This is a genomic window from Bradyrhizobium sp. McL0615 (assembly GCF_049993905.1).
Taxonomy (GTDB): Bacteria; Pseudomonadota; Alphaproteobacteria; order Rhizobiales; family Xanthobacteraceae; genus Bradyrhizobium.
In genome coordinates, this window is record NZ_CP188254.1 from 8,687,037 (window position 1) to 8,800,886 (window position 113,850).

Here is a 113,850-nt window from a genome sequence, read left to right on the forward strand (position 1 = left end):
GGGCCACAAAATGGCCCGATAAAGTCCTTTTGGAACGCAAAAAAACCCCTTGGAATATTCCCCGGGAGCGACTACGTTCCGGCCACAACATCGGTCCAGGGTTACTGGCCCCGTAAGGCGATGCGGGTGAGGCCAGAGTTCTCGAAACGAGAGCCCGCCGGATGAAAGGTTCCTAAAGCAGGTCGAATTGAGCGCAATAGCTGGAGCTGTGCTGCTCTCGACCGTAAAGCGAACGAAAGCCTGATATTGCGCTTGAAGACTTACGCAACAGCTGGTTCCGCGAAGCCGTCACGCAAGACGATTAAGCTGGCTTTGGCAGGCTGAATGATTTGGTCCGGCAGGCGAATGTACGCCGCCGGTTGGGGAACGCGTCTTTGTTGAACGCGATGGTTGGCGAAATCGACGACATGAATCTGAACGGCATCGTGATTCGGTGCGCGCGAGCGTGCGCCGGGTCGGATCAGGCTACGACGGCAACTGCATAACTTCAGGGCTGGAATAAAGGCGAGACATGAGAAACGGTCAGAACAACAAGCGGATGCGTAACCGGAATAATAATAACAACAACAATAGCAGCAACAATAATAACCGGCGCGGTCAAAACCCGATGACCCGGGTGTTCGAATCGAACGGACCCGATATCAAGATCCGCGGCACCGCCTCACATGTCGCCGAAAAATACGTTCAGCTGGCGCGGGACGCGCGCTCTTCCGGCGATCCGGTCGCGGCCGAGAACTACTACCAGCACGCCGAACACTATTTTCGCTTGATCGCAGCCGCGCAGGAGCAGTTCCGGCAGAACCAGCCGCAGCCCCGCGTCGACAACGAAACGCAGCCGACGGCGGAAGACGGCGAGGACGACGGCGAGAGTTTTTCGCATTTCGGCCAGGAACCGGGCTTCGTCCCGCAGCAGCCGCAGCCCTACATCCGCGACAACAACCCGCGCGAACAGCGCGGTGACGGCCAGCCCTACCGCGACCAGCAGCCGCGCGAACACCATCGCGAACGCGAGCATCGTCCGCAGCCGCAATATCAGCCGCAACCCCAGCCGCAGCCGGTGATTGCGGATACCGGCGGTGTCGATCGCCTGCCCTCCTTCATCACCGGCCCGCAGCCGCAGGTGAATGGCGCGCCCGGCGGATATGAAGAGGGTCGTGGTGGCGGCGAACGTTTCCCGCGCCGGCGCCGCCGGCCGCATGGTCCGCGCCCCGAAGGCATGGCCGCGCCTGCCGGGCCCAGCGAAGATTTCAATCCGGGGAATGAGTAGGTAGTTCACTCACAATCGTCGTCCCTGCGAACGCAGGGACCCATACGCCGCGGCCTTGATTTGAGGCACGCGGATGGACGATCGTTGCAAATAACTACTGACGTGGTTATGGGTCCCCGCGTTCGCGGGGAGGACAAACCGAGAGATTACGCTTTATCTCTTGTCGCCGTCGACGACGGCACCAGCACCGGCTCCAGCGATGGAATTAGCCGCGTGCGTTCACGGCCCGCGGGGATCGCGCGATAGACCTGCTTGGTCGCCTCCACGATATGGACGCCCGCGAACGGCAGCGACAGCGCAGCGCCAACGCGCTCCCACGCCATGGCCGAGCGCAAAAACCAGCTGTTGCCGACCGGCGGCAGGAACAGCGCCTCGCCCCATGACGCCGGCGTGAACCAGGTCTGCCGCAGCAATTGCGTGATCTGCGCGCGCGAATAGGGCCGGCCGTGACCGAACGGCGTCGTGTCGGTTCGCGTCCACACGCCGCGCCGGTTCGGGATCACCGCGATCAGCCGCCCGGACGGCGCCAGCACGCGCCACACCTCGCGCAGCAGGCGCTCCGGATCGTCGGACATTTCCAGCGCGTGGACCAGCAGGATCCGGTCCACCGCGGCGTCCGGCAGCGGCATTGAGAATTCGTCGATCAGGGTCGCCAGTGCGGGGCGCGCGGTCGGCCATTTCAACACGCCCTGCGCCGCCGGCATGAAGGCGATGCAGCGTTCGGAATCCTCGCGAAACAGGCCGAGATACGGCGTCGGGTAGCCGAGCCCGAGCACACGCTGCCCGGCCGCGTCTGGCCACCGCGCCCGGATGCCACGATTGATCAACTGCCGCGCCACAATACCGAGGCGCTGCGAATAGAAATCGCGGAGATCGATGACGTCGATGGTCATGGGCACAATCTACCACACCGTGTTTGATTGCGGCGCGCCGAAAATGGCATTGCCGCGCAAGCGTTAACGCCATATTTCTAGGGAGATCATGGGGCTGAAAGCCTTAACCACGGAGCTATCATGGCCGCGGAAATTCGTACCTTCACCTGCCTCAGCGACAATTTCGGCTATTTGATCCACGATCCCGCGACGAAGGCCACCGCATCGATCGACGCGCCGGAAGCCGGCCCGATCATCAAGGCGCTGGAGCGCGAAGGCTGGACGCTGACGGATATTCTCGTCACCCACCACCATCACGACCATGTCGGCGGCGTGGCCGAGCTGAAGCAGAAGTATAATTGCCGGGTCGTCGCCCCCAATGACAAGTCCACCAAGATCGCCAATGTCGACCTGCGCGCCATCAATGGCGATGTGATCAAGGTAGGCAGCCTGCTGGCGCGGGTGCTGGAAACGCCCGGCCATACGCTCGACCATATCTCCTACGTGTTCGACAATGAAAAGGCGGTGTTCGCCGCCGACACGCTGTTCTCGATCGGCTGCGGCCGGGTGTTCGAGGGCACCTATCCGATGATGTGGGATTCGCTGTTGAAGTTGCGCGCGCTGCCGGACGATTTCAAACTCTATTGCGGCCATGAGTATACGGCGTCGAACGTGAAGTTCGCGCTCACGGTCGACGGCGACAATCCCGCGCTGAAGGCGCGCGCGGAAGAAGTGACGCGGCTGCGCGCCGAGAACAGGCCGACGATCCCGGTGCTGCTGGGCGAGGAAAAGAAAGCCAATGTGTTCCTGCGCGCCGACGAGCCGTCGGTGGCGGCAAACCTGCACATGAAGGGCGCCAGCGCCGAAAAAGTGTTCGGCGAGTTGCGCGAACGCAAGAACAAGTCCTGATGGCGCTGTCGAAAGAGGCCGCCGACATCATCGCGCGGCTCGAGCTGAAGCCGCATCCGGAAGGCGGGCATTATCGCGAGACGTTTCGCGACAAGCGCGCTGATGCCAACGGACGGTCATGCGCGACCGCAATCTATTTCCTGCTGGCGCGCGGCGAGCGCTCGCACTGGCACCGCATCGATGCGGTCGAGGTCTGGCATTATTACGCCGGCGCACCGCTGATCCTGCAGATCGCCCATGAGGGCTGCACCCGGCACACGGTCAGGCTCGGCCCTGACGTGGCTGGCGGCGAACGGCCGCAGGCGATAGTGCCCGCGGATGCGTGGCAAGCCGCCGAGAGCACCGGTGACTGGACGCTGGTCGGGTGCACGGTGGCACCGGCATTCGAATTTGCGAATTTTGAGCTGGCACCGAAGGGCTGGGAGCCGACGTGATTTCGTAGGGCGGGCAAAGCGCAGCGTGCCCACCACTCAAACGTGCACGTGTAGATAGATGGTGGGCACGCTTCGCTTTGCCCACCCTACTTCCTCCACACCATATCCTTCGCCGCAATCAATCCACCACCGGCGATCAGGATCGCGGCAATCGCGATCGTGGCGGTCGGCTGCGCGAAGCCCGCCAGAATCAGAAACGCCGTCGACAGCAACGGCGTCGCGTAGGAAGCTGCACCGAGCACGCGGATGTCGCCGCGTTTCATGCCGATGTCCCAGACAAAGAACGCGGCTCCGACAGGGCCGACGCCGAGTGCGATGATGGCAAGCCACTGCCCCGTCGTCTCCGGCCACACCGTGGTCTCGACGATGCCGTGGACCAGCGCGGCCAGCACCGCCGTCGCGAGACAAAAGCCCGCCACCGCATCGGTTGGCACCGCCTTGAGCTTGCGCGACATCACCGAATAGCCCGCCCACACAAAGGCAGCGACGAAGGCTGCGGCGAGGCCCGGAATCTGACCGGGCGCAAAGCTCGCGCCATTGCCGGCAAACAGCAACACGGTGCCGGCAAGCCCGAGCAACGCACCGATGATGTGATGCCGCGCCAATCGCTCGCCCGGTAATAGCGAGGAGAACAGCACGATCAACAGCGGCCAGAGATAATTCAACAGCCCCGCTTCCGCCGGCGGCGCGAAGCGCAGCGCGAGGAAATACAGCGCGTGATAGCCGAACAGGCCGCCGACGCCGACGACCCAGGCGACCAGCGGCTGCTTCAAGGCACCAAAGGCGGAAGGCCGGAACAGGAAGCTGGCGAATGCGACCAGCGCGCCGATCGCAAATGTCATCGCGGCGAGCTGGAACGCCGGAATCTTTCCGGTCGCAACCGTAAGGACCGAGAGCAGCGACCACATCAGGATCGCGGTCAGTCCGATCAGGGTAGCGGTACGGGGAGTCATGATTTCGTCATTGCGAGCGAAGCGAAGCAATCCATCTTCGTTACATAGCGGAATTGGATTGCTTCGTCGCTATCCGCCTTCGCTCGTTGAGCTACGGCGGACAAGCCGCTCCTCGCGATGACGAGAAAAGATCAGGTCATGTACTGGCCGCCATTGATCGTCATCGTCGAGCCGGTGATCCCACCCGCCTCGTCGGCGGCGAGGAACAGCACGGCGCGGGCGATTTCCTCGGGTTCGCCGAGACGGTTGACCGGGATCAGCGGCAGGATGCTCTTCTCGAGCACCTCCTTCGGCACCGCCTGAACCATCTCGGTGTTGATGTAGCCGGGGCAGATCGCGTTCACGGTGATGCCGCCCTTGGCGTTCTCCAGCGCGAGCGCCTTGGTGAAGCCGATGTCGCCGGCCTTGGCCGCAGAATAGTTGACCTGGCCGAACTGGCCCTTCTGGCCGTTGATCGAGGAGATGTTGATGACGCGGCCGAATTTGCGGGCGCGCATGCCCTCGATCACCTGGCGCGTCATGTTGAACAGCGAGCCGAGATTGGTGTTGATGACCGCGTTCCATTGATCGAGCGTCATCTTGTGGAAGGCGCCGTCCTTGGTGATGCCGGCATTGTTGATCAGGACGTCGACCGGGCCGAGATCGGCTTCGACCTGCTTGACGCCGGCCGCGCAGGCGTCGAACGAGCTGACGTCCCATTTGTAGACGGGGATGCCGGTCTCCGATTTGAATTTTTCGGCGGCGGCGTCATTACCGGCGTAGCTCGCCGCAACCTTGTAGCCCGCAGCCTTCAGCGTTTTGCTGATCGACGCGCCAATGCCCCGCGTACCCCCCGTAACCAATGCAACACGTGCCATGCGTAGTCCTCCTTGGTGGTCTTCTTTATAAGCCGGAATTGTCCCGGTCTTTTGACGAAGCTCAGCCTTAGGTTCGAAGCGTTGTTGAAAACGCTTGCAGAGATGAAAATGCCCGGCGCGAGACCGGGCATTTCATCTTTACCAATTCGAGATCGGGTTGCTAGATGATCTTTTCATCATTCAACCAGTCACTCTGCCTTTAGTTCAATCGCGTGCGATGCACATGGCGATGCCCATGCCGCCGCCGATGCACAGCGTAGCGAGGCCCTTCTTGGCATCGCGCTTCTGCATCTCGTGCAGCAGCGTCACCAGCACGCGCGCGCCGGACGCGCCGACAGGGTGGCCGATCGCGATCGCGCCGCCATTGACGTTGACCTTGCCGGTATCCCAGCCGAGATCCTTGTTCACCGCGCAGGCCTGCGCCGCGAACGCTTCGTTGGCCTCGATCAAATCGAGATCGGCGATGTTCCAGCCGGCCTTCTTCAGCGCGGCGCGGGAAGCCGGGATCGGCCCGGTGCCCATGATCTTGGGATCGACGCCGGCCTGGCCCCACGACACGATGCGGCCGAGCACCTTCTTGCCTTCCTTGGCGGCCTGCCTGGCGGTCATCAACACCACCACGCCGGCGCCGTCATTAATACCGGATGCGCTGCCGGCGGTGACAGTGCCGTCCTTCTCGAAGGCGGGCTTCAGCTTCGCCATCGCATCGATGGTCGCGCCGTGACGCGGATACTCATCGGTATCCACGATGATGTCGCCCTTGCGGGACTTGATGGTGACGGGGACGATCTCGTCCTTGAACTTGCCGGCCTTCTGCGCCGCCTCGGCCTTGTTCTGCGAGGCAACGGCAAACTCGTCCTGCTGCGCGCGGGTGATCTGGTACTGCCGTGCGACGTTCTCGGCGGTGTTGCCCATGTGGTAGCCGTTGAAGGCGTCCCACAGGCCGTCCTTGATCATGGTGTCGACCAGTTCGAGGCCGCCCATCTTGACGCCGCCGCGCAGATATTGCGCGTGCGGGGCCATGCTCATGGATTCCTGGCCGCCGGCGACCACGATTTCGGAATCGCCGTTGAGCAGCGCCTGATAGCCGAGCGCGACCGTGCGCAGGCCTGAACCGCAGAGCTGGTTGACACCCCAGGCTGGGCTCTCCACCGGAATGCCGGCGGCGATCGAGGCCTGGCGGGCCGGGTTCTGGCCCTGGGCGGCGGTCAGGATCTGGCCCATGATGACTTCGGAGACGCGGCCTGGCTCGATGCCCGCCCGCTCCAGCGCGGCCTTGATGGCGATGGCGCCGAGGTCATGCGCCGGGGTGGTGGCGAACGCGCCGTTGAAGCTGCCGACCGGGGTGCGGGCGGCGCTGACGATGACGACATCGTCTGACATGGGCATCTCCTTATTGGGGTTTCTTGGGCTTGAGGTTCTTGGACGGCAAGCGGCCGGATGGCGTGCCTGTCTCTCACCTCATCCTGTTAACCTCGTTGACCCATGTCAATCGGCCAGCGCGCAAAATCCTGCCGCGGCGCATTCAAATTGATCCCCATGAGGGTTTCCATAGCAGCGTCCATGCCTTGGAATTAACCGTGCCGCACAAAACGGTAGCCGAACCGCATTGAAAATGCTTACTTTGCTGCGTTGCGTTGCTCGTCTGCCCGTCGGCCATGCCGTCGGGTTCCCGCTCTCGGTGTATTGTGTGAGCTTATGGCAAAGTCAGACCAACCTACGACCATCAAGAAATACGCCAACCGGCGGCTCTATAATACCGGCACCAGCACCTATGTGACGCTCGAAGATCTCGCGGCGATGGTGAAGGATGGCGAGGATTTTCTCGTCTACGACGCCAAGACCGGCGACGACATCACCCGCTCGGTGCTGGCGCAAATCATTTTCGAACAGGAAAACAAGGCCGGACAGAATTTGTTGCCGACCACTTTCCTGCGCCAGTTGATCCGCTTCTACGGCGACAGCATGCAGATGGTGGTGCCGAAATATCTGGAGCAGTCGATCGACACGCTGACGCGCGAGCAGGAAAAATTCCGCAAGCAGCTCACCAACACCTTCAGCGGCACGCCGTTCGCGCCGCTCGAGGAACATGTCCGCCGCAACATGGAATTGTTTCAGCAGACGTTCTCGATGTTCAAGCCGTTCGTGCCGCCGCGCCCCGGATCGACGTCGTCCGAGCCGGAGAAGATGCCGGAGCCGGTGCCTGACGAAGACAATATCGATGATCTTCGCCGCCAGATGAAGGACATGCAGGACCGGCTGGAGCGCATGTCGAAAGAGCCGAAGAAAGAAGAGTAGAACTCTTCGTCAAATCCCTCTCCGCTGTCGTCCCTGCGAACGCAGGGACCCATAACCCCCAGCGTTGATCGTTTAGCGAAGGCGTCTACCGGATTGCTTCATTGAAGGGCCGCGGCGTATGGGTCCCCGCGTTCGCGGGGACGACGGGCGGAGAGAGCTATCCCGCTGCAGGCAGCGCCGTATCACCTGACTTGTCACCCGTTACCGCCCACGGCCGTTCCGGCGAGGCCAGCCCGATCAGGCGGCCCTGGATGTAATCGCAGCCCCATTCGCGCAGCATCACGGCGGCTTCCTCGTCCTGCACCCACTCCGCCACCGTCTTGATCTGCAGTCGGCGCGCCAAGTCGATCAGCGTCTGCACAAAGGCGCGATCGTCCGCCGAACGTGCGATGTTCTGCACGAAGGCGCCGTCGATCTTCACGATGTCGACGCCGAGCTTGCGCAAGTTCCGGAATGAGGTGTAGCCGGCGCCGAAATCGTCGATCGCGATCTGGCTGCCGAAATTCTTCAGGCGGGTCACGAAGCCGCGGACATCGTCGATATCCTGGATCGCGACCGTTTCGGTGATTTCGACGATCAGCCGCTCGCCGGCGCCGGGATAGGCCAGCATCAAGGATTCGATTCCGGTCCACCAATCCGGGTCCATGGTGGTATCTGGCGAGATGTTGAGGCTGAGCCGCACATTCGGTGACGCCGCAAGTTCGGCGACGGCGAGTTCGAGCACGCGGTGGTCGACCAGCCGGATCAGTCCCAACCGCTCCGCCACGGGGACGATATCGGGCGCCAGCAGCGCCTGCCCATCCGCCTGCTCCATCCGCACCAGGCACTCGTAGAATGCTGGTTGCCGCGAGCGCGCCTCGACCACCGGCTCGAACGCGGCGACAATGCGGCGATCATTAAGAGCGGTGACGATCTCGTCGGTGACGCGGATGTTGACGCGGCGCTGGGCGTCGCGTTCGACATTCGGCTTCCACAGCGCGAACGATCCGGCGCGGCGGCGCTTGGCGCCGTCGAGCGTTTCCTGTGCGCGGTTGACGGCTTCATCGGCATTACGGGCATAGCGCGGGATGGTGATCGCGCCGATCGAGGCCGTCACCGAGACCGGGCCGGATTTGTTCGGGATCACCGCGTCGCGGATCCCTGCCAGGAAACGCTCGGCCGCGGTATTGGTGTCGTCGACGGTGCAATTCCTCAGGATCAGCCCGAATTTGTTGCCGGAGAACCGGCCGAGCACATCGCCGCCACGCAGCTTGGCGCGGATGCGCTTCCCGACCTCGGCGATCACGGCGTCCGCTACGTCGAAGCCAAAGGCGTCGTTGATACGCGCCAGATGATCGATGCCGATCAGCATGAAGGCTGAGGACGATCGCAGCCGCATGGTTTCTTCGATCGTTTCCGCCAGCGCGGCGACGAGATGCGTGCGATTGAGTTCACCGGTCAGCGGATCGTGCCGCGAAAGCCGCATGAGCTGTTCATCGCGGGCGTGGCGCTCGTTGTTGACACGGACAATGCCTTGCACGCGCACCGGCTTGCCGTCGGGCCCTGCAAACCAGCAACCGGTCTCCTCGATCCAGATCACGGGCGCGGAGGCCGCGGCCCGCACGCCATATTCGAGCCGGTAAGCGACGCCTTCGCTGCCCCGCGCTGGTCCCGATTGGGCGAGCGCCTCGGTCCGGACCGAACGGGAAGGCTCGATCAGCTTGGCGAAGGCGGCGCCGCTGGCCAGCGCCTCCGCCGGAATATCGGCGAAGACCGTGCCGGCATTGTCGCTCCAGGCGATGGTGTCCGCTGTCAGGTCCCAAAGGAAGGCCGCCTGACCTAGCGAGGCAAGGATGCTGGAGGCTTGCGGGACAGGAAGCATCGGAACGCCTCGATTCGGGACACCGCCGGGGTGATTCCATAGCCTTAAGGATAGTGGCGCGGTCGAACGCTAGGCTAGGCCAAGTTCATAAATAATCTGGAAACCACGTTTCAAAGACTTGCCGGGCCTGGCAGGAACGAAATAGGAGGAAACGGCATAGGCCTTGCGAGGTCAGATCGCAGTGGGGGCGTAACGTCCCAAAACGTGACAGTTTAGCCGGTTACGGTGTGCGATGCTGGATATCGATCGATCAGATGAAATTTTGGACGGCGAGTTCGTCAACCTCGACGAGCCGGCGCACACCGAACTGGTGCCGGTAACCCAGTCCGTGCCGTGGTCGCCGCCGAGGCGCACGCCGCGGCCTGATCCAACCTTCGTCGCCCAGTTGATCGCGACCGCCGACCAGGCGCCGCAAACCTGCCGTCTGCGGCGGGCTTCGCTTGCGGATGCGCAAACGGCCTATGTCGCCAGCCAGACCCGGCGGTCCGGCACCGGCTTCCGGACGCGGCAAATCATCTAGATCAGCGCTGAGGCGTGTCCGGTTTGTCCGGCGAGGGCTGCGGACCGCTGCCCGGCTGGATTCCCGGCGACGGGACTTCCGGTGACGAGGCTTCAGGAGAAGCCGTTTTCGGCGAGGCCGCCTCGGGGACGATCGAAGCCACTTCGGGCCTGGCGGGCGTGACGGTGGGCTGTGCCGGTTTCGGCTCGGGGTGATCCTGCAACACGGATTCGGCGACAGTTGTTGCCGCCGGCACCGAGGGCGCAGCAGGCGCGGGCGGTGCTGCCGGCGCCGGTTCGGGCTCAGCCGCCGGTGCCTCGACTTTTGCAGCGGCCTTTGGTGGAGGCGCGGGCGTCGCTACCGCAACGGCACGGCGCCGCGTTCGCAGCGCTAGGCCGGAGATGAAATCCACCAGCGACAGCGCCGTCATCAGGAAATAGGTCGAAGTAGCGAATTTCGGCCACAGCACGAATTCGGCCGCCGCCGCGCCGAACACGATCAGCGACAGCAGGTGGTCCGTCAGATATTTCGCGCCGGGGCGCGCGCCCTTGATGACTTCGGCGAGCAGCAGCAGAATCGCGAGCGTCAGCAGCACGTCGCTCAGCGTCACCGTCCATTCCGCGCCCGACACCAACGTCAGCTTCACCAACGGTTCGGTGAACGACACGTCGGGCATCAGGAAGACGATGATGTTGTAGATCGCGAGCGGAATCAGAAGCAGCGGAAAACCGACCATGGGTATCGCGCCTTCCTAGGATAACCGGAATGTCCCCGGGCAAAGCATCGCTTCGCCCAATGGAACCGTTGGCCCACTCGTTGGCCAAATTCGGGCAGACGCCGCCAGGAGCGGCGCCTTATTCCCGAATCCGATCAGGATTCCTTCTTTTTCAGCACCTGCCGGCCCTTATACATGCCGGTCTTGAGGTCGAGGTGGTGCGGACGGCGCAGTTCGCCGGAATCCTTGTCCTCAGCATAGGTCGGCTTCTTCAGCGCGTCCGCCGAGCGGCGCATGCCACGCCGCGAGGGCGATGTTTTTCTTCTGGGAACGGCCATAACGGTCCTCTAGGGGTGTTGTCGGAGGCATTGTCCGAAACGGACGGCCCAGCGCTGCGCGCGCGGGCTGCGATGCCGATAAGGCCGCGCTTATAGAGGATGGGATGGCGTAAAGCTAGGCCAGCTTGCGGTAAAAGGGGCCGAAAATTGGCTCAAAAAGCACGATTTTCGCTCCAGCAGCGCTGTACTGCGCCCGCCCGCGCCATATAGGTCCCGGCCAGGCGGCGTACCCCGGGGCCGGGATTGCGGGCGCTGCGCCTGACAGGATTCGGCAGGATCGCCGCCAGCAAGGCGGCGTCGCGCGCGGAAAGCGTCGCCGCCGAACGGCCGAACGCATAGATCGACCCGGCCTCGGCTCCGAACTGCCCGGACGGACCGAACTCGGCGATGTTGAGATAGATTTCCAGGACCCGCTGCTTGGGCAGCACGAAATCGATCCACATCGCCAGCGGTAGTTCCAGGCCTTTGCGGATCACGCTGCGGCCGGGCCACAGGAACAGGTTTTTTGCCACCTGCTGGGTGATGGTCGAGCCGCCGCGGGCCGGCTCGCCATCCTCGGCGTCATCGATCGCGTCCTGCAACGCGCCCCAGTCGACCCCGCGATGGCTGCAGAATTTGGCGTCCTCCGAGCCCACCACCGAGCGCGGCAGATAAGGCGAAATCGCGTTGAAATCGATCCATTGCCGCGACACCGGCGCGCCCTTCAGCCAGCGCCAAGCCATCAGCGCTGACACCGGATGGCCGGTCCGGTAAATCGGCGTCACCAGATAGGGCAGCAACAGCACCGCAAGCAGGATCAGCACTAAATTTCGGAGAATGCGCAAATCGGATGCTTCCGGTTCGGCCCAAGCCGGCCCCCGGGGCGATCAATAGGCCCCACCCACGTGACATCTCCATGATATCTAGTGCGTTTTCCAGCGCTTTTGTGACCCCCGTCATGGAATTGACGAAGCCCTTGGCATCAACGATTGTCCGGCCAAATTGATCTGGAGCTATTCTTAATGACGACCGCCACTGCCGATTTTGCCAAGCGACTGGACCAGACCGCGGACGATACCGAAGCCCTGCTGGGGAAGCTGCTGTCCGATACGCTGCTGCCCGACGAGATCACCCGGCCGAAGCGGCTGATGGATGCGATGCGCTATTCCAGCCTCGGCGGCGGAAAGCGGCTGCGCCCTTTTCTGGTGGTCGAAAGTTCCGCCGTGTTCGGCGTTCCGCGCGAGGCCGCCCTTCTGGTTGGCGCGGCCCTGGAATGCATCCATTGCTATTCGCTGATCCATGACGACCTGCCGGCAATGGACAACAGCGACCTGCGCCGCGGCCGCCCCACGCTGCACAAGAAGACCGACGACGCCACCGCGATCCTCGCCGGCGACGGGCTGTTGACGCTGGCGTTCGACATCGTCACCCGCGACGAGATCCACAAGGACGCCACCGTGCGCCTGCTGCTGACCCGTGCGCTGGCGCGTGCCTCCGGCATCGGCGGCATGGTCGGCGGCCAGATCCTCGACCTCGCGGGCGAAGGCCGGTTCGGCGACCGCGAACCGGCCGACGTGGCGCAGCTGCAGCAGATGAAGACCGGCGCGCTGTTGCGCTATGGCTGCATCGCCGGCGCGATCCTCGGTCAGTCCACGCCAAAAGAATATCAGGCGCTCGACGATTACGGCCGCGCGCTCGGCGAGGCGTTCCAGATCGCCGACGACCTGCTCGACGTCGAGGGCGACGCCACGGCGCTCGGCAAACCGGCCGGCGCCGATGCGGCGCTCGGCAAGACCACCTTTGTTACCCAGCTCGGCATCGACGGCGCCAAGCAGCGCGTGCGCGATTTGCTGGCACGCGCCGATTCAGCCCTTGCGATCTTCGGGACAAAGGGCGACGTATTGCGGGCAGCCGCACGCTTCGTCGCGGAGCGCAAGAACTAGCAAACAAACGGCAAAGGCGGCGGATGAACAAGGAACTCGAAGACGACCTTGTTCGGTTCCGCAATCTGCCGATGCCGGTTCGCGTGGTCTACGGTAGACCGCGCACTTTCATCTCGCTCGCGGTCGGCGTCATCGCGTTCTTTCTGCTGCCCGGTACCCTGCGACTGCCGACACGGCTTGTCGTCGGCTGGGACGTGTTTACCGTACTGTATCTCGTGCTCGCCTACATCATGATGCTGCGTTGCGGCGTCGGCCATATCCGACGCAGCGCGGTGATGCAGGACGACGGGCGTTTCCTGCTGCTGCTGTTGACCGCGCTCGGCGCCTTCGCAAGCCTCGCCGCCATCGTGTTCGAACTCGGCGCCTCGAAGGGCAACCCGTCCGGGCTGATCCTGGCCATCGTGACCATCGTGCTGTCATGGGCGATCGTTCACACCGCCTTCTCGCTGCACTACGCGCACGAGTTCTATCGCAACAAAAAGCCCGGCGGCCTGCAGTTTCCGAGCGGGGACGCGCATGTCGAGGCGGACTATTGGGACTTCGTCTACTTCTCGTTCGTGATCGGCATGACCGCGCAGGTTTCCGACGTCGGCATCACCGACAGGATCATCCGCCGCACCGCGACCGTGCACGGCATCATCTCGTTCGTGTTCAACACCGCGCTGATCGCGTTGATGGTCAATATTGCGGGAAGCGCGATCTGATCACCTGACGTCCCGGCCTTGAATCGGGGGCAGGGAAAGCCCTGCAGCAGGGTCCTGGAATCAAAATATCGAAAACAACCCCATGCAAAGTAGGAATTTGCCCCGGCGGGCAGCGCTCAGACCGCCTGCGTCCCCGGGGAGCATCGCTACGGCCGGGCCTTGGGCCGGCAATCTATTCGCGTTGTAAGACTCTCGTGGATACGCGGTTCAAGTCCGCGGATGAAGTGTCTTGTTCGGACGCAGCCGCCTGGCTCCTCTGTCATTCCCCGCGAAGGCAGGGAATCCAGTACGCCGCGGCTTTTCCATTCTATCGCGGACGTCTCTGGAATACTGGGTCACCCGCCTGCGCGGGTGACGACCATTTCTTGTGGAGGGCTACGGGCACACGCCGGACATGATGGCGCCGTAGGAGTGGCAGCCCGTCGCGCGGTCCTGGCCGGTCAGCGGCCGGCCGTTGGCGCCAATCCCTGGCCCACCCGGCGCCTGAGAACCCGTGATGTAGACGCGCTTGGTTCCTTCCGGGGCGCGCCTTGCTTCGGGGTAGTAGCGCCGCGGTTCTTCGGGGGCGCGCCGTGATTCCGGCCGCTCGCGCGTTGCCACCGGCCTTTTGGCGCGACGCTTCTCGCATTCATTGTCGTCGTTGAGGACCGAGCCTTCGGCACAGACGATCTTGCTGCAGCGGTCGCCATCAGCCTGGAAGCCGTGTTCGCAGACCAGCGGGCACACCCGCGACGACTTCAGCTTGATCGTATCGAGCGTATCGACGCTGGCGACCTTGGTGTCGAGCCTGGTTCCGGCATAGCGGTTGAACTGCGTCAGCGACCGCTGCGAGGAATTGTTCCAGTTGCCATCGGCGTTGCCGGTCAGGCAGCCGACGCGGCGCAGTTCGGACTGTACCGATTTTGTGACATCAGCCTGCGGCGGCCCCGCGGCGAGGGAAGCAACGTTCACGGCCTTTTCAGCGGGTGCCGGAGCGGACGCCTTGTCGGCGCCGGCGCTTTCGGTGGCGGCGCGCTTCTGTTCGGCCGCGGCCGCCTGGTCCTGCGCCACCTGCTTGGCCTTTTCAGCCGCGACGCGCGCCTGCTCGGCGGCCCTGGCTTCAGCTTCGGCCTTTGCCTGCTGCGACTTCTGGGCGCCCTCGGCGGCAAGCCGTGCCCGCTCCTGTTCGGCCAGCCGCGCCTTCTCGGTCGCAACAACGCGCGTTTCTTCGGCGGCGATCTTGTCGAGCTGAAGCTTGGCAAGGCTGGCGTAGAAGCCATCGGGATATTGCGCGAGGAAGGCGTTGAGTGCGCTCTTGTTGCCGATCTGCAGCGCCAGTTCGTAATCGCGGCGGGCTTCGGCCTGCGGGCTCGGGGCTGGAGCCGCGGGCGCTGCTGCGGGCGCCGCGCGGGCCGGCACCAGCGGCACGTCTTCTCCGCCGAGCGAACCATACACAAAGGGTTCCTGCTTGTTGCCGGTGGTCTTGAGCACCTCGTCGCGGACGAAGCCGAACGCGCGGCGCACGTCGAGCCCTGGCTTCGTCAAATGGTGCGACAGCGCCGCCGTGAACGGACTGTTCTGGCCGTCGCCGTCGGCCGCGGTGGAGCCGGCCTTGGCCGAATAGGCGATCAGGACGTTCGGGCTGGTCGGCTCGACCTTGGCCAAGCCCTGCCCGATCGCGCGCGAAGCGACCGTGCGCTTCATGCTCCGGGAAAACGGATTGTCGCGGCAGGCATCGAGAATCACCAGCCTGAGCCTCTTGGCCGGCTCGATCGCGATCAGGATACGGTCGAGCGAGAGGCCCTCGTCATAGATATCGGTGTCGCGTTCCAGCCGCGCATCGACCGGGATCAGGTAGTTCGCGCCGTCCACCTCGATGCCGTGGCCGGCGTAGTAGACCACGGCGATATCGGCATCGCGCGCGCGATCGGCGAAGTCGCGCAACGCGCGACGGGTCTCGGCCGCCGGCAGGTCGCGGCGGGAATCGACGACATCGAAACCTGCGTCTTTCAGCGTCGATGCAATCTTGGCACTATCGTTAACGGGATTGGCCAGCGGTGCGACATTCTTGTAGGCGGAATTGCCCAGTACCAGCGCCACGCGCTTTTCGGCAAAGGCCGGCTCGCTCACCAAAAGGAATGCGGCGGCTGCAAGTGCCCATCGGCACAATTTTAGCGATCCTGACATCATCGTGACTCCTCCGGAGCCTTATACTTTTTACCACACCGGCCTGCCTACCAGAAGCCGCAGCCCGGCTTTGTGAGTTAAGTCACGATCCACACTGATGTGAATTGTGCCCTTGCTATATCCTTAGTCAGGCGAGCAGGCCGGGAGGTTCGGTCGCTGCTGATGCCATTTTCCGCCGGGTTCACGGGGAAAGGCAGCGCCTTATGGCAACCCCGCGGGACACGCATTCTTCCGCAGCGATGCGAGCGTTCGCCGTTTCTCAATGGCGCAACCGGCCGGTTCATGGCTTAATTCACCTCGAACCATTTTTCGTTTGCCGGGAGAAGAGCCGTGAGTGCTGACCGATCGACCGTCGAAGCCGTGGTGAAGAACTATTTCGATGGTCTTTATGAGGGCGATGCCGACAAGCTCGGCGCGATCTTCGACACCAGCGCCGATTTGCGCTGGCTGGAGAAGGGCGAGTTGCAGGTGCTGACCGTGCCGGATTGGCTCGATCGCGTGCGCAAGCGCCCCTCGGCCAAGGCCGAAGGCAAGCCGCGCGAGGATTTCATCGTCACGATCGATCGCTCCGACGATCAGACCGCCTTCATCAAGGTGCGCTGCCAACTGCCGCCGCGCTATTTCACCGATTATCTCGTGGCGATGAAACTGAACGACGGCTGGAAGATCGTCTCGAAATCCTATCGCTACGATTTGCGCGAATAACAGCCACGCGGGGCCTGCGGCGTCCGCCGGCGTGGCCTCCGTGCCGCCGCACCTCGAGGCAACGGCAGGCATTTTACTTATTTCCTATGAATTTCGAACAATCGGGGGACGTGAGCCGCTGCTGCTACGACCAATGCTATATGGCCCATGCACTGCTGCGGTTTGAGGTCCACTTTGCACCAGTCTACGGACATGCCCAGCTTGGCGCGGCACTTCTGTTAAGTGCCGATATTGTTGCAAAAGTCTGCCAGGAGCGGACATTGGTCGCTGTCAATTCACCGGCTGCGGCTCCGGGAGTTTGCTCCGAGAGCGATCTTCCTTATGGGGAGGCTTCTAATTCACCTTCGTCACGGGTGCGGGCGTCCACCCACCGCCCTTGACCACGTCTTTCGGCACGTAAGTGCGGAACGTCAGCGAGAACGGTTTCCCCTCCGGCGACGGCAACCAGTTCGTTTCCGCCACGTTCGCGACCGGTTTTGGAGCGATCGCGATCTTCAGCGAGCCGTCGGTTTCCTTCTTGAGTGGCGAGAAGTTGTTGAGGTTGAACCTGTTTAAGGGATTAGGAACGACGCGGTAATCCGGCACGCCGACCAGAATGACGGACCAGAAGGCATCGATGACAGCCTCCGGCAGCCTGTCGGCCGGGAAGTGGATGACATAGCTGTTTGAGCCGTCCAGCGTCTGCTCGTTGGAATCGCGCGTCGCGACGAAATAGATCACTTCGTCGGGCGTGTTGGCCCAGATGCCCGCATAGTTGGCGACCGTGCGAAGCCGATAGTCCGCACCGTAGTTACCGAAGATCGGGTTGCCGCCGACCCAATGATTGCGATAGGGCGCACTCTTGGTGAACGTGAACTCGATGAACTCAGGAACGACCTTGCGGATTTGCGCATCCACCACGGCCCGCGCCTGCTGGCTTGATGCAACGTAGGCGGCGACCGCGCGCACCTTCTGCTGCATCGCGGCAGCATTCGGTGCCACATCAAGCGCGCTTGCAAGCACGGCATCGACATTGTCGAAAATCTCGACACCCATCAGGTCCTTGTTGTCGAACATCGGTATGACAGGCGGCGCTTTGACCTTCGGCGTGCCGAGCGCCGTCGCCTTGAACGCTTGCTGGAGCTTCACGGCCGCGTCCTTGTCGCCCTTGATCTCGACGCGCCCCAGCAGCTTGGCCTTGCTTGAATGCAGTTCGATGCGCGCAACGTCCGCAGGAATTTTGGCGCTGGAGTTTGGATACACGAGCGCGAATTTGCCGAACGGCTTCGATGGGAATATCCGCTCGTTGATATTGGCGATCACCTCGCCCCATTCGTCGAGAATCTGCGCGGTATAGTAGCGGCCCTTAATTTCCGGCACTTCGAATATGACCGGCGTGTCGGGGTCTACCGCAAACCACGCTTCGAGATAGGCGGTGTCAAGGTTCGGGTTGACCCAGTCCGCCGAGCCGATGGGGTTATATTTGATCGTGTTATAGGCAAAGCCCGGCGCGTCGGCATCCATATTCTCCTGACGGATCACGAGCGCGCGGCCGAGCTGGTAGATGTAGGCGTCAGCGATGTCCTGGTCGGATACGCGCGGAGCTTGCGTTTGCGCGAGCGCCGATGTGGCACCGCAGATAAGACCCAAGGCTGCCGAGATGATGCTTTTCATGACACCGCTCCCTTTAGCTGGACATGGAAGGCTATGCCCGTTAGGCGGCAAGTCAATGTCCGCTTTGGGTCCGGTCCAGGCCGTTCTTAGCTATTTCACATGCCTCGGCCCGCGCGGCGTCGCCGGCTTTTCCGGTGCGGCCGGCGCAAAGGTCAGCGTGACCATCGCGGTCTGGCTCGTCGGGCGATTCTCGGTGGCCACGTCCCAATAGCCGCGGATGTTCAGATAGCCCGTGTAGCCTTCCCACGCCGGGAAGAAGATCCCGATCTGCGGGCCGATGCCGACGGAGTGGCCCTTGAAATCGCCAAGCTTCGCGCCAGCGCCGCTGTCGCCGGTGACCTGCTGATAGACGTAGCCGGCCAGGCCGACATGCACGCTCTTGCTGACGAATTGCGAGACCGCCCAGTCGAAATGGAAATCGACGCCGTTGCGATACTGCAGCGCTTCGTTCATGCCGCTGTAGCTGAAGCCGGCGACCGCGGACAATTCGTGCCCGGTCTGCGGATTGAGATAAGTGTAGCCGAAGCCGCTGTCCACGCCGGTGTAGCCGATGCTCAGGTTCGCCAGCCGCGTGGGATCGTAGGTGCCGCTCGGGATGTTGCCGAGCACGTACCACATATAATTGTTGACGCCCTGATTCCATTTCAGGGTGCCAAGGTAGTACACGTCGCCAAACGTGGTCCTCTCGTCGTTGACGGCGCCCGAAATCTGGTTGCCGCGCGGACCAGTGAGGGTGGCGTTGATGCCAACCCCGACATTGCCGGGCACGCCGAGCACACCGACCGTCAACTGGCCGCCCAATACCGGCGTGGCAAAAGTGTACGCGGGCAGGAAGCCCACGGCATCGGCGCGCGCATGCAGGCCGGCGACGATGGACGAGTTGAGCTGCAGATCCTTGCTGCCACCGGCGTTGGCTCCGACGTGAAGATAGATGCTGGTGAGACTCCAGCCGGGTTGTCCGGGCACTGCGGAGAGGCTGCCCATGCCTCCCGGCAACCAGAAGCCTACGCCGCCTGAATCAGCGCGGGCCGCTACCGGCGTCAGCGCGATCGCAACCAACGCAATGCAGCCCGCAGCGTGTCGCAGCCGTGAGGGCCAGCGAAGCATCTCAGTTCCCCAATGCCGTCGCTTGATCAACCCAGTCTATGCCCGGCCGTTGGCTTGTTTTGTGGTTAGCTCGCATCACGGCGAAAGTTTTTGCGGCAGTGGCCTAAATGTCACGCAACCGACCGCGCAGCGGTAGTCAACGGAACGCTGCGCGAAGCGGAACATTCGTGGCGCGGCTGCCTTCCCGCGATCAAAGCTAAGGACATTCCCTGCGTTCCGCATTAAGGCGTGACATCAAGAACATGGCGGCTTGTGATAAAACTGACTTCGAAAAGCGTGCTGGTAGGTCTGCTACGGGTCAATCGCGTCGGTTTGGCTCTCCGTCGATGACTTCCGGTTTTCCTCCGAAAGCGGACACCGTCACGGACGGTCGGCATTTCTCAAAAGTGCCGATATTGTTGCAAAAGTCGAAAATCGAACAACCTTAAAAATCTCGCGAAAGTCGATCTTTGGACTTCTCTGCTGCCGCGTCGCTTTTCAACGCCATCACGGAGGTCCGTGATCGATTTTGGATGAAGCGATATGGTCCCTCGCGTCGCCGCGCGCTAGACGCATCAGCGGCTCTAAGAATTGTCGACCGCCACCCCGAAAAGACTTTTGCAACAATATCTGCCAGGAGCGGACATCAGGAGAGATCGCCTTTAGCGCGTAAGTCCAGAAGTCCCGAATGTGGCCCGTTGGCCGACTTCGGAGCCTTTATCCATTTGGCGATCTCGCTCAGCGCAGTTGGATGCGTGTACGGCAAAGAGTGAAGGAGAAAGCTCTCATTCTCGCCGCCGCTCTGGAGCTGAACAATCTTGTAAGTACCAGGAGGGGAAGGCTCGCAGGAGACAATGACGGTGGCTGCGCAAATGCCGAGTTCCGGAACGCTGGTCATCGCAAGAATCGCAGTACAAAGAACGAGTATAAAAAAACTTGCTCCCAGAAGAGCCACTACAGGGATAGAGACCTTGAAAAACCAAACGACGGGGCCCGTCACCAGAAGTGCAGGGAAGGCGATCAAGACAGCAATAGCCAAAGCCCAGGCATAGAGATGATCAGCAGCGTAGAGGTAGGCAACACTCACGGTCGACCAAGTGGGGATCGACGCCAAGGACGGGGACCAGCCGTCAATCCTCACAAGCGGAGACTGGTCGATGTAGCTCGCGAAAATGGCTGCGGCAATGAGCAGTAGGTGTCCGAGAAGAAGCCAGTATACTAGAACGAGAACGAGAGGCCGTAAAAGGAACGCTACGATCCGATCGAAGAGCCTATCGAATAAGGGGCCCAAGTAGCCATCCAACGGACCACGCCGGCCCCAAAGAAACGTCAAAAACAGTTCCAGTGCGTGAAACAAGCCAATGAGGGCGGTCGCTTCATCGCTAGGGGCTCGAACGATGAGCAACCGCTCTGGATGGACGTCAGGCAATGCGAGCGTCTTCAGAAACCAATCTGTCAATTGAGCTACACCAAAGCCAACCAAAGCCAGGATGACCAGGAAGATTAGATGCGCGATAGTGTCGAATAATGAGATCGCGACATAGACGGACCAAGTCCGATGCTCATTATAATACGTGTACAGCGGAATTCTCATCAGCTCGAAAAGGATGATCAATAGCCCATACGAGCCGGCGAAAGCAGCGAAATAACCGAGCAGGCTTAGGTCGCGGCGGCGACCAAGCAAATAGGGAGTGGCAAGCGTTACGACGCCTTCGATCCGTTCAGCCAGGAGCTTGTCGCGCAAAGCGTAGAGCACAACGGGCCCGCCGTGGCTGTGAGCCACAACATAGTGGCGTCCGGGGTTCCGCGCCGTCACGTCCAGCAGGAAGTCTCGGAACTTCTGTCCACCCCAATGACGAGCGAGGTGACTCGGCCAGCCCGACCAACGAAAATCATCGTGGAAGTGAAGGTTCTCCCCAAATTCCTCGAAGAGCTTCTTACGAAGAAGCGAGCCTTCTTGCGTCCAGGGCGCACCAGGGGCAAATGTGCCATGAACAAAAGTAAAATGGAGTTCTTTCTCAGCCGAAGCGCCGTGAAAACTTGAGTCGGTAGCTGTCTCGGTCACGACACACACTCGCAATTCGAGCCTACAGAAATCAGCTTCAGCTAGGTTAAACTAGAACGCTTCGTGGAACGAGAGCCAATGCGGCTGGACTAGATCAAAAGGCAGGCCTCTCCAAACGCAGCCTTCTTCCAATCAGGTCAAGTTTGTAGCCCCAGCGGTCTTGAGCGCTGCAAGCGCGGCCGAAACGCGAAATCCGCTTTGGGTCAAACCAAGACCTCGAGGCGCCCAGGCGCAACGTCCCCTTTTGCCCGGTGGTCTCAACCGGTCGCCGCAACACTTTATCTTAGAGGGAAAAGATGGAGTGTGGGATGGAACGGAGATTTCATAGAGGTTTTACTGCGGCGGAGAAGACGGAATTATGGGATCGCTGGAAGCGTGGGGAGTCGCTGAAGGCGATTGGACGAGCTTTTGGTAAGCAGTCATCGTCGATCTATTTTCTGGTGGCTCCGCATGGTGGGATTCGTCCTGCGGAGCGGCGTCGCTCCAGGTTGGCGTTGACGCTTGCGGAACGCGAGGTGATTTCCAGAGGTGTTACGGCACATCGATCGGCCCGGTCGATCGCCAAACTGCTTGGCCGCTCACCCTCGACGGTGAGCCGGGAAATGGGTCGCAATGGCGGCTATGATCGCTACCGAGCGACACTTGCGGACGAGAATGCCTGGGCGCGATCCCGTCGTCCAAAATGTTGTAAGTTAGCGACCAATCCGCGGCTTCGGCGGGCGGTGGCAGGCAAGCTCAGATTGGATTGGTCACCCGAGCAGATAGCCGGTTGGCTGAAGAGAACGCATCCTGAAGACGAGTGTAATCAGGTGTCACACGAGACCATCTATCGCAGCTTGTTTGTCCAAGCACGCGGCGTGCTCAAGAAAGAGCTGCTTAGCCATCTTCGATCGAAGCGCTCGATGCGTCGCTCCAGGCCGGTTGACCCAAATGGGGATAGACGGGGGCACATCAAGGATATCGTCTCAATCAGCCAGCGACCGGCGGCGGTTGAAGATCGGGCGGTGCCTGGCCATTGGGAAGGCGATCTGTTGTCCGGACCGAACAACAGCTACATCGCGACCCTGGTCGAGCGTCATACGCGTTACGTGATGTTGGCCAAGGTGGCAGGCAAGGACACCCAGACGGTCGTATCCGCGCTCATCAAGCAGGCGAAGAAGCTACCAAAGGAGCTGTATAAGTCCCTGACCTGGGATCGGGGCAAGGAACTTACGGATCATCGTCGCTTTACGTTGGCGACCAACATCGACGTCTATTTTTGCGATCCGCAAAGCCCGTGGCAGCGCGGGTCGAACGAGAATACCAATGGCCTGCTGAGACAGTACTTCCCGAAGGGCACCGACTTGTCGGTGCATTCGCAAGCCTATCTGAACAAAGTGGCTCGTCAGCTAAACGAACGACCACGTGAGACCTTGCAATTTGAAACACCAGCGGAGAGATTTAACGCCTGTGTTGCGTCGACCGGTTGAGCCGGCACCCCATCAGCGGACATCATCAGCTTGGCGCGGCACTCAGATACGTTCCTGAACATCGGATATCGGGAAGGTACCGTTGATCGAGTATTCGCTGATCCGCTGCTGTGGCCTGATCCCCACACCGTGAATGAAATCGAGCTCGATTGTTAGCTTCCGAACAGACGGGTCAATTCCATTTCACTTTGATCGGCTGCCAGTCCGACGTTCTGATTCGGTTGGGAGCTGATGAATGGATCGTTCTGTTATTGCGGATATTCCGCGCGACAAGTATGTCGAACGGTGTAAGCAACGCGCATTCGATTATCTTGACCGAGGTGACCTCAAAAATGCGGTCTCCTCGTTCGTCAATAGTATGGATGCCCGTCCCGATTGCGAGTTGCCGCACCACTTGGCAGCGCTCGGTGTCGTGCTGTGGATGGGCAAGGATGTACAAGGCTGGAAGGCGTTGATCGAAGAGTTTAAGTGATGATTGGCCCCCAAGGGCAATTCGGCCCCGCGCCAGCAGGCCATTCGCATAGCGGCCCTGCGGCACGCCATTGCGCGGAATATCCGACTGCGGAAACGCGTCGCGCTCCAGCACGGTGACAACGGCGTAAAAATCCGACAGCGCGCGAGCGGCCAGGAGACCGCCCATGCTGGCGCCGATCACAATGGCATGCTGACCAATATGTTTCATTGAAATGCTCCCGCCTCTTCGCCTGCCAACGCAGGGTCTTCGCTGGTACGGGGCATCGATCGGGCGGGTTCGGCCACAAGGCTCACAAATTTGTCAAACGCGGCCTGAAACCCCTTCACGCTTCGTCCATGAGTACGCGCGCTCGCGCATTGACCTCGCGGTTTTTCCCTGCGAAGGGGGGCGATCATGGAAGCCAAGTTTCAGATCTTTATGATCCTGCTCGCCGTGCTGGCAGGAACCGCGCTGCTGGCGCGCCGGACCAATATCGCGCCGGCCATTCTGCTGATGGTCGCCGGCATTGCGCTCGCCTTCGTGCCGGGCATGCCGGCCGTGGAACTGCCGCCGGATCTGGTGCTGCTGATGGTGCTGCCGCCGTTGATCTATTCGGCGAGCGTCGCCATGAGCTGGCGTGAATTCAAATCCAACCTGCGGCCGATTATCCTGCTCGCGGTCGGCTGCGTGATCTTCACGGCGTTCATGGTTGCCGCCGCAACGCATTACCTGATCGGGCTCCCCTGGAGCGTTGGCTTCCTGCTGGGGGCGATCGTTGCCCCGCCGGACGTGGTGGCGCCGCTCGCAATAGCGCGAAAACTGGGCATTCCGCGCCGTATCCTCGTGGTGCTCGAGGGCGAAGGGCTTGCCAACGACGCCACGGCGTTGATCCTCTACCGGTTTGCGGTCGCAGCCATTTCGACGGGGCTGTTCTCGCTGCCGAAGGCCACCGGCACCTTCGCGGCCATCGTCGCCTGCGAGATCCTGTTCGGCCTGGCGATCGGCTGGCTCTCCCTGCACGCACGGCATCGCACACGGGATCCGCAGATCGAGATCACGCTGTCGCTGATCACCCCCTACATTGCCTTCTGGATCCCCGAGCATTTCGGCGGCTCCGGCGTGATCGCGACCGTCGCCTGCGGGCTCTACATGAGCTGGAACGGACCGCTGCTGATCTCCGCGGCGACCCGCCTGCAGGGCATCTTCTTCTGGGACCTCGTGATCTTTCTGATCGAGGGCATGCTGTTCCTGCTCACAGGATCCCAGATGCGACTGGTCTACGAAAAATCCAAGGCATTCCCGCTCCAGGAGATCGCGTTCACGACGGCGCTCGTTGTCGCCATCGTCATCATCGCCCGCTTTGCCTGGGTTTATCCTGCAGTCTACCTGCCGCGCATCCTCAGCAAGCGATTGCGTGAACGGGATCCGGCGCCATCCTGGCGGGTCACGTTCGTGCTGGGCTTCACCGGCGTGCGCGGCGCCGTGTCGCTCGCCGCCGCGTTGGCGCTACCGCTTGCGCTGCCCGGTGGCGAAGGCTTTCCCTATCGCGACATGATCCTGTTCGTCGCCTTCGGCGTCATTTTCATTACGCTGGTCGGGCTTGGGTCGGGATTGCCGCTGGTGGTGCGATGGCTCGGCGTCGCCAAGGACAGCCGCCGGGAGCATATCGCGGAACACGAATCCGAGATCGCGGCGCGGCGCGAGGCACTCGATGCTGCGCTCAAATCGCTGGATGCCATCACCGACGACCGCGAATTATCCGATGAGGTCGTCAAGCTGCTCCGGGCGCGGCATGAGAACCGGACCAATCAGATCCCGGCATCGCTCGATCCTGCCAGCCACGACGTCTCGGCGGCCGGCACCGCGCTAACGCGGGAGTTGATCGCCGCCGAGCGGAAATTCATCCACGCCCTGCTGCGCGACGGCAAGATCACCGACGAAACCAGGCGGCGGATCGAACGCGACCTCGATCTGGAGGAAGCGAGTTTGAGCAATCGGGAATATCGGAAGATTCCGCTGTAGAAGCCGTCATTGCGAGATGCCGTAGGGTGGGCAAAGCGGAGCGTGCCCACCATCTCGCAGCTCGGTGACTGACGGATGGTGGGCACGTCGCTTCGCTCCTTTGCCCACCCTGCGGATCCTCGCAATGACGATGGCGGGAGTTGAGCCCTACTCCGCCGCCGCGTTCCTGCCTGGCCTGCCGACATAGCCGGCCGCGTCGCCGAACCGCTCGATCATGACGGCGGTGAGGTCCTTGGTTTTGCTGGTGACGCAGGCGCCGGAGCGCACCGCATAACGATCCTGATGCTTGAGGTGTGGCGGCGCCTCACCCTTCTGCAGCGCGCGGGCGGCATCCATCACCAGCTTGCGGAAATGCATGATGCCCAGATCGGTCGGGCCGAGATGTTCGCGGGTGCGGTCGGCGATTAGCCCCTGACTGTCCTGCACGGCGGCATCCTGCTCGGACACACCCTTGATGCCGGTGTAGCTGTTGGTCTTCTGCAGCTTGCGATCGATCAGGTAATCGTTCGACTTGTTGCGCAGCGGCACATAATTCTCGTCAACCTCCGACATCACACCGTTGCCGCGGTCGTAACCGTCACGTTCGGCCTGCGTCAGCGGACGTTCCGGATTCCACGCATAGGTATAGATCCAGCAACTGGTATCCGTCACCGGAACGAAGGTTTGACCGAAAATATTCTCGCCGGGCATCGAGCTTGGCGCATAGGCATGCACCGGCATCAGGAACTGGGCGATGCGCCAGTAGATGTTGTCGGAGCCGGTCAACCGCCCGCCGGCGACCGTCAGCCCGGCCTCGTGCGGATTGATCTTGATCACCGGGCGCGGGTCTTCCGCGATCCATCGCATATGGTCGGTCGCGACCCGTACCAGCGGATTCACAAAGTGCTTCTTGATGTCGAGGATTTCGTTCTCTTCCTTTTCAAAGGAGAGATGGGCGAAGGTGAAGTGCGCGGTGTCGATCGAGCCTTCCAGCGCCTGCACCCAGTTGCAGTCCTGCCATTTCTTCGAGACGTAGCGATGCGACGGCGGCAGCAGCGCCATTTCCAGATCAGGCAATTCGGGCATCTGCTCCGCCGGGCCCATATAGGCCCAGATCATGTCGCCCCATTCCCGCGCCGGATACGACTTGATGCGGATCAGGTCCTTGGCGTTGAGGTCGGGATAGGAGGTCGGCATGTCGACGCAGCGGCCGTCGGTATCGAACTTCCAGCCGTGATAGACGCAGCGGATGCCGCATTCCTCGTTGCGCCCCATCCAGAGATTGGCGCCGCGATGCGGGCAATATTGATCGATGACGCCGACGACGCCGCGGGTATCGCGGAAGGCGAGCAGCTCCTCGCCCATGACCATGATCTTTTTCGGCGTGCCGTCGGCCTCGGGCAGCTCTGCCGACAGCAGCACGGGGATCCAGAAGCGGCGGAGCAATTCGCCCATGCCGGTGCCTGCACCGCTCTCGGTAAGGAATTTGTTGTCTTCTGCGCGGAGCATGGGGAGACCTCCGGATTCTTGTCTTGGTTTTGGTCAAGCTTGGCGCAGCTGTGGCGAGGCGTCAACGCGAATAGGTTCATAGCTGCACGGCGACTGCGTAGGGTGGTTAGCCGAAGGCGTAACCCACCGATCCAGCAAAGGGTGGCGGATTACGCTTCGCTAATCCACCCTGGGAAACTAGACCGGCCGCTCGCCCTTGACCGTTACCCGCGTCCCGGAGCGGGTGTGCGGCCAGTAGTCCCACATCGCGCGGTGCTGGGCGCAGCGGTTGTCCCAGAATGCGACCGCGTTTTCCGTCCAGCGGAAGCGGCACTGGAATAGCGGGTTCTCGGCGTGCTGGTAGAGATAGGCCAGCATGGCGTCGCTCTCGTCGCGCGGGATGCCGACGATGAAACGGGTGAAGCCGCGGTTGACGTAGAGCGCCTTCTTGCCCGTGACCGGATGGGTACGCACCACCGGGTGTTCGGCGCGCGGATACTCGCGTTTGTCGGCGACGCCGTAATTGGTGTAGAGCCCGCGATAAGTCTGCTCGCCGTCGTGCAGCGCGGTCAGCCCGTCGAGATAGGCCTTCATCCGGTCGGACAGCGCCTCGTAGGCGGCATACATGTTGGCGAACAGCGTGTCGCCGCCACGCGGCGGGCACTGCTTGATATAGAGGATCGATCCCATCGGCGGTTCGACGTCGCAGGAAACGTCGCTGTGCCAGCCCTCGCCATTGGCGCGCGGCGAATCCTTGTCGGCGTAGATCTTCATCAGCGCCGGGTCGCCCTCATTGGGCGCCGCCGGATGCACATGCAATTCGCCGAACTTGCGCCCGAAGGCGAGATGCTGGTCGGAGCTGATGTGCTGGTCGCGAAAGAAGATCACGAGGTTTTCGGCGAGCGCGCGATGGATCTCGTCCATCTGGCGGTTGGAGCGCGCTTCCTCCGAGACGAGTTTGCCGATATCGACGCCGGAAATCTCCGCGCCGATGATCGGCGTGAGTTTTTCGACGCCGATGGTCTCGTAAGGGTCGGGTTCGCCGGCAGTGTGGCGGTAGCGCGGTCCCTGTTTGCCGGACAGCGAAGACATCGGCGTTCTCCCAATCGTTCTCGATTGGGAGGCATCGTAGTCCAGACGATACGAAGCGCAATACGGGCAGCGGCCGGAACGTCAATGGTTGACGTTGGCCTTCTGCCGGTTCGCGCGCCAGTCGAGGAACTCGCGATACAGCGGATCGTTGCGGCTGATCGGCGGATTGGCATCCCGGGGCGATCCTACGCCGACCGTTGTCGCCGGTGCTCCCGCCGCCGTCGGATAGGTGCGGTTGAGCCACTCCTGCGCGGCTTCAAAACGCATCCAGCCATCGACGGGTACTCTCGGCGACAACTCTTTCCATTTTGGATGGAACGGCGGCTTTTGCAGCTGGGGCAACTTGGTGAAAAGCGATTCGACCAGCAGAGCGAGGCGGCGATAGCGGTCGTTGTTGGCGGGCCAGTGGTAAGCCGCCAGAATGGCCTCGGCGGCGATCGTATCGACCACGGCGCCGCTTCCAATCAGATTCGGATAGTCCTCCGACGTAAGCTTGGACGGCAGATACTCCGTCTGAAGAGATTTATCATACTCGACCGGCACCAGATGCAGGTCCCGATCCTTGATCTGGCTCAGCCATTGCGAAGGCTTGCCTTCGACGGCGAGGATTGCATCGACCTCGCTCCGGCGCAGCAGGTCGATCGCAAGCCGCGGCTCGCTGTACACGAGATGCGGCTTGATACCCAGCCGCTCGAACACGTTGATCGCCGTCACGAAGGTGCTGGAATCCGGCTGATCGACGACAACCGTCTTGCCATCGAGATCCTTCAGACTGCGAATCGACCGCGGTGCGAGGACGTGCATTTCCTCGTTGAACAGCTTGGTTACGTAGACGAACTGCTGGCGGATGCTGCTGGCGAAGTCCTTGCGCTCAAGATAGGCAAGGGTGTCCTTGCGTACGATTCCGGCGTCCACGCCCCTCAACAGCAGGATGTCCACGACCGCCTGAGCCGATCCGCGGCCGAGAACCGGCAACACCCGGAGGCTCTCGCCATTATCCAGCACCGAACCGAGATCGGCGCCGATCTGGGCATAGGTGCTGCCGAACGAGCCGGTCATGACAGACACGGTGTTGGTGTTCAACTTGACCGCCAGATCGCGTTTGGCCGTACCGTACTGGAAGATGGTCTTGAAGGATTCACTGACGCTGCCGGCATCGATGCCGCTTCGCACCGGGCCGAAGCGTTCCCATTTCCCGCCCGTGAACCGCTGCATCTGCATCTGCTCGATCGGGGCGTGATCGCTCGGGCTGGTATCGATCGCAATGCCCGGAATCAGCATCGGGACCTGCAGACCTTTGAGGGTGGCCGCCTGCCGCATGATGTTTTCCCGGGACAGATCGTCACCGGATCTCCGCAGCACTTCGACCATCGTTCTGGCCAGTGCGTAGCTGTAGGAAGTCAGCCCATCGCTCTTGGACAGGCTCGACGCATACCGGTCCATGAAAGCGGACCATTCCCGAAAGGCGGGGTCGTTGGCGGTCAGGGGATCGTCGGGTTCGAGGTAATACCCGGCCGACAACACGCCTTCCGCATTTTCCAGGCCGGCCGGCCGCAGCACCGCGACCGAGTTGGAAGCCGCCTCGAGGAGTTGAACCGGTCTCCAGCCGAGTTCGGCGGCACGACGGATGGCGATGGTGGCAAATTTCGGGGTCGTGAAATTGACGAAGATATCGGCGCCCGAAGCCTTCAGCCTGGCGATCTGCGGATCGATCGAAGGGTCCGTGACCTTGTACGGGGCCAGGGCGGCGATCGGAATTTTGGTGCCGAGTCCATCCTTCAAGCCCTTGAGGGCGTCATTGCCGAAAGCATCGTCCTGATACAGCACCGCGATCTTGCCGTGCGGATAGTTCTCCAGCAGATACTGCGCATAGATGCGGCCTTCAGTCTGGTAGTTCGGCTGCCAGCCCATGGTCCAGGGAAATTCCTGCGGCTGATCCCACATCGCCGGGCCCGAGGCGTTGAACAGTTGTGGGACCTTGCTGGAGTTCAGATAAGGCCGCACCGCCGCACTCGTGGCGCCGCCGACGCTTCCAAACATTAGGAGGACGCGGTCCTGCTCGACCAGCTTGCGGACCAGTTCGACCGTCTTGGCGGGGTTGTAGGCATCATCATAGGAGATGAACCTGATCCGCCGGCCGTTGATGCCCCCTTCAGCGTTCACCTTGTCGAAGTAAGCCGAAAGGGTCTTGCCGATCACGCCGTAAGCGGAAGCCGGTCCGCTGTACGGCATGGTGTTGCCAATGCGGATCTCATCATCGCCGGGACCTGCGGCAGAAACCGATTGAGTGGCCGACGCCGCTGCCACCGCGGCAAACATCAGGCGGACCGCAATGCTTCGCCATCTGGTTGTGCCCGACCGATCCTGCGGAGCGTTGAGCTGTTGCCGCTTTGAAGCCGGCTCCAGCGAAGCCGTATCGAACGTGGTTCCCATTGCGCCCCCGTTTTCTTGTTATTTTTTGGGTGCTGGGAAGATTGCCGTTTCCAACTCACCCGCATTAAGGGCAAGTCAGGCGCCGCCGTGCGTCGGAACTTTGTCCCGATTTCGTCAACTTGATGTTGCGCACTGCGCCTATTGCAGGGCGGCATGCATCATCGCGCATATGCAACCAGCACGAGTGCGACGAAGTTCATTGCACGCGACTTCGAACGTGAGGTCGGGAGGTGCCCTACTCCGCCGCGGTCGTCTCTGGCGCCTTCGCGCCCGCGCCATAGCGCTGGTCGATATAGTCGATCACCAGCGCCTTGAAGTCGGCGGCAATGGACGGCCCGCGCAGGGTGCGGAATTTCTTGCCGTCGACGAACACCGGCGCGGCCGGCGCTTCGCCGGTGCCGGGCAAGGAGATGCCGATATTGGCGTGCTTGGATTCGCCGGGGCCGTTGACGATGCAGCCCATGACCGCGACGTTGAGCGTTTCGACGCCGGGATACTGCGTCTTCCAGCCCGGCATTTCCGTGCGGATGAAATCCTGGATCGAGCGCGCCAGCTCCTGGAACGTGGTCGAGGTGGTGCGGCCGCAGCCCGGACAGGCCGCGACCAGCGGCACGAAGGTGCGGAAGCCCATGGTCTGCAGCAATTCCTGCGCGACCTGAACTTCCAGCGTGCGGTCGCCGCCGGGCTCCGGCGTCAGCGAAATGCGGATGGTGTCGCCGATGCCGTCCTGCAGCAGGATGCCGAGCGCCGCCGATGACGCCACGATGCCCTTTGATCCCATGCCGGCCTCGGTGAGGCCGAGGTGGATCGCGTAGTCCGAACGCGAGGCCAGCGTCTGATAGACCGCGATCAGATCCTGCACGGCGGAAACTTTTGCCGAAAGGATCATCTTGTTCTTGGGCATGCCGAGTTCTTGGGCGCGGGCCGCCGACAGCAAGGCCGACTGCACCATCGCTTCGCGGGTTACCGCGCGGGCATCGCGCGGGTTCGCGGAAGCCGTATTCTCGTCCATCAGCTTGGTCAGCAGTTCCTGATCGAGCGAACCCCAATTGGCGCCGATACGGACCGCCTTGTTGTTCTTGTTGGCGATCTCGATGATGTCGGCGAACTGTGTGTCGCGCTTGTTCTTGAAGCCGACATTGCCGGGATTGATGCGGTATTTGTCGAGCGCCTCGGCGCAGGCCGGATACTCGGCGAGCAGCTTGTGGCCGATGTAATGGAAATCGCCGATCAATGGCGTGGTGATGCCGCGCTTGCGCAGGCCGTCGCGGATATGCGGAACCGCGGCAGCGGCCTCATCGCGATCGACGGTGATGCGCACCATTTCGGACCCGGCGCGCGACAGCGCCGCGACCTGCGCGATCGTGCCTTCGATATCGGCGGTGTCGGTGTTGGTCATCGACTGCACGACGATCGGCGCACCCCCGCCGACGGCAACATTGCCGACCATGACCTGGGTGGTCTTATGCCGGGCGCGGGGGCCGGCGACGTCGTCTTGCGGAATTATTTCGGGCTTGTTCATGGGGCCTCGGATATCAGGTTTTGATGACATTCACCAAGGGCGAGGCGAACGCGCTGTGCGCCTCGTCACACGTGGATTTTTATGTTGTATATTCAATAGTTTAGGCTGATCGCGGCAGCCGGAAGCAAGCAGAAATACCGCAACTTTCCGTTAACCGCTATATTGGACAGGAATCGCCGAATTGAAAGGGCGAGCACCCTTCCCGGCCGCCTTTTCATGGCCCGATGCGGGCTTTAGCATCGGCCAAAATAACGGGAGGGCCAACGATGTCGGGGCGTAACGGGCTGGTCTCTACGGCGGAACTCGCCGCTATTCTAGGCCAGGCCGACCTGCGCCTGTTCGATTGCACCACTTATCTCGAACCCGCACCCGAAGGGTCTAGCCTTCCCTATCTCGCAGTGCCCGGACGTCACACGTTCGAAGCCGGGCATATTCCAGGCGCGGATTTCTTGGATCTGCAGGGCGAGTTCTCGGATTCCAACACCACGCTTCGCTTCATGATGCCGGATATAGGGCAGCTTGAGGCCGCGTTCGGCCGTCACGGCGTGTCTAACGAAAGCCCGGTCGTGCTGTACAGCATCGGCACGCCGATGTGGGCGACGCGGTTCTGGTGGATGCTGACATCGCTCGGCTTCGAGAATGTCGCGGTGCTCGACGGCGGCCTCGACAAATGGAAGCTCGAAGGCCGCGCCCTCGAAACCGGACCGGCGAAGGGATACCAGCCGGCAACATTCACGGCCAAGCCGAAGCCGGGATTTTTCGTCGACAAGCACCAGACGCTCGCGGCCACGTCCGAGCAGGGCACGGTTGTCGTCAACGCGCTCGGCCCGCAGTTTCACAGGGGACTCGAGCCCAGCCGCTACGGCCGGCCCGGCCGCGTGCCCGGCAGTTGCAACGTGTCGGCGGCCACGCTGCTCGATCCGCAGACCAAGGCTTTTGTGCCGCTTGCGGAGGCGGAAGCCAAATTCAAGGCGCAGGGCATCACGAAGGACAAGCGTGTGGTCGCCTACTGCGGCGGCGGCATCTCGGCGACCGTCGATCTGTTCCTGCTGCATCAGCTTGGCTACGACAACCTCACGCTCTACGACGGCTCGATGGGCGAATGGGCCAAGGATACCGCGCTGCCGATCGAGACGGGTTGAAACCGATATCCCTCAGCCTCATTGCCTGCGACAAACGCGAAGCGTTTGCGCAAGGGAGCGATAGCGACGAAGCAATCCATCTTCCAGCACGTGCGGAAAGATGGATTGCTGCGCGGAGCCTGTCATCGGGCGCGCATTCGCGCGACCCGTTGGCTCGCAATGACGGAGAGTTACGCCGGCACGTTCGGATCCGGCGTCACCTTGGGGTCCGGCTTGTTCACGAGATAAAGCCCCGCGATGACCAGCAGCGCCGCGACGCCGAAGGCGATTGTCAACGTATCATGCATGATGAAGTAGGCGGCGACGACGCCGAACAGCGGCGTGATGAAGGTGAACGACGACAATTTGCTCGGCGAATAGGTCTTCACCAGCGCGAACCACAGCACGAAGGTGCAGCCAACCACCCAGATCGCCTGATAGGCCAACAGCGAGATCGACAGCGCGCCCGGCATGTGGGTGATCTTTTCGCCAAACAGCCACGATGCGAAGCCCAGGATCGGGATCGACACCGCGACCTGGTAGCCGAGTGCTTTTTCGGGCGCCGCGTTGCGCAGCCGCGTGCCCTTGGCGATCAGCGTGGTCGCGCCCCACAGCGCGCCACCGGCGACCACCAGCAGATCGCCCAGCAATACCTTGGCATCGACGTTCGGCTGCGGCACGCCGATCGCAAGCGCGACGCCGGCAAAGCTGAGCCCCAGTCCGCCCCATTGCAGCATGCTAAGACGTTCGCCGAGAAACTGGTAGGAGCCGAGCGCGACGAAGAACGGCGCGGTGTAGAGAAACACCGCCGCGCGCGACGCCGAGGTGAACACCAGCCCGGTGAAGATCAGCACGAACTCGATACCGAACAACGTGCCGGCCATCAGGCCGGGAACCAGCGAACCGTCGCGCTCGAAGAATTTCACGCCGCGCAGCCAGCCGGCGAACAGCATCACCGGCAGCGCGCCGGCAGAACGGATCAGCGCCTGCATCATCGGCGGAACATCGGGCAGCGCGAGCTTCACCGCGATCTGGTTGAACCCCCAGCTCAGGCACAGCATCAGCATCAAGGCGATGGCGCCGGGGGTCAGCGCACGCCCGGCAGAAGATAGCACTGGCTTGGAAGACATCTAACCTCGTGGCCGGCTTGGCGCCGCGTTGATTATTTTTGGCAATGTGCGCAGGTACCGGCAATCTCGACGACGGAAAGTTTTGGCGCGAATCCGGTGGCACGCGCCGCCGCGTTGAGACTTTGCGCCACCGGGGCTGCGGGGATTTCACCGACCGAGCCGCAATGATCGCAAATCAGGAACGCCACCATCGAGGTTTCGTCATGGTCATGTGCGCAGGCCAGAAACGCGTTGCGGCTCTCGATCCGGTGAACGAGGCCGTTCTCCATCAAAAAATCGAGCGCGCGGTAGACCGTGATCGGCGCCGGCCGCGGCATCGACTTGGCGAGTTCGTCGATCACCTCATAGGCGCCGAGCGGACGATGGCTCGACAGCAGCGCCTGCAGCACCTGGCGACGGATCGGGGTGAATTTCTGCGTCCGCCGCGCGCAGACCGCCTCCGCATGCGCCATCGCGTCCGCGGTACAGCGGCCGTGATCGTGGTCCGGCGCGGGAAATGTCGGCTTTGTCAGGGTCATCTCGGGCTTTTGTAGCAGTTTGACAGCCGATCCCAAAGCCCGGCCGCCCGCAGGTTCCCAGCCATGTGCTGGAAGCGGATCAGGTCCCTTGTTAACGCGTCATGCAGAATTCATAAGCAAGCTTATTATATGGCAAGCTTATGGAGGCGAGGCCGATGCGCGGTTCCGTGGATATGAACTTCCTGTTTACGCTCGGCGAAGTGCAGCGGATGATGCGCGCCTATGCCGACCGCCAGGCGGCGCGCTATGGCATCACCCGCGCGCAATGGGCGGTTCTGGCCAAGGTCGAGCGCACCGAAGGCCTGAAGCAGTCGGAACTCGCCGAACAGATGGAGATGCAGCCGATCACGCTGACGCGGCTGATCGACAAGCTCTGCGACAATGGCTGGATCGAACGCCGCGGCGACCAGAACGACCGCCGCGTCAACCGCCTCTATCTGCGCAAGGCCGCCCGTCCGCTGCTCGGCAAGCTGGCCGGGCTTCGCTCCGAACTGACGGCGACCGCGCTCGACGGCATCAACGCCGCCGACGCCCATCGCCTTCTCGACCAACTCGACCTGATCAAGGAGAACGTTCGCAACGCGATCCAGCATCCGGCGAACGAACCTCCTCGAAAGGAACAGCGCTATGGCTGATCCCGTGCTTAAATTCCCGCCCGAACAGAAGGGCAATCCCGCAGCTCCGGAGTCGCGGCCGAAACTCGCGGCCGAGCCGCGCCGCCGGCTGATGGCCGGCATGCGCCGTTATCGCCGCTTCCTGCTGCTGGTGGTGCTGCCGCTGGTTGCGCTGGTGGCCGGCGTGACGTTCTATCTCAATGGCGGCCGCTACGTGACCACCGACGACGCCTATGTCGGCGCGCAGAAGGTTCTGATCACGCCCGACATCTCCGGCAAGGTCGAGAGGGTCGTGGTGAAAGAGGGCCAGCAGGTTGCTCCCGGCGACGTGCTGTTCGAAATCGATCCGGTCCCGTTCCGCCTCGCGGTGGCGCAGGCCAAGGCCAGCCTCGCGCAAGCCAACGTCACCTATGACAATCTGATCGCCGACTTGCGGATCTACGGCCAGATGGGCGAGCTTTCGCAGCAGGGCATGGATCTGAAGAAGCGTGACGTCGACCGCAAGTCGGCGCTGGTGAAGAACAATTTCGGCTCGCAGCTCGACCTCGACAACGCCTCCACCGCCCTCGTCACCGCGAGCGCGCAGTACCAGTTGCTGCAGCAGAAGATCGCGACCGCCAAAGCGCAGTTGCTCGGCAATCCCGACCTGCCACTCGCCGAGTTCCCGCCCTATGCCCAGGCCAAGGCGGCGCTCGACCAGGCCCAGCGCAATCTCGACCACACCGTGATGCGCGCGCCGATGGCCGGTATCGCGACGCAAGTCGAGCAGATTCAGCTCGGCCGCTTCGTGATGGCGGGCGCACCGGTGTTCAGCATCATCGACACCTCGAAGCCGTGGGTGGACGCCAATCCGAAGGAATCCGATTTCACCTATGTGGCGGTCGGCCAGACCGTCACGATCGAGGTCGATGCCTTTCCCAATCATGTGTTCAAGGGAACGGTCGGCTCGCTCTCGCCCGGCACCGGCGCGCAGTTCGCGATCCTGCCGGCGCAGAACGCGTCGGGCAATTTCGTCAAGGTGGTGCAACGCGTCCCGGTGCGGATCTATTTCGATCAGAACGACAAGTTCGTCCGCAAGCTGAAGGCCGGCATGAGCGTCTACGCCACCATCGACACCAACCATCGCCGCTCGCTGCCGGCCATGCTCGGCATGTCGCCGGCGGTGGCGAACCAGGACCACGAATAACGCCATGACGACGTCGGGCCCATCATCGGCCGCCGTTCCGGGCCTGCGCCGGAACATGGTGACGATCTGCGCCATGACGGCGACCATCATGCAGGCGCTGGATACGACCATCGCCAATGTCGCGCTGCCCTACATGCAGGGCACGCTGTCGGCGTCGCAGGACCAGATCAACTGGGTGCTGACATCCTATATCGTCGCCGCCGCGATCATGACCGCACCCGTGGGGTGGATCGCCAACCGTTTCGGCCGCAAGCGCATCTTCATCGTCTGCTCGGCCGGCTTCACGATTGCTTCCGTGATGTGCGGACTGGCGCAGGACATCACTCAGATGGTCGTGTTCCGCCTGCTGCAAGGCGTGTTCGGCGCGGCGCTGGTGCCGTTGTCGCAGGCGGTGATGCTCGATTCCTACGCGCTGCATGAGCGGGCGAAAGCGATGGCGATCTGGGGCATGGGCGTCATGATGGGCCCGATCATGGGTCCGTCACTCGGCGCCTGGCTGACCGAGACCTATTCCTGGCACTGGGTGTTCTTCGTCAACCTGCCGTTCGGCATCTTCACCGTGCTCGGTCTCGTCATCTTCATGGACGAGACCAAGAAGAACCTCGAGCTGCGCTTCGACTGGTTCGGGTTCACCGCGCTCGCGATCGCCATCGGCGCGCTGCAGCTCGCGCTCGACCGCGGCGAACAGCTCGGCTGGCTGGAATCCAATGAGATCATCGCCGAGTTCATCGTCTCCGCCATCGGCTTCTACTACTTCCTGGCGCATTCGCTGACGACTGACCGGCCCTTCATCCAGTTCGCGCTGTTCAAGGACAAGAATTTCGTCGGCGGCTGCGTGTTCATGGCCGTGATGGGGCTGGTGCTGTTCTCGACCATGGCGCTGTCGTCGCCCTTCCTGCAGAACGTGATCGGCTATCCGATCATCACGGCGGGGCTACTGCTGGCAAGCCGCGGCTGCGGCACATTCGTGGCGATGATGCTGGTCGGCCGCCTGATGCGCCATATCGAGGCTCGGACGCTGATCATATCGGGCCTCAGCATCACCTGCCTGTCGCTGTTCTATATGACCGGATGGACCGACCAAACCGGCGGGACCGAGATCGTGGTCGTCAGCGTGGCCCAGGGCTTCGGCTTTGGCCTGGTATTCGTGCCGCTTTCCACGGTGGCTTTCCTGACGCTGCCCAATCATTTGCGCACCGACGGCACCTCGATGCTGACCCTGATGCGCAATGTCGCGAGCTCGATCGGAATCTCGCTCGTGATCGCGCAACTGACCCAGGGTTCGCGCTACACCTACGCGGTCCTGTCGGAGCATATCAATCCGTTCAATCACGCCCTGCAGATGCCAAATGTGCGCGGCATGATCGATCTCGCGACCGACACCGGCCGCGCCATGGCGGACTTGATGGTCAAGGTGCAGGCGCAGATCATCGCGTTCTCGCACGACTACCAGATGGTGATGATCTTCACCGCCTGCGCGATCCCGCTCGCCATCATGATCGGCTCCACCAAGGCCGCCCTGCGCGCCCAATCGGCCGCACCTGACCATGCCGTGATGGAATAGGATTCAGGGTTCGAGCAGTTCCTTGCTGAGCACTGTACGCCACGCCGCGGGATCGGGGCTCGTCTCCGGACCGATCGCATAGGACTCATAGAGGCCGTCGGCTGTCTTGTGTCCCGCCGCCTTGATGTAGCCGATGAACTCGCCCCAGGCGTTGCCGAGACCTTCAAAGCCGCCGTGATAGGTGGTTTGGACGATCTTCATGGCGGACCACTGCCCCGGCTTCACGCGACCAACCGGTGCAAATGATGTGGCGACCGGCAGGCATATCTCGAAATCGAAGACCTCGCCGGGATTACGAAAGTGGTGGGTGAACCACGGCCCTGTGATTGCAACGTTCTGCGCGGCGACGGCCGCCTTCAATTCGGCAAGTCCGGGCCCCATGACGTGGCGAATCTCTTCCCGCGGAACCCTGAGCGGAATGGATGCCGTGAGCTGCGGCGTGGTTTGAAGAATGCGAAGCGGTTCGATCACGGCTATCTCCCGTTTTGGCGCGCGGCCGATGATTCAGCGGTTGAGCGCCGCGGATCAGTTGAGCGTGGTCTCAAGCCGCGCGTAGCTCGCTTCCATGCCGTGCTCCATGCCGGTCGACAGCATGGCGGCCCGCGTCGCGGCATCGGGCAAGGTCATCCGCATGGTCATCAACGTGCCGGTCCCATCAGGCGCGAACGTCGTTTCAACGTGGTTGTCCGGCGTCGCATCGGGCATGTGCATTCGCTCGACATGAACGAGCCGGCTGAACGGCACCAGTTCGAGAAATTCACCAGTGACATAAAATCCGGCGCCTTCGCCGTTGGTCCACTCGTAGCGGATCTTGCCGCCCGGTCGCGCCTCGTTGATGCAAACCGGCATCGTCCAGCCTTCCGGACCGAGCAGCCACTTCTGGATCAGTGCAGGCTCGGTGTGCGCGCGATACACCGCTTCCGGCGCGGCGGCGAAGCGCCTGGTGATGACGACATGGCGGTCGCCTTCCGTCTTCAGCGTCATCTTGGTCATCGGGATTGCCTTTCACTCTTCGGTTTTCATGGCGGCCAGAACGTCGTCGAGCCGGTTGTAATTTGCGGACAGGGCTCGCCGGAGCATCGCAAGCCATTGGTCGATCTCGGTGACAGCCGTCGGCGCCAGCCGGCACGGCCGCTTGGTGCCTTCGACGCGGCGGACAATCATCCCTGCGCCTTCGAGAACCTTGAGATGGCGGGAAATGGCGGGCTGCGTCATCTCGAATGGCTCGGCCAGCTCCATGACGGTGGCTTCGCCAAGTGCCAGACGCGCGAGAATTGCCCGGCGCGTCGGATCGGCCAGCGCGGAAAAGGAGGCATCGAGGTTCGGCATCGTACATCTCATATCGGTTATATAACTATATTATTATATAACCGATATCTTATTGTCAAGCCGATGCCGCGTCAGGCTGGTGACCCGCCCTGTTTAGCCTGCAGGCTCAACCACATGCCGCCCAGCGACAGCGCGCCACCGATCAGATGGATCGCGGTCGGCGCCTCGCCAAGAAACAGGATCGACAGCCCGGCGCTGACGATCGGCCCGAGATAGAGGCTGAGCGACGTCGACACCGCGCCGAACTTCGCGCCGAGATAGGCATAGGCCGAATAGGCAAAGAGGCCGGGGACCAGGCCTGCGAAGAGATAGACCAGCGCCGCACGCCCGCTGAACGCGGCTGCCGGCGCGGCCCACATTTCATGGATGGCAAAGGGCAGCGAGAACAGTGCGCCGGCCGCAGCGAACAGGCCGATCCGCGCTAGAAAGCTCACACCGCTGCCGACGCGGTTCTGCAGCAAGGTGTATCCGGCCCAGCCCAGCATCGCCATCGTTACGAGCAGATCCCCAATCGCCACGCCTGAACCAAAGGTGCCTTGCCCCTTGGTGATGATCACCGCCGCGCCCGCCAGCGAGAGCAGCATGCCGATGATCTGGATTCGATGGATGGCTTCCTGGCCCGAGACGAAAGAGACGAGCAGCACCACGAGCGGCGCGAGCGCCATGATCAGGGAAAGATTGATCGCCGAGGTCGTAACACCGGCGACATAGACCGGGCCGCCGCAAACGAACATGCCGAGGAAACCGGCCAAGACGATGCCGGGGGTCTGTCCCCGCAACACGCCGGGCTTCTCCCGCAAGGCCATCACGACCGCCGGCAGCAGGCCGAGCGCCACGATGCTCCAGCGAAAGAACGCGATCGAGAACGGCGGAACACTCCCGGCAATACCGCGCGCCAGGATCATGTTGGAGACCTGGGCGGTGGCGATCAGCAAAAAGCCGAGCAGGCCGAGCACTTCGCGCGTCCTGCTGGCGGCTTCTTTGGGTTCGGGCATGTTCAATCCGGTGCTGGCGTCGCCGCCGACGGCACGATTCTATCCCCCGGCTTAGCGGCAGCTATAGCTCGAAGCCTGCTTTGCATCTCCGTTGCCGTTCCAAATCGTCCGCAGCGGATAGACGCAGACGGGATAACTGACGCTGTTGTCGCGCGATGTCAGCAGGATTTCACCCGGCGCGGTGCCCTTCTCGACCCAATCCACCAGCGCGGTGAAGAACTGGTCCTGCTCGCGAGTCGGCGTCTGGTTGGCATTGCCAGGCAGTTTTGGCAGCGGCACCGTGTCGTTGTTGCCGCCGACGGTATAGGCCCGGCCCTGAGAGCTATGCGCCGAACCCGGCAGCAAATACATCCGCATGAACTTCTGCACCTCGGCGTGCCCGCCCATCGCCGCCACCACGCGCTCGTGATAATTGATGTTGCCGGCCGGCGGGATCGCGTCGTCGACGAGACCCGTGTAGACGATCACCTTGCGTCCGAGATCGCGCAGCTTGCCGAGATCCGGCTTGTCCGTGATGAGATCGCTGAATAGCGTCGGCTGCAACGCGACGCCCTTGTTCACGGCGTCGGCGAGCCCGACGTAATCCAGCTCACCCCATTTGTTGCGTACATTGGTCGAGCCGTTCGTAATCGGATCGCTCGATGACGTGCTGGCATCGGGCGCATAGCTGACGTCCTGCAGCGCCAAAGCGACGCCGTAGGAAGAAGCACTGGTAATCAGATTTCCGATGGCGGTGCTCTTGGTGAACGTCCACGAGAGCTGGTTCTTGCCGAGCGATTTGCCGGAGCGCGCATCGACGCTCTGCGCGACGTCAAAGCTTCCATCGCTGGTGGCGCCGAACCAGATTCGGTTCAGCGCATTCGCCTCCTTCAAACTCATGCAGGTTGCCGGGTCGTTATTCCTGCCGGTCACGCCTTCGTCGGCCACGCCCACGCACAAGAAGTCAGCATCGCGCGCTGGATTGTAGTCGCAGGCAAAAGGATCGAGCAGGAAGCCGAGGCCCGGCTTGTCGCAGGCGGCAACCGCGCGCTTGTTGGCAGCGGCGACCTTGGCGGCGAAGGCCGCAGCTTCCGCCTTGTTCGCCGAGGTGAAGCCGAGCTCGGTCTTCATCACGATCTGGGGATACAATCCCGCCGTTCCGAATTTCGCGATGCTGAGCGCCGGCTGAGCGATCATGTAGCCGTCGTAGAGCTCCGGATATTCCTGGGCGATCTTCATGCCCTGCCGGCCGCCCTGCGAATGGCCGTCATAGTAGGCATATTTCGGTGCCTTGCCGTAATAGAGATTGACCAGCGCCTTGGTCTTGACGGCCTGCTCGACCATCGCCCGCACGGAGAAATCGCGAAGCGATTCCACGTTGACCTTGCCGTTGGACAGAAACGCGAACGAGCCGTCCTGATACCAGGGCTGACCCGCATCCGTGGTGCCGGACGCGTAGCCGATATTGGCGTTGACGATCGCCGGCACCTTGCTGCCGATCTTGTCGGCATAGCGATGGCCGCCGCCGACCCAGCCGCCGCCGCCATAGTTGCGGATGCGCTCGTTCCAGTTGGCGTGCGTCGGCAGCCAGACCTCGATGCCGATACCTTCCGACCAGGAGCGCGCGGTCTTGTCCTTCTCCGCCGTGGCGCCCGGACCGACCAGCAGCTTCACGAGGCAAAGGTCGGCCGCCGCCGTGATGGGCTGCGACGCATCGGGTGCTTTCAGCTCCTCACCCTTCTTAACCAGCCGCACCGCAATGACGGCGGTATCGGCGTCGGGCCGAAAGGCGGTCTTGATGCCGTCATCGCAAGGAAGCGGCTCGGCCAACGCCGGCGTCAGATGGCAGCAGGCGGCAATCAGCAGCGCCGCGGAGATGTTGGTTCCTCGCGTGATCGACATCGTTTCGCTTCCCTTTTGATTTTCTTGTTGTGCGGATCAGGTTGCTCAGGCTTTGGGCATGGTCAGCGGTCGCGATTCACGGCTTTGCGCCGCCAGCCTGATTGCGGCGTTGGCGGCGCCGAACCCGTGATAGTTACGGCGCTGCACGATCTCGAAGAAGAACCGCTCGTCGAAGGCGTGGGTGTAGACTTGGAAGAATTCGCCGTCGCCTTCGCGGTCGTACAGAATTTGGTTGTCGCGCAGCGCGGCCATGGTCGCGGCGTCGAGGCCATATTTGGCTTCGATATCGTCGTAGTAATTGTCGGGAATCTTCAGGAAATCCGCACCGCGCGTGCGCATGTCGGCGATCGCAGCAAAGATATCGCCGCAGGCGAACGCGACGTGCTGCACGCCGGAGCCGAAGAATTCGTGGATGAAGCGGGCCGACAGCGTCCGCGTCGCCGATGAGCCGTTGAGCACCACGCGCAGGTTTTCGCTACCGTTGATCAGCGCCTGGCTCTGCACCAGCCCCACCGGGTCGGCGATTTCCATCTGCGGCAGGCGTTGGAGGTCCAGGATGCCGGTGTAAAACAACAGCCATGACAACATCTCGTCGTAGGGCATCGACTGCGAGATATGGTCGACCGCATCCAGCCGATCGCCGGACGCGTCGCCGCGCAACGGTTCGAAATCGAGGTCCCAGTTCTTGCCGGCCTCTTCGAGGAAATACAGCAGGCTGCCGCCAACGCCGCGGATCGCGGGAATTTCGAGTTCGCCCGGCCCGACGGGCTGGTAGAAGGTCCGTGCCTTCAACGCCTCCGCCCGCGCCATGGTCTTGCTGGCGTCGTCGACATCGACCGCGATGGCGCAGACGCCGGGACCGTGTGCGACGAAATGCGAATGCGCAAAGCCGTCCGGCTCGCAATTGATCACGAGATCGATACAGCCTTGCGACCAGCGATCGACATCCTTGCTGCGATGCGCGCCGGTCTTGCGAAAGCCGAGTTGTCCGAACAGGGCAGCGAGGTCTTTAGCCTTCTCTTCGCTGACGGCGAACTCGATGAAGCCGACGCCGCTGCTCTTCGCCTTCGGCTGCAGCGGCAGCGCCGGAGCGGCGGATGCCGCGCCGCGAACCTCATCCTCGAGCAGAATGAGGGAGCGCAGCCCATCGGTCGCAGTGCGGACCGCGGAGCCGGCGCGAAACTGATCGTTGAAAATCTCCAGCGACAGCGGGCCCGCATAGCCCGTAGCCAACACGGCCTCCACGAACGACGCAACCGGCAGGTCGCCCTGCCCCGGGAAGCAGCGGAAATGCCGGCTCCACGACAGCACGTCGAGGCCGAGTTTCGGCGCGTCGGCCAACTGCACCAGAAAGATCTTGTCGGCCGGGATCGATTGTATAGGCAGCGTCGGGAACGACGGCGCCAGCGCGTGAAAACTGTCGAGAATGATGCCGATCGATTTGTGGCCGGCGCGGCGCACGATCTCCCAGGCGTCGCGGTAGTCGTTGACGTGACGTCCCCAGGCGAGCGCCTCATAGCCGATGCGCAAGCCGCGCGCGGCGGCGCGTTCGCCGAGTTCGCGGAAATCGGCGGCCGCGCGATCGATACCACCGAGCGAGGCTGGCGAAATGTTGCTGCAGATCAGCATCAGGTCGGTCTGCAGTTCCTGCATCAGGTCGAACTTGCGTTCGGCGCGGGCGAAATTGCGGGCGCGCTGCGGCTCCGGCATGCCTTCGAAGTCACGGAACGGCTGGAACGCGCAAATCGAAAGCCCGAGATCCCGGCACATCTGGCCGACGTCCCGCGGGCTGCCGCTGAACGACAGCAAATCGTTCTCGAAAATCTCAACGGCGCCGAAGCCGGCGGCGGCGATCGCGCGCAGCTTCTCGTCCAGCGCGCCGCTCAGTGAAACCGTCGCAATCGACTGCGTCTTCATGCAGCAGTCTCCGTCATGGTGCCGCCCAGGAACAATTGTCCGATGCGGGGATCGTTCAGCACGCGCTGCGCGGTGTCGACGAGCCGGGTCTGGCCGAGCTCGAGCACGATGCCGTAATCGGAAATCTCCAGCGCCGAGCGGGCGTTCTGTTCGATCATCAGGATCGACACGCCGCGGTCGCGAAGATCTTTCAGAATGTTGAAGGTCTGTTGCACCATCAGCGGCGAAAGCCCGATCGACGGCTCGTCGATCAGCACCAGTTGCGGATTGAGCAGCAGGCCGCGGGCGATTTCGAGCTGTTTCTGCTCGCCGCCCGACAGCGTGGACGCCTGCTGTGTTGCCTTCTTGCGCAGCACCGGAAATTTATCGAGCGCCGCCTCGATCCGATCAGGCAGGTCGGTGATGTCGCGGCCTGCGACGACGGCGCCAAGCTGGATGTTGTCGCGTACCGATAGCTCGGGGAAGATATTGCGGCCCTGGGGCACGTAGCAGATCCCTGATGTCAGCAATTCGCGCTGGCTTTGCCCGGTGACGTCGCACCCTTTGAACACGACCCTGCCTTCGCGCAGCTTCAGCAGGCCGAAGATCGCCTTGAACACAGTGGACTTACCGGCGCCGTTCGGGCCGATCACGGTGGTGATGGAGCCCGCCGGCACCGAGAAGGTGGTGCCGTTGAGGATCGTCATCTTGCCGTAGCCGCCGACAAGGCCTTGAACATCCAGGATGGCATCGTTCATGGATCGATCCCTCAATGGCCGAGATAGGCTTCGATGACGGCGGGGTTGGCGCGGACTTCGCTTGGCGTGCCCATCGCCAGCATTTTGCCCTCCGCCATCACCATGACGCGCGTGCACAGCGACATCACGAATTCCATGTTGTGCTCGATCACGACGAAGGTGGCGCGCTTCTCGCGGTTGATCGCGGCCAGCCGCTCCTTGAGATCACCGAGCATGGTGAGGTTGACGCCACCGGCGGGCTCGTCGAGCAGCACCAGCCGCGGCCCACCCATGAATGCCATCGCGGCATCGAGCAGTTTTTGCTGACCGTAGGACAGGCCGCCGGCGGCTTCGGTCGCGAGATGATCGAGCTTGAAGAAGCCGATCATCTGGTCGGCCGCCGCTGATAGTCCGGCGTCGGACGGGCCGAACAGCCGCGACATCATGTTGCCCTGATGCTCTTGCCCGGCGAGGATCAGATTTTCCCGCACCGACAATTTTGGAAACACCTGCAGCAGCTGGAAGGTGCGGCTGACACCCAGGCGATTCAATTCGGACGGACGCAAGCCGGTGACGATTTTGCCGTCAACCTTCACCTCGCCACCGGTCGGCGTGAGCTGGCCGAGGATGCAGTTGAAGAGCGTCGACTTGCCGCAGCCGTTCGGTCCGATCAGACCGAGGATCTCGCCCTCCTGCACATCGAAGCTGACGCCATCGACGGCCTTGATGCCACCAAAGCTCTTTTTGATGCTGCTGACTTCGAGAACCGCGGTCATGGCGCCGTCTCCAGTCGGGATTTCGCGACCGCGCGCAGCGCCGACGCTGCCTTCGTGCGGCGCTCGGCCAGATAGCGGTCGAGAATGCCGAGGATACCGGTCGGCGAATAGATCAGCAGCAGCATCACGGCGACGGCGTAGAGCATCAGGTAATAGCCTTGCGTGAAACGCAGCCATTCCGGCAGCAGCACCGCAATCATCGCCCCGAGGAACGGCCCGAAGAAGAATCCGGAGCCGCCGACGATGACCATCATCAGCAAATCGAGCGAGAGCGAGAGGTTGAAGGGAACCGGGTCGATATATTGCGTCAGCGGGGCATAGAGCGTGCCGGCGACGCCGCCGAGCGCCGACCCGATCGCAAACGCCATCAGCGTATAGCGCCGGGTGTCGATGCCGAGCGACAGCGCCCGCACCGGATTTTCGCGCAGCGCGACGAAAGCGCGGCCCCAGGGCGAGCGGATCAGCCACCACATCGCCAGCGAGACGAGCGCAAGCGAGCCGAGACAGAAATAGTAGAACGGCAACGGCCGGTTGGTGGCAAAGCCCACGACATTCGGCCGCGGAATGTTGGAGATGCCGTAGATACCCTTGGTCAGCCAGTCCTCGTTGCGGAACACCAGGAAGGCCAGCGTCGAGAAGGCCAGCGTCACGAAGGCGAGATAGTGATGCTGCACGCGCAGCGCCGGATAGCCGAGGATCCAGCCGATGGCGAAACACAATATGATCGCAACGCCGAGCGCCGCAACCAGCGGTATGCCCTGCGTGGTCATGATCGCCGCCGCATAGGCGCCAATGCCGACGAATGCGCCCTGCGCCAGCGAGACCTGGCCGGCATAGCCCAGCGTCAAATTGAGCCCCATCGCGGCGATGGTCATCACCGCCCACTGGCTCAGGATGAACAGGCCGTAGCGATTGAAGTTCATCGGCACGATAATCAACGCCGCGATCACGACGATACCGAGCGCGATACGCAGATATCTGGTTGTGGCGGTCATACCGTGCGCTCCTCGGGCCGGCCGAGCAGGCCTTGCGGACGGAACAGGATGATGACGATCAGGAGGATCAGCGGCACCGCGGCGCGGTACTGCGTCGACACATAGGCGGCCGACAGATTGTCGACCACGCCGATCAACAGCCCGCCGGCGATGGCGCCGCGCACCTGGTTGAAGCCACCGACGATCGCCGCGATGAATGCCGCCTGCCCGAGCACCTCGCCGGAGGAGAATTTCGCCAGATAGATCGGCGTGATCAGCAACGAGGCCAGCGCGACCAGAAACGCATTGATCAGGAACGTCATCAGGATCATGCGCTCGACCGGCACGCCGATGATGCGGGCGACCGTGGGGTTCTGCGCGGTCGCCTGCATCTGGTGACCGATCGAGGTGCGGTTCAGCAGCGCGGTCAGGCCGATCACCACCGCGACCGCGAGCGCCAGCACGCCGAGGCTCTGCAACGAAATCACCCGGCCAAGGATCGAGACGTCACCGGCCGGTACGATCGAGGGGAATGGCGACGCTTCCGCGCTGAAGAACTGCTTCACCGCCTCCTTCATGCCGATCGCCAGCGCCATGGTCGCAATCGCCAGCGGCAGCACGCCGTGCCGCAGCATCGGATCGACCAGCAGCAGCTTGAAGCCGAGCCCGAGCAGCAGCAGCGACAGCAGAATGCCGAGAATGATCGCAAGCCAGAACGGCGCGCCGGCATGCATCACCGCCAGCATCAGGAACGCCGGCAGCATGACGAATTCGCCCTGCGCGAAATTGATGGTTTGCGATGTCTGCCACAGCAGCGTGAAACCGACCGCGACGAGAGCGTAGATCGCCCCGGTCGCAAGACCTGCCACCAGCAGATCGAGCAGATTGGACATGCTCCTCCCCTCACCCGTCACATGCGGACGGCGTCAATCATTTCCCTATGCTGATCTCGGGGGCGCACGTTCGAGCGCACGCCCCAGCACGATTCAGTTCAGCTTCGGCAGCACCTGCTTGACGACCTGCTTGCCGTCGACGATCTCGACCAGGAATCCCTGGCGGTCGATGTCGCCCTTCTCGTCGAAGGTCACATCCATCAGGATGCCCGGCTCGCTGGCGGCCTTGATGGTGAGGCCATGCAGGTTGTCGGCAAACGCCTTGGCGTCGACCTTGCCCATCTTCTCGGTGGTGGCCTTGATCATGTAGATCGCGAGATAGCCCTTCAGCCCGTTATGATCAGGCACATAGTTGTACTTCTTGGAAAACTTCTCGCGGAACGCCTTGACCAGATCGACCGGCGCATCGGTGGTGAGGCCGACATGGCCGCGCGCGCCGTTTGCGGCATCGCCGGCGAGTTCGACGACCTTCTGGCCGACCAGAGTGGTCTCGCCCATCAGCGGCACTGATATCGCCTGGCGCTTCAGCTCCTTCAGCATCCGCGCGCTCTCTTCCTCGTTGACATAGACGAACACCGCATCGGGCGCCGCGGCCTTGATCTTGCTGACGTCGGCGGCGAAATCGGCCTGCCCGGCTTCGGTCGAGATGTCAGCCGCGACCTTGATGTTGTACTTGGCGAATTCCTTGGTGATGACGTCGCGACCACCTTTGCCGAAATCGTTGTTGACCCAGACGATCGCGACCGATTTCGCCTTCAGCTCGTCGTTGATGTACTTGGCGACCTTCGGCATCGAGGATTGCTGGCCGAACGAGGTGCGGAACAGAAACTTGTTGCCGCCCTGCGTCAGTTCGGCGGCTTCGCCGCCCATGATCTGCGCGATACCCGCTTCCGCGGCGAGCGGCGCGGTGACCTTGACCGATCCGGAATAGCCGGGTCCGAGCAGCACGTAGGGTTCATTGTCGAGCGCCTTCTGCACCTGTGCGCGCGCGACACCGGGGTTCGATTGCGAATCCGCATGCGTGACTTCCAGCTTGCGGCCGAGCAGCCCGCCTTTGGCGTTGATCTCCTCGATCGCAAGGTCGATGCCGTTTTTCCAGTTGTTGCCGACGGTGGCGCCGCCGCCGGACAGTTCGGCAACATTGGCGAGTTTGATCGGGCCGCCTTGCGCGAATGCGGCTGCGGCCGACACGGTGGCAAGCAGGAGTCCTGCGAAAAATCCAGATCTCATTTCCATCCCCTCTTCTCGTTACAACAAGCGGCCTTGTGACCGGCCGCGTTTTAAGCCGCGCTTACTTTAGCGTAGCGCTTGGCCATCACGGCGTCGAATGCATTTCCCATCTCGACGGCTGATGGCTTCAGTCCCGTAAACAGCTCGAAGGCGTCCGCGGCCTGATAGATCGCGAGCTCGCGCCCGGTCATGACCTCAGCGCCCTTTGCCTTTGCGGCGTTCAGCAGCGGCGTCCAGAGCGGCGTGTAGACTGCATCGGCTACCCACAGGTCCTTGCGCAACAGCGTTTCCGGGACAGGCGTGCCGCGGTTCGGCAACATGCCGACTGGCGAGCCGTTGACGACCCCGGTGACGCCGCGCATGGCGTCCTCGACGCTGCCGACAACACTTGTTTTACCGCGCTTCCCGATCTGGCCGGCGAGTCGCTCAGCCTTGGCGCGATCGGTGTCGAAGATTCTGATCTCGGCAACGCCAATCCCGGCCAGCGCAAAGGTAATCGCCTTGCCGACGCCGCCCGCGCCGATCACCGCGACAATGCTCTGCGCGGGGTCACGGACAAGCTCGGTGATCGCCCGGGCAAATCCCGTGGTGTCGGTGTTATGCCCGATCAACCGGCCATCCCTGACCACGACCGTGTTGACCGCGCCGATCGCTTGCGCCCCCGGCGACAGTTCGTCGAGCAGGGAGACCACGGCTTCCTTGTACGGGAAGGTGACGTTGACGCCCGCAAAGCCCAAACGGCGCACGCCGTCCAGCAGCAGCTGCAATTCCTCGCGGCCGGCGCCTGCAACCTCGATCAGTTGATAGTGGCAATGCGCGCCGAGCGCCTCGGCGGCCCGCTCATGCATCGCCGGCGACGCCGAATGCGCGATCGGCGCGCCGATCAGGCCGGTGAGAAAGCGGCGGTCGGCCGGAGCAAGAGGTCGGGCGGCAGGGCTCATGATCTCGTCAGCAAATAGCGGTTCGGGACAAGCCCCGATCCGCCCAGACGATAGCGCTTTGCCGACCTAACACAATTACCCATTTATGCCGGGCAGATAACATCATGTTATTTTTTTGCGGCCCTTGGGATCGGGCTTTCGCGGCCTTGCTTTGTCCGGCCCAACGGCCCGCATTTCCGAGCGCAAGCATTCGATGAAATGCTCGATGTGCAGCGACAGCGGCGCGCCGCGTTTCACCGCAATGTAAGTGTCGAACCGGGTCGGCTCGACGATTTTCAGCAACTCGATGCCGGGATAGCCGCCATGGGCGACGGTGAACTGGTCGATCACGGCAATGCCGAGGCCGGCCTTGACCAGCGCGCACACGGTGGTGCCGAAGCGCGCACGGATGGTGATGTCGTAGTTGAGTTTCCTGCGCGCAAAAATCTCCGCCATGATCCGTCCATAAGGATCGTTGGGATCGATCCCGATCAGCGGATAGCGGATGATCTCGGCGGCCGAGACCTGCTTGCATCCCGCAAGCTCATGCCCCGCCGGCACGATGCAGAACAATTCGCCGGACGCCAGCGGCAAAAAGTCGAGGCCGGGATGATCGAGCCGGTAACTCATGGCGACGCAATCGCCGCGGCCCAACAGCAGGTAATCGACCGCCTCCTCGATCTTGAGGATGTTGATGTCGATCCGCAGTTCGGGATAGCGGCGCCGCACCCGCTCGATCGCGCGCGGCACCATGACCTGCGAGATGCTCGGCACCGAGCCGATGCGCAGTTCGGACAGATCGCCGCGCCCGATCTTGGAGATGATCTCGGTGAGATCGTCCATCTTCTCGTAGACGCCGTTGATCTGCTCGAAGATGTTGCGGGCTTCCGGGGTCGGGAAGTAACGCCCGTTCTGGCGCTGGAAGAAGCGGACGCCCAAGGATTTCTCGGTGTACTTCACCAGCCGGCTGATACCGGGCGCCGATACGTTCAGAAGCCGCGCCGCCCCGCCGATCGTACCGGTCACCATCACGGCGCGGATCACCTCGACCTGGCGAAGCGTCATCATGTGCAGTAACTCCCGCGATGAAGTTGCGAAATACTATCATCTTCAACTGACGAACCGGCCAGCCCGGAAGCCAAGCTCTCGCGACGCGCTACACGCTACTTGATCGGCGGGCGCGGCAATACGGCCTCGCCCGCTTCCATCCTGTAGACATGGTCGAGCGAATACCAGGGCGGACCAACATCCGCCGCGATCGGATGCGGCGCGTCATGACGCACGAAATCGCCGATCAGCGCCTTGGTCACGCCAAACTGCACGTCGCTGTCGATGTGCGGATCGGCGGGATCGTAGACCTGCGAGATCAAGACCTTGAATCCCGGCTTGAAGATCAGCGCATGCAGATGCGCCGGCCGGTAAGGATGCCGGTCCTGCACCTTCAACAGCCGCCCGACCACGCCATCGGTCGGGATCGGATAGCCGACCATCATCACCGAGCGAAAGGCGAAGCGGCCATCGGCATCGGTCGTGAACTTGCCGCGCAGGTTCATCTCGGCCTGTTTGGGGTCCTGGTTTTCGTAAAGGCCGACCGGCGAGGCGTGCCATACATCCACCTCCGCCCCGGCAACCGGATTGCCGGCATGGTCCACGACACGCGCAGTGACGAAGAGGGCCGCGCCCGGCGTTTCGGACCGGACGATCGAGCCGCCGCTTTCGACGCGGGGCGAGTTCAATCGCCAGAACGGCCCGAGCAATGATTGCGCCGTCTCGGTGTTGCCGTGGTCGCCATTGTTCAGAAGGCAGACCAGCGATGAAACGCCGAGCGAGCCCGCCATCAGCACGACTTCGTTGTGCGTATCGGTCGATTGCCGGCCCAGCTCGGCGAGAATCGCCGTGGCTTCGCGGAATTCCGCTTCAGTCAAATTGGTGTCACGGACGAAACCGTGCAGGTGCTGGACCAGCGACACCATGATCTCGCGCAACCGCGAATCGGACGTCCGCTCCATCACGGAAGTCGCCGCAACGGTGACATCCTGCTGACGCCCGATGATCATTCCGCACTCCCGGCGGCTGCAGCTATACGTCGAAGAACACCGTCTCTTTGTCGCCCTGCAGATGGATGTCGAAACGATAGACGGCATTGCCGCCCGGCTGCCGCGTCGCGATCAGCGTCGCGCGACGGTCGGCCGGCACCAGCGCCAGCACCGGATCGGCGGCGTTGGCGGCCTCACCATCGAAATAGATCCGCGAGTAATTATGCAAAAGCATGCCGCGCGCGAACACGGCGAGCACAATATGCGGCGCCTGCGGCTTGCCGTCGGGATCAGGCACAATGCCCGGCTTGATGGTGTCGAAGGCGTAGCCACCCTTTGCATCGGTGCCGATGCGGCCGAATCCCTTGAATGACGTGTTCGGCTGCGCCCGCTTGTCCTGCGGGTCGGAGAAACGTCCTTGCGCGTCCGCCTGCCAGATTTCCAGCATGCAATCCGGCACGACCGCGCCATCGCCGTCGAACACCTGTCCTTCGATGCGAATGCGTTCGCCCGACGTATCTGATGTCACCAGATTGTTGTTGAACGCGTCGTTCCAGTCATATTTGCCGCCCGGCGTGAGGCCATAGGCGAAATAGGGACCGACGGTCTGCGACGGGGTGACCCCGTCCGGTTTGGCCTGTGGCACTTACTTGGTCTCCATCGGCGTGGCGTTGCGCCCGCGCAGCACAATGTTGAAGCGGTAGCACAGCGCCCAGTCCGGCTTGGTGTTCTCCAGATCGAACGACGAGACCATCCGGTTTCGCGCTTTCTCGTCGGTCACCGAATTGAAGATCGGATCGAACGGGAACAGCGGGTCGCCCGGGAAATACATCTGCGTCACCAGACGCGACACGAACGAATGGCCGAACACCGAGAAGTGGATGTGGGCCGGCCGCCAGGCGTTGTGGTGATTGCCCCAGGGGTAAGCGCCGGGCTTGATGGTGACGAAACGATAATAGCCCTGCGCGTCCGACTGCGCGCGGCCGGCGCCGGTGAAATTCGGATCGAGCGGCGCGGGATGCTGATCGACGACATGGACATAGCGGCCGCATGAATTGGCCTGCCACAGTTCAACCAGCGTGTTCGGCACGCCGCGGCCGTCTTCATCGAGCACGTGGCCGTGCACGATGATGCGCTCGCCGATCGGCTCGCTTTTGCCCTGAATGGTGAGGTCGTGATCGTGCTCACGCACCGTCTCGTGGCCGTAAACCGGCCCGGTCAATTCCGACAGCGTGTGCCGCATCGGAATCAGCGGCTTGGAGGGCGAGCGCTTGACCGTGCTCTTGTAGGCAGGAGACAGCCGCGGCGGATGCGCCGCCAGACTTTGCACCGGATAGACCAATGTCATGACGTATCCCTCCCTCGCATCGCGTTCGCGGCGCAAAATTGCTTTGCAATTTTGTCGTTGAGCCGCGCCGCCGGATCATTATATGACATAACTAATTTGGGAAAGGCCTGTTTTTGACCTTCCCAAACCGTTGGCTTAATTCACCTTTTCGATCGCAACCGCGACGCCCTGCCCGACGCCGACGCACATGGTTGCCAAGGCAAGCTTCCCGCCCCGCTTCTCCATGCCGTGCACCGCCGTCAACGCCAGCCGCGCGCCGCTCATGCCGAGCGGATGGCCGAGCGCGATAGCGCCGCCATGCGGGTTGACGAAGTCGGCGTCGTCCTTGACGCCCAGTTGCCGCAGGCAGGCTATGCCCTGCGAGGCGAAGGCTTCATTGAGCTCGATCAAATCGAAGTCAGAGATCTTGATGCCGAGCCGCTCCATCAGCTTCTTCGTCGCCGGCACCGGGCCGATGCCCATGATGCGCGGCGGCACTGCGGCCGAGGCCAGCCCGAGGATACGCGCCCGCGGCGTCAACCCGTGCTTCTTCACGGCAGCTTCGGAGGCAAGGATCATCGCGGCCGCGCCGTCATTGACGCCGGACGCATTGCCGGCGGTCACTGTGCCGGGGTTGCGCACGATCGGCTTCAGTTTCGTGAGGCCCTCCAGCGTGGTCTCGGGGCGCGGATGCTCGTCCTTGTCGACGATGACCGGCCCGGACTTGCCACCCGGCACCGACACCGGCGTGATTTCCTCGGCGAAGTAGCCTGATGCAATCGCAGCGCCCGCGCGCTGCTGCGAGCGGATCGCCATCGCGTCCTGGTCGGCGCGCGACACCTGGAATTCCTCGGCGACGTTCTCGCCGGTCTCCGGCATCGCATCGACGCCATACTGCGCCTTCATCAGGGGATTGATGAAGCGCCAGCCGATGGTGGTGTCGTAAATCTCGGCCGAACGCGCGAACGCTTCCGGCGCCTTGCCCATCACGAACGGGGCGCGGGTCATCGATTCGACGCCGCCGGCAATCGCGAAATCGATCTCGCCGGCGCGGATCGCGCGGCCCGCGGCGCCGACCGCGTCGAGGCCCGACGCGCACAGACGATTGAGGGTCTGGCCGGGAACCGTTTCCGGAATGCCCGCGAGCAACAGCGCCATCCGGGCCACGTTGCGGTTGTCCTCGCCGGCCTGGTTGGCGCAGCCGAAAAACACCTCATCCACCTGCGCCCAATCGAGATTGGGATGCTTCGCCATCAGCGCCTTGATTGGCACGGCGGCCAGATCGTCGGCGCGCACCTTGGCGAGCGAGCCGCCGAAACGGCCGATCGGGGTCCGGACGGCATCGCAAATGAATACATCACGCATCAAATCTCTCCCTGAATGCCGTGCTTTAGGCGTTGACCCGCTGGAACTGTTGGCGAGTTTTAGGAGCGTGCCCGCGGCAGGTCAATTGAGGCTTGCCACTCCTGCCGTGCTCCGGCGGGATGCCCGTCATGCGGGCGTGATCAATTATGCGGCGTGGAGCGTGGAAAACTCTGACAACGGGGGTAAGGGAATAGGACCGGGCGGCGAAATTTTGTAGGTTGCGCCCCCTGGAGCCGTGGCCGGCTCCAGCTTCTTACTTTGACGCGTTTTCTTCACGCGAACCGGTACCCACTTCACTTGAAAACGCTCTGATGACGATCCAGCAATCCATCCCCGCCCCCGCGCCCCCCGAAGCCATGCCGGCCGCTGACGCAAATTCGCGCGTCACGCCGATGATGGAACAGTACCTCGAGATCAAGTCCGCCCATCCCGGGCTCTTGCTGTTCTACCGGATGGGCGATTTCTACGAGCTGTTCTTCGAGGACGCCGAGATCGCCTCCCGGACGCTCGGTATCGTGCTGACCAAGCGCGGCAAGCACCAGGGCATGGACATCCCGATGTGCGGCGTGCCGGTGGAGCGCTCCGAGGACTATCTGCATCGGCTGATCAATGCCGGGCATCGCGTGGCCGTGTGCGAGCAGACGGAAAATCCCGCCGCTGCCCGTGCCCGCGGCAACAAAGGGCCGGTGGCGCGCGGCGTGGTGCGGCTGGTGACACCGGGCACGCTGACCGAAGACACCCTGCTCGATGCCCGCACCAACAACTACCTGCTGGCGATCGCGCGCGCCCGCGGATCGAGCGGCGGTGATCGCGTCGGGCTTTCTTGGATCGATATCTCGACGTCTGAATTCATGGTGACGGAATGCGCGACCGCGGAGCTGGCGGCGACGCTGGCGCGGATCAATCCGAACGAGGTCATCGTCACCGACGCGCTCTATGGCGATGCGGAACTCGGCCAAACGCTACGCGAACTGCCCGCGGTGACGCCGCTGACCCGCGACGTCTTCGACGGCGCCACTGCCGAGCGACGGCTGTGCGATTATTTCGCGGTTGCGACCATGGATGGCCTCGCCGCGATGTCGCGACTGGAGGCGACCGCGGCGGCCGCCGCCGTCACCTATATCGACCGCACGCAGGTTGGCAAACGTCCGCCGCTGTCGCCGCCGTCGCGCGAGGCCGCCGGCACGACGATGGCGATCGATCCAGCCACCCGCGCCAACCTCGAGCTGACGCGCACGCTGGGCGGCGAGCGTCGCGGATCGCTGCTCGATGCGATCGACTGCACGGTAACTGCCGCCGGCTCGCGCCTCTTGGCGCAACGCCTCGCCGCGCCGCTTACCGACAGCGCGGGCATCGCGCGGCGGCTGGATGCAATTGGGACGTTCGTCGCCGATAGCGCCACACGTGATGATGTCCGCACCACGCTCAAGGCGGCGCCCGACATGTCGCGCGCGCTGGCGCGATTGTCGGTCGGACGTGGCGGCCCGCGCGACCTTGCCGGCCTGCGCGACGGCATCCTTGCCGCAGATCAGGCGCTGGCGCGGCTCGCGCAACTGGAGGCCCCGCCGTCGGAAATCATTGCGGTGATGGAAGCGCTGCGCCGTCCCTCGCGCGACCTTGCCTACGAATTCGAACGCGCGCTCGCCGAACAACTACCGCTGATCAAGCGCGACGGCGGCTTCATCCGCGAGAATTATGAGCCCGCGCTCGACGAGAGCCGGAATCTGCGCGATGCCTCCCGCCTCGTCGTCGCCGCGATGCAGGCGCGTTATGCCGAGGACACCGGCATCAAGGCGCTCAAGATCCGCCACAACAACGTGCTCGGCTATTTCGTCGAGGTGACGGCGCAGCACGGCGACCGACTGATGTCGCCGCCGCTGAATGCGACCTTCATCCATCGCCAGACGCTGGCCGGCCAGGTTCGTTTCACGACGTCCGAGCTTGGAGAGATCGAGGCCAAGATCGCCAATGCCGGCGACCGCGCGCTCAATCTCGAACTCGAAATCTTCGAGCGGCTCTGCGCGACGGCGCTCGCCGCCAGCGACGACCTGCGCGCCGCTGCACATGCGTTTGCATTGCTCGATGTCGCAACCGCGCTGGCGAAGCTCGCGGTCGACGACAATTACGTGCGGCCCGAGGTCGATGGCTCGCTCGGCTTTGCCGTCGAAGGCGGCCGGCATCCGGTGGTCGAACAGGCGCTGAAGCGCGACGGCCAGCCGTTCATTGCCAACGCTTGCGATCTCTCGCCGGGGCCTGCGCAAAAATCCGGCCAGATCTGGCTGATCACCGGCCCTAACATGGCCGGCAAATCGACATTCCTGCGCCAGAACGCGCTGATCGCGCTGATGGCGCAGATCGGCTCCTACGTGCCGGCATCGCGCGCACGGATCGGCGTCGTCGATCGGCTGTTCTCACGCGTCGGCGCTGCCGACGATCTTGCGCGCGGCCGTTCCACCTTCATGGTCGAGATGGTCGAGACCGCCGTGATCCTCAACCAGGCCAGCGAACGCTCGCTCGTCATCCTCGATGAAATCGGCCGCGGCACCGCTACCTTCGACGGCCTGTCGATCGCCTGGGCCGCGATCGAGCATCTGCACGAGGCCAACCGCTGCCGCGCGCTGTTCGCCACGCATTATCATGAGCTGACCGCGCTCTCGGCCAAACTGCCGCGAATGTTCAACGCTACCGTCCGCGTCAAGGAGTGGCAGGGCGACGTCGTGTTCCTGCACGAGGTGCTGCCGGGCTCGGCCGACCGCTCCTATGGCATCCAGGTCGCGAAACTCGCTGGCCTGCCGCCAGCCGTGATCGCCCGCGCCAAGTCGGTACTCGCAAAACTCGAGGCGCAGGACCGCGGCCAGACCGCGCGTGCGCTCGCCGATGATCTTCCGCTATTCGCCGTCCCCTCCCGCGCCGCCGCTGAAGCTGCGCCGCCGAGCGAGGCCGAGCAAATGATGGAGGCCGTGAAGGCGCTGCATCCCGACGAAATGTCGCCGCGCGAGGCACTGGAGGCGTTGTACGCGCTGAAGGCGAAGCTGCCGAAGGGGTAATTCGCAGTGGGGAGGCCGCATTGCGCCTCCGATCTTCCAACGCTGCCGAAATGCTGCGAAGATAGGCAATGGCCTTGGATACTCGAACGATCCTTTCTCCGTCACTCACGGCAAAATTGTCGACGCTGGGGAGGGCGCTCGGACGCGAGCGATCTGATTGGGCGCTCGACGAGGCCTTAACAGAGCTTTCCACGCTTCCGGCCGCCCAGATCGTTCGAGCCAGCCGCGAAATTGCGTGGGCCGCCGCCGGCCTCAGCTGGCCACAGCCTTCATTGGTGGACAAGCTGCTGAGCGTGCCATCGACCGAGCGAGAACTCCTAATCAGAAATCCCGACTATGCATGGCTCTTTCTATTCCATCCCGATGGCCATGTGAGACAAGCCGCGCTCCGATCCTTCGATGCTCCTCCAAGGTCCGCATTCTTTCTCGCTGCCCTGGCCTGGCGCCTGAACGATTGGGTCGAACCCGTGCGTGAAGCCGCACGGCGTTGCGTCGAGCGCATTTCTGCTGAAGTGCCCGCAGCCGTTGCAGCAGACACGGCGGCATACTTGCTCGAACGACGGCTAGTTTGGGGTCGATGGCGCGATGAGGCGAACGCGCTCGACCGGATTTTCGTGCGCGACGATGTGCTTGCGGCCTTGGCAATGCAGTTGCAGAAGCGTCCAACTGGTTCGCTGGGAATCTGCCTTGGAAACGCACTGCGATATCCCGACATCGATCAGCACCTACCTCAACTCGCGGCGACCGCCATTCAACCCGCGGTTAGAGCGATCGCGTATCGCTGCCTGATCTCTGGCAAGGCTCGTTGGCCCGTGGGCTTTGAATGGGCTTGGATCGATAAGGTCTACGGCTTGCGACGGCGTATTCCTACACTGGAGACTCGTGACGTCCGGAGAGATCGCCCCCCTGCCGATTTCGTCGAAGCGGGTATCCGCGACAAATCACCTTTCGTGAGAAAGATCGTCGCAGATGCGATGATCGCCGCGCGGTCGCAGATACCCAGTGAAGAAAAGTTAGTTGCTCAACTGGCCGCAGACAGAAGTTCATCGGTGCGGTCACGGGCTGACTTCCTGTTGAGACATCCGCGGGCAGCGGATCTCTAGTCCGGAAGACATCGACGCAAGCGGAGCCTCACGGTTCGAAACGCGCGAAGCGCTGGAGGCGTTGTATGCGCTGAAGGCGAAGCTGCCGAAGGGGTACCCGTAGCCCGGATGAACGCAGCGATATCCGGGACGGTGTGAGAGTGGCCCCGGATGTCGCTGCGCTCATCCGGGCCACGAAGCCGACGGCGCCCCTCACCCGGCGAAGGGCTGGATCAATTTCAGCGTTGCCGCGAAGCGGATGCTGAGCTTGCCAACCAATGCGGTCGCCTCGATCTCTGCACCCTCGGCGCGACAGCGGCCCGAGAAGCCGATGCCGACCTCATGACCGCCGAACAGCGGATGCTCGTCCTTTGCCGGGGTGTGCTCCTGGTTGACGAACTCGCCCTTCCAGCGGCCATTCGCGGAAGTGTAGGCGCCGAGATAATAGAAGAACGCGTCGCCGCCGAGGATGCGGCCGTCTTTCAGCAGCATCACGCCGGTTTGCCCGCCGGCGATGCCGTCCAGCATCCGGATGTCGATCGAGTAAAGCCCGCTGACGATGCCGCCTTCGCCGACCAGCCCCGGCGGCGGGATGTCGTCATTGCCGAGCGGCGTCATGACCGCGCGGAACACCGAGCCGGCGTCTTCCACGACGCTGCCCGCGAAATGCCAGACGTCGCCCTGCGGCTTGCCGCTTATGTTGATCGTGACTGCGTCGGCGCTGACCAGGTTTCTCCGGTGCGGCGATGCACTGTGGCGCCGGGTTCTGAGCCTGGCGATGATCTCGCCGTCCACATTTTCGTAAGTGCCGAAATGGGCGAAGGCCGTATTGCCGCCGAGCATTGTTCCGGCATGGGCGTACAGCACGCTGCGGCCGGTGCCGCCGCTGATGTCGTATTCGACCTTGTATAATCCCTCCACCGCGCGCCCTCGTCCGTCCCGCCGCCAGTCTATCGGGTCTCCTCGCCGTCGGCCATCAAACTTGCGGCTTGGTCCGCGCGGCCTTCCTGCGCCCGATCCACCACAGGCCCAGGTTCCAGCCGATGCAGGTCGCCAGCGCGAGGCTGAGCCCGATCGCCGAGCCGAACTGCAGCGCGGCGGCATGCAGCACGGCAATCGCGAGCCCGAGCCCGATCAGCCCCCAGGCGCTGTTGGCGAGCACGGCCGCGGTCGGCGGCCCGCCGATGCGGGGATGCAGGATCAGCATCATGGAGGTGAACACGATCGGGAACAGCGCGATGATGCCGCTGACTTTGGGGCCGACCCAGCTCGACGTGGTGACCACCGTCGCCACCAGCGTTGCGACCAGCGACGCCCGCAGCGGGATGTCGTACCAGCGGCGCCTGACCGGCGGCATTTTGGCGTGGCGGTAGCGGGCGAGCAGTGGGACGCAGATCGCGTAAGCGACGACATTGGCGATCAGCCCGCTGGCCAGCGACCATTGCAGCGACCGGATGATCGTGGCGAGCACGAGCCATACGGCCACCGCCGAAAGGCAACTGAGCAGCGCGCCATGCCGCTGTGCCAGCACGACATAGGTCAGCCCGAGGAAGATCGTCGCCGCGTTGATCGGCAGGCTCGCCAGCGCGCCCTCGGCGATGAAGGCGGCGTCATGATCGAGTGCGAGGAACACATAGGACGGCCCCGCCGAAATCGGCAGCGTCGCGATCAGCGCGCCGATCACGGGACCCGAACGTTCGGTGACGATGGAAGCCGTCACCACGAACGCCGCGGCGAACGCCATGCGCAGCGCGAGCGTGAGGACGAAGGCGAGTTCGGGGGACATTATTCGTCGTCCCTGCGAACGCAGGGACCCATACGCCGCGGCTTCTCGATTTGGAAGGTGTGGGCTGATACTTCCCGCACCCATGGACTTCGGTGGTTATGGGTCCCTGCGTTCGCAGGGACGACACCGAACTAGACCCGCTTCATCGACACCGAGACCTTCGGGCCGTTCTTGATGGTCTGATAGACCACGCAATAACGCTCGGAGAGTTTTAGCAGCAGGTCGAGCTTGTCCTGCGGCGCATCGGTTCCGACCTCGAAGCGCAGACGGATTTCCTCGAATCCAACCGGGGCTTCCTTGTCGACGCCGAGCGTGCCGCGAAAATCCAGATCGCCCTCGGCGATGACCGTGCCGCTTTTGAGCGGCACGTCGACGGCGGTGGCCACCGATTTCAGCGTGACGCCGGCGCAGGCGACGAGGGCTTCCAGCAGCATGTCGCCCGAACAGAGCTCCAGGCCGGAGCCGCCGGTGGCGGGGTGCAGGCCGGCTATCGCCAGCGCCCGGCCGGTCTCGACCTTGCAGGCGATGCCTTCATTGTCGATCGAGCCTCTGGCTTTCAGGGTAATGACCGCGGCCGAAGGGTCGGTCTTGTAGCGTTCCTTGATCGGGGCCTGCATCGCGCGAAGTTCGGCGGCGTCCATCTTCGTCTCCCGGTTGTTCTTTTTGCCACGCCGGATTTAGTGCGAAATGGCCCCGATGTCACCACCACATCGCTTCGCCGGCCATGGTTTTTGGGTCGGCGTCGGGCACATTGCGGTCGAGCGAGCGATCGAGCGCGGTCAGCACGTGACGCTTAAAATTTTCGAACAATGGTGAGGAACGGTCGCGCGGCCGTGTCAGATTGATCCTGATCGCCTCGAACAGCCGGCCCGGCCGCGGCCGCATCACGAGCACGCGGTCCGCCAGCACCACGGCTTCGTCGACGTCGTGCGTCACCAGAACCAGGGTCGGCCGCGTGTCGTTCCAGAGATCGAGCAGATGGTCCTGCAGGTCGCGCCGCGTAAAGGCGTCGAGCGCGGAGAACGGCTCGTCGAGCAGCAGCACTTCCGGCTGCGGCACCAGCGCGCGCGCAATCGCCACCCGCTGCGCCTGCCCGCCGGAGAGTTCGCGAGGCCAGGCTTTTGCCTTGTCGGCAAGGCCAACCCGCGCCAGCGCCTGCGCCACCTTCTCGCGCCGCGCAGCGGCCGGCAGATCCGTCAGGCCGAAGCCGATATTGTCGGCGACGCTGAGCCAGGGCAGCAATCGCGGCTCCTGGAAGATGATCCCGATCTTGGCGTGCGGCGTCGTGATCACAACGTCGTCCAGCGTCACCGTGCCCGTGCTGGAGCGGTCGAGGCCGGCGACGGCGCGCAGCAGCGTCGATTTTCCGCAGCCGGAGCCGCCGATGATGGCGACGATTTCGCCGGGCCTGATCTCGGCCGAAAACCGCTCCAGCGCGTGGACGCCGTTGGGATAGGTTTTGCCGACGCGATCCAGCGCGAGCATCAGGCGGCTCCGCTCTGGCGGCCGAACGCATCCTGCCAGCGCAGCAAGGGCGCGGTGGCGATTTCGATCAGCCAGTCGGTGGTCTTGCCGAGGATTGCGAAGATCACGATCGCCGCCACGATCTGCGCCGGCTTGCCGAGCTGCTGACCGTCGATCAGGAGATAGCCGAGTCCTTCGGACGCGCCCATGAATTCGGCGGCGACGACGAACATCCACCCCAAACCAAGACCGACGCGCAATGCGACAACATAGGCCGGCAGTACCGCGGGCAGCAGGATGCGCCGGATCATCGCCGGGCCGCTCAGGCGAAAAATGCGGCCGACCTCGACGATCTTGCGATCGACGGAAAGGATCGCGCCCATCACACCGAGATAGACCGGGAAGAACACGCCGACTGCGATCAGTGCGATCTTCGAGGTCTCGAAAATGCCGAGCCACAGGATGAACAGCGGCACCCAGGCGATGGAGGGAATGGCGCGCAACGCCTGCACGGTCGGATCGAGGAGTTGCCGCGCCAGGCCCCAATAGCCGGAGATCGCGCCAAAAACGGTTCCGGCGGCGACGCCGAGGCCGAAGCCGGCGGCAACGCGCGTCACCGTCGCCGTGATATGGCGCGACAGCTCGCCGCTCTTCGTCAGTTCCATCACGGTCGCGAAGATTCTTGTCGGCGGCGGCACCAGCCGGCCGGTGGAATAACCGAGCCCGACCCAGACTTCCCAGATGACCGCGAGCCCGACCGGCAGCAACAGCCCGAGCGCCGGCCGCGCATAGCGGCGCAGGCGGGCGGGCGACGCTTGCGGCGTCATCGCATCGGTGCGTTCCAGCGCGGGGAGTTCAACTGTCATGGTCATAGCAAGAACGCTTCTCGCGCGGGATTGCAAGGTGGGCTTACCCTCCCCTGGAGGGGGAGGGTTGGTTCGCATCGAGCGAAGCGAAATGCGAAACGGGGTGGGGTGATCTATCAACTCGGGCACTGTTGGATGCGGAGAGACCGTCACCCCACCCCGCCGCTCATTGCATGAGCGTCGACCCTCCCCCTCCAGGGGAGGGTAAGCGCATCAATTCGTCGGCAGCGGGACCTGGTCGTCGATCAGCGCATCGAGCGTTGCCTTGACGTCGACCTTGGCGTCGACGACGCCGGCCTGCTGCAAGGCTAGGCCCGCGGCGAGGATCGAATCGCGCTGCGGGGCGCCGATGCGGCTGTGGGTCAGTTCGGTGCGTTCCTTGAGCTGCTTGTCGACGACGGCTTCCGGCAGCTTGGTCACGCCGATGAAGGTCTTCTTCAGGTCGTCGTAATTGGCCAGCGAATATTTGCGCGCTTCCTCGTACACCGCGAGCACGCGGCGGACGGCGTCGGGGTAGTCCTTCAAAAACTGCTCGCGCACATTGAGGATGCCCCAGGTGTTGGCGTCGGCCTTGCGGAAGAACAGTTTTGCGCCCTCCTCGACTTCGGCCTGCGCCATCATCGGATCGAGACCGGCCCAGGCATCGACATCGCCGCGGATCAGCGCGGTCTTGCCGTCGGCGTGCTGCAGCAGCACCGGCGTGATGTCCTTTTCGGTGAGGCCGGCGCCGAGCAGCGCGCGCACCAGGAAGATGTGCGGATCGGTGCCGCGGGTCACCGCGACGCGCTTGCCCTTGAGATCGGCGACGGACACGATCTTGGAATCCTTTGATGTCACCAGCGCGGTCCATTCGGGCCGCGAATAGACATAGATCGACTTGATCGGGTTGCCGTTGATCCGGGCGACCAGCGCCGCCGAGCCCGCGGTCGATCCGAAATCGATCGAGCCTGCGTTGAGGAATTCGAGGGCCTTGTTGGAACCGGCCGACTGCACCCAGACCACGCTGATGCCGTCCTTGGCGAATTCCTTCTCCAGCAATCCCTTTTGCTTGAGGACCATCGACACGGGATTGTAGGTCGCCCAGTCGATGCGAATCTCCTTGAGCGCGTCGGCGGCAAAGGCCGCGCCGGGCAGCAAGGTCGAGACCGCGATGATTGCAGCCAGTGCGCGCCGTGAAATCCTGGGCATGGTCCCCTCCCTTGATGCCGTGAGAAACGTAATTACTTTCAACAAGTTATTCGGCAACGCAACAAGAAAATACGTGCCGGCAGCGGGCCGTGGCGAGGACGGCTTTATCCAAACCGATCCAAATCCAGCATAGAACTGCTGTTGGCCTACAATCGTCAGTGACAGCCCCCGCGCCGTCCGATATCGGGATAGATCATGGATAGCGTCGTGACTGAGGACCGCTCCGGAGCGGATGATCGTTTCGATACCGCGCGGATCACCGCGGCGGTCGATGCGCTGGCCGAAAAACATGCCGGCCGCGAAGACGTGTTTCGCTCGGCGCTGGCGCAATTGCTCAAGGCCGAGATGATAGAGGCCCGCGCCACCGCGCAGGCCGTGCTGCTGAAAGATCGCCACGGCCGCCGCTGCGCGGAACGGCTCTGCTTCATGCAGGACGAAATCATCCGCATCCTGTACTCGGCCGCGACGCGGCATCTCTATCGCTCGCATGTGCCCTCCGGCGCCGAGCGCATGGCGGTGGTCGCCACCGGCGGTTATGGCCGCGGCCTGATGGCGCCGGAATCCGATATCGATCTGCTGTTCATCCTGCCCTACAAACAGACCGCCTGGGGCGAGCAGGTCGCCGAGGCCATTCTCTATTGCCTGTGGGACATGGGATTGAAGGTCGGCCACGCCACGCGCTCGGTCGACGAATGCATCCGCCAGGCGCGCGGCGACATGACGATCCGCACCGCGATCCTGGAGACGCGATTTCTCACCGGCGACCAGCCGCTCTATGACGAACTGGTCGCCCGCTTCGACAAGGACGTGGTGCAGGGCACGGCGTCCGAATTCGTCACCGCCAAGCTCGCCGAACGCGAAGAACGCCACCGCCGCGCTGGGCAGTCGCGCTATCTGGTCGAGCCCAACGTCAAGGACGGCAAGGGCGGCTTGCGCGATCTGCACACGCTGTTCTGGATCGCCAAATACGTCTATCGCGTGCGCGAGACCGACGAGCTGGTCGAACGCGGCGTGTTCGACGCGCAGGAGTACCGCACCTTCCGCCGCTGCGCCGACTTCCTGTGGTCGGTGCGCTGCAATCTGCATTTCGTCTCGGGGCGCGCCGAAGAGCGGCTGTCGTTCGACATGCAGCGTGAGATCGCGGTCCGGCTCGGCTACACCTCGCATCCCGGCATGCAGGATGTCGAACGCTTCATGAAGCACTATTTCCTGGTCGCCAAGGACGTCGGCGACCTGACCGCGATCCTGTGCGCCAAGCTGGAGGACGAGCAGGCCAAGCCCGCGCCGGTGCTGAGCCGCATGGTGGCGCGGCTGCGGCCGGGCGCCCAGCGGCGGCGGGTACCCGACAGCGACGACTTCATCATCGACAATAACCGCATCAACCTCGCCGCCCCCGACATCTTCAAGCACGACCCGGTCAATCTGATCCGGATCTTCCAGCTGGCGCAGAAGAACAACCTCGCCTTCCACCCCGACGCGATGCGCACCGTGACGCGCTCGCTGAAGCTGGTGAACTCCCAGCTTCGCGAAAATCCCGAAGCCAACCGGCTGTTCATGGAGATCCTGACCTCCGATAACGCCGAGACCGTGCTGCGGCGCATGAACGAGACCGGCGTGCTCGGCCACTTCATCCGTGCCTTCGGCAAGATCGTGTCGATGATGCAGTTCAATATGTACCACCATTACACGGTGGACGAGCATTTGATCCGCTGCATTGGCCATCTGCAGGAGATCGAGCGCGGCGGCAATGACGAGTTCACGGTCGCCAGCGACCTGTTCCGCAAGATCCGCCCCGAGCATCGCGCGGTGATCTACATCACCACGCTGCTGCACGACGTCGCCAAGGGCAGGCCGGAGGATCATTCGATCGCCGGCGCCAGGGTGGCGCGGCGGCTGTGCCCGCGGCTCGGCTTCAACGCCGCCGATACCGAGCTGGTGGCGTGGCTGATTGAAGAGCACCTCACGATGTCCACGGTAGCGCAGTCGCGCGACCTCTCCGACCGCAAGACGATCGAGAATTTCGCCGCCGTCGTGCAATCGGTCGAGCAGATGAAGCTGTTGACCATCCTGACCACCGCCGACATCAGGGGCGTCGGCCCCGGCGTGTGGAACGGCTGGAAGGCGCAGTTGCTGCGTACGCTATATTATGAGACCGAGCCGGTGCTGACCGGCGGCTTCTCGGAAGTGAACCGCGCGCAACGCATCGCGGTGGCGCAACGCGAATTCCGCGCCGCCTTCAACGAGTGGCCGGAAGCCGAGCTCAATGCCTATATCGGCCGCCATTATCCGGCCTACTGGCTCAAGGTCGACCTGCAGCGGAAGATTCGCCAGGCGCGTTTCATCCGCGCCAGCGAACTGGCCGGGCACAAGCTTGCGATCAATGTCGGTTTCGACGAGGCGCGCGCCGTCACTGAACTGACGATACTGGCGACCGACCATCCGTGGCTGCTGTCGATCATTGCGGGCGCCTGCGCGTCGGCCGGCGCCAACATCGTCGACGCGCAGATCTACACCACCACCGATGGTCGCGCGCTCGACACCATCGCGATCTCAAGGGAATACGACCGCGACGAGGACGAGGGACGCCGCGCCACCCGGATCGGCGAGATGATCGAGCAGGTGTTGGAGGGCAAGCTGCGGCTGCCCGAAGTGGTGGCGCGCAAGGCCGCCAACCGCGGCAAGGTGCGCGCTTTCGTGGTCGAGCCGGAGGTCACCATCAACAACCAATGGTCGGACCGCTACACCGTGATCGAGGTCTCCGGCCTCGACCGCCCCGGCCTGTTGTATCAACTGACGACCGCGATCTCGAAGCTCAACCTCAACATTGCTTCCGCCCATGTCGCGACCTTCGGCGAACGCGCCCGCGACGTGTTCTACGTCACCGACCTGCTCGGCGCCCAGATCACCGCGCCGACCCGGCAGGCCGCGATCAAGAGCGCGCTGATTCATCTGCTCGCCAGCGAAGACACCGTCGCGCAGCCGGCGGCGTAGCTATTTGGTGACCCTCGCTCTCTCCACATCATCGCGAGCGCAGCGAAGCAATCCACACTTTGATGCGGGGATAGATGGATTGCTTCGCTGCGCTCGCAATGACGGGGAAATAACGACACATATACCGCTGTCATCCCCGCGCAGGCGGGGATCCAGTACGCCGCGGCCTATCAGTTTAATTATTGACTTCTCTGGAATACTGGATCACCCGCCTGCGCGGGTGATGACGACTGAACATGCGTTGGCGGCGATGGGTTTCGCTTCGCTCTACCCATCCTACGATCGACGGGCGCGACCGTCACGACGGCGTTACGGGTCCTCGCCCGCGGCCGGCTTGGTAGCGACCGACCGCGCCACTGCACGATGCCTGCGATAGCGCAGTGCATCGATCAGCAGCGAGAGAACGGACGACCGCTGATGCCGCGTCGGGTAAGGCAGGTGGTCGTCCGACAACCGCCCGCGCGTCACGTCTTGGTCGTCGTCACAGAATTTCGGCGCGAACGCCAGGAACGGGCCGCCGAGATCTGAATGATGGAATGGGTTTCGTGGTGGGCGTCGCATCGGTCGTCAACCTTGTGCAGGAGACGCGCGAGCTCGTTGTGATAGAGCCTCGTCCAGTTGCCATTCAAACTGGTGAGGAATTCGAGCTCGCGGCCTGTGAGTATCGACATAGGAAACGCCAGGATGCGGAAGCAGGAGACATCGGAAAAAATGGCGCGAGGGTTAGATCTTCTGCATGCCGGCGATCTGCCTGCCGCTGTAGGGGCCGACATAGACCCCGTTCTGCAGGCATTGCGATTTTGCAGCACCGCACATCTGCGACCGGTCCGGCCGCGTGCTGGAATTGCGGATGCAGGAGGCGGCATAGGCGCTGCAGGTATGCGGGATCGCGGCCCGCCGCATGGACATCCGGTATCGGTAGGAGCGTCCGCCGTCGGACGACTGGCAACATTTGCCGTTCATCTTGCCGGCTGACGCCGTCGTCAATCCCGATGGCAGCACGATGGTGGAAATGGCGAGCGACAGGACGATGGCGAACGACTTCATGGCAGATTTCCTCTTCACAGCTTGTCTCCTCGAGTGACTAACCAACGAGACCGGCAGTCGGCGCGACGCCGATGCTGTCGGGAAACACGGTGCTGGCGAGCGCACGCTCGTCGACTCTCAGATGATCGCGGAGCAGGCCCTTGAGCACGGCGCGCAGATCGGTGGTGGGCTTGAGGTCGCGTTCCTCATAGAGCTGGGCTTGCTTCAATCCCGGCCAGTCGGCGATCACACGCCCGCCGCGCAGCGCACCGCCGGCCAGAAAGGCCACGGTGCCGGTGCCATGGTCGGTTCCGTTGGTGCCGTTGATGCGCGCGGTGCGTCCGAACTCGGTGATGATGGCGACCACCGTCTCGCGCCAGGCATCGCCCATGTTGGTCTCGATCGCCGCCAGCGCGCCGTCGAGCGCACCGAGAAGATTGGCGAGCTGACCGGAGGCCGCGCCCTCGTTGATGTGGGTGTCCCAGCCGATGAAGCCGACCGCGCCGACCCGCGGGCCGTCCGGCTTGGCCAGAAAGCGCGCCGCCGTGCCGGCGGCTTCCGCAAAATAAGCCCGCACCCCGGCGATGCCGGGAACTGCAAGTGCAGCGCCGTCGACCATGGCTGCATCCGATAGTCCTGTGGCGCCGAGCGCGGCCAGACGAATCCTTGCCTCGAGCGCGGCCGCCAGTTTCGGGTCGGTGTGCTTGTAGAGATCCAGCAACCGGGCCTGGGTGTCTTCGTTGGCCGGTAACAATTTTTGCGGCACCCACGACAGCACCGGCGCGCGGCCGCGCACAACCAGCGGGGTCACCGAGCCGACGCCAAGCACGCGGCTGCCGCGCGGATCGACCCGGCCGTCCGAAGCCAATTCGGCTAGCGCGCGGTTGAGCCAGCCGGTGTCGACGGCACCCGGCCGCGCGATGCCGCTTTCGAGAACGTCCTGGCCGTCGAAATGCGAGCGATCGCGATAGGGCGTTGCGGTGGCGTGCACGATGGTCGCCTGCTGCGCCTTATAGAGCCGGTGCAGGTTCGGCATCGCGGGATTGAGCGCAAAGAAGCTGTCGAGCGGCAGCGCCGGCGGCTTGCCGTCGAGCGCGAGCGCGCGGTCGCCGCGCAAGCCGATCCAGTCGGGATCGCCGACGGGAGCGACCGCACCGAGACCATCGAGCGCGCCGCGCAGCACAATGACGAGCATGCGCGGATCGCGGCCCTCGGCGCGTGCGAGCCGCGGCATCTGGCTCCACGCGAACAGGCTGCCTGCGCCGATCAGCGCCTCGCGACGGGATGGCAGATGGTGGCGAAAATTCATGCTCACCTCCTCTGGAATTCGGCCGACATGAACAGCAGCACCAGCGCCTGCTGACGGCTCTCGGCGCGGCCGACCGCCTGCTTCACCTCCGGCGACACCTCTGACCCGAACACGGTCTCGATGACCTCCTGGGGATCGGTCCGGCCTGCGATGCGCTCGGCGAAATTATTGGCGACGTCGAGCCGCCGTCCCATGCCGTCGATCCAGGATGCTTCATCGTCCGGAAAACCCTTCGGCGACGGCGGACGCCACAGCGGTTCGCCGAGCAGGACCTGTCCGTCCGTGTACCGCGTGGGGTCAGCCTGCGTGATCCCGGTTGCGCGCACCATGCCGACCACCCACTCGCCGGGCCGCTTGAGTTTGGCCGGCGGCTGCGTCCACGCTTCGTCGGAAGAGACCATCACCCTGACGACCTGCTTGAGATCGCCGCCGGTATCGAGAAAGGCCTTCGCCATCCGCTCCACCAGCGCAGGCGGCGGCGTATCGGAGACGAAATGGCGCGCCAGCTTGGTTGCCACATGCGAAGCGGTCGCGGGATTGGCGGCGAGATCACGCAGCACGGCGCGTCCCTGCTCCACCGTTTCGTCGTCGTAGGATTTTCCCAGCACCTTCTGTGCGCGGGGCTCGTGCAGGCGCGGATTGAAGGTGAATTCGCCGCCATGCTCGGGATTGTCGCCCGGCGGCACCAGGGTCCATCCGGTGAGAATGTTGGCGAAGCCGATGACGTCGTCCTGGGTATAGCCGGTCCGCACGCCCAGCGTATGCAACTCGAGAATCTCGCGCGCGAGATTTTCGTTCAGCCCGCGGGTGCGGTTGATGCCGGCGGTCGAATTCGCGCCCATCGAAACCGTCTGGTCGAGATAGAACAGCATGGCCGGATGGCCTTCGGCCGCCAGCAACAGATCGGAGAACCGGCCGAGCACGTGAGGGCGGATGGCCTCGCGTTCATAGGCGCCGGACATGCTGCGGATCTTGTCGGCCGAGACGCAGAAATGATTGGACCAGAACCAGACCAGCCGCTCGACAAATCCGATTTCAGCGCCGAACGCAGCCGCAGTACGAATCCGCGCCTCTTCGAGATAGATCGGCCGTCCCGGATCGGGCACGGCTTCGGCGGCTATCTTTGCCGCCATATCGCCCGTACCCGGCGCGGCGCCTTCCATCATCGTGGACGCTTCCGCCATCTGCTGGCGTTTCGCGTCCTGCTCCTTCTTGGCAACGATCGCCTTGGCTTGCCGCTTCGCAAACGCGTCGGTCACCGCGCGATAGGCCTTGGCGCTCGACGGCAGGCTGGCGGCGGCGAGTTCGCTAATCGCGGGACGATCGAGCTCGGCGATCAGCGCGCCGCGCGGATCGGCCTCGATCGCCGCGATCGATCCCGGACGCGGCGCCATCCCGAACCGGTGGAGGGCAAGCACGGCTTCGGCCTTTGCAGAACGGCTCATGGCAACACCCGAGGATGCGACGTCGTGTAGTGCTACGAACAGTAGCACTTGGACAACTGCGATGCAAGCACCGATTGAGTGCCAAAGGCTGCCGGATTGACCACAAGCATGGTTAATGTTACGCGTTGTAGCATATCGGCCACGGATGACCGCTTTCCGAAGGTCCGACGACCTCACCTTTGCGCCCGCCGCCGATCACTCTCGCCAAGCCGGAAAGGGAGACCCGAATGAAGTGCCTGCATCGCCTTCTCGCGGCATTGTCGATCCTCAGTCTCGTGACACTCGGCCTTGCCACTGCCGCTTGCGCGTACGCCGTCGCGCCGGTGAGCGACCCGGAAGCCGTCGGCTTCTCGTCATCGCGGCTGGCGCGGATCGCTGCCTGGCAACAGTCGCAGATCAATGCCGGCGCCTTCTCGGGCGCGGTTTCGGCGATCGCGCGCAACGGCAAGATCGCGTATCTGCGAGCTGTTGGCTTTCGCGACCGGGCAAAGACCATCCCGCTGCAGCCCGATGCGATCTTCTGGATCGCCTCGATGACCAAGCCGGTCACCAGCGTCGCCGCCATGATGCTGGTCGAAGAGGGCAAGCTCGACCTCGCCGCCCCGGTCCATCAGTATCTTCCCGAGCTCAAGGAGATGATGGTCGGTGTCGAGACGACCGATCCGGCGGGTGGACCGAGCAAGCTCGCGCTTGAGCCGCAGAAGCGCCCGATGACGGTTGAGGACCTGCTGCGCCACACATCCGGCCTCGTCTACCCCGAAGGCAATACGGCCGTGCACAAGTTCTACCGCGACAGCGGGCAGTACTGGCCAAGCTACGCACGCGACAGGACGTTGAAGGATCTCGTTTCCGGGTTGGTGCGGATCCCGCTCGCCTATCAGCCAGGCGAGGTCTTTGAATATGGTCTCAGTGTCGAAGTGCTGGGACGGGTCGTCGAGGTCACCTCAGGCCAGCCGCTCGATCAGTTTCTCGACAGCCGCCTGTTCAAACCGCTCGGCATGGTCGACACCGCCTTCTGGGTGCCGCCGGAGAAGCTCGCCCGCCTGATCGACCCACCAGCGGGTGTGCCGATTCGTCCTGATCGGGACGTCACCAAGCCGACCACGATGTTCTCGGCCAGCGGCGGACTGGTGTCGACGGCTGGCGACTATCTGCGATTCTGCCGGATGCTGCTCAACGGTGGTGAGCTCGACGGCGTGCGCATCCTGTCGCCTGCAACCGTCCGGCGGATGACCACGAGCGCGTTGCCGCCCGATATCCGCTTCACCAGCGACACTGCCGTGGGACCACGGGGCGGCTCGACCTTCGGGCTCGGCTTCGCGATCCGTACTGATGCGACACAGAGCTGGGTGCCCGGATCGGTCGGCAGCTACACCTGGAACGGGCGCTGGGGCAGCTACTTTTGGGTCGACCCGGCGGAGCAGCTGATCGCCATACAGCTCATCCAGGCTGGGACCGAGAATTACGACCAGTTCTGGACTCCCTTTCGCAATCTCACATACGGCGCCTTCCTGATTCCCGACCACGGCGCACCGACAGCGGCAACCGCGGCGATCGATCAGGCGGCGCTCGCGGCTTTCGAGGGAACCTACAGGCTCGGATCGCCCAGTTCACGTGACATGCAGGTGCCCCGCGAGTTCGGCGGCCTCGGCCTCGACGTCGCCATGGAGCAGGGAATCGTAAAGGTGAAGTCTCCGATCCCGGGCATGCCCGCCGCCAAGGCCGGCATCATGGCAGGTGACATCATCACGCATCTCGATGACGCGGCGACTCAGGGCCTTTCGCTGGGCCAGGCGATCGAGAAGATGCGCGGACCCGTCAACACCCCGGTTCGTCTGAGGATCGTACGCAAGGGGCAGGACAGGCCAATCGAGCTGTCGCTCGTCCGCGCCCAGATCCGACTGCAAGGAGCTGCCGATCTTCGAGTCGTCAGCAAGGATGGCCAGCTGTTGATCGAGGCAAGCGGAGACCTGCCGCTCCTCGATTTTGAGAAAGGTGCAGCGACTACGGTCGTTCCCACGTCAAGCAACGAGTTCTTCGTGGATGGCGGCGACCACACCCGCCTTGCCTTCCTACGCGACGGGGCTGGCCCGATGCGCCTGGTGCTCAATCCGGGGCCATGGCAGATCACGGGTCAGCGGATCAACTGACGGGACACGAAAGAGGAGACGCGAAGGTCTGCCCAGTCGCGACCCGATATGACAAGCAACGACCTGACCTCATCAAGCTCGCATCCAGTGCACTATTTTGGCCCGGCGTTGCCGCCGCGGCAGCGAAGTGACGCGAAGTGCTGTCACAAACACAACAACACAGCGCGGCTTCCAGCTTAGCCCGGAGGCGAAATCCCCCGCAGGACGTCCTTGAAGACGCCGTACTGCACTTGAAACGCTCGCGGGCTGTAGTCCTGGTAGTATCCCGCGGTCACCACGACAACGAGATCGAGCTCCGGCACGATACGAATCGACTGCCCGCCACGACCGAGCGCGCCTACCCACTGGACCTCGCGCCCATTGAGCACGGAGCGACCGAGCCACCATAGGTATCCATAAGATTGACCGTCCGCGGCCTTGATCTTCGGCGCCGTCGAGGTCTCGATCCATTCCCTGGAAACGATCTGGTGGCCGTTCCAACGACCGCCCGCGAGGACGAGCTGGCCGATTTTTGCCATATCGCGCGACCGCAAACGCAATCCCCCGCCGGCATCGGTGTCTCCCTTGCGCCGTTCCCACTCAACGGCGGTAATGCCTAGAGGCTCGAACAACGCCTCACGCGCAAATTCGTCGAGGGGGCGTCCGGTTGCCTTGCGGATGATGGCCGACACCAGGGCGAGCGCGCCGGTGTTGTAGAAGAACTCTTGTCCCGCCGGAGCAGTCGTCGCAAGACCGAGGACGTAACGGCACGCATCTCGCGACCTATTCATGCCCGCCTCGTCGTTGTTATCATCTCCCGTAGCCGGTGTTGCCTCCACCCATGCCAGCCCCATCGACATGCTGAGCGCGTGGAACAGCTGGATGCGATCCTTCTCAGGAGACCGCAAATCTTCCAACTCGGGGAAGAAGCTAAAAATCGGTTCGTTGACGCTGCGTATCAGCCCGCGATCGATCGCGATCCCGATCACGAGTGACGCAACGCTCTTTGAAACCGATTTCATGTCATGCAGTGTATCGGCATCAAAGGTAACGTTTTCCACCCGGCGGCCGTAAAAGCGGCCGGGAATCTCGTCGGGACCCCTGAAGTACCGTTCGAACACCAACTTGCCGCCGCGTGCGACCAGTACGGAGTGCACATTGGCAGCGCTTGAGGCGAGCCGATCAGCCATCCTGCACAGCGCCGCACGGTCTATGAGGTTATCCTCGTTGACGGAGGCGACGGGCCAGCCGTCGTCTCGCGCGAGCGGGATACCGCAGCCGTCGGGCAGGCCCGCATGCACCGGCAACGCCGTAAGTGGTGACAGCGCAGCTCCCCCGAGAAGCGAAATGAACTGACGCCGTCTCACACAAGAGTCTCTCGTTCTCAGCCTTTGCTTGGACCGCTAGTACTGCGGACCCAGCGCAATCCGCCCGATGGTGCCGTCCTTGGCCAGACCGATGCGCCACTCCGCCGAACCGTTGGCGAACTGGGCGATATAGACATCGCTGCCGAGACCTGAGACGCCCCGGAACGACATCGCGCGCAGGGCGCCGAGCCTGGAGAGAATGGCCCGGTTGAAGGGAAGCTGCTGGCGCGTCTGCGCCGCGACTTCGGACGTCATACGCTCGTAGTCCGGCTCGCCGCGGCCAACGGCCTCGATATATCCGCGCAGCATCGCTTCGCTGCCCGCCAGCGGAACGGTGCGCGGCGCCACTGCGCCGCCGGACCGGAGGTTCGCCTCGACCGTATGGAAGCGCGTTTGCTGTCCCGGCAGCACGATCTCCAGACACTTGCCCGACCGATCGGCGATCAGCCATGGACTGTCGACATAGGTCGTGACCGGAAACGTCATTTCCTCGCCGATCGTACCAACGGCTGAGCGCTTGCCCTCCGCGTCAAGCTTGAAGAGCTGAAGATCGCTGCCGCTGCCATTGTAGATCAGCACCTTGATCGGCGCGGTCTCGGCCGTGGCTCTGAGGCTCGCTTCCTCCGAACAGGCGGCGATGCCACCGGGCTTGCTGTTGCCGTCCGGCCGGAAGATGACATCGTCGGCCTTGTCGTCCGCCGCCAGCAGGATGCGGAATTCCGCGACGCCATTGGCGAACTTCACGCCGTAGATGTCGTAGCCGCCCGGGCCGACACCGCGGAAGAAGATCGATTCCACCACGCCGAACGCCTTGAACATCGCCTGCAGCTCGGACGCCTGACGCCGGATCTTGCCCGCCAGCGCCGTGCTCATCCGCTCGTAATTGGGCGTTCCGCGTTGCAGATCATCGATCCCTCGCAGGATCATCTCCTTGCTGCCCGATAGCGGGGTTTGATCCCTGAACCGATCCGGCGCCGCCGCGATCCGGCGTGAAAAGTCTTCCTCGATCGCCTTCGCCCTGGCCGCGGTGACCTGCGGCGCCAACCGGGCACCATACACCGGCTCGTACAGCAGAGCCTGGGTTACCTTGGACTGACCGTCGCGCAGGAAAACAACCAGATCATCCTGGCTGCTCGCAAAGGCATCGACGCCGCGCGGCACGATCTCGAATTTCGGCCGTCCGGTCTCCTGCGCGGACAGCCGTTCACCCTCACGGGTGACGGTGAGCAGGCGGCCAAGTCCCAGATGGTAAGCGCCGACATATGAATCCAGCGGCGCGCCACCGGCCTCGACGCTCTGCGACGACAATTCGGCGACCCTGATGGCGCTGATGTCCCGGCCGTTCTGGCTCAGCACCGGCGCAGCCGGCTGCGTCTCATGGCCGACGGCCATCGTGATCGGGCCGGCCGACGCCGGGTAGGAATAGGTGCCATCGCCCGCTGCCGCCAACCGGAGCTTTCGCTGTCCGCTGACTTGCCCGAAGAAATCGTCGCCTTCCCGGGAGACAGTGAAGATCGATGCGCGACCCAATGAATAGAAGGAGACGGATTGCGGCTTGCGCACCGCAGTCGCGGCATCGACCACACGGTCGATCGCCGGCGTTGACACCGGCGCGGCGCGGTAGGCGATGGAGCCGGCAGACACCATGACGACCGGCAGGATGACGGCCGCGGTTCCGATTCGCTTGCCCCAGCCCAGTTTCGCAGGCGCCGCGGTGGCCGCCAGAATGCGCTCCACCCGGCTGCGCACCGTACACGCCCTCGCCATTTCGATGCCCGCCGGCGCCCGCCGAACGTGCTGTACGAGATCGAGCAGAATCTCGGCGTAAGACAGCCGGTCCTCGACCACTTCGAGCGCCGTTGCGTCGCTGATGATTTCGGCCAGCTCGGCCAGCCTTGTGTGATGCCACCACGCGAACGGGCTGAACCAGAATACCGAACGATTGAACGAGGCGAGCAGCAGCAGATAGAAATCACGGTTGGCGACGTGGGCGCCCTCATGCGCCAGCACGGCCTGGCGCTTGTGCACATCCCAGTCGAAGCATTGCGGCGGCAGCAGAATGGTCGACCCGAAGGTGACGGGCCCGGCGATCACGCTGCTCACGCGCACGCTCCAGTCGGCCGTCCAGGGTGCGCGCATCGGCTTGGCGGCGCGCGCCAGACGCCAGGTCAGATAAAGGCCGACCGCCAGCCGCAACAACAGCAGGCCGGCAACCAGCGCATAGACGATGGTGGCCAGGGCCAGCCAGTTCACCGGCGGGGTATGCGCGCTGCCGATAGCGGCAGGCATCCCCTGCGCAGTCGCGGGCATGTCCTGCAGCGGCTCCGGCGACGGGCTGCTCCAGGAGCTGCCGGCCGGCCAAAAATGTTCCGCGGCCGGCACCGGCAACGCGTTCACGGTGACGGTCACCGTGGTCCAATGCATCAACAGCGGCATCGACAATGACGCCACCAGCACCATGGCCCAGCAGGTCATGTGCACGTGCGGATTCCGTACCCGCATGAGATTCAAGCCAATCCAAACGACGCCTCCGAGAAGCAGGGCGCGCAGCGCCGACTCCGCCAGAATCGCCAGCATTATCTCCTCCTACCCTTCGCCTCTGTTTTGATCTCGGCTTTGGTCTCAGTCTTGGTCTTGGCCTTCGCAACCTGGTCGGCCAGCGTGCGTAGCTGACGCTGGTCGAGCATCGCCGTGTCCACCATGCCGACCAGAACCTCTTCGACGGAGCCGTTGCAGAACCAGTCGACGATGCGCTGGACCGCTTTTGCCGCAACACGCGCGCGCGGCTCCGCCGCCTGGTAGACATAGGTGCGTCCATCCACGGTATGCGTGGTGTAGCCCTTGTCTTCCAATCGTCGCAGCACGGTGCGGACGGTGGATTCCTTGAGCGGACGGGAAAGCCGCTCGCGGACGGCCTCGGCCGTGACCGGACCGTTGGCCCAAACCAGTTGCATCACCTCGCGCTCGAGGTCGCCCAGTTCGGGCAGGCTGTCATCCATGGTGCTACCTTGCGATCTCGGGCTTAAATGCTACAGAGCGTCGCATACGTAGCCGGAATCCGCAACTTCTATTCACCTGACATGGCCGCGCTTCTCGGGCCGGCGGGGCCGATCAGGCGTTGACAGCAAACGCACTATCGCTGGTCAGCTTGTCCCGTTTGCAAATCAGCCCAACCGTAATGCTCGAGAGCCGCTAACCCCGCCCCCACGAAGGCAAGATAATTTGTCCGCGAAACCAGAAGACCCATATCGAACAGTTCGAGCAAAGCTTGCCATGGGTCCGCTGCCGGCACCGCGATTGCGCGGGCGCCACCATCGATCACGTAAGGTTGGAAGCTGCCGTCGGATCTCCGGTACTTGGCTTCGGATCCGATGTCATCACAGCAAAGGATCAAGTGCAGGCGGTCTTTCGGCATATCAATCCCCAAATTTGCGGTCGACGCGCGCTGGGTTTACGGGTCTGACAACTGCAACGAGATGTTTGCGTGCGACAAGACGTCCGGTTGAAGATCGCGCGCAAAAACCTTTTCCGCAGGGCAATTCCACAAAGTTCTGGCGCCATCGCGCTTGCCCGACAGGCTTCATCATTGAAACCCAACGGACCATTGAACGAAGGTTGATCCACACATTACGTTCGGTTGGCAGCATCATACCGAGGTTTGGGATCGCGGCAGGCGATCGGCATGCGGCACTCCCGGGCGCATCACTCCACGCAACGACCGGTCCGGATCATTATGTCCCACCGGAATATCCTCCGGACGTCCAAAAGCTGCTAGTATGCCGCCTGTTGGGAGGGCGACGTTGTCGCCGCTGATGACAGAGATCACCTAGCGACGCAGCGGGCCCGGAAGTGGCCGAACGATGCTGCCGATGAAGCGTAACCAGACCATGATATCCTGGCGCTCAGCCGAGCAATGGCTGCTGGGCAGCATGATGCTGGCGTTGGCGATGCGGGAGGACAGCACGTGAGCGGCCGCCCAGCATCGCCTCACCCCCACGCAAGCGCCGAGGAACCGGTCGTCTTCGTTGTCGACGACGACGCATCGATGCGCGACGCGCTGAGCAATCTTTTCCGCTCGGTGGGCTTGCGGGTCGAGGTGTTCGGTTCGGCGCACGAGTTCCTGCAGAGCACGCTTCCGAACGTTGCCAGCTGCCTGATCCTCGACATCAGGCTGCCCCGCCTGAGCGGCCTCGACTTTCAGGCCGAGTTGGCGAAGGCCGATATTCGCATCCCGATCATCTTCATGACGGGTCATGGCGATATCCCGATGACGGTCAGGGCCATGAAGGCCGGCGCCGTCGACTTCCTGACCAAGCCATTCCGCGACCAGGACATGCTGGATGCCGTCACCATGGCAATCGAACGCGACCGGGTCAGCCGCGATGAAGCCAGGGTGCTCTCCGGCCTGCATACGCGTTTCGCGACCCTGACCCCTCGGGAGCTGGAGATAATGGCGCTGGTCACCGCCGGACGCATGAACAAGCAGATTGCCGCCGAAATCGGCATTGCCGAAATCACCGTGAAGATACACCGCGGGCACATCATGCGAAAAATGGCCGCGAAATCGCTGCCCGACCTGGTGAGGATGGCCGAGATGCTCGGAATCGGGCCCGCGCCCGGCGGGCCGCAAACCTAAGTATGATTCTCCGCCTCTGATTTCGGACGCACTCTCCCACTACGCGGCTGTACAGCAAGAGACACCTTCCGGTCGTCTCCAGGAAGGACGCTGTTCCAGGAAGGACCGCTGTGTCCAACCCACCGGTAATCTCGGTCATCGACGATGATGGGTCCGTTCGCGCCGCGACCCACAACCTCGTGAGATCGCTTGGCTACGCCGTGCATACGTTCGCGTCCGCCGAGGAGTTTTTGCGATCGTCCCACCTCCGCGACACATCGTGCGTGATCGCCGATGTCAGAATGCCGACCATGAGCGGGCTCGAATTGCAGGCCGACCTGCTTGCCCGCGGACACAGCCTGCCGTTCATTTTCCTCACCGCTTTCGCCGTCGAGAGCGACCGTGCGCGCGCTCTGAAGGCTGGCGCAGTCTGCTTTCTGACCAAGCCGTTCGACGGGGAAGCCCTGATCGCGTGCCTCGACGCCGCCCTGGAAGGCAAGGGCGCGGCGACCGGCCAATGACCCGATCGGATTGGCGGCTTGTGTTGATGCGCTGCGGGCCGCCTATACCCAAGGATGACCCCGCCAACCATCTGGACAAGTTGATCGCGGCCGGGGACTGGCGCAAGACTCCGGCCATCGTCGCGCCCCTCGAGTGAGCGAGGGCCGATAAAATGCAGCACACAATTTGATCGGTACCGGCAATTCCTCAGAAGGAGGTCGCCATGCGTACAGAACCACGATGTTCCCAGTGCGACAGTGAAGATCCCAAGATTATTTCTCTTGCACGTGAATACTACTGCGGACGGCTTTGCCTCTATCGGGGCCAGGAAAACTTCATTCGCTGGATGCGGCGGGCGAACGCAGAGGCTGCGTCATGACAAATTGCTGCGGAAATCCTGAGTGCAAGCGCCCCTTCGGGCTGGTCCGGCGCAGCTGGTATTTCGAGCAATTTTGCTCGGCGAAGTGCCGCGAGATCTACAAGCGGCAGCTGGATCGCAACCGGGCCTACTGGAAATGGCTCTACAAATGTCCTGAACCGTCGGTCGCGGAAAGAAGCTGACCCAGCCGCGGGGCGGAGAGGACATAAGGAGCGATCATGACGACGGTACAGGCGATGATGGTGGGAGCGATACTGGCCTGGGCACCCACGATCCTTGTGTTCATCTATATCGTGCGGGACATGCGAAACACGCGAAGCCTCGATTAGCGTATGCCGGATCCTCAGGCGCGACTTTCAGTCACTCGATCGATCCGCGCCCTTTCCTGAATCCGGGCGCCCTCATGCTGCAATAGCCAGCGCTTGCGCTCCAGCCCGCCACCGTACTTCACCAGCGAACCGTTGGCGCCGATCAGGCGGTGACAGGGCAGGACGACGCTGATCGGGTTCGAGCCGTTGGCGTGGCCGACGGCGCGAACGGCGCGCGGCATCTCAAGTCTTGCGGCGAGTGCGCCATAGCTCAGCGTCGAGCCGGCGGGAATTTTGGGCAACGCGTTCCAGACCTTTTGCTGGAACGGCGTGCCGGCGACACGCCATCCGATCGCGGCAAGGCGATCGAGGTCGCCCTTGAAATAGCCGGTCAGTGCGGCGCGCAGCTCACGCGGCGCCCGCGCAATCTTCAGCTCCACCACGCCATACTGCAGGCGCAGCAACTGCTGCATGCGCGGTTCGTAATCCTCCCAGTCCAGCGCACGTAGCAGGCCATCCGCGTCGGTGATCAATAGCGCCGTCCCGATCGGCGTCGTCAGGCGGTCGAGATTGAAGCTCTCTGGCATCGTCATTCCCGTAAAAATATCCGCAGGCATGCCGCACTTTTCACCTGACGCGTGCTAGCGTCCACCCGAATTCCGCTGCCGGTTGGGGGACCGCAACATGATCTTCATCGCCAATGTTCTGGTCGCGGTGGTTGCCGCGCTGCATGTGTATTTTCTCATTCTCGAAATGTTTCTCTGGACCAAGCCGCTGGGCTTGAAGACTTTTCGCAACTCGATCGAGAAGGCGACGGAATCGGCGGTGCTGGCCGCCAATCAGGGCTTGTATAATGGATTCCTCGCCGCGGGGCTCATCTGGGGCCTGTTCCACCCCAATCCGACGTTCGCTCTCCAGATCAAGATTTTCTTTCTGCTCTGCGTGATCGTGGCCGGCGCCTATGGCGCGGCGACCGTCAGCCGCCGGATCCTCTACGTACAGGCCGCACCCGCGGCGCTCGCGCTGGTCCTGCTGTGGCTTGCGTAGGACATTCGTCTACCCGGCACTGCCTTGCGTTGCCAAATCCGTTCCGCCACACTCCCTGATAACGATGACCGCCGGCCATCCTAACCGATGGCCTGACATGATCGTCGAGCAATAATGGGAGGTTTCTTTATGATGAGAAGTGGCATGTTCCACTGGCTCGCGGGCGCAGCCGTTGCGATCGCGCTGGCATCGCCGGCCAATGCACAGAAGAAATACGACACCGGCGCCAGCGATACCGAAATCAAGATCGGCCAGACCGTTCCGTTCTCAGGCCCGGCATCGGCCTATGCCGGCATCGGCAAGACGCAGGCCGCCTATTTCAAGATGATCAACGAGCAGGGCGGCATCAACGGCCGCAAGCTCAATCTGATCCAGTATGACGACGCCTACTCGCCGCCCAAGGCTGTGGAGCAGGTGCGCAAGCTGGTCGAGGGCGACGAGGTGCTGTTCACCTTCCAGATCATCGGCACGCCGTCGAATGCCGCCGTTCAGAAATATCTCAACGGCAAGAAGGTGCCGCAGTTGCTGGCCGCGACCGGCGCATCGAAATTCACCGACCCGAAGAACTTCCCCTGGACGATGGGCTACAATCCCAACTACCAGTCCGAGGGGCGCATCTACGGGCAATACATTTTGAAGAACCACCCCAACGCGAAAATCGGTATCCTCTACCAGAACGACGATCTCGGCCGCGACTACATCACCGGCTTGAAGGAAGCGCTTGGCGGCAAGTCGGCGACGATGATCGTCGCCGAAGCCTCATACGAGCTCACCGATCCGACCATCGACTCGCAGATCGTCAGGTTGAAGGCGGCCGGCGCCGACCTGCTCTACGACGCCTCCACGCCGAAATTCGCGGCGCAGGCGATCAAGAAGGTCGCCGACCTCGGCTGGAAGCCAGTGCACATCCTCGACATCAATGCGAGCCCGATCTCCGCCACGCTCAAGCCGGCGGGCCTCGACATCTCCACGGACATCATCTCGACCGCCTACGGCAAGGATCCCGGCGATCCGCAATGGAAGGACGATGCCGGCATGAAGGCCTATTTCGCCTTCATGGACAAATATTATCCGGAAGGCGACAAGCAAAACACGGTCAACATCTACGGTTATGCCACTGCGGAACTGCTGGTGCATATCCTGCGGCAATGCGGCGACGATCTCACCCGCGAGAACCTCATGAAGCAGGCGACCAGCCTGAAGAACGCCACCGGCAGCCTGTCGCTGCCTGGCATGGTCACCAACACCTCGCCGACCGACTACCGCATCAACAAGCAGATGCAGATGATGAAGTTCAACGGCGAGCGCTGGGAACTGTTCGGCCCGATCATCGAGGATGCCGGACCAGCCGGTTAGCGCCCTGCCCCGATTCAGGACTGAAGCCGTCGGCGTCACCCAGGAAGCCGGCAGCTTTGTTTAGAGTCCCGTGATGTCCTGCCGCGCGCCCATGCATCATTTTACGGCTGACACCAGGTGTGGATTCTTTTTGAGCAGGCGGAACCTGATACCGAACCCCCAGCTTTTGGATGCCTTGCGTTGCAACATGGCATCCGCCACTATTGTGGCAGCGATGACGTCCGCCGGCAAAACGAAGCCGCGGCAAGATCATCGGCTTAATGATAAACCCATGAGGAACGCAGCATAATGAAGAAGAGTATTTTCCATCTGGTCACCGGCACGGCGCTTGCGGTTGCGCTGTCGGCGTCGTCGGCTTACGCGCAGAAAAAATACGATACCGGCGCGACCGATACCGAGATCAAGATCGGCCAGACCAACCCATTCAGCGGACCGGCCTCCGCCTATGCCACCATCGGCAAGACGCAGGCGGCCTACATCAAGATGATCAACGATCAGGGCGGCGTGAACGGCCGCAAGATCAATCTGGTCCAGTATGACGACGCCTACTCGCCGCCCAAGGCCGTCGAGCAGGTGCGCAAGCTGGTCGAGAGCGATGAGGTGCTGCTTACGTTCCAGCTGCTCGGCACGCCCTCGAACGCGGCGGTGCAGAAATATCTCAATTCCAAGAAGGTGCCGCAGCTGTTCGCCGCGACCGGCGCGTCGAAGTTCACCGACCCGAAGAATTTCCCGTGGACGATGGGCTTCAACCCGAACTACTTCGTCGAGGGGCGTATCTACGGCCAGTACATCCTGAAGGAATATCCGAACGCCAAGATCGGAATCCTCTATCAGAACGACGACCTCGGTAAGGACTATCAGAACGGCATCAAGGCCGGCCTCGGCGACAAGGCGGCCAAGATGATCGTGTCGGAAGCCTCCTACGAGGTCTCCGATCCGACCATCGATTCGCAGATCCTCAAGATCAAGGACGCCGGCGCGGACCTGTTCTTCTCGGCGACGACGCCCAAGCAGGCGGCGCAGGCGATCAAGAAGATCGCCGAACTCGGCTGGAAGCCGGTGCACATCCTCGACATCAACGCGACCTCGGTCGGCGCAGTCATGAAGCCGGCGGGCCTCGAAGCCTCCAAGGGCGTGATCAGCGTCAACTACGGCAAGGATCCGCTCGATCCGAGCTGGAAGGATGACCCCGGCATGAAGAGGTATTTCGAGTTCATGGCGAAGTACTATCCTGACGGCGACAAGGACTCGAGCTTCAACTCCTACGGCTACATGACAACGGAGTTGCTGATCCATGTGCTGAAGGCATGCGGCGACAATCTGACCCGCGAGAACGTGTTGAAACAGGCCACCAGCCTGAAGAACGTCAAGCTCGACCTGCTGCTGCCGGGCATCACCGTCAACACCACGTCGGACGATTACCGCGTCAACAAGCAGCTGCAGATGATGAAGTTCAACGGCGAGCGTTGGGAACTGTTCGGCCCGATCCTCGAAGACAAGGGCGCGGCGGGCTAGTCGCTGCGATCCAATCGATACGATCGGCGGAAAGAAGCGATCGGCGGCCCCTCGGGGCCGCCGATTTTTTGTGGGTGATTGTAGTTTCGTAGGGTGGGCAAAGGAGCGAAGCGACGTGCCCACCATCCCTCGACGAGCATCGGTCTGAATGGTGGGCACGCTTCGCTTTGCCCACCCTACGAACTACGAATTGATCGCTACTTCGGGATCTCGCCAAACGTCTTGCCGACGGGCAGCACGGCGTGGCGGATCAGACGGGAATCCTCGACCGCTGCCTGGCGGTGCTTCACCGCTTCGCGGTAGACGGGATCGCGGATCATCTCGGCGAAGGCGGCGACGCTTGGATATTCGGCGATGAAGCAGTGGTCCCAGCGCTCGTCTTGCGGCCCGATCAGCATCAGCTCGAACCTGCCCTGCCAGACGATGCGGCCGCCGAGCCGTTCGAACACCGGGCCGCTCTCGCGCCCGTAGGCCGCGTAGGCTTCGGCGCCCGTCGCCTTGCGGCCGTCGGGATAGGCGGCTTCTGCGCGCAAGCGAACCAGGTTGAGCATGTGGACGGGCCCCGGCCGGTCGTTGGCCCTGAACTGCGCGAACACTTCTTTGGTCGGATCGACGTGGCCCATGAAAAACTTCCCCCGGGAACGCTGCGGTTTGCAGCCATACTAGTATGGGCCCGCCGCACCTCCTAATCCGGCGTTAACCTTTCCGTAACCGAGCCTTAAACAGGCCCCGCTAGCGTGCGGCGGGACGGGTGTGAACGGCGTTTGTCATGGCGTGGGGACGGAAAAAGAGCGGCGGACGCAAGGAGCCGCTGTTCGGGCTTCCGGCAGCACTCGCCGACCTGCGCCTCTCGCCAGAGGATCGCATTCCGGCCGCCGCCGACGACGACAAACCGAAGAAATCAGTGCCCAAGCACAAGCCCGAAGAGGACGACGACGAGCCGCCGCCGCGCGAGCGCAAGCCGCGCGCCGCAAAAAGCGGCGCCAAGCGGCGCGCGAAGTCGCGCGGCCGGTTCAGGTTCGGCCGACTGGTCTATTGGGGCGCGGTGCTCGGCCTGTGGGCGGGGATCGCGATCATCGGCGTCGTGGTCTGGGTCGGCGCGCACCTGCCGGCGATTCAGTCGCTGGAAATTCCAAAGCGTCCGCCGACCATCCAGATTGTTGGCCTCGACGGCAGCCTGCTGGCCTCGCGCGGCGAAATGGCCGGCACCAATGTGGCGCTGAAGGACCTCCCGCCCTATCTGCCGAAGGCGTTCATCGCCATCGAGGACCGCCGCTTCTATTCGCACTACGGCGTCGACCCCGTCGGCATCGCGCGCGCGGCCGTGGCCAACGTCCTGCATCGCGGCGTGTCGCAGGGCGGCTCGACGCTGACGCAGCAGCTCGCCAAAAACCTGTTCCTGACCCAGGAACGCACCATGGCGCGCAAGCTGCAGGAAGTGGAGCTGGCGCTGTGGCTGGAGCGCAAGCACTCCAAGAACGAAATTCTCGAGCTCTACCTCAACCGCGTCTATTTCGGCTCCGGCGCCTATGGCGTCGAGGCGGCGTCGCAGCGCTATTTCGGCAAGTCGGCAAAGAACGTCACGGTCGCAGAGGCCGCGATGCTGGCGGGCCTCGTCAAATCGCCGTCGCGGCTGGCGCCGAACCGTAATCCGGAAGGCGCGGAAGCGCGCGCTCAGATCGTGCTCGCGGCGATGGCGGAGAACAAATTCATCAGCGCCGCCCAGGCCAAGGCCTCGATCGGCCATCCCTCCTACAATGTGAAGCCGGCCGGCGCCGGCACGGTCAATTACGTCGCCGACTGGATCGGCGAGGTGCTCGACGATCTGGTCGGCCAGATCGACCAGAGCATCGTGGTCGAGACCACGATCGATCCGAAGCTGCAGAGCGTGGCCGAAGCCGCCATCATCGACGAGCTGGCGGCCAAGAGCGTGAAATTCAACGTCACCCAGGGCGCGCTGGTGGCGATGACGCCCGAGGGCGCGGTGCGCGCCATGGTCGGCGGGCGGAACTATGCCGACAGCCAGTATAACCGCGCAGTGACGGCCAAACGCCAGCCCGGATCGGCGTTCAAGCCGTTCATCTATCTGACGGCAATCGAAGGCGGCCTGACGCCGGAAACGATCCGCCAGGACGCGCCGCTCGATCTCAAGGGCTGGCGCCCGGAGAACTACACCCACGAATATTTCGGCGCGGTGACGCTGACGCAGGCGCTGGCGATGTCGCTCAATACGGTCGCGGTGCGGGTCGGCCTCGAGGTCGGCCCGAAGAACGTGGTGCGGACCGCGCACCGGCTCGGGATTTCATCGAAGCTGGAAGCCAATCCCTCGATCGCGCTCGGTACCTCGGAAGTCTCCGTGATCGAACTGGTCGGCGCCTATGCGCCGTTTTCCAATGGCGGGCTCGGCGTCTCCCCGCATGTCGTGACCAAGATCCGCACCAATGAAGGCAAGGTGCTGTATGCGCGGCAGCCCGACCAGCTCAGTCAGGTGATCGAGCCGCGCCATGTCGCGATGATGAACACGATGATGCAGGAGACCTTGCTCTCCGGCACCGCGCGCAAGGCTGAGATTCCAGGCTGGATGGCCGCCGGCAAGACCGGCACCAGCCAGGATTTCCGCGACGCCTGGTTCATCGGCTATACGGCGAACCTCGTCACCGGCGTCTGGCTCGGCAATGACGACAATTCACCGACCAAGAAGGCGACCGGCGGCGGCCTGCCGGTGGAAGTCTGGACCCGCTTCATGCGCACGGCGCATCAGGGCGTGCCAGTGGCGGGCCTGCCGAACTCGCAACGCGGCGGCTTCATGTCGAACCTGTTCCAGACGGCGTCGCAGGTCAGCGCCGCGCCGAGCCAACCGGCATCGGTCCCGCAGGGCGGTGGATATCGGCCAGCACCGGCAAGAACCTCGGCGCCGCCTCCCAATCCCAATGCGCGGCCCGAGCCGGCCGCGGGACTGGATGGCTGGCTGGTGGATCGGCTGTTCGGGCGGTAAAGCGCCCGGCTAGCTAGCGAAGACGACCCGCGTTTCCACCGAAACGCGCCGGTACAAATCCTCGACGTCGTCGTTCACGAGCCGGATGCATCCGGACGCGACCAGATGGCCGATGGTCTTGGGTGAGTTGGTGCCGTGAATGAGCAGGCCGGGCTTGTCCAGCAACAGCGCGCGTGCGCCCAACAGACTGCCGGGACGGCCGGCCGCCGCCAGCAACGCGTCAGCGTCCTTCGTGTTCGCACCCGAAGGCCGCCAGTCAGGCCACTCAAGCTTGTTCATGACGCGAGAGAGGCTGCCTCCCTTCAGGCACTCCTGTGCAATTCCGATCCCGTAGCGGCGCGCGGAATTGTTGGCGTCGATCAGATAGAGAAAGCGGTTTTCCCGATCGACCACGATTGAACCGGGAACAACGGTGGTGCGGTAGAACACCACTTGCCGCTGCAGCGCAAACGGCAGGACTTCGCCCGAAGAGCCGCCATCCACGCCGGGCTTCAGATCCGCCACGACGACATCTTCACGCCCGCTTTGCGCTTTCGGCGATGACGGATTCACGCTGGCCGCGACGATGGCGGGGCCTTTGGTTGCTACAAAGCCGTAGACCAACGCCGCGAGGGCGATGACGGCAGCCACCGCGCAGGCGCCGATAGCGAGCGGTTTCCAGTTCCTGCCCGTCGACAACACTTCGTTGATGGCCGCCGTGGAGTTCGCCTCCTCCGCGACGATGTCATCTTCGATCCGCCGAACGGCCTCTTCGAGCGCGGCGGCATGAGATGCGGCGGCTTCGCGCGTGAGGTGGGATCTCGTGATGAGGCTAAAGGCGTCCTTGTAGATCTGATCGCGCGCGACCGCGTCCTTGCCTACAATCGCTTTCATCAGCAGCGAATAATAATCCACGGTCATGATCTGACCCCTGATAACTACCTAACGGGAGGCGCGTATTGAATTCCGCCCTGGGTCCAGAGCGCATTCAATCCGCGCGGGATGCTCAGCCTGGACTGCGTTCCAACGTTCCTTTCATAGATCTCTCCGTAATTGCCGACCGCGCGGACGGCGCGCGCGGCCCAGTCCTTCCCAAGGCCCAACTGCTCGCCAAATTCACCTTCGGTGCCGACCAAGCGCCTTATATTGGGGTTGGGAGATTTCACCGCATCGTCGATCGTCGCCGACTTGACGCCCAGTTCCTCGGCGTTGATCAATGAATAGAGCGTCCACTTGACCAGGTTGAACCACTGGTCGTCGCCTTGCCGTACCGCCGGCCCGAGCGGCTCCTTCGAAATGACTTCCGGCAGGATGATATGGCTGTCGGGTGCCGACAGCTTGAGGCGCTCGGCGTAGAGCTGCGACACGTCGCTCGTCAGCACATCGCATTTGCGTTCGTCATAGGCTTTCCGGCTCTCTTCCGCAGTGCCGAAGGCCAGAACCTTCAGGGCCATGTCGTTGGCACGGAAATAGTCGGTCACATTCAGTTCGGTGGTGGTGCCGGTCTGGGTGCAAACCGTCTTGCCGCCAAGCTGCAAGGCGGTATCGATCCCGGCATCCCGGCGCAACAGAAAGCCCTGGCCGTCGTAATAGGCGATGCCGGCAAACATCAGGCCGAGCGAACTTTCCCGTGACATCGTCCATGTCGAATTGCGCGACAACACGTCGATCTGGTTCGACTGCAGCGCCGCGAAGCGGACGGATGCATCGAGCGGCATGAACGTCACCTTGGCGGGATCGCCGAAAATCGCCGCCGCCACGGCGCGGCAAATGTCGACGTCAAAGCCGGTCCAAATGTTCTTGTCGTCCGTGCTGGAGAAGCCCAGCAACCCCTGGCTGACGCCGCAATTGAGCGTGCCGCGCTCCTGGACCGCCTTCAGCGTCTGCGCGCCAGCTGGGGGGCCGCCCGCAAGAACAAAGGCCAGCAATGCGAGGACCGGGAGGAGCACAGGCAGCTTCTTGAAATCACGCATTTGGATCTCGCAATCGGTGGCGGTTAACACGCTCTTGAGCCGAAATGACGTCCGCAGGCTAGCACAACCGGAAGGGTTCCCAATGCCTGGCCGGCTGGTGGATGGGGGCTGTCTGGAAGATAGGACCTCGTCCGAAATGTTCGTCGTCCCTGCGAACGCAGGGACCCATACGCCGTGGCCGGCGTAATGGGCACGACCGAAGACGACTTCGCTTCCGCAAGCTACGGCGATATGGCTAACCCATACCGTCTGCGACCCACGCTTTCTCGATAGATAACGCGGTATGGGTCCCTGCGTTCGCAGGGACGACGGAAACAGCTAATCCTCGACCCCGTAGCGATGCAGGTCGTTGCCGTAGGTGTCGAGCCAGCGCTTGGCGCGTTCGACATGGTCGCAGATGCGGCCGACGACCCGCCAGAACCGCGGCGAGTGGTTCATCTCGACGAGATGGGCGACCTCATGGGCGGCGAGATAGTCCAGCACATAGGGCGGCGCGAGGATCAATCGCCACGAATACGACAATGAGCCGGCCGAGGTGCACGATCCCCAGCGGCTCGACTGGTCGCGGATCGACACCCGCCTGACCCGCACGCCGAGATCCGCCGCATAGGCCAGCGACGCCTTGTGCAGATCCTTGCGCGCCTCGCGCTTGAGAAAATCGTGGACGCGTCGGTCCATGTGGTCGGCGCCGCCGGCTACGCACAAGATCTTGTCGCCGCTGTCGCGGGTTTCGGTCCACACCGTGCCGCGCTCGCCCGCGCGATGCACGATCCGGTGCGGCACACCGCGCAGCGGCACCACCGTGCCGGCCTGGAACGGTGCGGCCTTCGGCAAACGACCGAGACGGGCGGCGATCCAGCCACCATGAAGCTGTGCAAAGTCCTTGGCTTCCGCGAGCGTACCGCGCGGCGGCATGGTCAGGATGGCTTCGCGGTCGGTTGGATGAATGCGTAACGTATAACGCCGCGCGCGGCGGTGCCGGCGCAGCCTGATCGCAAAGACTTGCGAGCCGTGCTTGACCAAAAGAGTCGCGGGTTCGGCGGGCCGCCGATAAAGGAGGGCGCGAGTAGCCATGTCTTGGAGTCCGGGGAGTAGGAGTACGCCCGGATTCTGCCATATCCGCTGCCAAGGGAATCTCATCTAAATCGCCCGGCGCAAAAACAAATCATTTGCCCAATATACAGGGGCTTAGAGCGAAATAACCCCTACCGGCAGGGGCTGGAACCCGAAATTTTGCCTGGAACCGGGGGTCAAATCCGGCCTCAAGGAGTGAGTCTGAACTCACCCCTTGATTCGGCCCAAAATTGGAATGTTTGAATCTATTCAGCAGCTTATCGGGAGGCCCCGGAATCGATGCCGCCGAGGGCTACTCCGCTGCACGGACCAATGTTGGCTTGGTATTGGCCGCTGACACCTTGGGATTGGCCGCCGACATCATGAAATCGGAGATGCGCGGCACGATTTCGGAACGGAATCGCGATCCGTTGAACACGCCGTAGTGTCCAACGCCCTTTTGAACGTAATGAACGCGGCGTTGATCGGGAATATTCGGGCACAATGCGTGCGTCGCTTCGGTCTGACCGAGTCCGGAGATGTCGTCGTTCTCGCCTTCCACCGTCATCAGCGCCACGCGGCGGATCTGTGAGGGATCAACCGGCTTGCCGCGGTGAGTCATCTCGCCTTTGGGCAGCGCGTGCTTGACGAAGACGACGTCGACGGTCTGGAGGTAATATTCCGCCGTCAGATCCATCACCGCGAGATACTCGTCATAGAATTCGCGATGCTTGTCGACCATATCGCCGTCGCCCTTCACCAGATTGTTGAAGAGCGCCTTATGCGCATCGGTATGGCGATCGAGATTCATGGTGATGAAGCCCGAGAGCTGCAAAAAGCCCGGATAGACGTCGCGCATCACGCCGGGATGCGGGAACGGCACCTTGGTGATGACATGGTTGCGGAACCATTCGATGCCGCGCTCGGCCGCGAGGTTGTTCACGGAAGTAGGATTGCGGCGGGTATCGATCGGGCCACCCATCAGGGTCATCGACAGCGGTACAAAGGGATCGCGCGCCGCTTCCATCACGGAAACCGCCGCCACCACCGGCACCGAAGGCTGGCACACCGCGATCACATGCATGTTGCCGCCGAGCACGTGCAGCATCTCGATGATGTAGTCGACATAGTCGTCAAGATCGAAGCGGCCCTCGGTGAGAGGGACCATCCGCGCGTCGGACCAGTCGGTGATGTAGACTTCATGCGTCGGCAGGAAAGCTTCGACCGTGCCGCGCAGCAGCGTCGCGTAATGGCCGGACATCGGCGCCACGATCAGCACGCGCGGATGCGGGCTGCGCAGCGGCCGGGTCAGCTTGCGATCGAAATGCAGCAGACGGCAGAACGGCTTTTCCCATATCGAGCGGACTTCGACCGGCGTGCGCACGCCATTGACTTCAGTGGTGTCGAGGCCCCATTCGGGCTTGCCGTAGCGGCGGGTGGTGCGTTCGAACAATTCGCAGGCCGCGGCGATCGATTTGCCGAATTCGGTGTGCGACCAGGGATTCAGCGGGTTTTGAAACAGGATCTTGGTGGCGTCGGTCACAGCGCGCGCCGGGTTGAGCGACGCGTGGCCCATTTCGTACATCCAGTACATCGGCGTCGTCAGCGCCGGACTGCCTTCGGCCACTAGGGGCGGTGCGCCGCCAAACTCACCAATAGGCATGTTATTTCTGACCTCTGTTTGCGCCGCAGCATAGTGCAGAATGCGTAATAATGCGTCAATGCGCCGAAGGCTCCTATCCAGACGTATAAGGGGCGAAAACCCCGCAAATACACGGAAAACTGTGACTTATTCGCCACCTCCGAGCAAAGATCCGTGGTGTTTGGCGCTGCGCAAAAGGGCAAGGAAGATCGCAAAGGAGGCAGCGAACAGCACTGCGTTGATGCCGAGCGACCAGACCATCAGGTCGGCCCTGAACTCGTGATGGATCAGAAGCGCGCGCATGCCCTCGAACACATAGGTCGGCGGCAGCGTCCAGGCGATGGCTTGCAGCCAGCCGGGCAGCACCGCGACCGGATAATAGATGCAGGCGAGCGGCATCAGGCCGAACATCAAGGTCCAGACGATGCTCTCGGCGCCGAGCCCGTTGCGCAGCACCAGGCCGGATACGAAAATTCCGACCGACCAGCTCGTGAAGATCAGGTTGCAGAAGAATGCGATCAGCGGCAGCCCGATCGCGAAGAAATTGAAATCGAAGAAGAACAGCGCCAGCAGCGTCATCGGGATGACGCCGATCGCGAGCCGGATCAGGCTCATGATCATCAGCGAGATCAGGAATTCGATCGGCTTCAGCGGGCTCATCATCAGGTTGCCGAGGTTGCGCGCCCACATCTCCTCGAGGAACGAGATCGAAAAGCCGAGCTGGCCGCGGAACAGGATGTCCCACAGGATCACCGCGCCGATCAGCGTGCCGCCGGCACGCGCAAAGAAGCTGTCGTTCTGCGCAATGTAGCTCTGCAGAAAGCCCCAGGTGATGATCTGCAGCGCCGGCCAGTAGATCAGCTCCAAGAGCCGCGGCCACGACGACATCAGGAGATACCAGTAGCGCAGCACCATCGCATGGATGCGATGGATGGAAATCCCGCGATGCGCGGCGATCTCGCGGACGACCTCGCTCATGGCGCCCCCTCCCGCACCCGCCCGCGGGCGACATCGAGAAACACTTCTTCCAGCGTGGCCCGGTTGTAGCGCGCCATGATCTGGTCGGGGCTGTCGTCATCCTCGATGCGGCCGCGCTTCATGATGATGACGCGGTCGCACAACCGCTCCACTTCCAGCATGTTGTGCGACGCCAGCAGGATGGTGGCGTCATGGGCCTTGCGGTAATCCTGCAAATGCTGCCGCACCCAGTCGGCGGTGTCGGGATCGAGCGACGCGGTCGGCTCGTCGAGCAGCAACAGTTCAGGCTGGTTGATCAGCGCCTTCGCCAGCGCGACGCGGGTCTTCTGCCCGGCCGAGAGTTTACCGTTGGCGCGGTCGAGAAAATCCTTGAGATCGAGGTCGGACGCGAGCTGATCGATGCGCCCGGCGAGATCCTTCACCGCATAGAGCCGGCCGAAAATGGTGAGGTTCTGCCGCACCGTGAGCCGCATCGGCATGTCGACATAAGGGCTCTCGAAATTCATCCGGCCGAGCACCTCGGCGCTTTGCTCCGGCATTGCATGACCGAGCACCTGGACCCGCCCCGAGGTCGGCAGCACCAGCCCCATGATCATCGCAATCGTCGTGGTCTTGCCGGCGCCATTGCCGCCGAGCAGGCCGGTGATGCTGCCCCGCGCGATCCGGAACGACACGTCATCCACCGCGCGGGTGGTCTTGTAGAGTTTTATCAGATGCGCGACGTCGATCGCGGCGGAGCCTTCCGGCCCGGCCGCGGCCGATTGCACTGGCGTGGCGTCGCTATTGACCATTTCAGGGACGTTCATTGGGCCATCAGGGCTGGTAGCGCAAGGCTTTGTCCTTGAGCAGCAGCAGGGCTGTCATCCTTCGAGACGGCGCTGTCGCGCCTACTCAGGATGAGGTCCAAGACCCTCATGGTGAGGAGCCGCCAACGGGTCGCGCGAATGCGCGCCCGATGACAGGCTCCGCGGCGTCTCGAATCATGCAGGCCCCCGTGCCAAACCGAATGACGTCGCTAATTTGTGATCGCGACCCCGCACGGCTAAACTCCCGCAATGACCGACGTCGACGCCACTGATTTCCGCCTTCCGCACCGCTATGTCCGTCTCGATACGATCCTCCGGCTGCGCTGGCTGGCGGCGCTCGGCCAGCTCACCGCGATCTTCATCGTGGCGAATGGGCTGGAATTCGCCTTTCCGGCCCTTGCCTGCGTCGCCATCGTCGGCGTTTCGGCGCTGCTCAATCTCGCACTGCAGACCGCCTTCAACCCGATGCAGCGGCTGGAGCCGGTCTATGCCGCGGCCCTGCTCTCGCTCAACATCGTCGAATTGGCTGCGCTCTTGTTCCTGACCGGGGGATTGCAGAACCCGTTCTCGTTCCTGTTCCTCGGCCCGGTCCTGATCTCGGCGACCGTGCTGCCGATCCGGCTGACGATCGGGCTCGGCCTGCTCGCGGTCGCCTGCGCCTCGGCCCTGGTGTTCTTCCATTTGCCGCTGCCGTGGGACAGCGAAGACCCGCTGGTGCTGCCGCCGATCTATCTGTTCGGGGTCTGGCTCTCGATCGTGCTCGCGATCGGCGTTACCAGTCTCTATGCGTTCCAGGCGACCGAGGAAGCACGCAAGCTTTCCGATGCGCTGGCGGCGACCGAACTGGTGCTGACGCGCGAGCAGCATTTGACCCAGCTCGACGGCCTTGCGGCTGCCGCCGCGCATGAACTCGGCACGCCGCTGTCCACGATCTTCCTGATTTCGCGGGAGCTGGAAAAGACTGTCGACGGCAACGACCCGTTGGCGTCCGACCTGAAAACCCTGCGCGAGCAGGCGCGGCGCTGCCGCGACATCCTGGCCAAGATCACCCAGCTTTCCTCCTCCGGTGCGCCGTTCGACCGCATGCCGCTGTCGACGCTGATCGAGGAAACGGTGGCGCCGCATCGCGATTTCGACGTCGCCATCAAGGTGCGGCTAGCTGTCGCAGCCACGAAGGAACCCGTCGGCGCGCGGAACCCGGCCATCCTCTACGGCGTCGGCAACATCCTAGAAAATGCCGTCGATTTCGCACGGACCACGGTGGAGGTGAACGCCTGGTGGAATGCCGATACGGTCGAAATCATCATTTCGGACGACGGCCCGGGCATCGCGCCCGATATGCTGAAACGGATCGGGGAACCCTATTTATCAAGGCGCCGCAGCGCCGATGAGGCTAATCGCGACCGCGCAGGCCTCGGCCTTGGCGTGTTCATCGCCCGCACGCTGCTGGAACGAACCGGCGCCAAGGTTTCGTTCTCCAACCGGACCTTTCCCGATCACGGCGCCGTGGTGCAGATCGCCTGGCCCCGCGCCAGCTTCGAGGCCGAGGATAATGCTGCCGGTCCAGCGGATTAGGGTAAAGCGAGCCGATCGACTTTGTGGGGCCTTGGCAGTGCAAGGCTGCCGCGCCATATGCTCTATATGATGCTCTGTATCCGCAACCCCGGGGGAACCCGATTTTGAACGCCATCGCCGAACTGAACGATCTCTCCGACCGCTCGCTGCTGATCGTCGAGGACGACAAGCCGTTTCTCGAGCGCCTGTCACGCGCGATGGAAACCCGCGGCTTCGCGGTAACCTCCTGCGACACCGTGACCGACGGGCTGGCGCAGATCAACAAGGCCGCACCGGCCTTCGCCGTGGTCGACCTGCGGCTTGGCGACGGCAACGGGCTCGACGTGGTGTCGGCGCTGAAGCGCAAGCGCCCCGACGCGCGCACCATCGTGCTGACCGGCTACGGCAACATCGCAACCGCGGTCACCGCGGTGAAGATGGGCGCGGTGGATTATCTCTCGAAGCCGGCGGATGCCGACGACGTCGTCGCGGCGCTGCTCGCCAGCGGCAACGAGAAATCCGAGTTGCCGTCGAACCCGATGTCGGCGGATCGCGTGCGCTGGGAACACATCCAGCGCATCTACGAGATGTGCAACCGCAACGTCTCGGAGACGGCGCGGCGGCTCAACATGCACCGCCGCACCCTGCAGCGGATTCTGGCCAAACGCGCGCCGCGGTAACAGCCCATCGCAGCCTCGGAGGGTGGGCAAAGCGCAAGCGTGCCCACCATTCAAGACATCGGTCGCGAAGAGATGGTGGGCACGCTTCGCTTTGCCCACCCTATGGCTCTGCGTTAGCGGCCGCGCCGAGACCGCCACGCCAATGCGATGCTCGATAAGACAAACCGCAGCATCAAAATAACGGCGGTGATTTGAAGCCAAATGATGCCGCCGAGCTCCCGCAGAACGATCTCGATGCGATCTCCCCAAGGGTACGGCAGCGAATCGCCAACGGCTTCAATCCCGTGCGTTGCTCCGCGCAGGCCCCATTTGATCCAGTCGGGACGGTAATAGAAGATGCCTGCGATCAGTATCCACGCGACAATCGCCGTCGCGATGCGAAAGCTGTGAACCTTGGCGTGATGCTTCAACCCGGAATAATCTCTCGCCATCTGCCGATTCTAAATTCATGAGAACGAGACTCTAGAACTCCCCGTGTCCCTGCGGGTCGACGAGGCGGTTGATCCGCTGCGCCGCGGCCATCGCAAAACGCACCGTCATCGATTTGCGCGTGGCCGCCGGCAGGCGATGCTCGGGGGCCTCGCAATGCAGGTGGGCGCCGTAGGCGTCGGCGATGATCAGGCCGGTGTCCTGCGGAAAAATCTCGCAAGGCAGATCCTGCGTGAAGGCGAAGAACAGCCGGTCGCAATGCATCCGGTAATCCTGCCATTTCTGGTCGGCGCGCAGATCTTCCACTGAGGATTTGATCTCGACGATCCAGATTTCGCCTTTCTCGTTCAGCGCCACCAGATCGGCGCGCCGCCCCGAGGGCAGCGGCAGCTCGCTGACGCAGGAGAACCCTAGCGACCGTAACAGCCGCGCAGTGCCGCGTGCGATTGCGAGCGCGGTTTCCGACTGGCGGCGGTCCAACGGCGGCACGAGGCTGATCTGGCGGATGGGCGATTCCATCCGTGAACCCTATGCGATTTCACAGCGACCACCCAGCGCGATGCCAAGTCCGGCGCAAAGCCGGCCACAAATTTGTCAGTAGCCAGCCTTTTTTGTGACCTCGATGCACCGCGAAGCCAGGGAAACCTTGCTTCCGAGGGACAAGACGCTGGAGGAGATCCAACGATGCCACGCATCGCACCATCCGCTTTTGCCCTTGCCCTCACTGCCCTGTCGCTGTCATCAGGCCTGTCATCGGCCATTGCAAAGCCCGCCGTCGAAGTCGCTTTCGTGCTCGACACGACAGGTTCGATGGGCGGCCTGCTCGAAGGCGCCAAGCGCAAGATCTGGTCGATCGCGACCGCGATCGTCGATTCCAATCCCGACGCCGACATTCGCATGGGCCTCGTCGCCTATCGCGACATCGGCGACGACTACGTCACCAAGAAGATCGACCTCACCACCGACATCCAGGATCTCTACGCCCACCTTCTGGAACTGAAGGCGCGCGGCGGCGGCGACTGGCCGGAAAGCGTCAACGAGGCGCTCGATGTGGCCGTCAACAAGCTGCAATGGACCTCCGGCGGCGATACCAGGCGGATCGTGTTCCTGGTCGGCGACGCGCCGCCCCACATGGACTATGCGCAGGACACCAAATACCCGGTCACGCTGAAGGTAGCGAAGCAGCGAGACATCATCGTCAACGCGGTGCTGACCGGCGATGCCCGCGATACCGAGCGGGTGTGGCGCGACATCGCCCAGAACGGCAACGGCCGCTTCATCCCGATCCCGCAGGACGGCGGCCAGGTCGTCATCATCGAGACGCCTTACGATGAGGAGATCATCATCCTGCAGCGGGAGATCAACGGCACCGTGATCCCTTACGGACCGAAGCAGTTGCAGAAGCGCACCGAGGGCAAGACCAAGCAATTGTCCGATGTCGCCGCTGCCGCGCTCGCGCAGGCCTCGGAGATGGCGAGCTACCTCAACAAGCGCTCCAAGGCGACGTCGGAGGCCGTGACCGGCGATGGCGATCTCGTCTCCGACGTCTTTGCCGGCCGCAGCAGGCTTTCCGCCGTCAAGGATGAAGACCTGCCCGACAATCTGCGCGCGCTGAAGCCCGAGCAGCGTACCGAGGAAGTCAACAAGCAGATGGGCCAGCGCAAGGCGCTCAACGAAAAACTGTCGGCGCTGGTGGCGAAACGCGACCAATACGTCGCCGACCAGCGCGCCAAGGCGCCGCCGAAAGCGTCGTCGTTCGATCGCGTGGTCGAGGATACGCTGAAGGCGCAGATCAAGCGGTAATGTGATCGGCTGTCATTCCGCGGCGATGCCAAGCATCGACCCCGGAATGACGGCCCCGCTTAGACGTGCCGGCCTATCGCGAGCTGATAGATCGTCATAATCACCTCGAACAGGATCAGCAGCACGATAATCACTTCGAGCCGCAGCGAGCGCCGCGTGTCGATGATATCGGTCAACACCTGCGCGCTCTCGGCGATCACGGCGAGCTTGCGGTTCAGTGATTCCGCACGCTCCTTGAGCTCGTACTCGTCCTCCAGCCGGGCATAGAGCCGCTCCAGATGCGGCTTGTCCCAGAGCACATCGGGTTTCTCTGCTACTTCGACCGGCCCCGACACCCGGTGCCGCACCAGCAGTGCATTGCCGATATTCTTCAGGATCGAACGGCGGCTGCCATGCATACGCCCGCTCCGTGCCAATTCCCGCGCGAACGGCTCGGTCGTGTCGAAGACGCTGGCCACCTCGCGTTCGTGCCGGGCCAGAACGACGCTCTTCGCCAGCGCCTCGCCGATCAGGATCAGCCGCTCGGGCGAAAGGCTCTGCAGGCAGATCGGGCCGCCGGGTGGAATCTGGTCTTCCCTTTCCGGCGCCAATTCGATGATCGCGATTTCCTCGTCGCGCCGCGCAGACTTCCCCGTCATGCGATGGTCGAGGCCGCGAAGGAATTCCTCCTCTTCCAGCGCATTCAGCCCGATCAGGACCACCACGCCATAGCGGAACAGTATAGCGACGCCATTCGCATTGACGCGAAACGCGAGCGGTGTCGTGGCAAGGACATCGCCACGCTCGAGGCCCGACGTATTGAGGCGCTCGCTGACGAAGAAGGCACGGGCTGTGGTGCGGGGTCCGACCAGCGGCGATTTGGAGGGTTGGTCCATGAACTGTACATCCCGGCCGAAATCGCGATCTGACCGATGCGATTTCCGGCTTTCACCACTAAATATCCGTCTGCGGAACTTTATCACGGACTGAATCGGGTTACATATCGGTTCCCCCGCGTGTTGACCCCGTTTCAATGTGCAATATGGTGCCATGCATGGATGACAAAACCGAGACCCAGGCCGATACCCAGGCCAAGGCCGGCGCGATGATCGTGCCGGTGACGCTGTTCGAGCAGAACTGCACCATCATCTGGCACGAGCCTTCCAAGAAGGCCGTGGTGATCGACCCCGGCGGGGACGTTCCCAAGATTCTGGAGGCGATCAAGCAGACCGGCGTCACGGTCGAGAAGATCTGGCTGACGCACGGCCATATCGACCATGTCGGCGGCGCGGCCGATTTGCGCGATGCACTGCAGGTCAAGATCGAGGGTCCGCATATCGCCGACAAATACCTGCTCGAGAATGTCGTGAGCAGCGGCGAGCGCTTCGGCATGACTGGCGTGCGCAATTTCGGACCCGACCGCTGGCTCGACGAGGGCGATCAAGTCTCGATCGGCGATCTCACCTTCGACATCCTGCACTGCCCCGGCCATTCACCGGGCAGCGTGGTGTTCTTCAACAAGGATTTGCGCTTTGCCCATGTCGGCGACGTCCTGTTCAACGGCTCGGTCGGGCGTACGGATCTGCCCGGCGGCAGCCACGCCACGCTGATCAGCTCGATCAAGGAAAAGCTGCTGCCGCTCGGCGACGATGTCGGCTTCATCTGCGGCCATGGCGCCGGCTCCAGCATCGGCCATGAGCGGATGACCAATCCGTTTCTCACCGGCGAGATGTAATCGCGACTATTCCGCGGCCATCCCCGGCATGTCGCCCGGTCCGGCCGGCGCCAGATGGCGCGTGCCCCAATCGCGAATCGCGGCGATGACGGGAACGAAACTCTTGCCCTTGCGGGTCAGGCGATATTCGACCTTGGGCGGCACGACGCCGTAATCCTTGCGGTCGATCAGCCCGGTTTCGGTCAGCGCCTTCAGCTCGCGGCTGAGCACGCGCGGCGCAATTTCGGAACTTCCAATGGTGCCGCGCAGCAGGCCATTCCTGATTTCGCCATAGCGGAGCGGACCGTCCTTCAGATCCCAGACGATGCGCAGCTTGTACTTGCCGCTGATCATTTTCTGGAAAGCAGCGACCGGACAGCCGCAGGTCAGCGCTGATTTCGGCTTCGCCATCTCGTCCCCTCCGATGCATTGGAGGCGGTCAGGATACGAGCAAGTGCGGATAAGTCCATACTATCATTTTTGTCCATACTTGCGCTTCCGCTCCAACGCACACCAGATGATCCGATGCAGCCCAACGAAGGAGCCTTCAATGAAGCACTTCATGATCAAATATCAGTTCGCCAATGGCACGCCCGAGGAATGGCACCGGGAAATCGGCCGCTTCATTGCCGCGCTCGACAATGACCCCGAGCTGAAGGGGAGGATTATCTACCGCTGCATGAAAAACCGCGACGATTCCAGCTATTGGCATCTCGCCTCTGCCGCCGACGATTTGGCGGTCAAGACGCTACAGCAGCGGGAGTTCTTCAAGCATTATACCGAAAAGACCCGGCAGGTGGCGGGCGGCGAAGTCACGGTCACGCCGATTGAATTGATCGCCGAAACTTCACCGCGGTCATAAATGAGCGCGGGTACGTGGCGTGACGATTCAGTTGTGAATGATAGCCGTCACCTCGATTTCGGCTCGAGCCGAAGCGGGTGTTAGAGCGGCGACCTGTACAAGCGTGCTTGCTGGGCGGGACGCACCGAACGTCTCTTCATGCGCGCGCGCGATTTGATGGACATCCGCCATATCGAGAACATAGACGACGGTTCGTACGACGTGGCGTAGCTCCGCTCCAGCCTCACCAAGCGCTGCCGCGACCGTTGCGATTGCGGCCATCATCTGCGTGTAGGCATCGCCCTCGAGGTGCTGACCGCGGGCCGTCGTTCCGGAAACGAACACTTGATTCCCGACGCGGACAGCGCGCGCATAGCCGTATGCGTCCTCGAAAGGATAGCCCGAAGAGAAATTGGTTCTGATCAACGGTCAACTCCTCCGCTGTGCTGCTTCAGTAAAGCACGCGTGTGAGTGGATGTATTCAAGCGTCATACGGAGAAGACCGGGCAGGTGGCGAGCCGGGAAACCATGGTCACGCGATCGAACTGATCGCCGAAACCGCTCCAGCGCAAGCTCCCTTACCGCGGCTATTTCATCAGTCCCGCCGCCGTCAGGGCGCGGGTGATGACGCCGCCGACATCGATGCCGCGGCGCCTCGGTTCGCTCGGCGCGGGGTTGTGTTGGCGAACGGGCTTGTGGGACTTCGACCACAGCGTGGCGGCCAGATCGGACGACTGCAGGGATTCGGTGGCGGCGGATGGGACGACCGTCGACGCCGGCGCCGGTTTGGTCGCTTCGGCGGCGGGATTGACCCGGCCGGTGAGGCCGAAAAAATCCGCGATGTGATAGGAAGACGAGATTCCCGCTTCGATCAGAAACGCCCCTTCCGCGCCATAGGGTTCATCGTTGCCGGTCAGGCCCAGCGGCGTGCCGTGGGCCATGTCGGTGATGGTGTAGGATTCGACGACGGTCTCGCCGTCGGCATTCCACCAGACCTCGCGCGGATGACCGTCGACGTCGACCCCCGACATCGGCGCTGACGGCAGGCCGTGGACGTCGAGCCATTGCTTGACGATTTCGTTGGCGTTGCCGGGATTGACTGTACGATCGGCGGTGCCGTGCCACACCGACACTTTCGGCCACGGGCCCTTGTGTTTGGAGGCCTTGCGAACCAGATCGCCCAATTTGCTTGCGGGGCGCGACGTCGACTGCATCATGCCGCCGAGCGCTTCCCGGACATTGCTGGCGATGCCGAACGGGAGACCGGCGATGATGGCGCCGCCCGCGAACACTTCCGGATAGACCGCCAGCATCACCGACGTCATCGCGCCGCCGGCGGAAAGGCCGGTGATATAGATCCGGCGCGGATCGATTTTATGATCGGCGACCATCCGCGCGACCATCTGCCGGATCGAGGCGGCTTCGCCGCGGCCGCGCGCGACATCGCCCGGATTGAACCAGTTGAAACAGGTGTTGGCGTTGTTCGCGGACTGCTGTTCGGGCATCAACAACGCGAAGCCATAGCGTTTGGCGAGCGTCGACCAGCCGGTGCCGAAGTCGTAAGCGGTCGCGGTCTGGCCGCAGCCGTGCAGGACGACGACGAGCGCGGGCGCGCGCGGCAATGGCTCCGGCACATAGGCGAACATTTTGAGCGCGCCGGGATTGGTGCCAAATCCCGAGATTTCGACGAGCGGACTGCTGGCCCCCGGCGAAGTGCTGCGGCCATAGATTCCCAAGCCATTGAACCCGTTCAGCTTCGGGAAATGGCGCAGGAATTCGACGTTCTTCGCGAGCGACAAGGTGGCTCCTGGGGCGATTGTGCTTAATGCAACGTTACCCAGAACAGATAGTTGCTGCACTGCAAAATAAAAAGGCCGTGCACTGTCATTCCCCACAATCAAATTTCGGCAATTGACGTTAATTTGTCATCTCGTGACCTGACGCATCCATGTCAGGAATGCGGCGCAGGCGATAATCGACAGCGTAAACAGCGCGCACGCGGCAAACAGCGCCGGCCGACTCGCGTGATTCGATTCGATCGCGAAGAATACCGCACCGATCGCCGCGACACCCGCGGCATTCGCAATCTGCGCCGTGGTGCCGTAGATGCCGGAGGCGGCGCCGGCGCTCACGGGCTTCACGGTCGAGAGCACGGCGCTCGACAATGGCGCCATGACGAGCCCTTGTCCGTAGCCGAAGATCGTCAGCGCCAGGGCAAGAACCACCGCGGACGGCGTATCGATCCATTCGATCGCGATCACCAATGCGGCAAGGCCGGCAATCTGCACCGCGCAGCCCTCGATCAGCACCAGCGTGCCGCGATGTTTGGCGCGGGCTCCACTATGGCGCGAAGCGATCACAAAGGTCAGCGCCAAAGGCAGGAAGACGAGGCCGGCCTGCAGCGGCGGTATCTGCAGCCCTTTCTGCAGGTAGATCGTCATGACCAGATAGAACGACAAATTGGCGAAGAAGAAAAAGAACACGGCGGCAAGTCCGCGCATGAATGCCGCATCCGACAGCAGCGCGAGATCGATCAACGGCATGCCGCCGCGGCGGGCGACCGCGCGCTCCAGGCGCAGGAAGGCAGCGATGATGGCCGCGCCCGCCGTCATCACCAGCCAGACCGTGGCCGACCAGTGCAGATCGTGGCCGAACAGCAGCGGACCGATCAGGCACAGCAGGCCTGTAAACAGCACGATCGCGCCGGGAATATCCAGCCGTGTGCCGGCGCGGCGCTGAAACGTCGGCATGATCCTGAAGGCCACAGCCATGATGAGCACGCCAAATGGCACGTTGACGAAAAACACCGCACGCCAGCCGAGGCCCGCCAGATCAAGCGTGACCAGAATGCCGCCGAGCACGAAGCCGGCCGCGCCGGCCAGTCCGAGCACGATGCCGTAAATGCCGAAGGCGCGGGCGCGCGAGGCATCCGCAAACAGCAAATGAAGAGTGGCCAGCACCTGCGGCACCATCAGCGCCGCGGTCGCGCCCTGCGCCAGCCGCGCCGCGATCAGTTCAGGGCCGGACTGCGCCAATCCGCACCACAGCGAGGTGACGGTGAAGCCCGCCACGCCTGAGATGAACACGTTCCGCGCGCCGTAGATATCGCCGAGGCGGCCGCCGGTGACGACCAGCGTGGCATAGGCGATCAAATAGACCGCGATGACAGCCTCGATCTGCGCCGCGCTCACGTGCAGCTCAGTCGCGATCGTCGGGATCGCGACGTTGACGATGAAGGCGTCGACCCCGAACATGAATTGCGCCGCGACGACGGTCGCGAGCACCCACCAGCGGCGCGAGGTATCGACGGGAGCGGAGACGATCTGATGCATGGGGGGCGAGCCTTGTTGGGGATCTCTTGCATCGGATGATCTCAGGCTTCGGTCGTATCAGCGATTACCCCCGAGGTAATCGATTTCCCGCGTGAACGCGGTTCCAGTGGCGCCCGCCTCCAGCTGAAGAACTCACGCGGTCGACGGCTCCAGCGATCCCGTCAGCGAGGCGCGCTGCGACAGCTCGATCCAGTTGCCGTCGGGATCGCGCACCATCGAGATCCTTGCGGTGCTGCCAAGCGTCACCGGCGCGCGCGCCTCGCGGCCGCCATGCGCCAGCACGTAAGCGTGCTCGCGATCGACCTCAAAGACCTGGAACGTGATGTAGCGCCAGCCCTTGCCGTCGAACGCGGCATCGTCAGGCGCATCCGCCGCTTGCTCGACAATCAGCACCGTGTCGCCCGCCAGGAAGGTCATCGCGCCATCGGCCACCCCGCCCTGCGGCAATCCAAGCGCCTCGCTGTAGAAGCGGCGATGCGCCTCTGCGTCGCGAACGCCAAGACGGATGCCGATGCGTTCGATTCCGAACATGCCCTTCGGCACCAGCACGACGCGGTTGCCATCCTGATCAATCATCGGCTGCGGTGTCGCGATGCCATCGCGCGCAATCAACAGCTCGCGATAGCCGGAGGGCGGATTGTCGGGCAGCGGCTCATAGACCTGGTTGATCTTCAGGATCGAGCCGCAGAGATCGTGCCGGTGCTGCTTGTAGCCGCGGCGGATCGGCTGGGTGTGGTCAAACGGCAGGCCGATCTCGTTTTGCCAGAACTTGAGCGCCGGCGGCGCGTTGTTGGTCGCAAAGCCGATGTCGATGCGGGGTTTGGCGAGTTTCATCTCGGCCTTCGGCGGCAGGAGGGGCAAACTAATTCCGGCCGACGGTAAGACAGTCGCCTTCGCGCGACAACCATGCGCTGGCGGCGGGGTTCTCAGGATTGCCTTGCCCCTGCCCACCCCGTAGGTTTGATGCCGAGCAATTCCCAAAGAATAATAAATCCGGAGAGAAAACCCCCATGGCGCGTCTCAAGTTCGGAGCCTTTCTCGCCCCGCATCACCCGATCGGCGAGAATCCGCTGCTCCAGTTCCGCCGCGATCTCGATTTCGTCGAGCAGATCGACACGCTCGGTTTCGACGAATTCTGGTGCGGCGAGCACCATTCCTCGGGCTGGGAAATGATCGCCTCGCCGGAAATGTTTTTGGCGGCTGCTGGCGAACGCACCAAGCGCATCAAGCTCGGTACCGGCGTGGTCTCGCTGCCCTATCACCATCCCTACAACGTCGCCCAGCGCATGGTGCAGCTCGACTGGATGACCGGCGGCCGCGCCATTTTTGGCTCCGGTCCGGGCGCGCTGGCGTCTGATGCACATACGCTCGGCATCGACCCGATGACGCAGCGTGACCGGCAGGACGAAGCGATCGCGATCATCCGCCGCCTGTTTAGGGGCGAGCGCGTCACGGCGAAGAGCGACTGGTTCACCATGCAGGACGCCGCGCTGCAGCTACTCCCGCTGCAGGAGGACATGCCGTTCGTGGTGGCCTCGCAGATCTCGCCATCCGGCATGACGCTCGCCGGCAAATATGGCATCGGCATCATCTCGCTGGGCTCGATGTCGACCCAGGGCCTGATGGCGCTGCCGACGCAATGGGGCTTTGCCGAGGACGCCGCCAAGAAGGCCGGCGTCACCGTAAGCCGCTCCGACTGGCGCGTGCTCTTGAGCTGGCACATTGCCGAGACGCGCGAACAGGCGCAGCGCGAGGCCGGCCCCGGCCTGATGCGCTGGCACAATGAATATACCGTCCGCACCTTACAGCGGCCCGGGGTGGAGCCGTTCAAGTCGCCCGAGGACGCCGTGGAGAAAACCGCCGGCGGCGAGAACGCGGCCTCGACCATCGGCACGCCGGATGATCTGGTCAAAACCATCAAGAACCTGATGCATGTCTCCGGCGGCGTCGGCTCCATCATCGGCTTCGTGCACGACTGGGCCAACCCGGAAAACACCCGCCGCAGCTGGGACATGGTGGCGCGCTACGTGATTCCGGAAATCAACGGCTACGTGACCAAGCTGCGTGAATCGCAAAAATTCCTGATCGAGAACCGCGCGGTGTTCGAGCGCGCGGGCGAGGCCGTGATGGCGAAGATTATGCAAAACGAAAAGGCCGCCGCCGCGCTGCCGCTGACCGGCCCGGGCCGGGTCGCGATCCCGACCATCAACGCGCCCGACCTGCAGAAGGAAGCGGCCAAGCGGAAGGCGTGACGGTTTTCTGACGTTAGTGATGACGACGAGCTCTATCGTCGTCATTGCGAGCGAAGCGAAGCAATCCATACCTCAACGCGCGGATAGATAGATTGCTTCGTCGCTATCGCTCCTCGCAATGACGGGGTTGGCCGTTTTGCAAAACGCTAGCGCCAGAAGCGTCTCACTTCCCGTAATATTCCTGCACGGTGTCCCACGCGACGTTCTGCAGGAACGCCGCGGTTGGCGCATCGATCCCGGCGAGATAGCTGCTTCCGACCGGCGAGCGCCCGGTCAGCGCCGCGAACACCACACACGTCGCCAGATAGGTTCCGGCAAGCGACGGATGGCGCTTGTCGGGCGCATAGAGATTGAGTTCGGGTTGTTTGCCGATGGCCTTGGCAAAGGCAAGGCCCGCCGGGATCACCAGCGCGTTGTTGGCGTTGCCTGCGACCGTATAGGCCTCAGCCAGTGGCGCGGTCATCTCGGGCTTGTCGGCATAGGCCCAGGACATGAAGAACACCGGCTTGGCGCCCTTGCCGCGCACGATGTCGCTGTTCTTTTTGGCGTAGTCGGTGAATACCGAATTGAGCTTGGGATGGATCGGGCACTGGCTGCAATCCATCATGACGGCGACGTCGAACAATTTGTCGAGCTTGTTGAAGACGACGTTGTTGTTGTCGTCGAAGGAATAGCTGCCGATGGCGTTGGGCCTGAAATAACTTTCGACATCATGCCAGTCGAAGCCGGAGCCGCCGATCGTCACCATCGTGTTGCGGTAGGCCTGCTTATTTTCGGGGTCGGCGGCCTTTTCCATCAGCGACAGATGTCCCGGCAGGCCGTTGTTGTAATAGAAGAAGCTGTTGCCGATGAAGATTCCGGTCTTGGGAAAGTCCGGCCCCAGGGTCGTGACGAGCGGCTTGGTCTGCGCATGTGCCACGCCCGCAGCGACCGGGATTCCGCCCAGGACGATGAAGGCCAACGCGACAACACGAAACAATTTCGGCATGATGTCCCCCTGATATGCTTGGTTTGGGATACGATAGCACGCCTTCGGGCGCGATGGCGCGAATTGACCCGCCGCCGGGGCATCCCTTCACACGTTCGTGCTATATGCTTCGGCGAGACAAGGCTTTATTTACGGGGCAGGCTTTGGCCGGCAGCGATATTCGGGTCACGACAAAGCCGCCGATACGATAGATAATATTTGCTATTCCAAGGCTCAACCGGAGCAAGCGCCATGTCGATGCAGAGTGTGGCTTCCCCCGCCAATATCCCGGTGCCGCCGAACCCCAAGGCGTTGCGGCACATTCCCGGTAACGAGGGTTGGCCGTTCATCGGCAACACACTGGCGGTGCTGGCCGACCCCAAAGGACAGATTGAGAAGTCGGCCGCCAAATACGGTCTGGTCTACCGCACCCATCTGTTCGGCGAGACCAGTGTGACGATGCTCGGGCCTGAGGCCAATGAGCTCGTGCTGTTCGACCAGGGGCGGCTGTTCTCCTCCACCCATGGCTGGGGACCGATCCTCGGCCTGCTGTTTCCGCGCGGGCTGATGCTGCTGGATTTTGAAGAGCACCGCCTGCACCGCCGCGCGCTGTCGGTCGCGTTCAAGTCGGGGCCGATGAAGTCCTACCTCGTCGATCTCGACCGCGGCATTGCGGCGCGGGTCAAGCAGTGGAAGGCGCAGCCGGGCGAGATGCTGGTGTATCCGGCGATGAAGCAGCTCACGCTCGATCTGGCGGCGACGTCGTTCCTCGGCGCTGAGATCGGGCCCGAGGTCAACGAGATCACCCGCGCCTTCGTCGACATGGTGGCCGCTGCCGTGGCGCCGATCCGGCGGCCGCTGCCGTTCACGCAGATGGGCCGCGGCGTTGCAGGCCGCAAGCGGATCGTTGCCTACTTCGCCGAGCAGATTCCGATCCGCCGCGCGCGGGGCGGCGGCAATGACCTGTTCTCGCAACTGTGCCAGGCGACGCACGAGGACGGTGCGCTGCTGTCGACCCAGGACATCATCGACCACATGAGTTTTCTGATGATGGCGGCCCATGACACGTTGACGTCGTCGCTGACCTCCTTTGTCGGCGAGCTTGCCGCCCACCCGGAATGGCAGCAGCGGCTGCGCGAGGAAGTCAAAGGCCTCGGCATCGAGGCCAACGACCCCTCCAGCATCGACAATCTCGAAAAGATGCCGCTGTCGGAAATGGCGTTCAAGGAAGCGCTGCGGCTGAAGCCGCCGGTGCCGTCGATGCCGCGCCGCGCGGTGCGCAACTTTTCGTTCAAGGGATACGACCTTCCCGCCGGCACGCTGGTCGGCGTCAACCCGCTGTTCACGCACCATATGCCGGAGCACTGGCCCGATCCGGACAAGTTCGATCCGATGCGTTTCTCTGACGAAGCCCAGCGCACCCGCCACCGCTTCGCTTGGGTGCCGTATGGCGGCGGTGCGCATATGTGCCTCGGCCTGCACTTCGCCTATATGCAGGCGAAATGCTTCGCGCGGCATTTCCTGCAGAATCTCGAAGTGTCGCTGGAGCCTGGCTACAAGCCGGACTGGCAGATTTGGCCGATCCCGAAACCGCGCGATGGTTTGCGCGTGGTGGTCAAGCCGATTTAGATTCAGTGCGTAGGGTGGGCAAAGCGCAGCGTGCCCACCATCTCTCGAGACCACGCATGTGAATGGTGGGCACGCTTCGCTTTGCCCACCCTACGATCCAGCTTCACTTCACGAGCGTCGTGAGTTGCGCGCCTTCGTCAGCCACGAACACCGCGATCAATTCGGCAGGCTCGGTCATGCTGGCATTGGCCGAGACCAGATGCACGGCGCCGGGCGGCTCGAAGAAGGATTGCCCGACCCCAAACGTCTCGACCGGGCCGCCCGCCAGTTGCGAGCGGATTTCGCCCTTGGTGATATAGGCGGTGACCGAACCGGCATGCCGGTGTGCCGGCGTGAGCCCGCCGGGGCCATAGAACACCCGCACGATCGTCACGCGCTTGCCCGCCACGTTCGGCAAGGCATGCGAGGAGATCGGCTCGACCACGTCCTGTGTCGAACCACTCGCGCTGTTGGCGCAGAGCGGCTCGATGATGGCCGAGACAGCGTCCATGGTGGATGGCAGCGCCTTGCCGATGACGAAGGCACAGGCGAGTCCGGCGATGATGGCGAGGTAGAGCGGACGGCCTTCTGATATCGGTGACGGTCGGAATGTTGCAGACATTTGCGTCTCTCTCCCTTGCATTATCTGGTCGTCATTGCGAGGAGTGCAGCGACGAAGCAATCCATCTATCCGTTTTGCCGCGAAATGGATTGCTTCGCTTCGCTCGCAATGACGACAAGGCGGATTATCCCGCGCCCTGATCGAACGCCTTCTTCAGCGCGACATAGCCCTGCTGCTGCTGGCTCCAGTTGCGGCCGCCGGTCATGGCGCCGTCGACCACCAGGTCGTGGCCGTTGATGAAGGAGGATTCGTCGCTCGCCAGAAACACCGCGGCACGCGCGATATCCTCGGGCAGACCGGCGCGTGGTATAGGCTGGGCCGATTTGTAGACCTCGCGCATGACGGCAGGCGTCTTTTCGGCAGCCTCCACCGTCAGGCCCAGCGCCTTGCCGAAAATGCCCGTCGCGATCGCGCCGGGCGAAATCGAATTGACGCGGATGTTGGCTTCGCCGAGTTCCATTGCCACGCATTTGGTGAGATGGATGACGGCGGCCTTCGCCGCGCTATAGACCATCGACGACGAAAAGCCGGCGAGACGGCCGGCGATGCTGCCATTGTTGATGATGCTGCCGGAACCCTGCTCTCGCATATGGGGGGCCGCATGCTTCATGCCGAGCATCACGCTGCGCACCAGCGTCGCCATCGCGGCGTCGAAACGCTCGACCTCGAGACCTTCGATGCCGCCGGTTTGCGCCGGACCGCCGGCATTGTTGAACAGGCAATCGATGCGGCCGAATTTCTCCACCGAAAGGCCGATCAGCGCCTGCATCTGCGCTTCCACCGTGACATCGGTCTGGCGAAAGACGCAGGTCGCGCCGAGCTTTTTGGCCAGTGCCTCGCCCTCCGGCGCGCGGCGCCCGGCGATCACGACTGTCGCGCCTTCGGCGACGAATAGTTCCGCGGTGTGCAATCCGATGCCGCTCGTCGCACCGGTGATCACAGCAACCTTGCCGTCCAGCCGTCCCATGTCATCGCCCCCTCTTGCCGTCGGTTCCACCAATATTCCCGCCCCTCGGCCTGCAAGGCAAGCACGCTAATTCTACCGTGATCGCCAGCACAGAGTCGCTCTGCTGCCATTAGCGGCCCCGAAATCCCCTATTTTCGATATGCTCGGCCATATTTTGGATTCGCTGATCACGTGAAGTGACAATCCCGATGAAGAAATTGATCGACGAGTTCAGGCACGGCTGGCAGGGAATTTCCCAGCCCTCGCTGCTTTTTAGCACGGGCTTCGCGGCCACCTGCCTCGCGTCGTCGACAATCGCCCGGTGGGGGATCTCCCAGATCCGTCCCGACGTATTCTTCACGCCGTATTTCCCGGCCGTGTTCCTGGCCGCGGCCGTCGGCGGCGCCCGGATCGGGATCGCTACGGCAATTGCAGGAGGCGCGCTCGGCGTCATCGTCAATTTCGGCAGCGGTGTTGCCGATTCCGCGCGGTTTGCGCTGCTCTTGATGTTCTGGGCGGTTTGCGGGCTCGCGATCTGGGGCGTCGAGCATTACCGAACGATCGTCGTGCAGCAGCGGGAAGATTCGAAACGCCTGATCCAGGAAGAGGAATACCGCAAGCTGCTGGTCGAGGAATTGCAGCACCGGCTCAAGAACAAGACGTCGACGATCCACGCCGTGCTGCATCAGGTGCTGCAGAACCAGCCGCAGATCTGGGGCAGCATCGATAGCCGCCTCCGCGCGCTATCGGCGACCGACGATTTGATCGCGCGGCTGGACGGCCGCGGTTGCGACATCAAGGATATGCTGCATTCAGAACTCGGGCCATACGGCCACGTCCGGTTCAATCTGAACGGCGACCCGCTGTTCCTGCCGGCCAAGCTGGCGGTCAGCCTGGCGCTGATCTTTCACGAACTGGCCACCAATGCCGGCAAGTACGGCGCGTTTTCGTCTGCTCGCGGGCTGTTGCAGGTGTCGTGGTCGGTGTCGGAGAGTCGCCTCAACGTCACCTGGGATGAAACGGAGGGCCCCGTGGTCGAAAATGTCGGCCCTGCGGGCTTCGGCACCAAGCTGTTGCAATCGGCGCTTCGCGCGTTCGACGGCAAGACCGAGATCCGCTTCCTCAAGACCGGCGTGCATTGCACGATGCAATGCCGGCTTCCCGCAAATTAGAGCGTTTTTCGCGAAGTCTCGGCGCAAAATCCGTTCGCGCTGGCCAAACGCATGAACCGATATTCACCTCGCACGTAGCCCTCTTCATCGGCGTTGACATTCTGTTAATGACGATCGAGTTCGGCACGGTTGGAAACCGGCGACTTCTACGGTTGTCCCGGTTTTTCGCAGTTCCGCTTAACCAATGCTACAAGGGACTTTGCCAAGCTCCGTGGCATGCATAGTTCCAAAAAGCACGACTTTCAGGCGGCCGCGACGCAGGCTCGCGATGAAAGCATATTTGAATCCGAATTGAGCATGCTGCGGGATGTCTTCAAATTGCTTCCGGCCGGCGTGACGGTTCAGGACGAGCACGGCGAGTTCGTGCTGATGAACGATGCCGCGACCACCCTGCTGGAGGCAGCCGCCGCGGCGCCCTCAGCCCCGCAACTGAACGACCGCCGCGAGACCTGCCTGGAATTGCTGCGTACCGGCCGTCCGGCCGTGATGGAAGAAGCCATTGTCGGCGGTCCGGCCAAGCAGGTGTTTCTCACCTCGCATCGGCCCATCCAGGTCGCCGGGCGCAATCTGCTGATCTCGAGCTCGACCGACATCACCGAACAGAAGGCGTTCGAGGATCACCTGTTTCGCTCCGCCTATTACGACGAGCTCACCGGCCTGCCGACGCGGCGCGTGATCGAACATCGCGTCAACAGCCTCCTGAAATACGACAACGGACAGGGCCGCTTCGCGCTGGCGTTTCTCGACATCGACAATTTCAAGCACATCAACGACTATTACGGCCACCCGGTCGGCGACGCGCTGCTGGTGGAGATGGCCAAGCGGCTGGGGCTGGACCTGCGCGACTCCGACATCCTGTCGCGGATCAGCGGCGACGAGTTCGTGCTGCTGCTCAACCCGATCCAGAACGACGCCGAGGTCGAAGAGTACATCCACTTCATCCTGCAGCGGCTGAAGGCGCCGTTCTTCATCGAGCAGTCCGAGATATTCGCCTCGACCTCGATCGGCGTCAGCCTCTATCCCGAGCACGGGCGCAGCTACGAGGTGCTGCGTCAGAATGCCGACATCGCGATGTACCGCGTCAAGAACGGCAGCAAGGGCGCCGCGGCGTTCTTCGATGCCAGCATGGAGCGCGAGGCGCTGGCGCGGATGAAGATCGAGCAATCGTTGCGGCTGGCGATCCTGGAAAAGCGCTTTTGCTGCGCCTTTCAGCCCAAGGTCGATATCCGGACCCAGGAAGTCACGGGCGTCGAGGCGCTGGTGCGCCTGCGCGACGACGAGGGCGTGATTCAGGCTCCCAGCACCTTCATCAACCTTGCCACCGAACTGGGCCTGATCGACGAACTGACCCATCTGGTGCTGGCGGAAATCGTCAAGTCGATCGACCTGATCAACGAGACCTTCGGCCCGGACACCACGATCAGCATCAACGTCGCGGCCAAGCAGGCCGGCAATCCCGAATTCATGCAGTCGTTCGCCGAGGCACTTGAGGCCACCGGATTCCCGGCGCGTTTCATGATCGAGGTGACCGAAGACGCCTTCGTCACCAAGACGCATTTTCAGGACGAGATCCTGCCGATCTTCCGCAAGCTCGGCGTCAAGATCTCGATCGACGATTTCGGCATCGGCTATTCGTCGCTGTCGGCGCTCGCCGACATTACCGCCGACGAGATCAAGATCGACCGCTCCTTCATCACCGACATCCATAAGCGTCCGCGCAGCCAGGGCATCCTGCGGGCGATCGAGTCCCTGAGCGAAGCGCTCGGCATGACCGTGATCGCCGAAGGGCTCGAAAGCTTCGAGGAACTGGCCTATCTGCAGGCCGCGACCAAGATCCGCTACGCCCAGGGCTTTTACTTCTCGAAGCCAATTTTCCTGGAAGACCTCAAGCTGGCGACGACCCCGCGCGCCAGCGAGGCGCGCGCCAGCGTGTCGAGCCGGCCAGCACTGGAAAACCGTCCCACCTATTCGCGCGCCGGCGGCTATCGCCGCTGAAGGATGGAAAGCTTGTCGCGAACGGACGCTTGATCCCCACCGATAGACCGGCAGAAGCGGTGGAATACCGCTTCTTCCGCGCGATCGCGCCCCGAAAGGACACCCGATTAAGCCTTAGGTAACCGGCTTTCCTAACCGCTTATGACATCTGCCCATCGTATGCATGTTCCCGGGAGAAGGGAGAATGCGCGGTCTGTTCGACCACCTGCACGGCTTGAGAGCCCGAACCGCAGCCACCGGCCGGCATCTTGCCGCGACCATCCGGGGGCCGGTGTTGTGGCTCACCCTTTGCGGCGGCCTGCTGGTCGCGGCGATTTTCGCCGGCACCATCATGATGACCGCTGAATTCCGCGAACGCGCGCTTCTCAACAGCGAACGCGAGCTCGAGAATACCGTCCTCCTGCTTGCCCGTCACTTCGACCAGCAGTTCGAGGATTCCGACACGCTCGCCGACGACGTGATCACCCGGCTGCAAATTTCCGGTATCGCCTCGGAGAAGGACTTCCGGAAACACGTCGGAGGCTCCGAAGCCCACGAGATTCTGAGGTCCAAGGCCGGCGTCCTGTCCTATCTTGGCGACATCTCCATCTTCGATTCCAACGGTGACCTGATCAACTGGTCGCGACCGCTGCCGGCGCCACGCCTCAACATTTCCGACCGGGGCTATTTCAAGAACTTCAAATTCGATGCGCGATCGCCGTCCATTCTGACCGAGTCGGTTCGCAGCTATATCAACGGCAATCTGAATTCCGTCATCGCCCACCGATTGCGCGGCGAAGACGGCGTCTTCCTGGGCGTGATGACACGGCGCATCAACCCCGCCAACTACGAAAAATTCTTTGCTTCCGTGGCGC

The 113,850-nt window shown here is 63.0% G+C and carries 103 protein-coding genes and 1 pseudogene (2 of these 104 running past the window's edge); 35 read left to right on the top strand and 69 right to left on the bottom strand.

Annotation, left to right across the window (positions count from 1 at the left end; translation table 11 throughout):
- Together prmC and ACPPVP_RS41865 are read left to right on the top strand one after the other, a co-directional pair.
- Positions 1–22 carry the 3' end of a peptide chain release factor N(5)-glutamine methyltransferase gene (prmC, locus tag ACPPVP_RS41860; RefSeq protein ID WP_426529801.1) on the top strand. It extends 860 nt beyond the left edge of the window, so only the last 22 of its 882 coding nucleotides appear in the window; its start codon lies off the left edge, out of view; its stop codon occupies positions 20–22.
- A 489-nt stretch (positions 23–511) separates the two neighbouring features.
- Positions 512–1,267 carry a DUF4167 domain-containing protein gene (locus ACPPVP_RS41865; RefSeq protein ID WP_426529803.1) on the top strand — a complete coding sequence of 252 codons (756 nt, stop codon included), beginning with the start codon at positions 512–514 and terminating at the stop codon, positions 1,265–1,267.
- 146 nt (positions 1,268–1,413) lie between these two features.
- Here the strand turns inward: ACPPVP_RS41865 and ACPPVP_RS41870 are convergent, their stop codons facing one another.
- Positions 1,414–2,160, bottom strand: coding sequence for a methyltransferase domain-containing protein (locus tag ACPPVP_RS41870; RefSeq protein ID WP_426529804.1), 747 nt, complete (start codon positions 2,158–2,160; stop codon positions 1,414–1,416).
- 120 nt (positions 2,161–2,280) lie between these two features.
- On the opposite strand from ACPPVP_RS41870, the gene gloB reads away from it, so the two are divergent.
- Both gloB and ACPPVP_RS41880 read left to right on the top strand, forming a co-directional pair.
- Positions 2,281–3,048 carry a hydroxyacylglutathione hydrolase gene (gloB, locus tag ACPPVP_RS41875; RefSeq protein ID WP_426529805.1) on the top strand — a complete coding sequence of 256 codons (768 nt, stop codon included), beginning with the start codon at positions 2,281–2,283 and terminating at the stop codon, positions 3,046–3,048.
- A complete protein-coding gene (locus ACPPVP_RS41880) occupies positions 3,048–3,482 on the top strand; it encodes a cupin domain-containing protein (RefSeq protein WP_426529807.1) in 435 nt (144 codons plus the stop codon). The genes gloB and ACPPVP_RS41880 overlap by 1 nt, the downstream gene beginning before the upstream one ends.
- Before the next feature lie 86 nt (positions 3,483–3,568).
- Here the strand turns inward: ACPPVP_RS41880 and ACPPVP_RS41885 are convergent, their stop codons facing one another.
- From ACPPVP_RS41885 to ACPPVP_RS41895, 3 genes are all read right to left on the bottom strand, one after another.
- Positions 3,569–4,435: a DMT family transporter gene (locus ACPPVP_RS41885; protein ID WP_426529809.1), complete on the bottom strand. Its 867-nt coding sequence runs from the start codon at positions 4,433–4,435 to the stop codon at positions 3,569–3,571.
- Positions 4,436–4,566: 131 nt separating this feature from the next.
- Positions 4,567–5,292: an acetoacetyl-CoA reductase gene (phbB, locus tag ACPPVP_RS41890; protein ID WP_426529811.1), complete on the bottom strand. Its 726-nt coding sequence runs from the start codon at positions 5,290–5,292 to the stop codon at positions 4,567–4,569.
- A gap of 204 nt (positions 5,293–5,496) precedes the next feature.
- On the bottom strand, positions 5,497–6,675 hold the full coding sequence (locus ACPPVP_RS41895; RefSeq protein WP_426529813.1) for an acetyl-CoA C-acetyltransferase: 1,179 nt from the start codon (positions 6,673–6,675) through the stop codon (positions 5,497–5,499).
- A gap of 315 nt (positions 6,676–6,990) precedes the next feature.
- Here ACPPVP_RS41895 and phaR point away from each other — a divergent pair, with 315 nt between their 5' ends.
- Positions 6,991–7,590 (top strand): polyhydroxyalkanoate synthesis repressor PhaR, encoded by a 600-nt coding sequence (gene phaR / locus ACPPVP_RS41900; protein WP_426529815.1) that lies wholly within the window; start codon positions 6,991–6,993, stop codon positions 7,588–7,590.
- Between the two features lie 157 nt (positions 7,591–7,747).
- On the opposite strand, the gene ACPPVP_RS41905 is transcribed toward phaR, so the two are convergent.
- Positions 7,748–9,451 carry an EAL domain-containing protein gene (locus ACPPVP_RS41905; RefSeq protein WP_426529817.1) on the bottom strand — a complete coding sequence of 568 codons (1,704 nt, stop codon included), beginning with the start codon at positions 9,449–9,451 and terminating at the stop codon, positions 7,748–7,750.
- Between the two features lie 232 nt (positions 9,452–9,683).
- Here ACPPVP_RS41905 and ACPPVP_RS41910 point away from each other — a divergent pair, with 232 nt between their 5' ends.
- Positions 9,684–9,971: a hypothetical protein gene (locus tag ACPPVP_RS41910; protein WP_426529819.1), complete on the top strand. Its 288-nt coding sequence runs from the start codon at positions 9,684–9,686 to the stop codon at positions 9,969–9,971.
- A gap of 1 nt (position 9,972) precedes the next feature.
- Here ACPPVP_RS41910 and ACPPVP_RS41915 read toward each other — a convergent pair whose 3' ends face one another.
- From ACPPVP_RS41915 to mtgA, 3 genes are all read right to left on the bottom strand, one after another.
- Entirely contained in the window at positions 9,973–10,686 is a 714-nt protein-coding gene (locus ACPPVP_RS41915; protein ID WP_426529821.1) for a hypothetical protein, read from the bottom strand.
- A gap of 134 nt (positions 10,687–10,820) precedes the next feature.
- Positions 10,821–11,003 (bottom strand): 50S ribosomal protein L32, encoded by a 183-nt coding sequence (gene rpmF / locus ACPPVP_RS41920; protein WP_028347701.1) that lies wholly within the window; start codon positions 11,001–11,003, stop codon positions 10,821–10,823.
- A gap of 152 nt (positions 11,004–11,155) precedes the next feature.
- Complete coding sequence (gene mtgA, locus ACPPVP_RS41925) at positions 11,156–11,827, bottom strand: monofunctional biosynthetic peptidoglycan transglycosylase (RefSeq protein WP_426529823.1); 672 nt, start codon at positions 11,825–11,827, stop codon at positions 11,156–11,158.
- A gap of 177 nt (positions 11,828–12,004) precedes the next feature.
- Between mtgA and ACPPVP_RS41930 the strand changes: the two genes are divergently transcribed.
- Together ACPPVP_RS41930 and ACPPVP_RS41935 are read left to right on the top strand one after the other, a co-directional pair.
- Entirely contained in the window at positions 12,005–12,925 is a 921-nt protein-coding gene (locus ACPPVP_RS41930; RefSeq protein ID WP_426529824.1) for a polyprenyl synthetase family protein, read from the top strand.
- A 23-nt stretch (positions 12,926–12,948) separates the two neighbouring features.
- Positions 12,949–13,629, top strand: coding sequence for a DUF1345 domain-containing protein (locus ACPPVP_RS41935; protein WP_426529825.1), 681 nt, complete (start codon positions 12,949–12,951; stop codon positions 13,627–13,629).
- A 375-nt stretch (positions 13,630–14,004) separates the two neighbouring features.
- Here ACPPVP_RS41935 and ACPPVP_RS41940 read toward each other — a convergent pair whose 3' ends face one another.
- Positions 14,005–15,795, bottom strand: a complete 1,791-nt coding sequence (locus tag ACPPVP_RS41940; protein ID WP_426529827.1) for a caspase family protein — start codon at positions 15,793–15,795, stop codon at positions 14,005–14,007.
- 330 nt (positions 15,796–16,125) lie between these two features.
- Between ACPPVP_RS41940 and ACPPVP_RS41945 the strand changes: the two genes are divergently transcribed.
- The gene (locus ACPPVP_RS41945) at positions 16,126–16,500 is read left to right on the top strand and encodes a nuclear transport factor 2 family protein (protein ID WP_426529829.1); all 375 of its coding nucleotides are present in this window, start codon (positions 16,126–16,128) and stop codon (positions 16,498–16,500) included.
- Positions 16,501–16,833: 333 nt separating this feature from the next.
- Here ACPPVP_RS41945 and ACPPVP_RS41950 read toward each other — a convergent pair whose 3' ends face one another.
- The 3 genes from ACPPVP_RS41950 to ACPPVP_RS41960 form a co-directional block, all read right to left on the bottom strand.
- Positions 16,834–18,153: a DUF1214 domain-containing protein gene (locus tag ACPPVP_RS41950; protein WP_426529831.1), complete on the bottom strand. Its 1,320-nt coding sequence runs from the start codon at positions 18,151–18,153 to the stop codon at positions 16,834–16,836.
- A 90-nt stretch (positions 18,154–18,243) separates the two neighbouring features.
- Positions 18,244–19,260, bottom strand: a complete 1,017-nt coding sequence (locus ACPPVP_RS41955; RefSeq protein WP_426529838.1) for a SphA family protein — start codon at positions 19,258–19,260, stop codon at positions 18,244–18,246.
- 625 nt (positions 19,261–19,885) lie between these two features.
- The gene (locus ACPPVP_RS41960; RefSeq protein WP_426529853.1) at positions 19,886–21,304 is read right to left on the bottom strand and encodes an esterase/lipase family protein; all 1,419 of its coding nucleotides are present in this window, start codon (positions 21,302–21,304) and stop codon (positions 19,886–19,888) included.
- A 308-nt stretch (positions 21,305–21,612) separates the two neighbouring features.
- On the opposite strand from ACPPVP_RS41960, the gene ACPPVP_RS41965 reads away from it, so the two are divergent.
- On the top strand, positions 21,613–22,773 hold the full coding sequence (locus ACPPVP_RS41965; RefSeq protein ID WP_426526839.1) for an IS30 family transposase: 1,161 nt from the start codon (positions 21,613–21,615) through the stop codon (positions 22,771–22,773).
- A gap of 172 nt (positions 22,774–22,945) precedes the next feature.
- Here ACPPVP_RS41965 and ACPPVP_RS41970 read toward each other — a convergent pair whose 3' ends face one another.
- Complete coding sequence (locus ACPPVP_RS41970; protein ID WP_426529855.1) at positions 22,946–23,455, bottom strand: hypothetical protein; 510 nt, start codon at positions 23,453–23,455, stop codon at positions 22,946–22,948.
- A gap of 186 nt (positions 23,456–23,641) precedes the next feature.
- Between ACPPVP_RS41970 and ACPPVP_RS41975 the strand changes: the two genes are divergently transcribed.
- Positions 23,642–25,249, top strand: a complete 1,608-nt coding sequence (locus ACPPVP_RS41975; protein ID WP_426529857.1) for a Na+/H+ antiporter — start codon at positions 23,642–23,644, stop codon at positions 25,247–25,249.
- A gap of 147 nt (positions 25,250–25,396) precedes the next feature.
- Here the strand turns inward: ACPPVP_RS41975 and ACPPVP_RS41980 are convergent, their stop codons facing one another.
- The 4 genes from ACPPVP_RS41980 to ispG all read right to left on the bottom strand — a co-directional run bounded on the left by ACPPVP_RS41980 (position 25,397) and on the right by ispG (position 31,763).
- The gene (locus tag ACPPVP_RS41980) at positions 25,397–26,737 is read right to left on the bottom strand and encodes a Rieske 2Fe-2S domain-containing protein (RefSeq protein WP_426529859.1); all 1,341 of its coding nucleotides are present in this window, start codon (positions 26,735–26,737) and stop codon (positions 25,397–25,399) included.
- A 177-nt stretch (positions 26,738–26,914) separates the two neighbouring features.
- Positions 26,915–27,808, bottom strand: a complete 894-nt coding sequence (locus tag ACPPVP_RS41985; protein WP_426529861.1) for a TauD/TfdA dioxygenase family protein — start codon at positions 27,806–27,808, stop codon at positions 26,915–26,917.
- 81 nt (positions 27,809–27,889) lie between these two features.
- A complete protein-coding gene (locus ACPPVP_RS41990) occupies positions 27,890–30,241 on the bottom strand; it encodes an ABC transporter substrate-binding protein (protein WP_426529863.1) in 2,352 nt (783 codons plus the stop codon).
- Positions 30,242–30,476: 235 nt separating this feature from the next.
- Entirely contained in the window at positions 30,477–31,763 is a 1,287-nt protein-coding gene (gene ispG / locus ACPPVP_RS41995; protein ID WP_426529865.1) for a flavodoxin-dependent (E)-4-hydroxy-3-methylbut-2-enyl-diphosphate synthase, read from the bottom strand.
- 266 nt (positions 31,764–32,029) lie between these two features.
- Between ispG and ACPPVP_RS42000 the strand changes: the two genes are divergently transcribed.
- Positions 32,030–32,905 (top strand): sulfurtransferase, encoded by an 876-nt coding sequence (locus ACPPVP_RS42000; protein WP_426529867.1) that lies wholly within the window; start codon positions 32,030–32,032, stop codon positions 32,903–32,905.
- 170 nt (positions 32,906–33,075) lie between these two features.
- Here the strand turns inward: ACPPVP_RS42000 and ACPPVP_RS42005 are convergent, their stop codons facing one another.
- Both ACPPVP_RS42005 and ACPPVP_RS42010 read right to left on the bottom strand, forming a co-directional pair.
- Positions 33,076–34,014: a DMT family transporter gene (locus ACPPVP_RS42005; RefSeq protein ID WP_426529869.1), complete on the bottom strand. Its 939-nt coding sequence runs from the start codon at positions 34,012–34,014 to the stop codon at positions 33,076–33,078.
- A gap of 32 nt (positions 34,015–34,046) precedes the next feature.
- Positions 34,047–34,532, bottom strand: a complete 486-nt coding sequence (locus tag ACPPVP_RS42010) for a Fur family transcriptional regulator (RefSeq protein WP_426529871.1) — start codon at positions 34,530–34,532, stop codon at positions 34,047–34,049.
- A gap of 140 nt (positions 34,533–34,672) precedes the next feature.
- Here ACPPVP_RS42010 and ACPPVP_RS42015 point away from each other — a divergent pair, with 140 nt between their 5' ends.
- The 3 genes from ACPPVP_RS42015 to ACPPVP_RS42025 are packed head-to-tail and all read left to right on the top strand — an operon-like array spanning position 34,673 to position 37,896.
- Positions 34,673–35,167 (top strand): MarR family winged helix-turn-helix transcriptional regulator, encoded by a 495-nt coding sequence (locus ACPPVP_RS42015; protein ID WP_426529873.1) that lies wholly within the window; start codon positions 34,673–34,675, stop codon positions 35,165–35,167.
- Entirely contained in the window at positions 35,160–36,332 is a 1,173-nt protein-coding gene (locus ACPPVP_RS42020) for an HlyD family secretion protein (RefSeq protein ID WP_426529875.1), read from the top strand. Before ACPPVP_RS42015 ends, ACPPVP_RS42020 begins: the two co-directional genes overlap by 8 nt.
- Before the next feature lie 4 nt (positions 36,333–36,336).
- Positions 36,337–37,896 (top strand): MDR family MFS transporter, encoded by a 1,560-nt coding sequence (locus ACPPVP_RS42025; RefSeq protein WP_426529877.1) that lies wholly within the window; start codon positions 36,337–36,339, stop codon positions 37,894–37,896.
- Positions 37,897–37,899: 3 nt separating this feature from the next.
- Here ACPPVP_RS42025 and ACPPVP_RS42030 read toward each other — a convergent pair whose 3' ends face one another.
- From ACPPVP_RS42030 to pcaF, 17 genes are all read right to left on the bottom strand, one after another.
- Positions 37,900–38,367: a GyrI-like domain-containing protein gene (locus ACPPVP_RS42030; protein WP_426529879.1), complete on the bottom strand. Its 468-nt coding sequence runs from the start codon at positions 38,365–38,367 to the stop codon at positions 37,900–37,902.
- A gap of 54 nt (positions 38,368–38,421) precedes the next feature.
- Entirely contained in the window at positions 38,422–38,889 is a 468-nt protein-coding gene (locus ACPPVP_RS42035) for an SRPBCC domain-containing protein (RefSeq protein WP_426529881.1), read from the bottom strand.
- Between the two features lie 12 nt (positions 38,890–38,901).
- A complete protein-coding gene (locus tag ACPPVP_RS42040; protein WP_426529885.1) occupies positions 38,902–39,225 on the bottom strand; it encodes an ArsR/SmtB family transcription factor in 324 nt (107 codons plus the stop codon).
- A 71-nt stretch (positions 39,226–39,296) separates the two neighbouring features.
- Complete coding sequence (locus ACPPVP_RS42045; protein ID WP_426529887.1) at positions 39,297–40,220, bottom strand: DMT family transporter; 924 nt, start codon at positions 40,218–40,220, stop codon at positions 39,297–39,299.
- A gap of 51 nt (positions 40,221–40,271) precedes the next feature.
- Positions 40,272–42,101 (bottom strand): tannase/feruloyl esterase family alpha/beta hydrolase, encoded by a 1,830-nt coding sequence (locus ACPPVP_RS42050; RefSeq protein ID WP_426529889.1) that lies wholly within the window; start codon positions 42,099–42,101, stop codon positions 40,272–40,274.
- A 45-nt stretch (positions 42,102–42,146) separates the two neighbouring features.
- The gene (locus tag ACPPVP_RS42055; RefSeq protein WP_426529891.1) at positions 42,147–44,018 is read right to left on the bottom strand and encodes a bifunctional sugar phosphate isomerase/epimerase/4-hydroxyphenylpyruvate dioxygenase family protein; all 1,872 of its coding nucleotides are present in this window, start codon (positions 44,016–44,018) and stop codon (positions 42,147–42,149) included.
- The gene (locus ACPPVP_RS42060) at positions 44,015–44,755 is read right to left on the bottom strand and encodes an ABC transporter ATP-binding protein (RefSeq protein ID WP_426529893.1); all 741 of its coding nucleotides are present in this window, start codon (positions 44,753–44,755) and stop codon (positions 44,015–44,017) included. Before ACPPVP_RS42060 ends, ACPPVP_RS42055 begins: the two co-directional genes overlap by 4 nt.
- A gap of 11 nt (positions 44,756–44,766) precedes the next feature.
- Positions 44,767–45,510, bottom strand: a complete 744-nt coding sequence (locus ACPPVP_RS42065) for an ABC transporter ATP-binding protein (protein WP_426529895.1) — start codon at positions 45,508–45,510, stop codon at positions 44,767–44,769.
- Positions 45,507–46,505 carry a branched-chain amino acid ABC transporter permease gene (locus tag ACPPVP_RS42070; RefSeq protein ID WP_426529897.1) on the bottom strand — a complete coding sequence of 333 codons (999 nt, stop codon included), beginning with the start codon at positions 46,503–46,505 and terminating at the stop codon, positions 45,507–45,509. The genes ACPPVP_RS42065 and ACPPVP_RS42070 overlap by 4 nt, the downstream gene beginning before the upstream one ends.
- On the bottom strand, positions 46,502–47,377 hold the full coding sequence (locus tag ACPPVP_RS42075; protein ID WP_426529899.1) for a branched-chain amino acid ABC transporter permease: 876 nt from the start codon (positions 47,375–47,377) through the stop codon (positions 46,502–46,504). Before ACPPVP_RS42075 ends, ACPPVP_RS42070 begins: the two co-directional genes overlap by 4 nt.
- A gap of 93 nt (positions 47,378–47,470) precedes the next feature.
- Positions 47,471–48,607, bottom strand: a complete 1,137-nt coding sequence (locus ACPPVP_RS42080) for an ABC transporter substrate-binding protein (protein ID WP_426529901.1) — start codon at positions 48,605–48,607, stop codon at positions 47,471–47,473.
- A gap of 50 nt (positions 48,608–48,657) precedes the next feature.
- A complete protein-coding gene (locus ACPPVP_RS42085) occupies positions 48,658–49,548 on the bottom strand; it encodes a shikimate dehydrogenase (RefSeq protein ID WP_426529903.1) in 891 nt (296 codons plus the stop codon).
- 102 nt (positions 49,549–49,650) lie between these two features.
- Positions 49,651–50,595 carry a LysR family transcriptional regulator gene (locus ACPPVP_RS42090; protein WP_426529905.1) on the bottom strand — a complete coding sequence of 315 codons (945 nt, stop codon included), beginning with the start codon at positions 50,593–50,595 and terminating at the stop codon, positions 49,651–49,653.
- Positions 50,596–50,690: 95 nt separating this feature from the next.
- A complete protein-coding gene (locus ACPPVP_RS42095) occupies positions 50,691–51,584 on the bottom strand; it encodes a dioxygenase (protein ID WP_426529907.1) in 894 nt (297 codons plus the stop codon).
- A gap of 22 nt (positions 51,585–51,606) precedes the next feature.
- A complete protein-coding gene (gene pcaG / locus ACPPVP_RS42100; protein WP_426529909.1) occupies positions 51,607–52,209 on the bottom strand; it encodes a protocatechuate 3,4-dioxygenase subunit alpha in 603 nt (200 codons plus the stop codon).
- Complete coding sequence (gene pcaH / locus ACPPVP_RS42105; RefSeq protein ID WP_426529911.1) at positions 52,210–52,911, bottom strand: protocatechuate 3,4-dioxygenase subunit beta; 702 nt, start codon at positions 52,909–52,911, stop codon at positions 52,210–52,212.
- Positions 52,912–53,046: 135 nt separating this feature from the next.
- On the bottom strand, positions 53,047–54,255 hold the full coding sequence (gene pcaF / locus ACPPVP_RS42110) for a 3-oxoadipyl-CoA thiolase (protein ID WP_426529913.1): 1,209 nt from the start codon (positions 54,253–54,255) through the stop codon (positions 53,047–53,049).
- 311 nt (positions 54,256–54,566) lie between these two features.
- On the opposite strand from pcaF, the gene mutS reads away from it, so the two are divergent.
- Together mutS and ACPPVP_RS42120 are read left to right on the top strand one after the other, a co-directional pair.
- Positions 54,567–57,302: a DNA mismatch repair protein MutS gene (gene mutS, locus ACPPVP_RS42115; protein ID WP_426529915.1), complete on the top strand. Its 2,736-nt coding sequence runs from the start codon at positions 54,567–54,569 to the stop codon at positions 57,300–57,302.
- A 68-nt stretch (positions 57,303–57,370) separates the two neighbouring features.
- A complete protein-coding gene (locus ACPPVP_RS42120) occupies positions 57,371–58,405 on the top strand; it encodes a hypothetical protein (protein ID WP_426529917.1) in 1,035 nt (344 codons plus the stop codon).
- Between the two features lie 192 nt (positions 58,406–58,597).
- Here ACPPVP_RS42120 and ACPPVP_RS42125 read toward each other — a convergent pair whose 3' ends face one another.
- The 6 genes from ACPPVP_RS42125 to ACPPVP_RS42150 all read right to left on the bottom strand — a co-directional run bounded on the left by ACPPVP_RS42125 (position 58,598) and on the right by ACPPVP_RS42150 (position 63,688).
- Complete coding sequence (locus ACPPVP_RS42125) at positions 58,598–59,305, bottom strand: GrlR family regulatory protein (protein WP_426529919.1); 708 nt, start codon at positions 59,303–59,305, stop codon at positions 58,598–58,600.
- A gap of 55 nt (positions 59,306–59,360) precedes the next feature.
- A complete protein-coding gene (locus tag ACPPVP_RS42130; RefSeq protein ID WP_426529921.1) occupies positions 59,361–60,170 on the bottom strand; it encodes a hypothetical protein in 810 nt (269 codons plus the stop codon).
- Positions 60,171–60,301: 131 nt separating this feature from the next.
- Complete coding sequence (locus ACPPVP_RS42135) at positions 60,302–60,811, bottom strand: OsmC family protein (protein WP_426529923.1); 510 nt, start codon at positions 60,809–60,811, stop codon at positions 60,302–60,304.
- Positions 60,812–60,869: 58 nt separating this feature from the next.
- A complete protein-coding gene (locus ACPPVP_RS42140; protein WP_426529925.1) occupies positions 60,870–61,655 on the bottom strand; it encodes an ABC transporter ATP-binding protein in 786 nt (261 codons plus the stop codon).
- Positions 61,655–62,506 (bottom strand): ABC transporter permease, encoded by an 852-nt coding sequence (locus tag ACPPVP_RS42145; protein ID WP_426529927.1) that lies wholly within the window; start codon positions 62,504–62,506, stop codon positions 61,655–61,657. Before ACPPVP_RS42145 ends, ACPPVP_RS42140 begins: the two co-directional genes overlap by 1 nt.
- Before the next feature lie 207 nt (positions 62,507–62,713).
- On the bottom strand, positions 62,714–63,688 hold the full coding sequence (locus ACPPVP_RS42150; RefSeq protein WP_426529929.1) for an aliphatic sulfonate ABC transporter substrate-binding protein: 975 nt from the start codon (positions 63,686–63,688) through the stop codon (positions 62,714–62,716).
- A gap of 195 nt (positions 63,689–63,883) precedes the next feature.
- On the opposite strand from ACPPVP_RS42150, the gene ACPPVP_RS42155 reads away from it, so the two are divergent.
- The gene (locus tag ACPPVP_RS42155) at positions 63,884–66,679 is read left to right on the top strand and encodes a [protein-PII] uridylyltransferase (protein WP_426529931.1); all 2,796 of its coding nucleotides are present in this window, start codon (positions 63,884–63,886) and stop codon (positions 66,677–66,679) included.
- Between the two features lie 309 nt (positions 66,680–66,988).
- On the opposite strand, the gene ACPPVP_RS42160 is transcribed toward ACPPVP_RS42155, so the two are convergent.
- From ACPPVP_RS42160 to ACPPVP_RS42175, 4 genes are all read right to left on the bottom strand, one after another.
- Complete coding sequence (locus ACPPVP_RS42160; protein WP_426529933.1) at positions 66,989–67,240, bottom strand: hypothetical protein; 252 nt, start codon at positions 67,238–67,240, stop codon at positions 66,989–66,991.
- 162 nt (positions 67,241–67,402) lie between these two features.
- A complete protein-coding gene (locus ACPPVP_RS42165) occupies positions 67,403–67,726 on the bottom strand; it encodes a hypothetical protein (protein WP_426529935.1) in 324 nt (107 codons plus the stop codon).
- 37 nt (positions 67,727–67,763) lie between these two features.
- Positions 67,764–69,014 (bottom strand): DUF1501 domain-containing protein, encoded by a 1,251-nt coding sequence (locus ACPPVP_RS42170; protein ID WP_426529937.1) that lies wholly within the window; start codon positions 69,012–69,014, stop codon positions 67,764–67,766.
- 2 nt (positions 69,015–69,016) lie between these two features.
- Positions 69,017–70,459: a DUF1800 domain-containing protein gene (locus ACPPVP_RS42175; protein WP_426529939.1), complete on the bottom strand. Its 1,443-nt coding sequence runs from the start codon at positions 70,457–70,459 to the stop codon at positions 69,017–69,019.
- 227 nt (positions 70,460–70,686) lie between these two features.
- Here ACPPVP_RS42175 and ACPPVP_RS42180 point away from each other — a divergent pair, with 227 nt between their 5' ends.
- Positions 70,687–72,609: a serine hydrolase gene (locus ACPPVP_RS42180; protein ID WP_426529941.1), complete on the top strand. Its 1,923-nt coding sequence runs from the start codon at positions 70,687–70,689 to the stop codon at positions 72,607–72,609.
- 176 nt (positions 72,610–72,785) lie between these two features.
- On the opposite strand, the gene ACPPVP_RS42185 is transcribed toward ACPPVP_RS42180, so the two are convergent.
- From ACPPVP_RS42185 to ACPPVP_RS42200, 4 genes are all read right to left on the bottom strand, one after another.
- Positions 72,786–73,889: a serine hydrolase domain-containing protein gene (locus tag ACPPVP_RS42185; RefSeq protein WP_426529943.1), complete on the bottom strand. Its 1,104-nt coding sequence runs from the start codon at positions 73,887–73,889 to the stop codon at positions 72,786–72,788.
- A gap of 102 nt (positions 73,890–73,991) precedes the next feature.
- Entirely contained in the window at positions 73,992–76,532 is a 2,541-nt protein-coding gene (locus ACPPVP_RS42190; RefSeq protein WP_426529945.1) for a M56 family metallopeptidase, read from the bottom strand.
- Positions 76,532–76,954, bottom strand: coding sequence for a BlaI/MecI/CopY family transcriptional regulator (locus tag ACPPVP_RS42195; protein ID WP_426529947.1), 423 nt, complete (start codon positions 76,952–76,954; stop codon positions 76,532–76,534). Before ACPPVP_RS42195 ends, ACPPVP_RS42190 begins: the two co-directional genes overlap by 1 nt.
- Before the next feature lie 134 nt (positions 76,955–77,088).
- Complete coding sequence (locus ACPPVP_RS42200) at positions 77,089–77,370, bottom strand: hypothetical protein (protein ID WP_426529949.1); 282 nt, start codon at positions 77,368–77,370, stop codon at positions 77,089–77,091.
- A gap of 549 nt (positions 77,371–77,919) precedes the next feature.
- Here ACPPVP_RS42200 and ACPPVP_RS42205 point away from each other — a divergent pair.
- Together ACPPVP_RS42205 and ACPPVP_RS42210 are read left to right on the top strand one after the other, a co-directional pair.
- Positions 77,920–78,591 (top strand): response regulator transcription factor, encoded by a 672-nt coding sequence (locus tag ACPPVP_RS42205; RefSeq protein ID WP_426529951.1) that lies wholly within the window; start codon positions 77,920–77,922, stop codon positions 78,589–78,591.
- 110 nt (positions 78,592–78,701) lie between these two features.
- Positions 78,702–79,091: a response regulator transcription factor gene (locus ACPPVP_RS42210; protein WP_426529953.1), complete on the top strand. Its 390-nt coding sequence runs from the start codon at positions 78,702–78,704 to the stop codon at positions 79,089–79,091.
- Positions 79,092–79,793: 702 nt separating this feature from the next.
- Here the strand turns inward: ACPPVP_RS42210 and ACPPVP_RS42215 are convergent.
- Entirely contained in the window at positions 79,794–80,375 is a 582-nt protein-coding gene (locus ACPPVP_RS42215; RefSeq protein ID WP_426529955.1) for a methylated-DNA--[protein]-cysteine S-methyltransferase, read from the bottom strand.
- A 67-nt stretch (positions 80,376–80,442) separates the two neighbouring features.
- Between ACPPVP_RS42215 and ACPPVP_RS42220 the strand changes: the two genes are divergently transcribed.
- The 3 genes from ACPPVP_RS42220 (at position 80,443) to ACPPVP_RS42230 (ending at position 83,676) form a co-directional block, all read left to right on the top strand.
- Positions 80,443–80,805, top strand: a complete 363-nt coding sequence (locus ACPPVP_RS42220) for a DUF1304 domain-containing protein (protein ID WP_426529957.1) — start codon at positions 80,443–80,445, stop codon at positions 80,803–80,805.
- A gap of 132 nt (positions 80,806–80,937) precedes the next feature.
- The gene (locus tag ACPPVP_RS42225) at positions 80,938–82,161 is read left to right on the top strand and encodes an ABC transporter substrate-binding protein (protein WP_426538352.1); all 1,224 of its coding nucleotides are present in this window, start codon (positions 80,938–80,940) and stop codon (positions 82,159–82,161) included.
- A 288-nt stretch (positions 82,162–82,449) separates the two neighbouring features.
- Positions 82,450–83,676: an ABC transporter substrate-binding protein gene (locus ACPPVP_RS42230; RefSeq protein ID WP_426529959.1), complete on the top strand. Its 1,227-nt coding sequence runs from the start codon at positions 82,450–82,452 to the stop codon at positions 83,674–83,676.
- A gap of 197 nt (positions 83,677–83,873) precedes the next feature.
- On the opposite strand, the gene ACPPVP_RS42235 is transcribed toward ACPPVP_RS42230, so the two are convergent.
- On the bottom strand, positions 83,874–84,299 hold the full coding sequence (locus ACPPVP_RS42235; RefSeq protein WP_426529961.1) for a DUF1330 domain-containing protein: 426 nt from the start codon (positions 84,297–84,299) through the stop codon (positions 83,874–83,876).
- A 146-nt stretch (positions 84,300–84,445) separates the two neighbouring features.
- Between ACPPVP_RS42235 and ACPPVP_RS42240 the strand changes: the two genes are divergently transcribed.
- Positions 84,446–86,671: a transglycosylase domain-containing protein gene (locus ACPPVP_RS42240; RefSeq protein WP_426529963.1), complete on the top strand. Its 2,226-nt coding sequence runs from the start codon at positions 84,446–84,448 to the stop codon at positions 86,669–86,671.
- 9 nt (positions 86,672–86,680) lie between these two features.
- Here ACPPVP_RS42240 and ACPPVP_RS42245 read toward each other — a convergent pair whose 3' ends face one another.
- The 6 genes and pseudogenes from ACPPVP_RS42245 to ACPPVP_RS42270 form a co-directional block, all read right to left on the bottom strand.
- The gene (locus tag ACPPVP_RS42245; protein ID WP_426529965.1) at positions 86,681–87,571 is read right to left on the bottom strand and encodes a L,D-transpeptidase; all 891 of its coding nucleotides are present in this window, start codon (positions 87,569–87,571) and stop codon (positions 86,681–86,683) included.
- A 17-nt stretch (positions 87,572–87,588) separates the two neighbouring features.
- Positions 87,589–88,623: an amino acid ABC transporter substrate-binding protein gene (locus ACPPVP_RS42250; RefSeq protein ID WP_426529967.1), complete on the bottom strand. Its 1,035-nt coding sequence runs from the start codon at positions 88,621–88,623 to the stop codon at positions 87,589–87,591.
- Positions 88,624–88,941: 318 nt separating this feature from the next.
- Positions 88,942–89,792: pseudogene (locus ACPPVP_RS42255) on the bottom strand (M48 family metallopeptidase).
- A gap of 197 nt (positions 89,793–89,989) precedes the next feature.
- Positions 89,990–91,339, bottom strand: a complete 1,350-nt coding sequence (locus ACPPVP_RS42260) for a polyhydroxyalkanoate depolymerase (protein WP_426529969.1) — start codon at positions 91,337–91,339, stop codon at positions 89,990–89,992.
- Positions 91,340–91,465: 126 nt separating this feature from the next.
- The gene (locus ACPPVP_RS42265; RefSeq protein WP_426529971.1) at positions 91,466–92,296 is read right to left on the bottom strand and encodes an ABC transporter permease; all 831 of its coding nucleotides are present in this window, start codon (positions 92,294–92,296) and stop codon (positions 91,466–91,468) included.
- Complete coding sequence (locus tag ACPPVP_RS42270; protein WP_426538354.1) at positions 92,293–93,087, bottom strand: ABC transporter ATP-binding protein; 795 nt, start codon at positions 93,085–93,087, stop codon at positions 92,293–92,295. The genes ACPPVP_RS42265 and ACPPVP_RS42270 overlap by 4 nt, the downstream gene beginning before the upstream one ends.
- 264 nt (positions 93,088–93,351) lie before the next feature.
- Between ACPPVP_RS42270 and ACPPVP_RS42275 the strand changes: the two genes are divergently transcribed.
- Together ACPPVP_RS42275 and ACPPVP_RS42280 are read left to right on the top strand one after the other, a co-directional pair.
- Entirely contained in the window at positions 93,352–94,677 is a 1,326-nt protein-coding gene (locus ACPPVP_RS42275) for an ActS/PrrB/RegB family redox-sensitive histidine kinase (RefSeq protein ID WP_426529973.1), read from the top strand.
- Between the two features lie 104 nt (positions 94,678–94,781).
- On the top strand, positions 94,782–95,336 hold the full coding sequence (locus tag ACPPVP_RS42280) for an ActR/PrrA/RegA family redox response regulator transcription factor (RefSeq protein ID WP_426529975.1): 555 nt from the start codon (positions 94,782–94,784) through the stop codon (positions 95,334–95,336).
- A 113-nt stretch (positions 95,337–95,449) separates the two neighbouring features.
- Here ACPPVP_RS42280 and ACPPVP_RS42285 read toward each other — a convergent pair whose 3' ends face one another.
- Positions 95,450–95,746 carry a hypothetical protein gene (locus tag ACPPVP_RS42285; RefSeq protein ID WP_426529977.1) on the bottom strand — a complete coding sequence of 99 codons (297 nt, stop codon included), beginning with the start codon at positions 95,744–95,746 and terminating at the stop codon, positions 95,450–95,452.
- A 52-nt stretch (positions 95,747–95,798) separates the two neighbouring features.
- Positions 95,799–96,284 (bottom strand): MmcB family DNA repair protein, encoded by a 486-nt coding sequence (locus ACPPVP_RS42290; protein WP_426529979.1) that lies wholly within the window; start codon positions 96,282–96,284, stop codon positions 95,799–95,801.
- A gap of 165 nt (positions 96,285–96,449) precedes the next feature.
- Between ACPPVP_RS42290 and ACPPVP_RS42295 the strand changes: the two genes are divergently transcribed.
- A complete protein-coding gene (locus ACPPVP_RS42295; RefSeq protein ID WP_426529981.1) occupies positions 96,450–97,568 on the top strand; it encodes a vWA domain-containing protein in 1,119 nt (372 codons plus the stop codon).
- Positions 97,569–97,627: 59 nt separating this feature from the next.
- Here the strand turns inward: ACPPVP_RS42295 and ACPPVP_RS42300 are convergent, their stop codons facing one another.
- Positions 97,628–98,443, bottom strand: coding sequence for an RMD1 family protein (locus ACPPVP_RS42300; protein WP_426529983.1), 816 nt, complete (start codon positions 98,441–98,443; stop codon positions 97,628–97,630).
- Positions 98,444–98,601: 158 nt separating this feature from the next.
- Here ACPPVP_RS42300 and ACPPVP_RS42305 point away from each other — a divergent pair, with 158 nt between their 5' ends.
- The gene (locus ACPPVP_RS42305) at positions 98,602–99,282 is read left to right on the top strand and encodes an MBL fold metallo-hydrolase (protein ID WP_426529985.1); all 681 of its coding nucleotides are present in this window, start codon (positions 98,602–98,604) and stop codon (positions 99,280–99,282) included.
- A 6-nt stretch (positions 99,283–99,288) separates the two neighbouring features.
- Here the strand turns inward: ACPPVP_RS42305 and ACPPVP_RS42310 are convergent, their stop codons facing one another.
- Positions 99,289–99,672, bottom strand: coding sequence for a winged helix-turn-helix transcriptional regulator (locus tag ACPPVP_RS42310; RefSeq protein ID WP_426529987.1), 384 nt, complete (start codon positions 99,670–99,672; stop codon positions 99,289–99,291).
- A 139-nt stretch (positions 99,673–99,811) separates the two neighbouring features.
- Here ACPPVP_RS42310 and ACPPVP_RS42315 point away from each other — a divergent pair, with 139 nt between their 5' ends.
- Entirely contained in the window at positions 99,812–100,123 is a 312-nt protein-coding gene (locus ACPPVP_RS42315) for a hypothetical protein (protein WP_426529989.1), read from the top strand.
- Positions 100,124–100,150: 27 nt separating this feature from the next.
- Here the strand turns inward: ACPPVP_RS42315 and ACPPVP_RS42320 are convergent, their stop codons facing one another.
- The 4 genes from ACPPVP_RS42320 to ACPPVP_RS42335 form a co-directional block, all read right to left on the bottom strand.
- Positions 100,151–100,528: a Rid family hydrolase gene (locus tag ACPPVP_RS42320; RefSeq protein WP_426529991.1), complete on the bottom strand. Its 378-nt coding sequence runs from the start codon at positions 100,526–100,528 to the stop codon at positions 100,151–100,153.
- Positions 100,529–100,689: 161 nt separating this feature from the next.
- Positions 100,690–101,901, bottom strand: a complete 1,212-nt coding sequence (locus ACPPVP_RS42325; RefSeq protein WP_426529993.1) for an extracellular catalytic domain type 1 short-chain-length polyhydroxyalkanoate depolymerase — start codon at positions 101,899–101,901, stop codon at positions 100,690–100,692.
- A 126-nt stretch (positions 101,902–102,027) separates the two neighbouring features.
- Positions 102,028–103,434 (bottom strand): MFS transporter, encoded by a 1,407-nt coding sequence (locus tag ACPPVP_RS42330; RefSeq protein ID WP_426529995.1) that lies wholly within the window; start codon positions 103,432–103,434, stop codon positions 102,028–102,030.
- Positions 103,435–103,566: 132 nt separating this feature from the next.
- Entirely contained in the window at positions 103,567–104,268 is a 702-nt protein-coding gene (locus ACPPVP_RS42335; RefSeq protein WP_426529997.1) for a VOC family protein, read from the bottom strand.
- A gap of 176 nt (positions 104,269–104,444) precedes the next feature.
- Between ACPPVP_RS42335 and ACPPVP_RS42340 the strand changes: the two genes are divergently transcribed.
- On the top strand, positions 104,445–105,686 hold the full coding sequence (locus ACPPVP_RS42340; protein ID WP_426529999.1) for an LLM class flavin-dependent oxidoreductase: 1,242 nt from the start codon (positions 104,445–104,447) through the stop codon (positions 105,684–105,686).
- A 163-nt stretch (positions 105,687–105,849) separates the two neighbouring features.
- On the opposite strand, the gene ACPPVP_RS42345 is transcribed toward ACPPVP_RS42340, so the two are convergent.
- Positions 105,850–106,674 (bottom strand): hypothetical protein, encoded by an 825-nt coding sequence (locus tag ACPPVP_RS42345; protein ID WP_426530001.1) that lies wholly within the window; start codon positions 106,672–106,674, stop codon positions 105,850–105,852.
- Positions 106,675–106,905: 231 nt separating this feature from the next.
- On the opposite strand from ACPPVP_RS42345, the gene ACPPVP_RS42350 reads away from it, so the two are divergent.
- Complete coding sequence (locus tag ACPPVP_RS42350; RefSeq protein ID WP_426530003.1) at positions 106,906–108,282, top strand: cytochrome P450; 1,377 nt, start codon at positions 106,906–106,908, stop codon at positions 108,280–108,282.
- A gap of 103 nt (positions 108,283–108,385) precedes the next feature.
- On the opposite strand, the gene ACPPVP_RS42355 is transcribed toward ACPPVP_RS42350, so the two are convergent.
- Complete coding sequence (locus tag ACPPVP_RS42355; RefSeq protein WP_426530005.1) at positions 108,386–108,883, bottom strand: cupin domain-containing protein; 498 nt, start codon at positions 108,881–108,883, stop codon at positions 108,386–108,388.
- A 124-nt stretch (positions 108,884–109,007) separates the two neighbouring features.
- On the bottom strand, positions 109,008–109,850 hold the full coding sequence (locus ACPPVP_RS42360; protein ID WP_426530007.1) for an SDR family NAD(P)-dependent oxidoreductase: 843 nt from the start codon (positions 109,848–109,850) through the stop codon (positions 109,008–109,010).
- A 188-nt stretch (positions 109,851–110,038) separates the two neighbouring features.
- Here ACPPVP_RS42360 and ACPPVP_RS42365 point away from each other — a divergent pair, with 188 nt between their 5' ends.
- The 3 genes from ACPPVP_RS42365 to ACPPVP_RS42375 form a co-directional block, all read left to right on the top strand.
- Positions 110,039–111,001 (top strand): sensor histidine kinase, encoded by a 963-nt coding sequence (locus ACPPVP_RS42365; RefSeq protein WP_426530009.1) that lies wholly within the window; start codon positions 110,039–110,041, stop codon positions 110,999–111,001.
- Between the two features lie 216 nt (positions 111,002–111,217).
- Positions 111,218–112,996 (top strand): putative bifunctional diguanylate cyclase/phosphodiesterase, encoded by a 1,779-nt coding sequence (locus ACPPVP_RS42370; RefSeq protein ID WP_426530011.1) that lies wholly within the window; start codon positions 111,218–111,220, stop codon positions 112,994–112,996.
- A 184-nt stretch (positions 112,997–113,180) separates the two neighbouring features.
- Positions 113,181–113,850 carry the 5' end (the start) of a bifunctional diguanylate cyclase/phosphodiesterase gene (locus ACPPVP_RS42375; protein ID WP_426530013.1) on the top strand. 2,438 nt of this gene lie beyond the right edge of the window, so only the first 670 of its 3,108 coding nucleotides appear in the window; it begins with the start codon at positions 113,181–113,183; its stop codon lies beyond the right edge, outside the window.

Bases quoted from the DNA above. Each gene is read 5' to 3' on its own strand.
- ACPPVP_RS42310 (WP_426529987.1), bottom strand. From the start codon at position 99,672: ATGGCGAAGCCGAAATCAGCGCTGACCTGCGGCTGTCCGGTCGCTGCT.
- ACPPVP_RS42050 (WP_426529889.1), bottom strand. From the start codon at position 42,101: ATGTCGATCACGCGAGGAACCAACATCTCCGCGGCGCTGCTGATTGCC.
- ACPPVP_RS42200 (WP_426529949.1), bottom strand. From the start codon at position 77,370: ATGCCGAAAGACCGCCTGCACTTGATCCTTTGCTGTGATGACATCGGA.
- ACPPVP_RS42025 (WP_426529877.1), top strand. From the start codon at position 36,337: ATGACGACGTCGGGCCCATCATCGGCCGCCGTTCCGGGCCTGCGCCGG.
- ACPPVP_RS42340 (WP_426529999.1), top strand. From the start codon at position 104,445: ATGGCGCGTCTCAAGTTCGGAGCCTTTCTCGCCCCGCATCACCCGATC.
- ACPPVP_RS41950 (WP_426529831.1), bottom strand. From the start codon at position 18,153: ATGAAAAGCATCATCTCGGCAGCCTTGGGTCTTATCTGCGGTGCCACA.
- ACPPVP_RS42270 (WP_426538354.1), bottom strand. From the start codon at position 93,087: ATGGTCAATAGCGACGCCACGCCAGTGCAATCGGCCGCGGCCGGGCCG.
- ACPPVP_RS42225 (WP_426538352.1), top strand. From the start codon at position 80,938: ATGAGAAGTGGCATGTTCCACTGGCTCGCGGGCGCAGCCGTTGCGATC.
- ACPPVP_RS42295 (WP_426529981.1), top strand. From the start codon at position 96,450: ATGCCACGCATCGCACCATCCGCTTTTGCCCTTGCCCTCACTGCCCTG.
- ACPPVP_RS42240 (WP_426529963.1), top strand. From the start codon at position 84,446: ATGGCGTGGGGACGGAAAAAGAGCGGCGGACGCAAGGAGCCGCTGTTC.
- mutS (WP_426529915.1), top strand. From the start codon at position 54,567: ATGACGATCCAGCAATCCATCCCCGCCCCCGCGCCCCCCGAAGCCATG.
- ACPPVP_RS42150 (WP_426529929.1), bottom strand. From the start codon at position 63,688: ATGCCCAGGATTTCACGGCGCGCACTGGCTGCAATCATCGCGGTCTCG.
- ACPPVP_RS42220 (WP_426529957.1), top strand. From the start codon at position 80,443: ATGATCTTCATCGCCAATGTTCTGGTCGCGGTGGTTGCCGCGCTGCAT.
- ACPPVP_RS42155 (WP_426529931.1), top strand. From the start codon at position 63,884: ATGGATAGCGTCGTGACTGAGGACCGCTCCGGAGCGGATGATCGTTTC.
- ACPPVP_RS41955 (WP_426529838.1), bottom strand. From the start codon at position 19,260: ATGCTTCGCTGGCCCTCACGGCTGCGACACGCTGCGGGCTGCATTGCG.
- ACPPVP_RS41905 (WP_426529817.1), bottom strand. From the start codon at position 9,451: ATGCTTCCTGTCCCGCAAGCCTCCAGCATCCTTGCCTCGCTAGGTCAG.
- ACPPVP_RS41880 (WP_426529807.1), top strand. From the start codon at position 3,048: ATGGCGCTGTCGAAAGAGGCCGCCGACATCATCGCGCGGCTCGAGCTG.
- ACPPVP_RS42040 (WP_426529885.1), bottom strand. From the start codon at position 39,225: ATGCCGAACCTCGATGCCTCCTTTTCCGCGCTGGCCGATCCGACGCGC.
- ACPPVP_RS42080 (WP_426529901.1), bottom strand. From the start codon at position 48,607: ATGAGATCTGGATTTTTCGCAGGACTCCTGCTTGCCACCGTGTCGGCC.
- ACPPVP_RS42250 (WP_426529967.1), bottom strand. From the start codon at position 88,623: ATGCGTGATTTCAAGAAGCTGCCTGTGCTCCTCCCGGTCCTCGCATTG.
- phbB (WP_426529811.1), bottom strand. From the start codon at position 5,292: ATGGCACGTGTTGCATTGGTTACGGGGGGTACGCGGGGCATTGGCGCG.
- ACPPVP_RS42090 (WP_426529905.1), bottom strand. From the start codon at position 50,595: ATGATGACGCTTCGCCAGGTCGAGGTGATCCGCGCCGTGATGGTGACC.
- ACPPVP_RS42335 (WP_426529997.1), bottom strand. From the start codon at position 104,268: ATGAAACTCGCCAAACCCCGCATCGACATCGGCTTTGCGACCAACAAC.
- ACPPVP_RS42140 (WP_426529925.1), bottom strand. From the start codon at position 61,655: ATGCTCGCGCTGGATCGCGTCGGCAAAACCTATCCCAACGGCGTCCAC.
- ACPPVP_RS41975 (WP_426529857.1), top strand. From the start codon at position 23,642: ATGGAAGCCAAGTTTCAGATCTTTATGATCCTGCTCGCCGTGCTGGCA.
- ACPPVP_RS42190 (WP_426529945.1), bottom strand. From the start codon at position 76,532: ATGCTGGCGATTCTGGCGGAGTCGGCGCTGCGCGCCCTGCTTCTCGGA.
- ACPPVP_RS42330 (WP_426529995.1), bottom strand. From the start codon at position 103,434: ATGCATCAGATCGTCTCCGCTCCCGTCGATACCTCGCGCCGCTGGTGG.
- ACPPVP_RS42120 (WP_426529917.1), top strand. From the start codon at position 57,371: ATGGCCTTGGATACTCGAACGATCCTTTCTCCGTCACTCACGGCAAAA.
- ACPPVP_RS42370 (WP_426530011.1), top strand. From the start codon at position 111,218: ATGCATAGTTCCAAAAAGCACGACTTTCAGGCGGCCGCGACGCAGGCT.
- pcaH (WP_426529911.1), bottom strand. From the start codon at position 52,911: ATGACATTGGTCTATCCGGTGCAAAGTCTGGCGGCGCATCCGCCGCGG.
- gloB (WP_426529805.1), top strand. From the start codon at position 2,281: ATGGCCGCGGAAATTCGTACCTTCACCTGCCTCAGCGACAATTTCGGC.
- ACPPVP_RS42020 (WP_426529875.1), top strand. From the start codon at position 35,160: ATGGCTGATCCCGTGCTTAAATTCCCGCCCGAACAGAAGGGCAATCCC.
- ACPPVP_RS42075 (WP_426529899.1), bottom strand. From the start codon at position 47,377: ATGTCCAATCTGCTCGATCTGCTGGTGGCAGGTCTTGCGACCGGGGCG.
- ACPPVP_RS42175 (WP_426529939.1), bottom strand. From the start codon at position 70,459: ATGAGCCGTTCTGCAAAGGCCGAAGCCGTGCTTGCCCTCCACCGGTTC.
- ACPPVP_RS42305 (WP_426529985.1), top strand. From the start codon at position 98,602: ATGGATGACAAAACCGAGACCCAGGCCGATACCCAGGCCAAGGCCGGC.
- ACPPVP_RS42260 (WP_426529969.1), bottom strand. From the start codon at position 91,339: ATGCCTATTGGTGAGTTTGGCGGCGCACCGCCCCTAGTGGCCGAAGGC.
- ACPPVP_RS42235 (WP_426529961.1), bottom strand. From the start codon at position 84,299: ATGGGCCACGTCGATCCGACCAAAGAAGTGTTCGCGCAGTTCAGGGCC.
- ACPPVP_RS42345 (WP_426530001.1), bottom strand. From the start codon at position 106,674: ATGCCGAAATTGTTTCGTGTTGTCGCGTTGGCCTTCATCGTCCTGGGC.
- ACPPVP_RS42355 (WP_426530005.1), bottom strand. From the start codon at position 108,883: ATGTCTGCAACATTCCGACCGTCACCGATATCAGAAGGCCGTCCGCTC.
- ACPPVP_RS41965 (WP_426526839.1), top strand. From the start codon at position 21,613: ATGGAACGGAGATTTCATAGAGGTTTTACTGCGGCGGAGAAGACGGAA.
- ACPPVP_RS42055 (WP_426529891.1), bottom strand. From the start codon at position 44,018: ATGAAGACGCAGTCGATTGCGACGGTTTCACTGAGCGGCGCGCTGGAC.
- ACPPVP_RS41915 (WP_426529821.1), bottom strand. From the start codon at position 10,686: ATGGTCGGTTTTCCGCTGCTTCTGATTCCGCTCGCGATCTACAACATC.
- ACPPVP_RS42070 (WP_426529897.1), bottom strand. From the start codon at position 46,505: ATGACCGCCACAACCAGATATCTGCGTATCGCGCTCGGTATCGTCGTG.
- ACPPVP_RS42170 (WP_426529937.1), bottom strand. From the start codon at position 69,014: ATGAATTTTCGCCACCATCTGCCATCCCGTCGCGAGGCGCTGATCGGC.
- ACPPVP_RS41895 (WP_426529813.1), bottom strand. From the start codon at position 6,675: ATGTCAGACGATGTCGTCATCGTCAGCGCCGCCCGCACCCCGGTCGGC.
- ACPPVP_RS42045 (WP_426529887.1), bottom strand. From the start codon at position 40,220: ATGCCCGAACCCAAAGAAGCCGCCAGCAGGACGCGCGAAGTGCTCGGC.
- ACPPVP_RS42360 (WP_426530007.1), bottom strand. From the start codon at position 109,850: ATGGGACGGCTGGACGGCAAGGTTGCTGTGATCACCGGTGCGACGAGC.
- ACPPVP_RS42165 (WP_426529935.1), bottom strand. From the start codon at position 67,726: ATGAAGTCGTTCGCCATCGTCCTGTCGCTCGCCATTTCCACCATCGTG.
- ACPPVP_RS42365 (WP_426530009.1), top strand. From the start codon at position 110,039: ATGAAGAAATTGATCGACGAGTTCAGGCACGGCTGGCAGGGAATTTCC.
- ACPPVP_RS42290 (WP_426529979.1), bottom strand. From the start codon at position 96,284: ATGGAATCGCCCATCCGCCAGATCAGCCTCGTGCCGCCGTTGGACCGC.
- ACPPVP_RS42035 (WP_426529881.1), bottom strand. From the start codon at position 38,889: ATGACCAAGATGACGCTGAAGACGGAAGGCGACCGCCATGTCGTCATC.
- ACPPVP_RS42085 (WP_426529903.1), bottom strand. From the start codon at position 49,548: ATGAGCCCTGCCGCCCGACCTCTTGCTCCGGCCGACCGCCGCTTTCTC.
- ACPPVP_RS41870 (WP_426529804.1), bottom strand. From the start codon at position 2,160: ATGACCATCGACGTCATCGATCTCCGCGATTTCTATTCGCAGCGCCTC.
- ACPPVP_RS41990 (WP_426529863.1), bottom strand. From the start codon at position 30,241: ATGGGAACCACGTTCGATACGGCTTCGCTGGAGCCGGCTTCAAAGCGG.
- ACPPVP_RS41985 (WP_426529861.1), bottom strand. From the start codon at position 27,808: ATGTCTTCGCTGTCCGGCAAACAGGGACCGCGCTACCGCCACACTGCC.
- ACPPVP_RS41935 (WP_426529825.1), top strand. From the start codon at position 12,949: ATGAACAAGGAACTCGAAGACGACCTTGTTCGGTTCCGCAATCTGCCG.
- ACPPVP_RS42065 (WP_426529895.1), bottom strand. From the start codon at position 45,510: ATGACCGCGGTTCTCGAAGTCAGCAGCATCAAAAAGAGCTTTGGTGGC.
- ACPPVP_RS42005 (WP_426529869.1), bottom strand. From the start codon at position 34,014: ATGTCTTCCAAGCCAGTGCTATCTTCTGCCGGGCGTGCGCTGACCCCC.
- ACPPVP_RS41930 (WP_426529824.1), top strand. From the start codon at position 12,005: ATGACGACCGCCACTGCCGATTTTGCCAAGCGACTGGACCAGACCGCG.
- ACPPVP_RS42130 (WP_426529921.1), bottom strand. From the start codon at position 60,170: ATGTCCCCCGAACTCGCCTTCGTCCTCACGCTCGCGCTGCGCATGGCG.
- ACPPVP_RS42180 (WP_426529941.1), top strand. From the start codon at position 70,687: ATGAAGTGCCTGCATCGCCTTCTCGCGGCATTGTCGATCCTCAGTCTC.
- ACPPVP_RS42275 (WP_426529973.1), top strand. From the start codon at position 93,352: ATGACCGACGTCGACGCCACTGATTTCCGCCTTCCGCACCGCTATGTC.
- ACPPVP_RS41970 (WP_426529855.1), bottom strand. From the start codon at position 23,455: ATGAAACATATTGGTCAGCATGCCATTGTGATCGGCGCCAGCATGGGC.
- ACPPVP_RS42095 (WP_426529907.1), bottom strand. From the start codon at position 51,584: ATGATCATCGGGCGTCAGCAGGATGTCACCGTTGCGGCGACTTCCGTG.
- ACPPVP_RS41910 (WP_426529819.1), top strand. From the start codon at position 9,684: ATGCTGGATATCGATCGATCAGATGAAATTTTGGACGGCGAGTTCGTC.
- ACPPVP_RS42230 (WP_426529959.1), top strand. From the start codon at position 82,450: ATGAAGAAGAGTATTTTCCATCTGGTCACCGGCACGGCGCTTGCGGTT.
- ACPPVP_RS42010 (WP_426529871.1), bottom strand. From the start codon at position 34,532: ATGACCCTGACAAAGCCGACATTTCCCGCGCCGGACCACGATCACGGC.
- phaR (WP_426529815.1), top strand. From the start codon at position 6,991: ATGGCAAAGTCAGACCAACCTACGACCATCAAGAAATACGCCAACCGG.
- ACPPVP_RS41865 (WP_426529803.1), top strand. From the start codon at position 512: ATGAGAAACGGTCAGAACAACAAGCGGATGCGTAACCGGAATAATAAT.
- ACPPVP_RS41940 (WP_426529827.1), bottom strand. From the start codon at position 15,795: ATGTCAGGATCGCTAAAATTGTGCCGATGGGCACTTGCAGCCGCCGCA.
- ACPPVP_RS42195 (WP_426529947.1), bottom strand. From the start codon at position 76,954: ATGGATGACAGCCTGCCCGAACTGGGCGACCTCGAGCGCGAGGTGATG.
- ACPPVP_RS42265 (WP_426529971.1), bottom strand. From the start codon at position 92,296: ATGAGCGAGGTCGTCCGCGAGATCGCCGCGCATCGCGGGATTTCCATC.
- ACPPVP_RS42060 (WP_426529893.1), bottom strand. From the start codon at position 44,755: ATGAACGATGCCATCCTGGATGTTCAAGGCCTTGTCGGCGGCTACGGC.
- ACPPVP_RS41980 (WP_426529859.1), bottom strand. From the start codon at position 26,737: ATGCTCCGCGCAGAAGACAACAAATTCCTTACCGAGAGCGGTGCAGGC.
- ispG (WP_426529865.1), bottom strand. From the start codon at position 31,763: ATGAACAAGCCCGAAATAATTCCGCAAGACGACGTCGCCGGCCCCCGC.
- ACPPVP_RS42000 (WP_426529867.1), top strand. From the start codon at position 32,030: ATGTCGGGGCGTAACGGGCTGGTCTCTACGGCGGAACTCGCCGCTATT.
- ACPPVP_RS41885 (WP_426529809.1), bottom strand. From the start codon at position 4,435: ATGACTCCCCGTACCGCTACCCTGATCGGACTGACCGCGATCCTGATG.
- ACPPVP_RS42135 (WP_426529923.1), bottom strand. From the start codon at position 60,811: ATGGACGCCGCCGAACTTCGCGCGATGCAGGCCCCGATCAAGGAACGC.
- ACPPVP_RS42145 (WP_426529927.1), bottom strand. From the start codon at position 62,506: ATGACCATGACAGTTGAACTCCCCGCGCTGGAACGCACCGATGCGATG.
- rpmF (WP_028347701.1), bottom strand. From the start codon at position 11,003: ATGGCCGTTCCCAGAAGAAAAACATCGCCCTCGCGGCGTGGCATGCGC.
- ACPPVP_RS42015 (WP_426529873.1), top strand. From the start codon at position 34,673: ATGGAGGCGAGGCCGATGCGCGGTTCCGTGGATATGAACTTCCTGTTT.
- ACPPVP_RS42350 (WP_426530003.1), top strand. From the start codon at position 106,906: ATGTCGATGCAGAGTGTGGCTTCCCCCGCCAATATCCCGGTGCCGCCG.
- ACPPVP_RS42300 (WP_426529983.1), bottom strand. From the start codon at position 98,443: ATGGACCAACCCTCCAAATCGCCGCTGGTCGGACCCCGCACCACAGCC.
- ACPPVP_RS42315 (WP_426529989.1), top strand. From the start codon at position 99,812: ATGAAGCACTTCATGATCAAATATCAGTTCGCCAATGGCACGCCCGAG.
- ACPPVP_RS42160 (WP_426529933.1), bottom strand. From the start codon at position 67,240: ATGCGACGCCCACCACGAAACCCATTCCATCATTCAGATCTCGGCGGC.
- pcaF (WP_426529913.1), bottom strand. From the start codon at position 54,255: ATGCGTGATGTATTCATTTGCGATGCCGTCCGGACCCCGATCGGCCGT.
- ACPPVP_RS42215 (WP_426529955.1), bottom strand. From the start codon at position 80,375: ATGCCTGCGGATATTTTTACGGGAATGACGATGCCAGAGAGCTTCAAT.
- ACPPVP_RS42245 (WP_426529965.1), bottom strand. From the start codon at position 87,571: ATGACCGTGGATTATTATTCGCTGCTGATGAAAGCGATTGTAGGCAAG.